Here is a 113,356-nt window from a genome sequence, read left to right as displayed (position 1 = left end):
CTTTCGACCTTCTGGAGGGCTGCCGCAACGGCAGCCCTCCATGATTCGCCGGTCGCGGCCTTCACCTACGGATGAGCCGTCCTCGGCACGGAAGGGATAGCCCACCTTCCGACGCCGTCACATCGAGGACGGGCCGTCACCCGTAAGCCACACCAAGTAGGCGAGATGATGCAGATTGTCACTCTGCGTGTCAGTGTAATCCGCGAGGAATCCCAATCCCACGGATCTAGAGGAGTCTCCGTCATGGGCGATTCACAGGACAGGCACCAGGAGCCGGGCAAGGGCCACGAGGCGCAGGAGCATCACCGCTCCGGGGACCCCGCACGTCCCCAGCCGGGCAAGGCTTCCCGCGAGCAGGGACAGAAGCAAGGCCGGAAGCAGGACCGCAAGGAGACTTCGCGCCGCGGCGAGGACGACCTGTTGCGCGAAGAAGACCTGCACGACGAGACGTTCTGACCAGAGCAGCATTCGCCCACACGCCCAAGGCCCGGCCGCGGGGGTGTCAGGGCTGGACCCGGGCGACGAGCAGGGCGACGTCGTCGTGGTCGCCGGCGCGGCGCAGAGCTTGGAGGAGCATGTCGCAGGTTGCCTCCAGGGATCGCTGCGGCTTTGCGAGGAGGGCGAGGAGGGCGAGGAGAGCGCTCAGTCGTTCGTCGATGGCCTGGTCGCGGGTTTCGACCAGGCCATCGGTGTAGAGGATCAGTTGGTCGCCGGGGTGCAGATCGAACGTGGTGGTGTGGAAGGGGACGCTACCGACGCCGAGGGGGACCGCGGTGGGCAGTTCCAGAAGTTCGGGCGGCCGTCCGCGAGGCATCAACACGGGGTTATGTGAGCCGCGTTGGAGATGAGGAAGCGGGCGCGGCGGGGGTCGCAGACGGCGTAGACGCAGGTCGTGATGGTCTGCCCCATGGGGTCGGTCAGGCGGTCGAGGTGACGCAGTACCCGGCGGGGTGATAGCAGTAGGCGATCTCCAGGCCGGGCGGGTCCGGTGGCTGCTGAGGGAGGGGCTGCGCTGGAGGGCGAGGGCGGTGTTGCGTGCCTGTGCTGGTACCGGCGGGCGTTGTCGATGCAGACGGCGGCGCGGGCGGCCGGTGTTCACGCACTCGGTGACCAGCCGGACGGCGTCGTAGCGTGCCACCTCGCCCGGCTGATCGCCCGCACGAACTGCTTCTGTGGGGTACGCGGCAGCCACGGCCAGGGCCCTGAGTACCGCTGACCCTTCGTGTACGGCAACGGTTGAGAAGGATGCTGTCGAGCACGTCTACCGCGGCCGCGTCGGCCAGTTCCGGCACTGAGACTTCGGCGAGTGCGCGGGCGGTCTGGTCGAGGTCGAACGTGGTCCCGATGCGCAGGGAGGCATCGGCTACGAGCGCGAGGCGCTGCCGGGCCCGGGCATCCTCGGCCGTGACGCGATGCCGCTCACCGACGTCCACGACGGACGTCGCGCCGCCGAGCACCTTCCCATTGGAGGCCTCCAGCCGGAAAAAGGACACCGACCACACGTGCTCACGGTCTGGGTCGGCCAGGGTGCGCCCCGTGGACTCACGGTAGAGAATCGGGATTCTGCATGACGCGGGCGAACAGCTCGACGGTGTCGTCGCCGCCCGGGCCGGAGCCGAGGTGGACGACCTGGTCGTCGATGACCGGGCGAGCGGGCGGGAGGCCAGGGGCCACTTCGCCGGAAAATGCCTGGTCACACCGGTCAGAGTCCACCGAACGGGCGTACAGTGAGGGCGCTGGGAGTATTTCGCGCACCTGCTTTCACGCGGGTGTCATTCCTGGCGATCGCCTAAAATCCGGGCCACCGACGGGCAGCCCGGGGGCAGGTCCGCATCATGATCACCACCCTCGACCGGACCGTGCCCCGCGATCTCGCCGCAGAGCTTCCGGCCCGTCTGTCCCTCACCCCGAGGACCATGCTCGCCGGCCGGCTGGACGGAGCCTGGTGGCCCCGCTCCCGCGACCTCGCAGCCGAACTGCCACTGCTCGCCGCCGCCCTGGACGAGCCCTGGGGGCGCATCACCCGCGTCACCGTGAACCCCAGCCGCTGGCTCGCCGTACCGCACACGGTGCCCGCGGACGGGCGCACGCTGCACGTGGGCTGGTTCACCGGACAGGACCCCGACAAACTGATCCTGCTCTCCTACACCGTCGGCCGCTGGGACCTCCTCGTCATCCCGCCCGAGACCGAGCCCGCCGCCGCGGCCCGGCTGATGGCCGCCGCCGCGATCCCCGGCAGCGACCTCACCGCGAGCGTCCTGATGGCCAACGAAGCCGCCATCGGGCGCGGCATCCGCGACGCCCAGCGCCAGGAAGCCGGCTGGGAGAGCGAAGGCGGAGCCTGCATGTCGCCCTTCGGGAACTCCATGGACCGACGCACCCTGCCACTGCCCGGGAACGGCTGGAGGTGAGCTCCGTGGAGACCCTCGTCCTCATCGCCGTGACCATCCTCGCGGCCGGCATCGGAATGCGCCTGATCCACCTGCTCAACGCCCAGCACGACGCCCGCATCGAGGCCTACCGCTTCAGCGACCCCCTGCCGAGGCCCCCCGGCCTGCCGGACGGCTCCAGTCGTCGAGCCCACCACACGGATGCCGACCGGTGAGGAACAGGTCTTCCTCCGACCGGGGGCAGCGGTCGGGCGACTACGCGGCTGCCTTGCGCTACCTCACGCCCACCCAGGAATCCCACGTCACCGACACCACGGGCCCCGTCACCGGACGCAACCCCCTCGCCCCCGGTACCGGACGTCACCGCAAGCCCTGACTGTGCGCTCCAGCGTCCGTTATTTTCCACGTAATTCGGAGCACGGCCCCGGACCGGTGACGTCCTCGCGAACCTGCCGGTGGACGCGCCGGAACGGGCAACTCCACCGGATTATCCGGAACTTCGCACAGCGCTCTAAAACATCTGAAGCACTGGCAAATGGGCGGGGCCCGGCTAGTGTCGCGGTACGGACCAGGTGGTCATTCGCTTCTCCCCCGTGGGGAGACTGACCACGGTCCGACGAGGAGAAAATCCTTGAAAACCGCATCTACAATCCGCGCGATAGCAACCGTGGCCGCCTTCGCCGGCCTCGCCACCCTCGGCAGCGCGACCACCGCACAGGCCGCAGAAACCCCCGCTGGCGCACGCTCCGCCTCCGGGGCGTCGGTGTCCGCCGGCTCGTTGATTGCGCACTTCGGCTACGACGGGCAGAAGAGCTTCCAGAGCCCTGTTCTGGACGCCTCCGACCCGAAGGCGAAAGACCCGGCGAACTGGCTTCCCAAGTCCGTGATCGACAGCGCGAAAGCCGCCCAGGCCGGCAAGCTCAGCGGGGTCGGCGTAAACAGCGCCACCGCCGGACTGCTCTGCACCATTTTCGTGGACCGGACGAAGCCGCTCTCCCTCGACAGCCTCCAGGCCGTCACGAACCAGGACTGCACCGGTAGCTTCCGCAGCCAGTGGACACAGGCACAGTTCGCCAACGACAAGGGCGGCTGGCACCGGGTGACCGGGTCCATCGTCGGCCCGCGCACCACCGGCTCCAACAACGACACCGTGTTCTGGATGAACTGCCGTCTCAACCCCGTGGACGGCCGCCGGAACTACCGTCTCGAAGCACGCGGGTACGCCATCGCCTCCAACGGTGTGCAGGTCTCGGGTGCCCTCCAGTACGGTCGGGCCGACGCCTGGGTCTGCCTCTAAGGAGCCGCAGTGAGCAGCAGCACGTTCGGGTACATCCCCCCGGAGGACGGCCGTGAGGCCGTGTTCATCAACGCCCGCGAGGTGTCCGAGGTGGAGGAGCCGGCCGACGAGCCCGAAGACGGGTGGCCCCGCACGGGGGCCTTCCCCCTCAACCCGCCGGAAGGGGTGGACTATGCGGTCTGAACCCGTGATCACGCCGGCCACGGTCATCCACCAGCCGCTGCACCGCAGGGCCGGGCACCGCCTGGTCCGCCTCCCCGGCATCCACCACCTGCTCCTCTTCGCAGAAGCGTCCGTACCCGGTACACGCGGGCGCCTCGGCCGGATCACCGGCAGGCCCTGACCCCGCAGCACGAAGCCCCCACCGGCAGCGAGATCCCGGCGGGGGCTTCGTCATGTCTACGTCTTGGAGCGGCGGCGGAAGCCCGTCGGTGCCGGGTCCGTGGGATCGGTCGGCGGCTCGGGGTCATCCGCAGATTCGACGGAGTAACCGGGCTCGCCGACGTCTGCAGAATCGTCATCAAATTCGCGGAGAAATGCGAGTACACCATCGTCTCGGGGGTGAGCTGACGGAACGAACGCACCTTCAGGTTGCACAGCTCGCCCGGCTTCGAGAAGGGATCCGTCGTGACCTTCACCGGCACCTGTGAATCCACGGTGGCCGGCTGCGGCGCGGTGCCCACGAGACGGTCACCCGCCATCAGGCCAGGCGTCGCGCCCATGCCCGGCCTCGGGTTGCTGCCCCCGTCATCTCCGGTGGAATGAACGCCCTGCGCCTCCCTGGCTTCTCCGACAACCTGGGCCACTCCAACGTCATCCAGACCTCGGGCGGCGGTGCCTTCGGCCACCGCGACGGAGGCACGGCGGGGGCGAAGTCCCTCCGCCAGGCGCAGGACGCCTGGCAGCAGGGCATCGGCCTGGTGGAGTACGCCCGGGACCACCCGGAACCGAAGGGCGGCTTCGCCTCCTTCACCGACGACGCGGACAAGCTGTACCCGGGCTGGCGCGACCTCCTCAAGGGCGGCGAGTAGCCCCTCGCCCGACGGGGGCGGCGGTCCTGTCGCCGCCGCCCCGCCCTGCCCACTGCTCCCCGCTCCACGGCCGTCCGGCCTCCTGACGGAACCATTCCTTCCTTGTCCCCAGTCCGTAACAGGGGTATGAGACGCCGAGGACAAGGGCAACCCGTTAGTGCAGGCCGGGCGGCCAATACGTCGACACCCGGACCGCGGCGCAGCGGCCGATCGGCTCGCGCCGTCTGCGCCATCATCGAGAGTCGACAGTGGCCGCACAGGGCCTACAACGGGGGAAACACCATGAACACTTCTGCCCGCACCAGCCGCAGGAACTGGAAGGCCTACGTCATCGGGGCGGCGACCGCCGCCGCGCTGCTCGCGTCCACGGCGTGTTCGCCGAACGAGGGCGAAGGCCCGGACAACGACACGCCCTCGGGCTCGCCCACCGCACCGAGCTCACAGGCTCCCTCGCCGAGCGCGAGCGCCTCCCGGGAAACGCCGAAGCCCGGCGACACGCCCTCGGCGAAGCCGACCCCCGCACCGACGAAGAGCGGCGGCGACGGCGCCCTCGCCCCCTGCACCGAGGGCAACGTCTCGATCACCGCATCGAGCGCGGACGACCCGGGCGAGCCCGTCGTCCACGTCCTCTTCACCATCGAGAACACCGGCGGCAAGACCTGCGCCGTCTACCACTACCCCCACGTCCAGCTCGGGAACGCCCGGGGGCTGGTCCCCGACATCAAGCTCGTCCCCGCGCCCAAGGACCCGTTCGCCACCCTCGCGCCCGGCAAGGTGGCGTACGCCGCGATGGTTCTCAGCGGCCCCATGGACGAGGCGCCGACGAAGAGCATCACCGTCCAGCTCCAGGACCGTACGTCCGGCAGCAAGATCGGCAAGCCGATCAAGGTCGCCATGCCCGGCGTGGACACGCTGTACTTCAACGACTTCGTCCGCGTCACCCACTGGACGACCGACAAGGCCCTCGCCCTGCGCTTCATCATGGTGTCCTGACGAACCGCCCCCGGAGCGGTCCTCTAGGGTGACTCCACCGGCTGTCCGTGCGCCCCGTGCGTACGGACAACAGCCGTCCTGACAGGGGGAGTCGGTGGAATCATTGCGGCCCGGCGATCCGCCGGAGATCGGCGGGTACCGCCTGCTGGCACGGCTCGGCGAGGGCGGCATGGGCGAGGTCTTCCTGGCCTGCACGGCCTCCGGGCGGCCGCTGGCCCTGAAGACCGTCCACCGGGAACTGAGCCGGGATCCCGACTTCGCCGACCGCTTCGCGCGGGAGATACGCGCCAACGACCGCGTACGTTCCCCGTGGACGGTCTCGGTCGTGGACTTCAGTGCTCCGGGGGCGTCCCCGCAATGGCTCGCCACGGAGTACGTCGCCGCGCCCTCCCTGGGGGAGTGGGTGCACCAGCACGGACCGCTGCCCGAACCGGCCCTGTGGAGCCTGGCGCGGGAACTCCTCGCCGCGCTCGTGGCCGTACGGGCAGCCGGCATGGTCCACCGTGACATCAAGCCCGGGAACGTGCTGCTCGGCCGGGAGCGGTCCTTCCTCATCGACTTCGGCATCGCGCGTGCCGTGCACGACCCGCGCCACACCCGGACGGGATCGGTCATCGGCACGCCCGGCTTCCTCGCACCGGAACAGGCGACCGGAGCCGTGGCCGAAGCCCCGGCGGACGTGTTCTCCCTCGCCGCGGTCCTGGTCCACGCGGCCACCGGCCGCAGCCCCTTCCTGGCCGAGGGCGAGCAGCCGGCGCTCCCCGCCCTGCTCTACCGGATCGTGCACGAGGAGCCCGCACTCGACGGAGTTCCCGAGGGACTCCGTTCCCTGCTGGGGGCGTGCCTGACCAAGGAGCCGCAGCAGCGCCCGACCGCCGACGAGGTACTGGCCGGGGTCGGCGCGGCCGGGGAGGGATGGAGCGGGGCCCTGCCCCCTGCGCTGGCGGCGGAGGTGGGCCACCGGGAGGCCGAACTGCGCGGCATCCTTGCCGCATCGGAGCCCCTCGCCGTACCCGTACCCGTACCCGTGCCTGTACCCAGGCCTCCTGTGGCACCTCCCGCGGCGTTCGCGGCGACACCGCCGCTGCCCGCTGTCCCTTCCGCCGGGCCTCGACGCGTGCCCTGGGTCGTGGGGGCGGCCGCCGGCGCCGCCCTCGTCGTCGCGGCCACCCTCGTGATCAAGATGCCGTGGGGCGGGAGCGGGAGCGGGGACAGGGACGGGAACCGGGGAGGGAACGGATCGGGGACCCCGTCCGCCTCGGTGTCCGCCTCGGTGTCCGCGATGCCGAGTTCGTGGATCGGCACGTGGACCGGCACCGGCCCCGGGACCCCCGACGCGGACGGAATCTCGCGGGCCAGGACGGGCGAGTTCGCCGTCACCGTCACGCTGAACGCGGGATCCGTCGGAGACCTCGTGGGCCGTCAGGTCAGCGACGTGAAGGAGGCCGTCACCGGACGGAACCTGGGGTGCACGGAGGCCCTGGAACTGCGGCAGACGAGCGGGCACAGGTCGGTCTTCGCGGCAGTGACCAGCCATCCGACCGACCCGGCGGCCACCTTCGACTGCCCCCGGGGCAACCTCTACGTGCTGACCCTGGCGGAACCCGACCGGCTGAAGCTGGAGGTCGAAGGGGCCCAGTCGGCGGGCGCCCCCGAGGCACTGACCCGCAGCGGCTAGCGCGACAGGCGCACCGCAGCGGTGTGGGCGAGCCAGCCGAAGGCCGCGCCGACCGCGTACCAGAACAGGTCGGGCGCGTTGAAGGTGGACCCGAGGACGAGTCGGGCGACCGTGCTGTGCCGGGAAAGCTCCTCCGGTACCCCGGTGAGCTGGAGGAACTCCACCGCCCAGCTCACCGCGAGAGCGCCCGCGGCAGCCCGCAGGGCCGTCACCCGTGGCAGGACCAGCACGATGAGGGCGAAGATCAGTACGGTGTACAGCGCGTCCCCGCCGTACTTGGCCGGGTTCCCCGTCGCCCCGGCCCGTAGCCCCAGCCCCGCGCCGACGGTCACCACGACCGCGGCGGCCGCCGCCAGCCGGGTCCGGGCCCGGCAGGGTCCGGCACGGTCACGACTCGCAGGCACGTAGGTGGTCACGGGGACCACCCTGCCAGACGGCCGCCGCCCGTCGTCTCCGGCTCCCGCTCCGGCTCCTTTCGGGGAGCGGAGGGGCATGTACGTGGGCCTCGTACCCAGGCGTGGTTGAGTAGGGCGACTCATGCCGGACCGGGCGACGGCCGACACGCTGGGGGCAAGAAGACCGCACACCCCCGGAGGTTCGATTCCATGATCAGCCGCGTCGCCGCCGCCATGGCCCCGGTGTTCGGGCGGATGACCGTCTCCGAGGACGCCTCGGGCCCCGTCGTCGGCGGGACCATCCTGGCCGCCAACCACACCAGCCTGGCCGATCCCGTCATCGTGGTCGCCGCCCTGCGCCGGCTCGGCGTCGACCCGGTGGTCATGGCCACGGCCGGACTGTGGCGGGTCCCGGTGCTCGGCGGCGCGCTCGCCCGCGAAGGGCACATCCCGGTCCACCGGGGCACGGCCCGCGCGGCGGGTTCCCTCGCCGACGCCGCCGAGGCGCTGGCGGCGGGGCGGTGCGTGCTGATGTACGGGGAAGGCGGGATTCCGTCCCGCCGCGACTCCGGGGAAGCCGAGCCCCTGCCCTTCCGCAGCGGCCTCGCCCGCCTCGCCCGGGCCACGGGCGCACCCGTCCGGCCCGTCGGCCAGGCCGGCGCCCGCCGCGTCAGCTCCGGGACGACGGCCAAACAGCTCGCCGGAGTCCTCACGGCCCCGGTCCGCCGGCCGCGCGTACACGTCCACGTGGGCGCGCCCCTGTTCCTGCCGGACGGCCTCCCCGAGGCGACGGCCGCGGCGCACGGGGCGGTCATCTCGGCCTGGCGGACCGCCGTGTTCGGGCTCGCCGGAGCCGGCGCGCCGTAAGCCGCCCAGGAGCCCCGCCCGGAGGGGGCCGTCAGCGGACCGGGCGCAGGGCCGCCAGGTCGTGGGCGGCGAGTTCGGGGCGGGCGGTCAGGGCGGTGTGCACCGCGTCCAGGACCGGCAGTTCGGCGTGGCCGCGGGCCAGCGCCACGTCCTTGGCCGCCAGCGCCACGGGGAAGTGACAGCCCTCTGCATAGGCCCGGGCCACCGCACCGGCCAGCGGCCCGCGGGCCAGTTCCGAGCGCAGCAGCTCCTCCGGCAGGCCCAACGAGGCGCCGAGCGACAGGGCTTCGGAGACCAGCGCCACCCCGCCGATGGCCGCGTTGATCAGGACCAGCTTGAGCGCTGCGCCGGAGCCCGCCGGACCGCACTCGGTCACCTCGCCGAGGATGTCCAGGACCCGGCGGACCGGGCCGGGCAGCGGGCCGCCGGCCAGCACCCACAACTCACCGGAGGCGGCCCGGTCCACGCTGCCCATGACCGGGGCGTCGGTCAGCAGCACCCCGGAAGGCAGCCGCCCCGCCACGTCCCGCACGGCCTGCGGGCCGACGGTGGAGGTGTCGATCCAGTGGGTACCGGGCCGCAGGGCGGGCAGCAGCTCCTCGGCGACGGCGTGCAGGGCCGCCGGGTCGGCGAGCATGGTGATCACGAGGTCCGCCTCCCGGACCGCCTCGGCGGGGGTGGCGGCCGGGACCGCGCCGGCCTCGGCGAGCGTACGGATCTTGCCGGGGGAGCGGTTCCAGACGGTCAACCGGTGGCCGGCGGCGAGCAGTCGGCGGGCCATCGGGGTGCCCATGCTGCCCAGGCCGAGGAACGCGATGTGCGGCGCGTCGTCCGCGGTGGTCTTCATGGCCCCGACGCTAGGTCCGCCCCACCCATGCGACAAGCGAATGAATAGCATGGCTCCCATGCCGATCCCGCATGACCTCTACGAGGTCTTCCGCAGCGTGGCCCGCCACGGCTCCTTCACTGCCGCCGCCCAAGTCCTGGGCTACACCCAGTCCGCGGTGTCCCGGCAGGTGCAGACATTGGAGGAGGAGTGGGGCACCGCGCTGTTCGACCGGCTGCCGCGCGGAGTGCGGCTCACCGAGGCCGGCCGGGCCCTGCTGCCGCACGCCGAGGCGGTCGATGCGCGGCTGCGCGCCGCCCGCGCCGAACTCGACGCACTGCGTGCCCTGGACGGGGGCCGCCTGCGGATCGGCGCGTTCTCCACCGCCGACGCCGCTCTGCTGCCCCGCACCCTGGCGGCGTTCCGGGCCCGGCACCCCGCCGTGCGCGTGACCCGTACCGAGGGCGGATCCGCCCGCCAGCTCGCCCTGCTGGCCGCCGGGGAGCTGGACCTCGGCGTGGTCGGGACGGCCTGCGGGCAGCCGCTGGAGGGCTGCGAGCTGCACCACCTGCTGGACGAGCGGATGTACGTGGCCGTGCCCCGCGGCCACGCGCTGGCCGGACGGCGTTCGGCCCGGCTGGCCGAGTTCGCCGGGGAGGAGTGGATCGCCGCGAGCAGCCGCCCCGAGGAAACCCTGATGGCCGGCGCTCTGGCCCACGGCTTCCAGCCCCGGATGGGCTTCCTGGCCGCGGACTGGATCGCCAAGCAGGGCTTCGTGGCGGCCGGTTTGGGGGTCACCCTGGTCCCCGAGCTGGCGGCCTCCTCGGCCCGCGCCGACATCGTCCTGGTCCCGCTGCGGGCGGAGGACTCCCCGCGCCGCGAGGTCTACGCGGCGACTCCGCGCGGCTCGGCCCCCTCACCCGCGACGACCGCCTTCCTGGCGCTCCTGCGCGCGGTGGCCGCCGAGTTGACCGCCTAGACGGTCTCCTTCGGACCGTGCCGGCCCGTACGAACCCCTCAGGGCGGGGGAGTCGTGGCGAGTGCGCTGGAACTCGCCCGTCCGGGCGTACGGACGCTCTAGCGTGCCGGCCATGATCTCGCTCAGGTTTCGGCGGGCCCTGCTGCTCGCCCTCGTTTCCGTCCTGCTCTGCGTTCCCCAGACGGCCACGGCTCAGAGCCCTCCGGACCCCGCGTCCCCCGCGCCGACACCCGACCGCCCCTCCTACGAGGTGTCCTTGCGCAGCGACGCCGACGGCTCGCGCTGGACCGGCCGCCAGACGGTGTCCTTCCGCAACTCCGCCCGAACCCCACTGCGTTCGGTCGACATCAGACTGTGGGGCAACGGTGCCGACGGCTGCGGAACCCCGGAGGTCACGCCCCCGGTCCGGGTGGGCCGGGTCACCGGAGGCGCCCCGAGACCGCTCACCGTCGACTGCACCGCCCTCCAGATCGATCTGCCCGCGCCGCTCCCGTACGGGGCGCGCACGAGAGTCTCCTTCGACCTGGACATCACCGTCCCGGACCGCGTCCACCGCTTCGGCAAGGACGGCGCGCACCGCTACCTCGGCAACGCACTGCCCCTGCTGTCCGTGCGCGATGCCCAGGGCCGTCACCTCGACCCCGATGTCGGCTTCGGCGAGAGCTTCTACACCCTGACCGGCGACTTCCGCGTGGTCCTCGACCACCCCGGCGCGCTCGTCGTCCCCGCGACGGGCACCACCACCCGCCGCGCGGGCGCACCCGGCCGCACGGTGACCACCAGCGTCGCGCACGGGGTACGGGACTTCGCGTGGGCGGCGGGCCCCTTCCTGTCGAAGACGGTGACCACGCCGGGCGGAGTCCGGCTGAACGCGTACTGGACCGCCGCCACCTCCCCCGAGGGCGTCGCCGCCGACCTGAAGGACGCGGTCGGCTCGGTCGACCGGTTCGGAGAGCGCTTCGGGGGCTACCCGTACGGCGAGCTCGACCTCGTCATGAGCGACAACCTCGACGAGTTCGGCAACATGGAGTTCCCCGGCCTCGTCCTGCTCTGGACCGAACCGGAGGGGTCGGCCGTCGTCCACGAGATCGCCCACCAGTGGTTCTACGGCATCGTCGGCAACGACCAGTTCACGTCCCCCTGGCTGGACGAATCCTTCGCCCAGTACGCGAACCAGTCGTACTACGGCGGCGACACCACCACCTGCTGGGAGGACCAACCCGCCTGGCCCAGTGACGCGGCCGCCCTCACCCACTCCATGGCCTACTACGCGGAAGGCCGCCGCTCGGAGTTCGTGCGAGTCGTCTACATGCGCGGCTCCTGCGCCCTGCACGACCTGGAACGCGTCCTGGGCGCCCCGGCGATGAAGGCCATGCTCCGCGGCTACGTCCGAGACCACTGGCTGGGCGTCTCCACCACCACGCAGTTCAAGCGCGCGGCCCAGGCGGCGACGTCCCAGGACCTCACCCCGTTCTGGACGGAACACCGGATCCACTGACCACGTCCGACGCGAATCCCGGGCGCGAACGGATCTTCCGGTGGCAGCATGCCGTGTCATGGCAGATGACAGCGGCAGTACGTTCCACGCGGGCCAGACGGGTCTCGTCGTCAGTATCCCGGAGGCGGAGCCGGCCGTCCGGGGGTGGCGCGAACGGCTCGACCCTTCGGCCCGGGCCGGGGTTCCCGCACACGTCACCGTGCTCTTCCCGTTCCTCGAGGAGAGCCGACTGGATCCGTTCGTCCATGCCGCCCTCGAGGACGTGCTGGGCTCCCACCCGGCGTTCGACCTGCGGTTCGAGAAGAGCGGACGGCTTCCCGACGTCCTGTACCTCGTTCCGGAACCCGCCACACCGCTGATCCGGCTCACGGAGGCGATCGCCGACCGCTGGCCCGAGGCTCCGCCGTACGGCGGCCGGTTCGCCGAGATCGTGCCGCACCTGACCATCGCCCAAGGCCAGGACGAGGAAGTCCTGGAGGAGATCGAGGCCGGCCTCGCCGGCAGGCTCCCCTTCACCTCCCGCGTCTCGTCGGTCGAGCTCATGGTCCACGACGGCACGAACTGGCAGGCACGGGCGTCGTTCGCCCTCGGAGACCGGCCCTGACCCCGACACCGCCCCTGAACCCCCTCGGGGGCGGTGTCGGGGTCCGCCCCGGGTCGGTCCCCGATGTCCGGCGCGAGCGCCCTCCGTAGCGTCGTTGCCATGTGGAGAAACGGGAAGAACGGGACCGGCGGCAAGCGCCGGATGTCGCCCTGGAAGCGGGCGCTGCTCATCCTCGGGTCGCTGGTCGCGACCTTCGTGCTCGTCATAGGTGTGCTCTTCACCTGGCTCTATGCCGGAGCCAAGGTGTCCACCGTCGGCGCGGTGGAGTTCCGCAACGCCCTCGCGGTGCCGCCCCTCGCCGCCTCCACCGTGGAAGCCGACGGAACACGCGTCTTCGACCTGCGGATGCAGGCGGGGGAGACCGAGTTCACCTCCGGGACCAAGACCCCCACCTGGGGTTTCAACGGGAGCCACCTCGGCCCGACCCTCCGCGCGGAGAGGGGCGAGAAGGTCCGGGTGAGGGTGGCCAACGCCCTGCCGGAGGCCTCCACCGTCCACTGGCACGGCATGCACCTGCCCGCCGCGATGGACGGCGGCCCGCACCAGATGGTCCCGGCGGGCGGCAGTTGGGCCCCCGAGTGGACGGTCGAGCAGCCGGCCTCGACCCTCTGGTACCACCCGCACCCCCACGGCGCGACCGAATCGCACGTCCAGCGCGGCCTCGCGGGCCTGTTCCTCCTGGACGACGCACCGTCGGCGGCCCTGCCCCTGCCCAAGACGTACGGGGTCGACGACATCCCGGTCATCGTCCAGGACGTGTCCTTCGACGGCGCGAAGTTCGACCACGGACACGAACTGATGCGCAACGTCGGCTTCCTCGGAGACCGGACCATGGTCAACGGCACGCTGGACCCGTACGTCACCGTCCACGACGAACTGGTCCGGCTGCGCCTGCTGAACGCCTCCACCGCCCGCGTCTACACCTTCGGCTTCGACGACGGCCGCACGTTCCGGCAGATCGCCTCGGACGGCGGCCTCCTCGAAGCCCCGCACACGACCGACCGCCTGCGCCTGTCGCCGGGCGAGCGCGCGGAGGTCGTCGTACGCATACGGCCGGGCGAGCGGACGGTCCTGCGCTCGTACCCCCTGGACGCGGGCCTGGACTTCTGGAACCAGCGCTTCGGTGGCGGCGACGACTCCTTCGACGTGATGCAGCTGCGCGCGGCGCCCACCCTGCGGCCGTCGGCCGAGCTGCCGGAGGTACTGGCGGCCTCGGCGCTCCCCACGGGCGAGGACTCGGTGCGCAGCCGCTTCTTCGAGCTCAAGATGTCCGGCATCAACGGCCGGAAGATGGACATGTCCCGGGTGGACGAGACGGTCACCCGCGGCACGGCCGAGACCTGGACCCTCCGCAACAACGACGGGATGCCGCACAACTTCCACGTCCACGACGTCCAGTTCCGCGTACTCGACATCAACGGCTCAGCCCCGCCACCGCCATTGCGCGGCCCGAAGGACACCGTCTTCATCCCGTCCGGTGCGACGGTCCGCATAGCCCTGCGCTTCGACGGCCCCGCGGACCCGGACACCCCGTACATGTACCACTGCCACCTCCTCTACCACGAGGACGAGGGCATGATGGGCCAGTTCACCGTGCGGGACCCGGGCGGGCCGACGGCAGCCCCCGAACTCCCTCCCACCTCCGGCGCACACCAGCACCAGCACTGACCCCTAGGGACGGGCATCCCATCGGTGGAGCAGGGCCCCGTCCGGGCCGAACACGTCCATGCGGTAGCCCTTGGCCGTGGAGAGCTGCTCGAACTCCCTGAGGTACGAGACGACGGAATCCCGCTGCATCTCGAAGAGCGAGTTCCCCGAATCGCTCTGCGTGGTCCGAAGGATCAGCAGCGGAGCCCCCTCGGCCCCCGCCTCCTGCTGGATGGCGTACACGCTCTCGTGCCCGCCCTCGCGCTGATACCGCTCGGCCAGCGCGAGGGCGGCCGCCGGTGCGGCCGTACTCGTAGCGGTCGGCCCGGCCGAGGAAACAGCGCCCTCGTGTTCCGTGCAGGCCGTCAGGAGAAGTGCGCAGCCGGCAATGAGGGAGGCCGTTCGTACCCGCGCCCGTATCCGCATGTCACTCCTCACATCACACACCAAAAAGCCATGTCGGCTTCATTCTCACCCGTCAGCGGAGCACGGCGGCCCGCAGCCCGGTGAAGTCGGTGTGCACCGGGTCCAGGGAGAGGAGGGAGGAGAGGCCCAGGGTGCGCTGGCCGGGCCTGTGTTCGTCGAGGACGGAGGTCGGGAGGACGTAGAAGGTCCACCGGGCACCCGAATGCCCACCGAGTCCCAGTCCACGGGGGGCAGTGTCTGTCGGTTGGTGGGGGGTTCGTCGGGAGGTACTCCTGGGTGTGACGGAAGGCCGAGCGGGCGGCTGTCGTCTGACAAGCCGTCTACTGTGCGGACCAAGGCCGAGCTGTCCGTCGTGGCGACCTGAGGAGGAATCCTGTGGCATCGCAGTACGATCCCGAGCACGCTCCCGCGGGTGATGTGGGCGCAGCACTGTTGATGATCGACTCTCGACTCAAGGGCATTCACGACGGCAAGACCGGGACGGATCCCGAACAGCAGGCGCTGATCGAGCAGTACGCCTCGTCGCTGGGCCCCAGCGAAGCGGACGACCTGCTGGACGGGGCGTGCACGCTCATCTACATGTTCATGATGTGGCTGCGCAGGGCCCACGAGGACCACGGCAAGGACGTCATCGAGTACGTCGTCCCGAACCTCGTCGCCACGATGCGCATGATGCCCAGGAGCGTCCGCCCCGAGGCCATCCCCACCATGGCCGGCCTCGTCATCGCCGCGGGCACCGGTCTCAGCCCCAACCTGTGGCGCAAGCAGTACGGGGACTGGACCGAGGCCGAGATGAATCCGCTGGAAGCCACGGCCTTCCTGCTCGCGGAGTACATCAACCGCATGACCGGCGACCCCGACTTCGCCACCCGCATGATCACCGATGTCCTGGCCGGCGCGGAGGAAGCCAAAGAAGCGGAAGAAGCGGAGGGGGACGGAAGCTGACGAGGCGCTGCGTCCCTCGCGAGCACCGCCCTGGGGGCGATCTTCGGGTTTCCGTGATGTGGTGCTGGGAGTACCGATGAGTTTTGCGGCGGTCGGCCGTCTACCTCTGTGTAGGACCGAAACCCCAGCAGTCGCCCCGAAAGGGTGAGGAACATGAAGTACATGATCCAGATGAACGTCCCTGCCGCCGAGTGGGACGCCATCATGTCCTCGTACTCCGAGGACGACATGAAGGCCATGTTCGCCCACATGGGCGCCCTCAACGAGGACATCACCGCCGCCGGCGAATGGGTGGACGGGCAGGGCCTGGGTGGTCCCTCGCTGGTCAAGACGGTACGGGCCGGAAGCGACGGGCGCCCGCAGGTGACCGACGGGCCGGGCCAGGAGGGACACATCCTGGCGGGGTACTGGCTGGTCGACGTCAAGAGCGAGGACCGGGCCCTGGAGATCGCCGCACGGGCGTCGGCCTGCCCCGGCCCGGGAGGAAAGCCGGGCAGCGACCCGGTCGAAGTGCACCCGATCCCCGCAGACCCGACCCAGGCCTGAGCCGGCCCGGCCGAGCTCGTCGACCCGGCGAGCCCGGCCCTACGGCGAGGGCGGCGCCGTCCCCCGCGGAGCCGAGGCCCGGTCCGCGACAGTCGTAGGTGCACACCCGGGTGAATGCGGAGACGCCCGTCAGCACCGCCGGGGCCTTCGCAGCGGGCGGGGTGGCGTCGGTCAGGGACCCTCGCTCCCCTCCACCCCGCCATCCGGGCCCCCGGCACCCGGCCCCGGCACCCGGCTTTCGCTTCGGGCACCGGGGTACCTCCAGGTGTCAGACCATCAGCAGGAGCCGGGTGTTCGGTACGAGCTTCCGGTTGACGCTGGTGCTCTGCACGAAGATCGTGAAGTCCTCGTTGTGGTCGGGCTTGACCCGCGCCTCCACGGCCGGCAGTCCGAGCAGGGCTCGGGCCTCCGGCCCCGTGTACACCCGGTCCGTCTTCTTCTCCAGCACCGCGATCTGCTTCTTCGCCTGGATCTTCTCCGGCTTGCTCAGCTGGTAGAACGCGCCACCGGTGCGGTAGGTGTGCCCGGACTCGACGACCCACTCCCGGATCGCCGCGTCACGGGCCACCGGGAGCAGCTGGTACGCGGAGGGGTCCACCGGAGCGAGACCGGCCGCCTTGATGGAGTCCTTGTTGACCGCGTCCCCGCCGGTGGAGAACACCGCCCGCGATCCCCGGATGCCCTTGGCACGGCCCACCATGAACTTCTCGGTGGCCTCCTTGATGACCTGCCCGGCCTCCTCCAGACCCTGCGTGCTCGTGGCGTCCCAGATGGCGATGTTCTCCTTCGGGAAGCCGCACTGCATGGCCTCGCGCTTGCCCATCTGGTCCGGCACGAGGACGGCCAGAGTCCAGTTGTCCTCCTGCGTCGCGATCATCTCGGCCACGGCCTTCACCAGTTCACGCGGATCCCGGGCGGGCGCGTCCGGGGAGCGGTGGCTCGCGTTCTCCTGCCCGTCGGTCAGCACGAACGTCAGGAAGCTGTGGTCGCCGTACAGTTGGGCCGTCTGGGCCAGCTCGCGCTGCGACTTCAGCGAGGCCGCCAGCAGCGCCGTCATTCCACCGGTCCGGTACAGCTGCTTCAGCGACGGCATCCGCAGCACGTCCTTGTCGTAGACGACGCACTCCACCTTGTCCGCGAAGACGTACACCGTGACACGGGTCTCCTGGTCCAGTTCACCCGACCGGCGGGCCAGGTACGCGATCTGCTGATCGGCGACCTCGACGACCTTGCGGCTCAGGTGCGACATGGACGAGCTGGCGTCCAACACAAGAGCAACGTGGTTGATGTAGTTCTGGTTTCCGGACATGGAAGCTCCCCCTCGTTTCCGACTGGATGCTCCTACCGTCTCATCCACCACTGACAATCGATCTTGGCTCCGAAGGCGGTCCCGAGGTCCCCGCTCGGGCACGAACGCGGCCGCGCGACGGGTCTCGGGGGCTGTCGAAACGTTACGCCCGCGGCGTTCGAGTGAACGGTCGTTCCTGTCGGCTCCGCCGGGCGTTGAATCGGCTGACGCACCCGTCCACGGGAGCGTCCCCAGATCCTTAAGTCCTTAGGGGAACCAATGCGTATTCGCTCTGCCGTCACCGCCTCCGTCCTCGCCGCCGGCATCCTGCTGGGCGGCGCCGGCGCGGCCCTCGCCAACGACGGTGTCGACATCGACTACTTCTCGGGCGGCCACAAGGCCTTCTCGTCCAACTGCTCGACCGCGGCCGCCGTCCCGGCGCCCTTCGGCCCCGCCTACACCTCCTCCTGCGCGAAGGAAGGCGAGGCGGAGTGGCTCAAGGGTGCCCACCTCGGCGCCAAGTAAGAACGTCCGGCCCCGGCCGGCGTGCGGGGGCGACGGACGGCGACGTCCGCCGCCCCCGCGGTGTGAGCGCCCTCAGTCGGATCTGCCCTGCGCCCCGAGCCGACGCCGTACGGCCAGGACGAGCAGCGCCGTGACGAGGACGGCCACACCGCCCAGCCGCAGGATCGCGTCGTAGGCCTCCTCGGGCGACCGCTGCGGCGTCATCGCCGAGATCCCCGCGGCCGCCCCGGCCAGCGCGATCGCACCTCCGGTGACCAGGAACGTCAGCAGCACCCCCGATGCCTCCCCGGCCCTGGCCGGAGGGACGAGCTGTTGGGTCGCCACGCTGGCGTAGGTCCAGCCCAGCCCGAGGCCCAGGCCGCACCACGCGAACACCGGTACGTACAGCCACCAGGCGGTCACCTGGGTCAGCGCGTACATCCCCGTGCCCGCGCCGATCCCGGCGAGCGCCATCACCGTGGTCGGCCGCAGATGCCGGCCCAGCCGCGCCCCCAGCGGCCCGCTGAGCGCCACCAGCAGCGCCGGTGCCAGGAAGACCGTGCCGGCCAGGAGCGGCGAGAGCCCCCGTACGCCCTGGAGGTAGAGGGTGGCGAGGAAGACGGTGACGCCGTACCCCATGTTCGTGAGCGTGCCCATGCCGGTGACCAGGACGTACGGGACGTCGCGGAACAGCCCCAGATCGATCAGCGGGTGCCGGGCCAGCCGCTCCCGCACCAGGAACAGCCCGCCGCTCACCACGGCCACCGCGAAGCCGAACAGGACGCGGGCGCTGCTCCATCCCCAGGCGTCCGCGCGCTCCACGGTCAGCGTGAGGGCGGCCAGCGCGCCGACGACGAGGGCGCAGCCGAGCAGATCGAGCTCGCGCGGCGCCGACGCGTCCCGCGAGTCCGGGACGTACGCGAGAGCGGTGAGCAGCGAGAACAGGCTCAGCGGCGCCATCAGCCAGAAGATCCAGCGCCAGCCCGGCCCCTCGGTGAACCCGCCGCCCACGAAGGGCCCGATCGCGGTCCCGATGTTGGCGACGCCGAACACGGCGCCCAGGGCTTTGGCCCGGGACTCCTCGGGAAAGGTGTTGGTGATCACGGACACGGCCACCGGGAAGACGAACGCCGCGCCCACCCCCTGGGCGATCCGGGCCACGACCAGCGGACCGAGACCGGGAGCCAGCGCGCACCCCACGGTTCCGGCGGTGAACAGGGCGGTTCCGGCGAGCAGCGTGCCCCGCCGGCCGAAGACGTCCCCGACCCGGCCGCCGACGATGAAGAAGCAGCCGATGGCGAGCATGTACGCGGACAGGGTCCACTGCGCGGCCGACACCGTGACGCCGAGCTCCGCGGCGATCCCCGGAATGGCGAGGTTGAGCGCGAAGAAGTCGAGCTGGATGCAGAACAGGGCTACGGCGACCGCGATGAAGGCCCCCTTGCGCGCAGCGGTGGAAGGCTCTGCGCGCATGAGGCGCGTTCCTCTCAGCGGTCAGGCATCAGCGGCCGAGGCCGGCGGTCGGACATCAGCGGTCAGAGGCCGGCGGTCAGCGGGGCGCTACGGCACCGGAGTCCGGCGACTGCTGGAGCCCGGAGGCGTCGACGGCCTCGAAGTCCGAACCCTTGAAGCCCTTGAGCGCGTTGAGCTGGGCGTTGTCCCAGCCAGGGTTCTCCTCACCGGTGAGGTACCAGGCCGACCCGTTGTCGGCGACGATGGCCCCGTACTTCTTCAGCGCCTCGGCGACGGCCAGGGCCTGAGGGCCCAGGGCCGAGGTGTCCACCGAGCTCTTGAGCCGCATCCGCAGGCCCATGGGAGGCAGCGACTCGTCCGCCGCGGCGCCCGCCTGATGCCGTGCCGGCCAGACGTAGCTCTGATCCGTACGGGGCACGGTCATCCGGATCGCGTGGTCGACCACCCCGCCCGCCGCCTCGTCGTAGCGCACCAGGCCGGGCAGGATGGCGAGGCCGGCGGCATCGGCAGACGTCCAGTCGGCGGGCCGCAGCGCGTTGCTCCGCAGGTCGAAGACCGCGCCCGAGCCGGCGCGCCAGGCGTTGTCGCCCTGCGCGCTCGCGTTCCAGAGCTCGTACGACTTGCACAGGGCGCGGTCCCAGACCACGACGTGGCGGTCCCCGGAGCTCTCCGGACCGTTCTCGATCCTGGCGTCCTGCGGGATCCGGTACCCGGACGGATCGCTTTCCTCGGCGATGTCCAGCGAGACCTTCGATTCCGGCACCGTCGTGTCCGAGACGGTGATGGGAAGGCCGAAGGGCTCGCCGTCGATGAGCCCCGCCCCGAAGTCGGGGTGCAGGGGCTCCGCGGCACCGATCGAAGAGACGTACCGGTCCGAGTTCGGGTGCACGGGCAGCGCGTCCACGGGCGCGTGCCAGAAACTGTCCGGCGGAGCGGTCCGGCAGGAACCGTCCTGCGGCCCGGCGGCGACCGGGGCGCCCGCCGCGAGGGAAACCGCCGAACCGGAACCCGCGTACCCGGACACCAGACACGTGGCGGCGACGGCGGAGACAACGGCCACCACGGGGATCCGACGACGCCTTCGGCCCAGTCCGGCTGAGCATCTCGTTGTCATGGCCTCACCTCATCCGGAGGATCCACTTCCAGCGTAGGCATGTTCCGGCCCCGGTGCCCTGCCGCCCGCGGGAATCCCGCCCGTGGCGCTCCCGGGGACGGGCGGCAGGTGGCTCGGGCGGCGCGTGGCGCGCTCCTGGCGCCCCGCGAGTGCTCCCGGTTGCCCGTTGTGGCCCGGGGAACGTCCTGCGTTCAATGAGATGGGCCGAGCGAGTGCATTCCGCGACCCCCGTGCAGACCGTCCGTACGCGCCGCCCCGTCGTCGGCGTCCCGTACCCCGCGCCCCGTATCCCCTGCGTCCCCCTGCCATCACGTCCCGCCCTGTCCGGACACGGAGGCGGGGCATCCACTCCCCGAACACGAGGTGATCACTGATGACAGGAACACGGACGCACCAAGCCGCCCACATAGATGGCCGCGGCCGCGGCCGTGGTCGTGGCCCGGGAGCGGACGAATTCGACGTGCGCTCCGCGGAGTTCATGGGCCGCTTCGGCCTGGGCGGAGGGGCGGCTCGCAGCAGGCGGCTGACCACGGGGCTGAACCGGATCGCGGTGAGGATCGCACCGTACGCCGACCCGTTCGCGGCCCAATTGCTCAGCGACCTCGCCGTGTGGGTGTTCGCCTTCGACGACCTCTGCGACGAGGACCTCCCGAGTCTCACCCCCACCGAGATGCTCACGATGGTCGCCCGGCTCCAGCGGACGATCGAGGCCCCCGAGGTTCCCCTCGACGCAGACCCCTTCGGCCTGGCCCTGCGCGACATCCGGCTCCGCTTGGATGCGATCGCCGCACCCGTGCAGGTCAGGAGGTGGGTCGACTCGATGCGCGGCTACTTCCTCGCCGAGGCCGGCACCGGCACCGGCGCCGACACGGCCGCACCGGGAGACCCGCAGGCCGTGAGCGACACCTGCTCACCCGCCTGCATTCCGGAGCCGCCCTGGCCGTCCCCGTGCTGCTCGACGCGATCGGTGCCGCCCTGCCCGCAGCGCTGTGGGAGGACCGGCGCATCCGTGCGCTGACCGAGATGGCGGCGGGGATCGTGGTCGTGGACACCGACATCCACTCCTTCGCGAAGGAGAACGAACGCGGCAGCCGCAGCGGGAACCTGGTAGCACTCCTGGACGGCCCGGCCGGTCCTGCACCTGCTCCTGGAGCCGGTCCTAGAGCCGGTCCTGGAGCCGGTCCTGGAGCCGGACCTGGACGGGGCCTGGACGGGGCCTGCAAGCCGCTTCCACGCTCAGGGACTTGATCATGCGCCGGTTCCTGCAGCTGGGTCAGCAGACCGCGAAGGCCCCGGCGGACCCGCGGATCCAAAGCCATCTGGACGCACTCACCCAGTACATCTGCGGTGTGCGGGACTGGTGCGGGGCGACCTCCCGCTACTACCCCGGGCAACTGGACGGGACCCACCACCAGCCCCGTCGAGTCGGGACCGCGGTCCGCCCACCGGACGGCGCCCCCCTCTCGGCGCCTCCGATCGCATCGATCGCATGGTGGTGGGCGGTCGACGGTGCCCCGCCGGCGTCTCCTTGATCAGGATCAGGATCAGGGTCAGATCAGGAACAGGGACCCGGCCCCGGCCCCGGCCCCCTCGTCACACACCGCCGCGCCAGATGTTGTCGAAGGCCGCGTTCTCGATGGCCCGCCGCTGCCGTACGGACGCCAGTTCCACCAATGCGTCGTTCACGGCGGCCAATACGGTCGCGACGCTGTCGTCGGCCACGTCCGGAGCGTCACCGGACCGGTCGTCGTCGCCGCCCTCGAGTGCCTGAGCCAGGAGAACGAGGACGGGATCCTCGGACCTCCACCGCTCCTCGGCCCGACGGCGGGCGGGCGAATCGGCCGGCATCAGCTCACCGGCCCGGAGGGAGAACCCGCGGCGGGGTTGCCGTACGAGCTGTCCTTCCTTCTCGAGCACGGCCCGGTAGCTCGCGGACAGGCCCTGCCCCCTGCGCCACAGCCAGTCGGCGACGGACTCGTAGGGCGCCTCCCGTACGAGCGAGGCCGCCGCCGCGTCCAACAGGGGGTCACCGAGTGCCGTTTCCTCGCCCGGCACGATGTGGTCACCGTCCAGCCCGATGGCCCGGGCGGCAAGGAGATCGACCACCTCTGCCCCCGCGAGCGCGAGCGACAGGTCGCCCTGCTCGGCAGTCCGGCCGGACTCCACGTCCATCGAAATGATCAACAAGTCCCGCGGTGTGGTCATCAAGGGCTCCTCTCAACCGTGCAGGCAGGGCGCCGGCCAATTATCGATCAGCTCGGCCACCCGTGGGCGACCCCGACCCCGTCCGTTCGCAAGACGTCACATTCACCGCCGGTATCGGGATGGCTGAGGCCGGCGGCCCGGAGCGCATGGCGGGCCATGGCCTGTGCGGCGCCCGTGAGGGCCCGTTCCGGTCGGGCGGCCGCGTCGGCTGCGGCGGCCGGACCGGACGGCACCGGTGGGGGAGGGGCGGCCGGCTCGGCGGTCGGTGTGCCGACGAGGACGGCCGCCGTCCGGCGCAGGCGGGATGCCAGGAGGCGCAGCTCTCGCGGGTCGAGCGCTGCGTGCGCCCGTTCGTAGGGGCGGTGGACGGTGACCAGTTCGCGGAGCCGCCGGGCCGCGTCGAGGGTCTCGTCAAGGGCTGTCAGCAGGCCTGTCGGCCGGCCGGGTTCCTGGGCGAGGCGGGTGCGGGCGGAGGCGAGTTCGGCGGCGGCGCGCTCGGCTTTGCGTTTGTTGTGCTCGCGCTCGAGCGGCGGGCCGAATTCGACGACGGTGGCGACGCGGTCGAGGAACCGGGCGTGCGCGTCGAGCAGGAGCTGGAGCCGTTGCGGGACGAGGGTCCGCTCGCGGGAGTGCCATACGAGCAGCATGGTGGCGGCGGCCAGCAGCGCACCGCAGATGTTGTTCGCGAGGCGCTCCGCGACGTCGATCCAGCCGAGCCGGGTGTTGAAGTCGGCCAGGAGCAGGAGCATTGGGGTGGCGAAGACGGGCCAGAAGCCGTAGTTGATGCCGCGCACGGGGCGGGCGATGCCGGCACAGACCGTCACGGCCAGGGCTTCAGCGACCGGTGTCTGCGGGGTGAGGACGAGCAGCAGTCCGGTCAGGAGACAGCCGAGGACCATGCCGCCGAGGCGTTTGACGATGCGGCTGTGGGTCTCGCCCCAACTGGGGCGCAGGGTGGTCAGGATGCCCGTGAGGACCCAGTTGGAGTGCGGGATGTCCAACAGGGTCACGGCGGTGTAGGCGAGGGTGAAGCAGGTGCAGAGGCGGACCGCGTAGCGGAACTTCGGATCGCCCTCGGCCGCCGCCCGGCGCAGGACCGTCCAGGACCGGCGGGCGCGTTCGGGAAGAGGCGGCCGCGGGGTACGGGGCCCTGCGGCTCCGTACGGGCCGCCGATGAAGGGGGTCATCAGGAGGCCCGCGGCCCACAGGCATCCCGCCAGGAAGAGCAGGAGGTGTTCGGCCGTACCGATGCCGGGCTGCGGGTGCGTGGCGGCGGTCATCATGATCAGCGGGAGGATCCCGATGCCGGGCAGGGGCACGGCCAGACTGAGGACGGCAGCCGCGAGCAGGGTCGGGACCAGGTGGCCGGCGACGAGGATGCCGAGCGCGGTGACCGCCAGGAAGAGGGCGACTCGGGCCAGAAGACGGCGGGCCCGGGCCCCGGGGGCCTTCTCCGGGGTTTCGAGCAGGGTCAGGAGGGTGGCGAGCGCGACCGCGACGCCCGGCCCGGTCTGCCCGACGGCCAGCCCCACGATCAGGGGAAGGCCGACCCCGGCGGCGGAGCCGAGGGCCAGGCGCCGGTCGAAGCGGGCGGCGGCGTCCCGGGCGAGGAACGTCTCGGTCAGCCCTCGCAGGGTGTGCAGGGCCCGGGCGGGCAGCGGGGTCGCCATGGGCTTCCTTCGGGAACGGGGGAACGCTGAGAGGGCGGACAACGCCGAGAGCAGCGAAGAAGTAGTAAGTCTACCTTTGCAGTTTCCCTGTATTTCCGTTATTGTCATGTTGTGGGAGATGAAAAGAAGCCACTGCACCAGATCGCCGAAGAGCTCCAGATGACCGTGGGCCTCCTGGTCCGCCAGTTGCGGGCCGCCTCCTCCGAAGGAGGCGTGACGCTGTCCCAGGCCTCCGTCCTCAAGCGCCTGGACCGGGACGGCGTCCACACGGCCACCGAACTGGCGCGGGCCGAGCGGGTCCGCCCGCAGTCGGTCATAGCCACGGTCAACGCCCTCCAGGCGGACGGCTACGTCGAACGCACCGCCCATCCCACCGACGGGCGCCGCCAGCTCATCTCCCTCACCGACAAGGGCCGCACCTTCCTCGCCCAGCGCGAGGGGGCGGGTCACGACCTGCTCGTCCAGCGCCTTGCCGAAAACCTCACCCCGGCGCAGCTGGACGCGCTCACCCAGGCCCTCCCGGCGCTGCGGCGCCTGGCCGAGGACTGACCGGGCGGCACTCGAGCCCCGGCCACCGGCCGCACGCGCGTGCGCACCCGCAGGTCATACCTGCAGCTCAAACCTGTCCCTGTACCTGTCCCTGTATCTGCACGACCAGCGAAGGAAGACACTCGCATGTCCGCGATCACGCTCGACAAGAACACCGCCCTGGTCCTCATCGACCTTCAGGAGGGGATCATGGCCCTGCCCGTGGTCACCCCTGCCGAGCGGATCCTCTCCAAGGCCGTCCAGCTCGCCGACGCCTTCCGCGCGGCCGACCTGCCCGTGGTCCTCGTGAAGGTCGCCTGGTCCCCGGACGGGGGCGACCTGCCCACCCTTCACACCGACCAGCCCGGTCTGACCAGCGCGCCTCCGGCCGAGTTCTCCGTGCTCTCGGCCGAGCTGGCCACCGGCGCGAACGACATCGTCGTCACGAAGCGGCACTGGGGCGCCTTCACCGGCACCGAGCTCGACCTCCAGCTGCGCCGACGCGGCATCACGCGGATCGTCCTCGCCGGCATCGCCACCAGCATCGGCGTCGAGTCCACCGCCCGCTCCGCCTGGGAGCACAGCTACGACCTCGTCTTCGCCGAGGACGCCACCACCGACATGGACGCGGACGCGCACGCCCACAGCTTCGGCAAGATCTTCCCCCGGATCGGCCGGGTCCGCTCCACCGAGGAGATCCTGACGGCCCTCAAGAACCTCGCCGGCTGACTTCACGACAGGGCCTCCGCCGCTACGGGAGCAGCTCCACGGTGATGTGCGGGGCCAGCGCGCGCAGGAAGTCCTGCGCGTCGAAGATCTCGCCCGCGGAAGCGACGCCGACCGTACGGGTGCGGCCCGTCAGGACGCGCTCCAGGGCCTCCACGACGAGGGGCGCCGTGACGGCGTAGATGTCCTGCCCGCGGGCCACGGCGCGGCGTTCCGCTCCGCCCGCCCGCACGACCGCGTCGACGAGGAAGGTCTGGTCGGACCGTCCGCTGTCGTCGGCCGCGGCCGGAGCCGGCGTGCCGGGGGCCGCGATGTCGCGTACCGCCTCGACCGTCATGTACGTGGTCACGTCCGGGATCGACAGGTGGCTGGGCACGGTCACCACGTCGGCCATCGTGAACTCCCCGATCACCTGCCGGGGACCCGTCGGCTCGGGGAAGGGCCACTCCAGGGTCGGTGCGGCGTCGGTGCGGTACTCCCACTGCCCGCCCGCGTAGCGCATGCGCCGTTCACCGCGCCGCTCCCGCGAGACCGCGCCCGAAAGCCGCGTCCCGGCGGTGGGGTGCCAGCTGCTCAGGGCGTACGCGATGTGCGCCTCATCGGCCTCGGTCCAGTCGCCCATCGCCGCGGTGGCCAGCAGGTCGCCCAGACCGCCGAAGAAGGCCATCGCCGGGACGATCACCGCACCGGCGTCCCGCGCCCGGTCGGCGAAGTGCGCGAAGGTGTCGATGTTGGCCTCGAGCTCGGCGGCCACGTCCAGGTAGGGGATCCCGGCCCGCAGGGCCGCCTCGATCACGGGGCCGGTCGTCGAGGCGAACGGCCCCGCGGCGTTGATCACGGCGGCCGTGCCGGCCAGCGCGCGGTCCAGCGCGTCAGGGTCGTCCACCGTCGCCGGCCGGGCCTCCAGGCCGGTCTCGTACGCCAGCGCCTTCAGCTTCCCGCCGTCGCGGCCCGACAGCACCGGGACGAACCCGCGCTCCACCAGCTCCGCCACCACGAACCGCCCGGTGTGCCCGTACGCACCGAACACCGCCACCGTCTGACCTGATCCCATGATCCCGCTCCCCTGTCATCGCCCGTACTCGTGCCCGGATGACCGCCGCCGGCCCTCAGGGCCCGCCTCGCTCCGTCATGAACATCCTGTCGCGGAGCACCACCCGCCCACCACTGTCCGGAACGACATGACCCGTACACTTCCGGACATGCCCCATGTCGCGCTGGCCGTCACCGACGGCATGCTGCACTTCGAGTTGGCCCTGGCCTGCGAGGTCTTCGGCTCCGACCTGACCCACCTCGTCGACCCCTGGTACGACTTCTCGCTCTGCGGACCGGGCGCCGTGCGGATCGACCGCTTCCGCCTGGAACCCGACCACGGACTCGACCACCTCGTGCAAGCGGACACCGTCATCGTCCCCGGCTGGGCCGACGTCGACCGGGATCCGCCGGCAGAGCTCATCGACGCGGTGCGCGCGGCCCACCGGGCCGGCGCGCGCGTGGCCTCCCTGTGTACGGGCGCCTTCGTGCTGGCCGCCGCGGGCCTGCTGGACGGCAAGCGTGCGACCACGCACTGGGCGCACACGGAGGAACTGGCCAGACGCCACCCTCTCGTCACCGTGGACCCCGACGTCCTCTACGTGGACAACGGCAGCGTGCTGACCTCCGCGGGCAAGGCCGCCGCCATGGACCTGTGCCTGCACCTGGTGCGCCTGGACCACGGCTCCTCGGTCGCCAACAAGATCGCCCGCCGCCTGGTCGTCCCGCCGCACCGCGACGGCGGACAGGCGCAGTTCGTCACGACCCCCGTGCCCGCCCCCGGGAACCACCCGCTCGCCGACCTCTTCCCCTGGGCGCTGCAACGCCTCGGCGAGCCGCTCACCGTGGAGGACCTGGCCCGCCGCGCCCGGATGAGCTCCCGCCACCTGGGCCGCCACTTCAAGTCGGTGACCGGAACCACCCCGTTGCAGTGGCTGCTCACCCAGCGCATCCGCCACGCCCAGGAACTGCTGGAAACCACCGACGACACCGTCGACACCATCGCGACGGCCACCGGCATGGGCACCGCCACCACCCTGCGCCGCCACTTCGCCCGCACGGTGGGCGTCCCGCCGGACACCTACCGCCGCACCTTCCGCTCCCGGACCGCCCCGGCCCCTACGACGGCGTGAGCGAATCCCCGTACGGTTCCGATCGCATAGATCACATCGATCGATTCGATCAAAAGATTCAGGTGAACTGTTGACGCCGACGAAGAGCCCTCCCTAGATTCGCCACATGGCGACCCCCGAGGCCTTCACCCCGGCCCCCGAACCCCCATCCGCAGCACCGTCCGCCTGGTGGCGGAGTGCCGCGATCTACCAGATCTACCCGCGCAGTTTCGCCGACGGCAACCGCGACGGGATCGGTGACCTCGCCGGGATCCGCGCGCGGCTTCCGTACCTGCGCCGGCTCGGCGTCGACGCGGTGTGGATCAGCCCCTGGTACCCGTCCCCGATGGCCGACGGCGGGTACGACATCGCCGACTACCGGGACATCGACCCGATGTTCGGCACCCTGGCCGAGGCCGAAGCGCTGCTGTCCGAGGCACACGACCTGGGCATCCGGGTGATCGTCGACATCGTCCCCAACCACTGCTCGGACCAGCACCCCTGGTTCCGCGCGGCCGTCGCGGCCGGCCCCGGCTCGCCCGAGCGCGCGCGCTTCTGGTTCCGGCCCGGCCGCGGCGAGCACGGCGAACTGCCGCCCAACAACTGGCAGTCCGTCTTCGGAGGCCCCGGCTGGCGGCAGGTCACCGAGGCCGACGGCACGCCCGGCGAGTGGTACATGCACCGGTTCGCTCCCGAACAGCCCGACTTCAACTGGGAGAACCCCGAGGTCCACGCGGAGTTCGAGTCGATCCTGCGCTTCTGGCTCGACCGGGGCGTGGACGGCTTCCGCATCGACGTCGCCGACAACCTCGTCAAGGACCCGGAGCTGCCCGACCACGAGAGCGGGCCCAGCCCCTGGGCCGACCAGGACGGCGTCCACGACATCTACCGCGCCTGGCACAAGGTCCTCGACGGCTACGCCCACGAACCGGTCTTCGTCGGCGAGGTGTGGACCTCCGACCCGGAACGCTTCGCCCGCTACCTGCGCCCCGACGAGCTGCACACCGCGTTCAACTTCCCGTTCCTGCAGAGCCCCTGGGACGCTGAGGCCCTGCGTACGGTCATCGATGCGACCCTCGCCGAGCACGCCCCGGTCGGCGCCGCCGCCACCTGGGTGCTGTCGAACCACGACACCACCCGCCACGTCACCCGCTACGGACGCGCGGACACCTCGTACGCGCTCGACGGCCGCCGCGTGCACGGCGTCCCCGCCGACCTCGGCCTCGGGCGGCGCCGGGGCCGGGCCGCGGCCCTGCTGACGATGGCCCTGCCCGGCTGCGTCTACGTCTACCAGGGCGACGAGCTGGGCCTCGAGGAGGTCGAGGACATCGAGCCGGCGCTCCGCCAGGACCCGACCTTCTTCCAGACCGGCGGCGAGGACCTCGGCCGGGACGGCTGCCGGGTACCCCTCCCGTGGGGAGACGAGGCACCGGACGCGAAGTCCTGGCTGCCCCGGCCGGCCGAGTGGGCCGCCCGGAGCGTGCGCGAGCAGAGTGCGGACCCGGACTCGATGCTGGGCTTCTACCGCCGTGCCCTGGCGCTGCGGTCCGCCGAACCGGCGCTCCTTGAAGGGCAGTTCACCTGGCTGCCCGCTCAGCCGGGCGTGCTCGCCTTCGCCCGCACCGCGGCAGGGTCCTCCGTGCGCTGCCTGGTGAATCTTTCGGACGGACCGGTTCCGCTGCCCGAGCACGCAGAAGTCCTGCTCTCCAGCGGGCAATTGGAGAACGGAGCCCTGCCCCGGGACACCGCGGTCTGGCTGCGCTGAAGGAGCCGGTGCGCGCGCGGGGCGTGCGCCGCTACGGCGGTCGCGGGCCGGTTCTCCGGCCCGCGCTTCGGTGCCCGCCCGTACGGGCCCTGCGCGGCAGGGCGACGGCCGCCAGCGGCAGGGTGACGGCCAGGACACAGCTCGCGACGGTGAAGGCCGCGGACGTGGCGGCGACGGTGACGACGCCCGCCGCGTCGGCGGTGTCCTCGTTGGTGGCCAGTACGACGGCCCCCGCCGCGGCCAGCCCGACCGCACCGCCCAGCTGCCGGATGCTCTGGCGCAGGACCGAAGCGTCGGCCCGCTTGTCCGGGGGAACCGCGCGCATGAGCTCGGCGCTCAGGGCGGGGACCGGCAGGCCCATCCCGACCCCCGCGAGGAGCATCCCGGGGACCTGCCAGAGGTACTCGTGCGACGGCAGGGCGGCCGTCCACGCCACCGCGCCGACAGTGGCCGCCACCAGGCCGAGCAGGACGGGCACCCGGACCGAGCGGGAGCGGTCCAGCAGGTACCCGGAGAGGAAGGTGCCCGCCGCCGAGGCCGCGACGAGGGGAAGCAGCGAGAGCCCGGTGGCCAGGAGCGAGAGGCCCATCGCCTGGCGCAGGTACACCGTGCCGTGCACCAGCACGATCAGCTGGGGTCCCTGCACCAGGAAGGTGAGCGCCACGGCCACGGCGTACGGGCGGATGCCCAGGAGTCGCAGGTCGAGGAGCGGACGGGGGGACCGCAGGATGAGACGCACCGTCACGCCCAGCGCCACGGCGCCCGTGGCGAGCGTGATGACCGTCCTGGTGTCGGTGAAGCCCCAGACGCCGCACTGGTAGAGCCCGAGGACGAGCACGACCAGGGAGAAGACCACCGCGAGGGGCTGGATCACGGACAGGGAGCCGCCCTCCGCCCGGTTGCCCAGCCGCGCCCTGCTGATCATCCACAGGCACGCGGCGCCGACGGGCAGGTTGACGAGGAAGACGGAGCGCCAGCCGAGGAGTTGGGTGAGGACCGCGCCCACGATCGGGCCGAAGACGAGGAAGAGCTGTGCCAGGCCGGCGTACACGGCCAGCGCCCTGCCCCGGGCGTGTTCCTCGTACACGTCCGTGATCACGGACGTGGCCACCGGCATCATCAGCGCGCCGCCGATGCCCTGTACGGCCCTCACCGTGACGAGGTACGCCTCGGCGGCGTCACCCGGCGGGGCCAGCGCGCAGAGCCCCGACGCGAGGGCGAAGACCGCGGTGCCGGCCCGGAAGGTGGTCAGCCGACCGACCCTGCGGGCCAGCATGCCCCCGACCGGTACGAACGCGGCCAGCGCGAGGACGTAGACGAGGACCACGCCGTGCATCGTGAAGGTGGTCAGCCCGAGGCTGCGCGCCATCGGATCGAGGGCCACCGCGACGACGGTCTGGTCCAGGCTGACCATCCCCCCGGCGCACCCGACGGCCGCGACGACGTAGCGCTTGCGGGGCGGAGGCGGGCCTTCAGGCGAGGGACGCGGCTGCGGGGTCGACTCCTGCTCCCGACGGTTCGAGCACCCCCGGAACACGGGGTGGGGCGGGCTGCGGGCCTGGTCCCGGGGCGGGCGGGGCGGATCGCGCGGCCAGGTGCCCGCGCCCGCCCAGTATGGGGCGGGACGGCCTGCCCGGCGTGGACCGGAGGGTCGGGCGTGGCGACACCTACGCCGAAGGCGCGGACCAGATGCCGCGGAGCAGGAGCCGCACCTGGCCGGCGAGCCGGGTGGCGTCGATCGCCTCGGTGGAGGTGAGCGCGAGGCGCGCGAAGTGCTCCGCGCAGGCGACCAGCGCGTGGGCGAGTACCTCGGGGTCCGGCGCGGGCCCTCCGTCGGCCGGCGCGGCCCCTCCGTCGGCCGGCGCGGCCGCGATCCACGAGGAGACCCTGCGCCGGAACCGCTCCCGGTCCGCCTCGATGCGCGCGTGGACGGCCGGGGGAGTGGTCGCCGGGGTCAGCAGGATCAGGCGCCAGGTATCCGGGTCCGCCCGCAGCATGGCGGCCATCCGGTGCACCGTCTCGCAGGCGAAGTCGACCGGGTCGCGGGTGCGGCGAGCGTCGGGAACGGATCCGAGCAGGCGGGTGAAGGCGCGTTCCTGCTGCCGGTCGAGGAGGGTGAGCAGCAGGTCGTCGAGGTCGTCGAAGGCTCCGTAGACCACCGAGCGCGCGACCTGCGCCCGCTTGGCGATCGCGTCGATGGAGACCCGGCCGTAGCCGTCGCTCACGATCACGGCGAGGGCCGCGTCGAGGAGTTGCTCGCGGCGTTCCGCGATCGGGACGCGCGGAGCGTAGGGGCGCCGCCTGCGCGGCCTGTCGCTTGAAGACGTCGGTGTCGACACCTTGGCATCTTACGACAGTCGTGTCTTAATTTAAGACAGTCCTGTCTTATTGGGGGAGCGGTACGTACCCGCTGCCAGGAACACGAGGAGCGGTCTGATGGCCCGACTGCACGGCAAAGAGGTCGAACCGCACGCGGACTACGGGTTCTTCGGTCCCGGATCGGTGGTCTGGAAGGTCTGGAGCTACCCGACGGCGCCCACGGTGGGCTTCCAGCGCTCCGTGGTCGTGGAGGAACTCGACCCGCCGCTGGTGGCCGCGGTCCACGGCACCCAGGGCATCTACGACCGCACGCGCACCCGCTACGACCGCACGCTGCGCTACTTCGCGATGGTGGCCTTCGCCGGCACGGACCAGGTGTGCAAGGCGGCGGACGTCCTGGTGAAGGTCCATTCGAAGGCCATCGGCCAACTGCCCTACGGCGAAGGCACCTACGACGCCAACGACCCCGCCTCGCAGCTGTGGATACAGCTCACCGGATGGCACTCGATCCTCTACGCCTACGAGAAGTACGGGCCCGGCAAGCTCACCGCCGAGGAGGAGAAGGAGTACTGGGAGTCCTGCGCCCTCGCCGCGGAGTTCCAGACCTGCTCGCCCGAAGACGTCCCGCGCGACCGGGCGGGGATCCGGGCGTACTTCGAGCGCATGCGCCCGCGGCTGGAGGCCAGCCCGATCGCCCGGCAGGCCATGAACCACCTCCTGAACACCGACCTCGTCCTCCCGCCGACCGCGTGGTGGATGAGGCCCGCGCGGATGGTCGTGGCCAGGACGCACCGGATCGCCACCATCGCCACGATGCCGCGCTGGATGCGGGAGATGGCGCAGATCCGGCAGTCACGCCTCCTCGACGTCCTCGTCGTACCGGTCATGCGGACGTCCTTCGCGCTCGCCCACCTCAGCCCCCGGGTCGAACTGTTCCTGCTGGGGATGCTGTCCCCCTCCACGGTCAAGGTGGTGGCGCCCATCAAGCTCGGCGTGCCTCCCCGCACCAAGGAGGTCCTCACCCCCGAACAGGCCCGCACCCGCCACGGCTACGTGAAGCCCGCCGAGGCGCACGCCGAGTTCCGGGCCCGCCAGGCGGTACGCGTCTTCGGCGACGGGAAGCCCCCGAGCGACCAGGGGCTCATCGAATCCCAGGAGGTGCTCGGCCCGCTGGCCTGAGGCGGCGGGCCGGCCGGATCGCCTCGACGGTCTAGGCCGTCTGGGCGAGCGATCACCCCTCAGTGGTGCGTGGAATCCTCGTCGAGGGGGACGCCCAGTTCGCCGGCCAGGCCGGTGAGGGTCGCCCCGAGGGGGAGTGCGACCCGGGTGGCGGCGTGGCGGTCGCCACGGGTCGGATCCCGGTTGACGATCAGTACCGGTTTCCCGGCCTGGGCCGCCTGGCGGACGAACCGGAGCCCGGACATCACCGTCAGGGAGGAGCCCAGGACGAGCAGCGAGGTCGCCGCGCCGACCAGCTCGCGGCAGTGACCGACCCGCTCCACGGGCACGCTCTCGCCGAAGAACACCACGTCCGGCTTGAGGATGCCGCCGCACAGCGCGCAGGGCACCGGGCGGAAGTCCCCGACCTGCTCGTCGGTGAGATCGGCGTCACCGTCCGGGTTCAGTGCGGCGTCCGGCGGCTCGAAGCCGGTGTTGGCCTCCTCCAGCCGCAGCGCGAGTTCCTGGCGGGGGCTGAGGGCTCCGCAGGAGAGGCACACGACCCGGTTGAGGCTTCCGTGGAGCTCCACCACTGCCTCGCTGCCGGCGGTCTGGTGCAGTCCGTCGACGTTCTGGGTGATCACACCGGCGAGCATCCCGCGCCGCCCGAACGCCGCGACGGCCCGGTGTCCGGCGTTGGGCGCGGCCTGCCCGAACGTGCGCCAGCCGAGGTGGCCGCGCGCCCAGTACCGGCGCCGGGCACGAGCACTGGAGGTGAACTCCTGGTAGGTCATGGGCGTGTGCCGGTGCAGGCTGCCGCGCTCACCCCGGTAGTCGGGGATGCCCGACTCCGTGGACATCCCGGCCCCGCTGAGCACCAGCACCCCGCCGGCCCGCAGCGCGTCGGCGACCGGCCCCGGGTCCGTGGTGCCGGGCGGCAGGTCCGCGGTCGGGGTCCAGCTCAAAGTGGGACGCGTACGCATGCAGCCAGCGTACCGAGGGCGGCCCACCCGGTCGGGAGCCAGTAGGGGCCGGAGGCGAGACCCGAGAGGGGGTTGCCCAGGAGCATCATCAGCGCGGTGCCGAGGGCGAAGCCGGCCGTGCCGAGGAGGGCCTGGAGGCCGAGGAGGACGGTCGACATGGCGGCCATGCCGAGAGCGATTCCGAGTGCCGTGAGCCAGTAGGTGCCGTCGATCGAGTGCGTGGCGAACTGGAGGACGGCGGCGACCGCGGCGCCCGTCACGACGGAGAACAGCAGGGCGCCCGCCAGCCGGGTCCGCAGACCGCGGTGACCGGGGAAGAGGCCTCCGAGCACGAGGGTGGGGAAGATGCCGCCGAAGACCATGGGCAGGAGCGCGGAGGTCAGCCCGGAACCCCGGGGGTCGTCCGCGGTGGGCGGCGCCAGATCGTGGGCGGACGCTGCCGTCAGGTGCTGTGCGGCGATCTCGTCGCCCAGCGCGGTGATCGCGCCGGTGGCGGAGGGGCCGCCGGCGGTCGCGGTGTAGACGTCGACGCCTTGCCCGGTGAGGGCGATGCCGCCCGCGGTCTCGCGTGACTCGACCGCGGACCGGACGTCGGCGGGGGTCCTGTACACGCGTATGTCCCACGCGTTCGCATCGGCGCTCGCGCGGAGGGTGTCCGTGGCCCGGGCGGGCCCGCTGACGCCGACGGGGATCCGGTGGGGGCCGCTGTGGAGCGACGGCAGCGCGAAGGCGCACGCCATGGCCCATCTCCTCACCCCGGGCCGGAGCCGCACCACCGCCACCTGAGCCGTTCGAACGGCCGCCCGTACCCATCGGCCGCCCGCCCCCAAGTCGCCCGCCGGTGGCCTTGCCGTGGTGGCGATAACGCTGTTATTTTCTCAGTACATAGTTTTCATGCGAGCGCAGCGGGGGTTGCCATGGACGCCACGCAGATCACGATCCTGGACGACGGCAGGGAAACGGTCGTAGCTGCGCAAGCGGGCCCGGCAGGCCGGACCCTCCTGACCCCCGAGGCCGCCGAACAGGCCCTCGGCTGGGTCCGCAAGCCGCACGGCTGGTGTCGGGGCGACCTGTGCGTGCCCTCGTCCGCGGCCGCCCGGGCCGAACACCAGGGGCTGCTCGACCCGGTGGCCTTCGCCGGGCTCCTCGACCGCCCGGTCGCGACCGACACCGGGGTCATCGCCCTCGGAGTCTCCGCGCAAGAACGCTCGCAGGCCCTCGCCGGTGCCACCGCCCCGGACTTCACCCTCCCCGACGTCGACGGCGTGCCGCACGCGCTGAGCGACCTGCGCGGCCGCAAGGTCGCCCTGGTCTTCTGGGGCTCCTGGTGCGGTTGCCGCTACGACCTCCCCGAATGGGAGCGCCGTCACGCCGCACTCGCCGACCACGGCTTCAGCGTCCTCAGCGTCGCCGTGGACCGCCGCGCCGCCGACGCCGCGCCGTGGATCGCCGAGGCCGCGGTCACCCACCCCGCACTCATCGACACGGACGGATCCGTGTCCGACCTCTACGACGTCCTGAACGTGCCGACCGTCCTGTGGATCGACGAAGAGGGGCAGGTGGCCCGCCCCAACGACACCCAGTTCGCCACCGACCTGTTCCGCGAACTGTCGGGCCTGGACTCCGGCGCGGCGCTCGCCGCACTCGACCGCTGGGTCCTCACCGGCGACAGCGGACTGTCCGACGAGGACGTCACCCGGCACACCCGCCGCGCCACGGCCGACCAGCAGCAGGCCCGTACCGAAGCGGCCCTGGCCCTGTGGCTGCACCGGGGCGGCCGCGGGCCGGAAGCCGAACGGCACTTCGCACGGGCCGAACAGCTCGCACCGGAGGACCTGACGATCTGGCGCGGGACCATGCCCCTGCGCGGCCTGGACCCGATGGGCGACGAGTACTTCGCCAAGCGCACCGCACTCACCGAAGCCGGCATCCCGATCTACCGCCCCCTCGGCGACTGGCAGCAGGCATGAGCGGCGACCTCTACGCCCGCACCCAGGCCCAGGGCCAGGAAGCCCTGCGCGCCGCCCTCCTCGACCTGGCCGCCCAACTCCTCGCCGCAGAGGGCCCGTCCGCCCTGACCATGCGCCGCATCGCCACCGCGGCCGGCTGCTCGACCACGGTCCTCTACCGCCACTTCGGCGCGAAGGACGGCATCGCCGAGGCCCTGTACCGGGAAGGCTTCGCCCGCCTGCGCCGCAGCCTGGAGGCCGTCCCCCCGTCCGCCGACCCGCCCACCCACCTGGCCGACCTGGGCCGCGCCTACCGCCAGAACGCCCTGACCGAACGCAACCTCTACCAGGTCATGTTCGCCGGCCTCATCCCCGGCTTCACGCCCACCCCCGAGGCCCGCGAGGTCGCCGCCGCCAGCCTGGAAGTCCTCCGCGAAGCCGTACGGGCCTGCGCGGCGACCGGCGTCTTCCGCCCGGCCGTGGACGTCGACGAGGTCACGGACATCATCTGGGCGGCCGCCCACGGCTCGATCACCCTGGAACTCGCGGGCCACTTCCCGGCCCGAACGGCAGAACAGCGCTACCAAACCCTCACCAGGGCCGCGGTATCCGCATACCTGCAGGCACCGGGACCGTGACGGGGCGCCCTCGAGGGCGCCCTCAGACCGCCGGGGGGTTGAGGCGGGCGAAGCCCTCCTGCCGGTAGTACGGGAAATAGGGGTAGGGGGCCGTGCGGCTGCTCGCCGCGTCGAGCTTCGCCATCTGCTCCGGCGTGAGCGTCCAGCCCACCGCGCCGAGGTTCTGGCGCAGCTGCTCCTCGTTGCGGGCGCCGATGATGACGGAGGACACCGTCGGCCGCTGGAGGAGCCACCGCAGGGCGATCTGGGGGACGGCCCTGCCGGTCTCCGAGGCGACCTCGTCCAGCGCGTCGATCACGCGGTAGAGGTACTCGTCCTCCACCGGCGGGCCGTAGTCGGCGGTGTCGTGCAGCCTGCTGCCGGCGGGCAGCGGCTGCCCGCGCCGGATCCTGCCCGTGAGCCGGCCCCAGCCGAGCGGGCTCCAGACGATCGCGCCCAGCCCCTGGTCGAGGCCGAGCGGCAGGAGCTCCCACTCGTAGTCGCGGCCGACGAGGGAGTAGTGGACCTGATGGGCGACGTAGCGCGGGCGGCCGTGCAGGTCGGCCGCGGCGAGGGACTTCATCGCCTGCCATCCGGAGAAGTTGGAGATGCCGGTGTAGCGGATCTTCCCCGCCCGGACCAGGTCGTCCAGCGCGGACAGCACCTCCTCGACCGGAGTGCCGGCGTCGAAGGCGTGCAGCTGGAAGAGGTCGATGTGGTCGGTGTCCAGGCGGCGCAGGGCCTCGTCCACGGACGCGATCAGGCGGGACCGGGAGGTCCCCGCCCCGCCCGGGCCGTCGCCCGTGGGCAGCCCGGCCTTGGTGGAGATGAGCACCTGGTCCCGGCGTCCCTTGAGGGCAGCTCCCAGGACTTCTTCCGAGGCGCCCGCGGAGTAGACGTCGGCGGTGTCGAACATCGTGACCCCTGCGTCGATGCAGATGTCCACGAGGCGGCGCGCCTGCTGCACGTTGGTGTCGCCCCAGGCGCCGAAGAGAGGCCCCTGCCCGCCGAAGGTGCCCGCTCCGAAGCTCAGTTCCGGGACCAGAAGCCCGGACGCACCCAGCCGCCTGTACTCCATGACGCATCCTCTCCTCGCACGCGGCTCCATCTAATGGGACCACGGTTCTGTTAAGATGGTTCGAGCGTAGCAAGTCCCGATGCTTAATGGAACTGGAGTCCCGTTATGGAGTTCGCCGCAGCCGGGCCGGACAGCGTGGCCCCACCGGAGCCGGAGTCAGGCCCGCCCTCCGGGCCGGGGAGCGCGCGGCCCGGAGGGCGTACGGCCCGGGTGCGGGAGGCGGTGCTCCGGGCCGCCGGGGACGTCCTGGCCGAGCGGGGCTTCGCCCACCTGGACCTCGCCGACCTCGCGCGGCGCGCCGACGTCGGGAAGACGACCGTCTACCGCCGGTGGGGCACCGTCGCCGGCCTCATGGCCGATCTGCTGCTGGACATGGCGCAGCAGTCCCTTCCGCGGGCGGACACGGGATCGCTCCTCGAAGACCTGACGGCCAACGCCCGGCTGGTGTGCCGCACCCTGGGAGATCCCCGCCAAGGGGCCCTGTTCAAGGCGGTGATCGCGGCCGCGACCAGCGACCCCGAGGCGGCGCGTTCGCTGCACGGCTTCTACGCCGTGCGCGTCGAGGAGTGGGCGCCGTGCGTCCGGGAGGCCGTGGCCCGCGGCGAGGTGCCCGAGGGCACCGACCCGCACGAGGTGATCCGCGCGGTGTCCGCCCCCCTCTACTACCGCCTCCTGACCACGGCCCTCCCGCTCGACGACGCCGTGGCCGACCGCTCCGCGGCCGCGGCGGAGGCGGCGGCCCGTGCGGGGGCGTATGTACGGGAGGTGTAGTGGCAGTGGCCCCCGTACGTACGGGCTCGCGTGAGGGCGGGCGCCACTGCCCGGGGCAGGTTATGGGTAGATTGCCGGATGCCGGGAAAGTGCTCGACATCGGCGCGCCGCCGCATAGAGTCCCAGCTCAGGAAGCCAGTTCCCGCGACTGCGGGGACGAACCGGGGACCGGACCCCTGGGTCCGGCCTCCTCGGAGACGCTCGGTCACAATGAAGTGCCGGGCGGTGCGGTGGCCGAGAACGGAGAGGATCTGATGAGCGGGGCCGACGAGGGACGGCAGTGGCCGGACGAGGTCAGTGTCGACAACGCGAGGACGACGCTCCTACAGCTCCTCGCACGAGCGGGGGTCCCCGCCGGTGACGCGCGCGAACTGCTCGGCCTGCTGGAGGCGGGCACGCTCGCGCTCGCGCACGGGGAACTGAGCGACCGTGACCGGAGCGTGCCGGGGGACAAGGGCGAGCCGTACGAGTCGGGATGGCTCGACGGCGCCGGAGACCTCCTGGCGGAGCTGGGCGCCGTCACCGAGCGGACCCTGCTGCGGGTCGTGAACCCGGACGGCGAACAGGACGGGGCGGGACAGCGCCCGCGGGCCAGGCGCATGGAGGTCGAGCGGGCCCAAGTGGCGCTCACACCCCTGTACCTGTCGTTCACCGAGGTCTCGGAGCTCGATCCGGAGGCGACCGAGGAGGTGCTCACCGCCGTCCTCGCCACGATGAGCACGAGGCAGCGGGCCCGCTACGCGGGGCGGCTGACGGAGTTCACCAACACCCACCGGACCCGGCTGGGCCGGCTGTTCGCACGGTTCGGGGCGGGCAGCGCCATCACGGTGCACGGCCGCTTCTCGCTCGTCCACTCCGCCACGAGCATTGCCGTACTGGAGCGGCTCGTCGCCGAGCCACAGGCACTGCGCGAGGAGTGGGACGCGGCGGAGCTGCCGCCCGCGTGGCTGGACGGGCTGACGACGGCCTGGGACGCCTCGGCCTGACCTCTGCCCCCCGCTCGCTCGTTTCGAACGCTCTGATCCGCTCTCCCGACCTGCTCCCTTGACCCGCCGGAGCCATTGGATCAAGATCCCCGCATGACCCTTCCCGGACTGCCCAGCGAAGACCGCGCGTTGAGCCCGTACACCGGCTATACGCGTGCGCACTGGGAGGCGGTGGCCGACGGGCTGCTGCGTGCGGCCTGGCAGTGGGCCACGCCGCGCGGGGCCCTGCTCGACCTGCCGGGACCGCCGTCCGCCTCCGGGGTGCGCTCCGACGGGCTCGAAGGGTACGCACGCACCTTCCTCGCCGCGGCGTTCCGCGTGTCCGGGGCCGGGGGAGCGGACCCGTACGGCTGGCTGGAGCGGTACGCGGACGGCCTCGCGGCGGGAACCCGGACGCCGGGCCGTGACGACGCGGAATCCTGGCCGGTCATCCGCGACATCCACGCGGGGGGCCAGCCGATGGTCGAGTCGGCCTCGGTGGCCCTCGGACTCCGGCTGACCCGGCCGTGGCTGTGGGACCGCCTCGACAGCGCGGTGCAGGACCGGACGGAGGAGTGGCTGCGCGGCGCCCTGCGCCATGTGCCCGCCCCCAACAACTGGTACCTCTTCCCGTACACCGTGGCCGGGTTCCTGGAATCCGTGGGCCGCGGCGACGCCGAGACGGCCAGGGCCCGCAGCCGCGCGCTCGACCTCCTGGAGGGCTGGTACGCGGGCCAGGGCTGGTACGCCGACGGCGAAGGCCGCGCCTTCGACCACTACAACGGCTGGGCGCTGCACCTGTATCCGGTGCTCGACGGCCACCTCGACGGCCACCTCGACGGCCACCTCGACGGCCGACTCGGCGCCTCGCCGGACCGGGGGGACCGGCCGGCCCCGCACGGCGGCCGCCTGCGGGCCCACCTGGACGGCTTCTCCCTTCTCTTCGGCGCGGACGGGGCGCCGATCCACTTCGGGCGCTCCCTCACCTACCGCTTCGCCGCCGCGACAGCCGTCGGTCTCGGCGCCGTCACCGGCCACACCCCGCTCACCCCCGGCACCTCGCGCCGCCTGGTCAGCGGATCGCTGCGGTACTTCCTCGACCGGGGCGCCGTCGGCGCCGACGGACTGCTGGGCCTCGGCTGGCACGGCCCGCACGGGGCGACCCTGCAGAACTATTCCGGGCCGGCCTCGCCGTACTGGGCCTCCAAGGCCTTCGTCTGCCTGCTCGCCCCGGCCACGCATCCCCTGTGGACGGCGACGGAGGAGCCCGCGCCCAGCGAGGGCCCCGACCAGGCGCTCGCTCTGCCCGCTCCCGGGCTGCTGATCCAGACCACCCGCGCCGACGGGATCGTACGGCTGCACAACCACGGGAGCGACCACGTAGGGCCGGACCAGCCGGAGGACGCCCGGGACGAGGACCCGCTCTACTCCCGCCAGGCCTACTCCACCCGCAGCGGCCCCACCGCGGGCGCCAACACCCCGGACAACCACCTCGCCGTGGTCGTGGCGGGCGCCCGCAGTGTCCGGCGGCGCATCCACCCGCTGGGTACCGGCCAGGGGAACGGCTGGGGCTGGGCCGCGTCCTGGCACCGGCCGGTGTTCCCCGGGGGCGCGCCCACGGTCCCCGGCCTGCGCGTGGAGAGCGTGACCTTCGTCCGCGGCCGGCACGAACTGCGCGTGCACCGGGTGCACGGAGCCCCGTACGGCGCCCGCGTGGAACAGACGGGCTGGGCCACGGGGCCCGAGGAGCCGCTCCGCTCGGAGCTCCACCCCGTGCACGGCTGGGAGGCGCGGGACGAGGCGCGGGCCCCGGCCGGGACGGCGTTCACGCGATGGGCGAGCATGCCCCGACTGACGGCCGGGGCCGGGGGAACGGGCCTGTACGCGGCGCTGGTCGCGCTCGCCGGCTCCGGCACCAGCACCAGCGAGCCGGATCCGGTGCCGATCGCCGAGGTGCTCACCCGGGCGACGGCGGACGAAGGATCCATCGAGGTGCGATGGGCGGACGACGGATCGCTGACCCGCATCGCCTTCGAGCCCCTGCGCGTGGAGCACCTGCCGGCGCCCACCGGGTAGCGGCCGCGCGCCCCGCAGGTCTCCCGCTCGCTGCGTCACTGGTCCTGGATGCGCCGGAACGGCCGGTCGGCCTCCAGCTCGAAGGCGATCTCCAGCAGTCGCCGCTCACCGCCGGGACGGGCGGCGAACATGACGCCCACCGGCAGCCCGTCCGGGGTCGGGCTCGCGGCGGGCACCGAGATCGACGGCGTGCCGACGACGTTGTCGACCGGCGTGAAGGCCACGTACGCGAGGATCCGCTCGATCAGCTTCGCGTAGGGAACGGTCGGGCTGAGGTGGCCGATCGGCGGCGTGGTGTGGGCTAGCACCGGCGACATCACGAGGTCGAGCCCGCGGAACGCAGCCGCGTAGGCCTCCTTCGTGCGCTTCAGCCGCCGCAGGACGCCGGGAGTCCGCCGCCAGTTCCGCAGGTACTCCTCGCGCAGCCCCTGGCTGAGGCCGTCCATGCGGCGGCGGTCGAAGTCCGCACCGAGGGTCCGGCCCGTCAGGCCGAGGAGGAAGGACAACATGCCCCAGTACGTGAGGAAGTCGTCGGTGAAACTCGGATCCATGCCCAACTCCACCGGTTCCACGGTGTGTCCGAGCCGTTCGAGCCGCTCCGCGGTCTCCGCGACCGCCGCCCGGGTGGAGGCGTCGGAGTGCACGCCGTTCGGCGAGTCCAGCACGAACCCGATGCGCAGCCGCCGCGCCGAGGGGCCTTCGACCAGTCCGACGGGCGGCAGTCCGGGGCTGCGCCGGTACGTCTCCGCAGCGGCGAGGAACGCGGCGACGTCCCGCACGGAACGGCTCACGACCCCGTCGGAGATGATGTCGAGCGGCAGTTGGCGGCCCAGGGCACTGGCCACGACGCGGCCGCGCGACGGCTTGAGGCCGACGAGTCCGCAGCAGGCCGCGGGTATGCGGATCGAGCCGCCGCCGTCATTGGCGTGCGCGATCGGCACGGCACCGGCGGCGACCAGCGCCGCGCTGCCGCCCGACGAGCCGCCCGCCGAGTAGCCCGTGCCCCAGGGGTTGCGCACCGGCTCCGCACCGGCGTACTCGGTGGTCGGGCTGAACCCGAATTCGGGCAGCCGGGTCTTGCCCAGCACGGTGACCCCGCTGCTCAGGAGCTGCTGGGTGAACGGCGCGTGCCGCCGGGCCGGCCTCGGCCGGAAGGCGGCGCTGCCGTGGCCCGTGGGCAGCCCCTGGAGGTCGGTGTTGTCCTTGACGAAGGTCGGCACCCCGCCGAAGGCGCCGCCCGTACCGACGGCGTGCACCGGGCTGTCGGCGTGTACCTGGACCGCGCGGAGCCGTGCGTCGACCGCCCGTACCCGCTCCCCGGCGTCCCGGGCGGCCTCGGCGGGGGAGACCTCGCCCCGCCGGATCGCCGCGGCGAGACCGACGGCGTCGTGCTCTCCCAGCGCGTCGTCCCGGAACGCGTGCACGATGGTCCGTTCGTCGAAAGTCGTCACCGCTGCGTCAGCCCCCGTCGTGTGGATGGTCGTCGGCCATCATTGCCTACCGTCAGGTAACACGCGAGGTTTTCGCAAGCCATTCGATGCCCCGGGAGACGGCGAACGGGCCTGCCTCAGACGGGCCTTGTCCTGTTCCGCCAGCGGATGAAGAGCTGTTCCGCATCTCCGGTGTACGACCAAGGCGCCTCGGTGGCACGGTTGTCCAGCAGCCGGAAGATCGCACCCGCCCGGTCCGCCATGCCCGCCTTGACCAGGCCGTGCGCCAGGTGGTTCAGGTCGGCGACGTCCTGCGCCGCGGGCGTGCGGTGCGCGATCCACGCGTCCAGGGCGTGCCGCAGGTCACCCCGTGCGCGCTCGTCGTTCCAGTGCCCGGTCAGCCCCAGTACGGTGTTTCCCCCGGTCGCCATCCGGTGGCGGTAGTGCTCGGCCCGCGCGACCTGGGGCAGGATCGCCAAGGGGGATCCCTGTGGGGCGGAGCCCGCTGCTTCCCAGGCGAAGTTGAGGGCCGTGCCGTAGGAGCCGTGCCAGCGGGCCGACAGGTAGCGCAGCGCCTGGTGGTGTGCCTCGCGGTGGTTCGGATCCCGTCCGCGGATCTCCTGCCACCATGCGCCCGTGCTGGAATGCCCTTGCGGATAGAGCCTGGCGAGGGCGAACAGGGACACCCACGGATAGGGATCGAGGGGTGCCAGCTCGGCCGCCCGGTGGCAGAGCCGGGCCGCCACGTCCAGCCGCTCGGCGTCGGGCTGCCGGACGGTGTGCTCAGAAGTCGGACAGGAGACCGTCGCGCCGGCCGCGGTCCGGACCGGCGTCGGACAGGGCGGCGGGAAGGTACGCGTCGGCCGCTTCCTCGGATCGCGGGCCGAGCGGCCGGGGATGGAAGAACGAGCGGCCGCCCCGGATCCGTGCGATGACCAGCGGGACCAGCCCGACGGCCAGCAAGCCGAGCCCGATGGTCAGTTCGGTGCCGGTCAGGGTGGGGATCGCGGCGGCGAAGACCCAGATGTTGAAGGCGGTGCCCGCGAGCGGCCACAGGCCCAGGAAGATCAGGTTCCCGGCGGAGGCGAGCAGCACGCTGCGGTAGGCCACGCTGACGGCGATCCCGGCCAGGGCGTAGTAGAAGGCGATCAGCAGGCCGATCCCCTTGAGCGCGTGCTCCAGGATGCCCACCCCCGAGCTGAGGAGCGCCACGAGCAAAAGGGCCGTCACCGTGACCGCGACGACGGCCAGCGTGGAGGCCACGGGGGTCTGGCGCCGAGGGTGGATCCGCCCGAAGAGGGAGGGGATCGTCCGGTCCCGGCCCATCGCGAACAGGGTGCGGGTCGCCTGCAGGAGCGTGGTCTCCAGCGTGGCGACCATGGAGAGCGGCACGGCGAGAACGAGCAGGGTGCCCCCCACTCCGGGCCAGGCCGCCTCACCGAGCTGGAGGAGGAATCCGCCGTCCGTCGAGGTGATGGCGTCCGGGCCGAGCAGCACGTTCGAGGCGACGGTCAGGGTCAGCAGGGTGGCGGCGAAGACCAGGAGGCCGATCAGTCCGCCGAGTCCGGAGCCGCCCCGGCCGCCCCGTGTCTCCTCGCTGAGGTTGGCCGTCACGTCCCAGCCCCAGTACAGGGCGCTCGCGATCAGCGCCCCGGCCGTGAAGGTATGGGTCGCGTCGAAGTGGCCGAAGCCGAACCAGGAGAACGAGAACGCGGAGGCGTGGCCGTCCCGCGTCAGCGCGGTGACCGCAACGGTCAGCAGCAGGGCGAGCTGGGTCCCGACGGCGATGGTCCGCACGCGGGCGGCGACCCTGGCGCCGGATGCCACGAGGGCCGCTATCAGCAGGAACCAGCCGAGCCCGACCGCGGTGGCCAGAGCGTCGCTTCCGGCCAGCTCCTCGTCGAAGAGCGAGAGGGTGGCGCTGCCCGCCGGCGTCGTCGAGGCGATGATGAACAGGGTGGTCGCGACGACCACCGCCCACCCGCTGAGGAATCCGAGGAAGGGGTGCAGGGTCCTGGACACCCAGGAGTAGGTGGCGCCGGAACTGACGTCGAGCCTCCCCAGATGCCGCAGCGCCAGGGCGATGCCCAGGACCGGGATGGCGCAGTACAGCAGGACGGCCGGGGAGGCGAACCCGGCCGCCGCGACGAGCGCGGGAACCAGGGCGACGACCGTGTACGCCGGCCCGCAGCCCGCCACCGCCATGACCACGGAGTCGAACGTGCTCAGGGACCCGGCCCGCAGCCCGCCCCCGCGGTTGCCCCGCCTGGTGTTCATCCCTGCGCCTCTCCTCGACTGTGACTGTGCTGTCAACGGTTGGTTGTGACGTCGGCCGGTCGACCGGTCGGCCGGTCGACCGGCCCGACCGGCCCGAGGCCGACCGACCACGGCCGGGCGGCCCCTCCCGCGCGTGACTAGACCAACGGGGGTACGACGGGCTGCGACTGGGTGGCGCAGTGGATCCCGCCGCCACCGGAGGCGATGTTGTCGATGTTGAGCTGGACGATGTTCCGGCTGGGATAGGCGGACTGCAGGATGGCGTAGGCCAGGCCGTCGGCATAGCCGTCACCGAACTGCGGGGCGATGACCGCGCCGTTCACCGTGTAGTAGTTGGTGTAGCTCGACAGGAAGTCATTGCCCTGCCCGCGGATGGCGCTGCGGTCCGGACCGGGGAGTTCGGTGATGGTCAGCGCGCGGCCCTGGGCGTCGGTGGCGCCCCGCAGGATCCGCGCGGTCTCCTCGTAGACGGCGATCCACTTGCTGTCGGCGCCGCGACCGGGCTTGTCCAGGATGACCTTGCCGGGCGCGGTGAAGCGGGCGAGGCAGTCGATGTGGCAGTCGGTGATGTCCTGGCCGGCCAGGCCCGGGACCCAGATCACCTTGTCGATGCCGAGCGCCGCCTTCATCGCCTGCTCGACCTGTTCCTGCGACTTGCCCGGATTGCGGTTGCTGTTGACCATCGAGCTCACCGTGGCCAGCAGGGTGCCCTGGCCGTCGGTCTCCAGCGAGCCGCCCTCGCCCACGAAGGACGCCTGGATCCGGTTGACGCCGTACTGGCCGAGGAGCGTCTCGGCGGCCACGGCGTCGTTGGCGAAGGGCTGGGCGTACGAGGTGCCGGCCTTGCCCCATCCGTTGAAGTTGGTGTCCACCCCGGCGATCGCGCCGGGGCCCACGACGAAGGTGGGGCCGAAGTCCCGGATCCACAGGTCGTCGTTGGCTATCTCGATGACGTCTATTCCGTAGTAGGCACCGCTCCCGCACAGGTACCGGGCGTCCGCGGCCTGCCCGTAGCGGGCCAGCATCACCACGGGCTCGTAGCGCGAGATCGCGTACGCCACGTTCGCGATGTCCCTGCGCACCGCGCCGAGGCTGGTGCCCCACACGGAGGAGAGCGCCGGCCAGGCCATGAAGGTACGGACGTGCCGGCCCTCCTCCGCGGGCATCCGCAGAGTGGTGGAGCCACTGGGGGCCGTGGCCGCCCGGGCGGCCGTCGGCAGGGCGGATCCGAAGGCCGCGAGCGGCAGGGCCGCCGCACCGAACTGGAGCAGCCTGCGCCGGGACGTGGCCGGGGTGTTGTTCATGGGACTCCCTGGTGAACAGTGAACAAGAGACGAGCGATGCGTCTCACATCCTGGTCTGTACTGAAAATTCAGTCAATGGATCCGCGTGTATGACTGAAAATTCAGTCAGAGAGCCATCGGGGTGAGGCCGGCCCGGGCCTCGAACGTGAGGCCCGGGCCGGTTGTTCAGCGGTTGGGCTCCTGCATCGTGACGCAGTGCGCGCCGCCGCCGCCGTTGCCGTAGAGGTTGTCGAGGTTGAGCTGTACGACGGGCCTGCCGTAGGCGGCCGCGATGGCCGTCTTGGCCGCCGCGTCCCTGGCGGTGTCGCCGAACTGGGTCGTGATCACCGCCTGGTTGGTCACCGTCCAGTTCATGTAGGAGCTCAGGAACTCGCTCCGCTTGTCGGCCGATATGCGGGGCAGGGTGTCGGGGCCCTGGATGGTGAGGACCTGCAGCCGGCGTCCCCTCGCGTCGGTCGCGTTCACCAGGACGTCGTGGATGTCCTGGGCGTTGCGGGTCCAGACGGCCGGCCGTACGGCGCCGTTGAGCTGCACCATCACCACGCCGGGCTTGATGTAGCGGGCGGTGCCGTCGATGTGGCCGTCGGTGACGTCCTCCCCGGTGACGCCGGGCAGCCAGATCATCTTCGTGGCGCCGAACCGGGCCAGCAGCTCCGCCTCGATCTGGCTGCGCGTCTTGCCGGGATTGCGGTTGCTGTTCACCCAGCAGCTCTCGGTCGCCATCAGCGTGCCGTCGCCGTCGTACTCCACTCCGCCGCCCTCGCCGACCACGGACGCCTTGGCGAACGCGACGCCCGTGTAGGCGGCGAGCTTCTGCGCGACGACGCGGTCCTTGTTGTAGGCGGTGCCGGGGATGCCGTAGAAGGTCGTGGCGTTCTCGCCCCAGGCGTTGAAGTTCAGGCCGATGGAGTCGAGGCCGCCGGCGCCGTCGACGCGGAACAGCGGGCCGGTGTCACGCATCCAGCAGTCCGAGACGGGAACCGAGCTGATCACCGTGACGGTGGACCCGCACATGCTCCGGGCCTGCGACGCGGCCGACGAACCGTCCGCGCACATGGTGACCGGCTCGTACTTGGCGATCTCCTTGGCGAGCTTGGCGATGTCGGTCTGGATCTTGGACAGCGTGCTGCCCCAGATCGTGTAGCTGGAGGGCCAGGCCATCCAGGTCCGCTTGTGCGACGTCTCTTCGCCCGGTACGCGCCAGGCCGCGGCCTGGGCCGGCGAGATGCCGCCGAGTACGGGACCCACCGCCAGGCCGGCCGCGACCGCTCCGGTCCGGGCGAGGAGGGTTCTGCGGCTCATGCCCGCCGTGTTGCCGTTGTGCTCTGTCTTCACGTGGTGCTCCTTGTCGCGGAGGTTCGTTTCTTTCCGTGGGGTTCGTTCTGTCCGTGCGGCGCGGGGTGCTCAGTGGGGTGGCGCCAGCAGCCCCTCCTCCCTGACCATCCGGCGCTCGGTGTCCAGGTCGAGGCTTCGGGCGAACGCCCAGTAGAGGAGGCCGGCCACCGGCAGGCCGACGGCGATCGAGCAGTCCACGCCTCCGAGGAGCTCCGCGACGGGGCCGACGTAGAGGCCGGTGATGACCATGAACGGCGCCATGCAGGCGAGACCGATGACGTAGGCGAGGTTTCCCCGCCAGCCCCATCGGCCGTATATGCCGTGCGGGTTGAAGATCTCCTTGACGACGTACTGGCCGCGCCGGACGAAGAAGTAGTCGACCAGGTTGATGGCCGTCCACGGGATGAACAGGTAGGTCAGCACCACCACCACGTTGGCGAAGAACCAGTTGAACTGGTCGATGCCGACGAGGGTGGAGACCGTTCCGACAGCCACGAGCATGATCCCGATCGTCGCGACCCGGAGGGTCCGCGTCGGTTTGACCGGCCGGAACGAGTCCAGGATCGAGATCATGGTCAGGCTGCCGCCGTACTGGTTGATCGCCATGATGGAGAGCAGGCCGACCAGCAGGACGACGACGGCGATCGTGCCGAATCCACTGAACAAACGGTCAGCCGACATCTTCAGGGCGGTCACCGGGTCCGTGCCCTTGGGCGCACCGGCCGAGACCACGGCGCCCAGGATGAACACCCAGATCCCGGAGACGGCGCTGGGCAGGTAGGTCCACCAGAAGGTGCTGCGCACGGGGACGTCGGGTCTGAGGTAGCGCGAGTAGTCCGAGACGTACGGCGCCCAGCCCAGTTGGAAGCCGGCGACGAAGACGAAGACGAGCATGAACGGGGCGAGGTCGAGCGGGCCGGCGTCCCACACTCCGTCCGGCAGTCCTCCACCGAACAGGGCGGACACGGTGACGGCCGCGGTGACCACGACGAAGGGCCAGGTGAGCCACCTGTTCAGGCGGTGGATCCACTGGTACCCGAACAGGGCGATCACGGTCGCCACCGCGGCGGCCAGCAGGTAGCCGACTCCGTTGGGCACTCCGGTCAGCAGGTTCATGGCCTGGCCGGAGAGCAGGGCGTCGGAGGTGTTGAAGGCGACGTAGTTGACGAGCGCGAACACCCATACCGTGACCGCGGCGCCCAGGTAGCCGAACTGCGCCCGCGATTGGACCAGTTGGGGTAGTCCCAGCTGGGGCCCCTGGGCCGAGTGGAACGCCATGAAGAACGTCCCGAAGAGCGAGCCGAGGACCGTGGCGACCACGGTCCAGACGAGCGAAGCCCCCATGGACAGCGTCACGACGCCGGTCGCCAGGCCGGTGAGGTTGAGGCTGCCGACGAACCAGATGGCCCCGACGCTCGAGGGTTTGCCATGTCGTTCGGAGAGGGGCACCCAGTCGATCGAGTGCTGTTCGATGCCCGCAGGCGATGCGGAGTCGTGCGTGGGCGAGGCAACTGGGGCCATTGGGGCTCCTGTACACGGGGGCTTGCATGAAGCCGTCAGCGGTCCTGAGCTTCCAGGGCCGAGCGGGGTGCGCTCACAGTAGGGACTGACGGAAATTTCAGTCAATGCCTTTGGCGGGACGATCTGACGAGGCTTCGAAGGGGGTGTCGTCGCGTTCGCGCACCGGGGGAGAGCTCCGGGAGGCAGGGCTGGGCGGGTGACGGTGCCCGGGGAGGTGTGCGGCGGGGCGTCACTTATGCTTCTTGGCGGCCGCGGGTGGTGGCTCGTGGCCGTACGCGGCACCTGCGGAACGGGCCGGTCAGGCCGGTCGAGGAGGGTGTCCCGTGTCCGGGTGTCGACCCGAACCGGGACCGCATGGCGCTGATCGCGAAGATCACGACGATCATGGGGAATCGAGCGACCGCCGACACGCGTCTGCAGTGGGGTGGGGCGCCCGGCCCACGCGCTCGCGAACAGAAGACCCCCAGGGAGAAGTGAGGAATGCCAGTGATCTGCGTCGGAGGCATGATCGGAATCGGCAAGACGAGCGTTGCCGAGCTGCTCGCCAAGGAGCTGGGCAGCGAGGTCTTCTACGAGAGCGTGGAAGACAATCCGATCCTCCCGCTCTTCTACACGGCGAGCCCCGAGGAGATCCAGGCGAAGCGCTACCCCTTCCTCCTGCAGCTCTACTTCCTGCAGACGCGGTTCGCCGCGATCAAGGAGGCGTACAAGCAGGGCGACAACGTCCTGGACCGGTCCATCTACGAGGACTGGTACTTCGCCAAGGTCAATCACGACCTGGGCCGGATCAGCTCCCTCGAGATGCGCGTGTACGAGGGGCTCCTGGGCGAGATGATGCGCGAGATCGACGGCCTGCCGTACCGCAAGGCGCCCGACCTCATGGTCTACCTCAAGGCGGACTTCGAGACGGTGCTGCACCGCATCGGCCTGCGGGGCCGCGATTTCGAGCAGGACGAGAGCCTCGTCGAGTACTACCGCACGCTGTGGTCCGGCTATGACGACTGGGTGCACACGTACTACTCGGCCAGCGAGGTCCTCGTCATCGACATGAACCACACGGACGTGGTGCACAACCCCGAGGACGCGGCCCGCGTGGTGCGCGAGGTCAAGGAAGCCCTGGTGGCGGGCCGGCTCCGGGCCTGACGCCGCGATGTCATGATTCACCCCTGATTCGGCCAAATCCGGGCAAATCAATAATGAAAACGACTTTCAGTAAGTCATTATTGAATGTATGAGCCAACGACTTTTGGGGCGGTGTGCTGCGAGCGGCCCGGCGGCGCCTTCCCAGGCGCCGCTCCGGCACCACCCCCGCGGACTGGCGACGCTCGCCCTGACGGAGAGGTGGGAGCGCTTCAGCCTCTACGGGATGATCGCGATCCTGGTGCACTTCTTCGCGGCCTCGAAGGCGGCCGGGGGCATGGGCATCGACGTCAACCGCTCGGCCGCGGTCGAGGGCGTCTACATGGCGGCGATCGGGCTGCTCGCCCTACCCGGGGGCTGGGTGGCCGACCACTTCCTCGGGTCCCGCCGGTCCGTGTTCTGGGGCGGTGTCGTGATCATGGCGGGCCACACCTGCATGGCGGTGCCCGGCAACGCCGGCATCTGGCCCGGCCTGCTCCTCATCACGCTCGGCACGGGCCTGCTCAAGACCAACATCACCGCGATGGTGGGCTTCCTCTACGCGAACGGCGACACCGACCGGCGCGCGGCGGGCTACTCCCTCTACTACATGGGCATCAGCTTCGGCGCCCTGGTGGCCCCGCTGATCGTCGGCTACCTCGGTGAGAAGGTCGACTGGCACCTCGGCTTCGCCGCCGCCGCGATCGGCATGGCCCTCGGCCTCACTCAGTTCGTCCTCGGCAGGAAGCGTATGGCCGAGACCTACGAGGAGCCCCCCGCCGTCCCCCTGACCCGGCGCGAACGCCGCAACTTGCTGCGCGCCGCGGGCATCGTGGCCGCCACCCTCGCCGTACTCGTCCTGCTCGCCGGCGAGACCGGCCTCCTGGACCTCGACACGGGCACGTACGCGCTGACGGCCACCGGAGTCATCGTCCCGATCGGGTACCTGACCCACATGTACCGCAGCCCCGCCATCACAGCCGAAGAGCGCCTGCGGCTGAAGGCGTACATGTGGTTCTTCGCGGCCGCCGCGCTCTTCTGGATGATCTACGACCAGGCCGGCAACGCGCTGAACCTCTTCGCCTCGCACCGGGTCGACCTGAACCTCTTCGGCTGGGCCATGCCGGCGAGCTGGACCCAGTCCATCGCCTCCGTGTTCGGGATCGCGCTGGCGCCGCTGTTCGCGCTGTTCTGGGTGCGCGGGGGCCGCAGGTTCTCCACCCCCGGCCGGTTCGCCACGGCGCTCGCCCTCGTGGGCCTCTCCTTCCTCGTCATGGCCCTCGCCTCCTCGTTCGCCACCGGCGGCCGGAAGGTCTCCCTGGCGTGGCTGATCGGCGTCTTCCTCCAAGTCGTAGGCGAGCTGTGCCTGAGCCTGGTGGGCGTGGTGATGACCATGGTCCTCGCGCCGCGGGCCTTCACCAACCGGATGATCGGCATCTGGTTCCTGGCGGCCGCGACCGGCGACGGCATCGGCGGCCAGCTCCCGCGCCTGGACCACGTGCTCGGGCAGTCCGCCAACTTCATGTGGCAGGGCGCCCTGCTGATCGTCGCGGGCCTGGTCATGCTCAGCCGCTCCAGGTGGCTGCGCTCCCTGATCGGCGAGCACCGGCCGGGTGAGGCGCCGGCCGCGACGCCGAACGTGAAGCAGGCCGCGATGTCGGCCACCACCTGAGGCCGCGCGCCGACACGGATCGGACGCCATCCACTCGGGAGAGTTCTACGGAGATATCGGGATGTTTGCCACATATTCTCGCCCCATGGGCTGGACGAGCACACTGAAGGACACCGCCCGCGCAGGCCTGCGCGTCGAGCGGACCAGGCTCGAACCGCTGGTCACCCTGCGCGTGACGGCGGGCCTGGCCCTGTCGGGGAGCGTCGCCCTGTGGCTGTTCGGCGGGACCGCGGCCGCGGGCGCGGCCTACGGCGCCCTGCTGGGCGGGATCGCGGTGTTCCAGCGCAGCTGGCGGCCCGACCCGGTGCTCCCGGTGATCTCCGCGCTGACCCTCGGCGTGACGAGCTTCCTGAGCTACCTGACCGGCGGCTACCTCCCCCTCTTCCTCCTCCTGGTCGCCCTGTGGACCTTCCTGGGAGGCATGGCCTGGTCGCTGGGCGCCAACGCGGGCAGCATCGGCACGACCAACGCCGCGGTGATGCTGGTGACCGTGACCCTGCCGGCCACCGTTGCGCAGTCCCTGGGGCAGGCCGCTCTGATGACCGCCGGCGGACTGGTCCAGGCGGCCCTGGTGGTGCTCTTCCCCATCCGCCGCTGGGGGCGGCACCGCGACGCGCTCGCCGGCGCCCTGGCCGCCGAGGCCGACTACGCCCGCCGGCTGCGCGAGGACCCCACCGCCCCGTTCACCCCGGGACCCTTCGCCCAGGCCCGGGACGCGGCCTCGCTCAGCCCCCGCCAGCTGCGCCGCCGCCCGGCCCAGCTGCACGGCGCGCGCAGCCTGGCCGAACGGATCCGCCCCGTCCTCGCCGCACTCGCCGACCCCGCACTCACCGGCGGCTCCCAGGACGGCCCCGCCCGCGAGCGGGCCCTCGAACTGCTCGACGCGGCGGCAGCGATCCTGGACACGGCGGCCGGGACGATCCGCACCGGCCGCCCCGCCGAACTCCCGCCCCGGGCCCTCGCCGCCATCGAGGTCCCCCCGGGAGGCCCCGTACTCACCGGCGCGGCCGAACAGGCGGCCGCCCGGCTGCGCGCCCTGCTGCGCGACGTGGCCGAGACGGCCCGCAGCGATCGCGGCGGTCAGGCTGAAGGCAGCGGCCCCGGCGGCCCGGCCGGCGAGAACCGCCGACCGGACGAAGGGGACACGCTCGTACGGCCTCCCCTCCGCCAGGAGTTCAAGGACGCCGTCCGGACCGTCCGCGGACAACTGCACCACGACTCCCCGGTGTTCCGGCACGCGGTCCGCGCCACCGTCGTCGTCGTGGTGGGCGACCTCATCGGCCGCGCCCTGCCCTTCGGGCACAGCTACTGGGTCCCCCTGGTCGCCGTCCTGATCATGCGCCCGGGCTTCTCCCACACCTACGGCCGTGCCGCGGCCCGCCTCGGCGGCACCCTCGTCGGCCTGATCATCGCCGGCGGCATCGTGCAGCTCGCCCAGCCCGGACCCGCCGTATCCGGGATCCTCTCCGTGATCTGCGGCGGACTGATCCTGCTCTTCATGTACACCGGCTACGCACCCGTGCAGGTCGCCGCCTCCGGGTACGTGGTCTTCACCCTCGCCATGGCCGGCGTGGGCCTCGACCAATCAGTGCCCGCACGGCTCGTCCTGACCCTCGTCGGCGGATGCCTGGCCATGCTGGCCTACGCCGTCTACCCCTCCTGGGAGACCCCGAGACTGCGCACCCGCCTCGCCGACTGGATCAAGGCGGACCTCGTCTACGCCGCCACGGTCGTACGCCACTACGCCGACCCCACCCAGCAGTCCGCCCGGGAGACGCGCGAAGCAGTCCTGTCCGCCCGCACCTGCGTCCTCGCCTGGCGTAACGCCGTGGCCCTGGCCGAGCAGGAACCCGTACGCCGGCGCGGCCTCTCCCGCACCACGGAGGCCGGAGCCGAGCAGGCCCTCGCCGAAATCGCCCGCATCACCATGCTCCTGGAAGCCCACCTACCCGCCCCCGGCAGCCCCCGCCTCCCCTCGGCAGCCGTCCTGGCGACCGCCCTGCAGCAGTCGGCCGAAGACGCGGACCACGCGGTACGCGACCAGCGCGTCCCCACCTGGGAACCGGTCCGCACCGCCCTCGACGCCTGGAACGAGGAGAAGCGCGGGGACGGCGAGACCCCCGCGGACAGCGAGCCCTCCGGGGGCGAGGCGGAGCGCATGCTGCACCGCGCCGGAGCCCTCCTCCTCACCGCCCTGGACGAACTCTCCACCGCCCTGGAATACGCCGCACCCTCCATGACCACCACCGATGCACCCGTCCGAGCGGGGGCGGGCGCGAGTTCGACGTAGCGCGTGACACTCCGGCCGGGGACCTAGGCCTTCGGCCCGTTACGCGTTCGCAGCGGTGGACCTACGGTCGTCGTCATGGATACGACGGGCATTCTCGACGAGGCGCTCCAGCGATTGCACGGTTCGGGCCCCGAACGGCTCGGGCGGCTGACCAACCACGCGCCGATGGCCGTAGAGGCCCTTTCCGTGCGCGGACAGGCCGGCACGGTGCACCGCTGGCTCGATCTCTACGCGCGCAAGCTGGAGGAGTTCCCGTCGCGCGTCGAACCGGTCACGGCCGCCAACTGGCATGCCGCGCTGGGCGACCCGCGCCGGGCCGCCGACTGGATCGACCACTTCGAGCGAGAGATCGCCGACCGCCCCTGGCGCGACGTGCTGGCGCAGTGGTGGCCGCGCCTCCTCCCCGGCCTGTACGGCGGCTCGACGCATCCGCTGATCCGGGTGGGCCACGCGGTGCGCACGCTCCTGGCCGGCGAACACACCGCACCGCGCCTCGCCGAACTCGCGCACGGTCTCGGCTACTGGGCCGCCCGCCACCGGACCGTCGTCGGCGTCGCCCCACTACCCGGCGCCGCCGACGGCACCGGCGCGGCCGCCGCCCTCGACGCGGTACCACCCATCGCCCAACGGCACGGCCCCTTCGCCGACCGCCTCGCCCGCGTCACGGGCCTGCCGATCTGGGCGGCCACGATCACGGACCCCGACCCCGACCCGGACCCCGACCCGGACCGGGCACGCCTGTACCTCCTCGACCTGGTGCGGGCGGCGACCCACCGCTACGCCACCCACGGCCACGGCGACGCGATCATGCTGGTCCACGCCGCCACGGCCCCCAACGCGGTGCTGCGCACCCTGCCCGCCCTCCCGACCGCCCTGTGGGAACCCAGCCTGCGCGCCGCCTGGACGGCCTCCGCGGCCGTCACCGCGATGTACGCGCCCGACGCCCCGGTCACCTTCACCCCGCCGGGCACCTTCACCGCCGACGAGGTCTTCGAACGGGCCCGGGCACACGGAGACGAGCACGTCATTAAACTGACCGACACGGCGCTCGACATCGGCGACGAACCGGCCCTCGCGGCAGCCCTGCGCTGCACAGAACTGAACGAACCGCTGCGCTAGCCCTCCGCCACCGAGGAGCCCGCTGCCGGCTCCAGGCGGATCGGGTTGCTCCAGGCCCGCCCGCCGGCCGCGTCCTCGACCGTGACCCGGAAGAACCCGCCGCGGAACATCGCCAGCGGCAGGGTGCACTCCGTCAGGGCCTCGCCCTGGACGACCTGCGCCCCGGGCGCGCCACCGGTGACCAGAATCTTGCGGACGGGGGAGCAGCGGACGGTGACGTGCTCGCCGGTCAGGCCGACACCGACCAGCTCGGGGCCGGTGGAGGAGTAGTAGTGCCCCGCCTTGAGCGCGGCGAGGAGCTGCTCCGGGTCGAGGGACTCGGCGCGGACCTGGACCCAGGCGGCGCAGCCCGGTGGGTCCTGCGGCTGGAGGTGCGCGTCGTCGGCCGCGTAGGCGTGCAGCCGGTGGCCGCGATTGAGGAGGACGTCGGTCAGGTGCCAGCTGTCTCCCCGGTCCTCCCGCGCGGCGAGCGCGTTGTAGACCTCGACCGCGTGCGCCGCGTCCAGGCTCTCGGCGTCCGCGATGCTCAGCAGGGAAGCGGCCGGGTGTGCCATGCCCACGAACGCTCCGGCGGCGCGTGCCCTGCGGGCCAGCTGGGGCCCGGTCTCCTCCGGCCCGGGCGGCGCGAATCCCAGCGGGAGCCCGACGGCGACGATGTGCCAGGACGAACCGAGTTCGGTGCGCGGCGCGTGCAGCTCGGCGCCGAGCAGGGTGGTGAATTCCTCCGTGCGCAGCGGTGTGGTGTCCGTCAGCGGGAAGCCGTACTCGGAGCGGAAGTGGTCGGTGACGGCCAAGAAGTCGTACCCGGCGTTGCGGTAGTACTCGGCCGTCGCCGCCGGGGTCAGGGCGCCGTCCGACTGGTCGGAGTGGGTGTGCAGGTTTCCCCGCCAGAAGCGGCCGGGTCGATCGAAAGGCAGGCTGTGCATCCAAGTCCTCCCGGAGCTCGTCTCCGATGATCCGATGTGCGTCGTCCGTGCGTCATCCTCGTGCGGTTTCAGGGCGGCGGATCCCCGACCGGGGCGAATGCCCCCGGCCGGCGAGCGGACGCGGCGTACGGACCGGGTGAGCCCACGTACACTCGGCCCATGAGCCGCACGCGAAGTGTCACGGGGGAGAGCCTGCCGCAGGCCGCCTCCGGCGCGCGTGCCGCCGTCGCGGGCCGGACGGGCATCAGCCCCCGGACCGCTGCCGATGCCAAGGCCCCCACGGTCGGCCGCGGCGTCCTGCACGGCCACGGCTAGCGCTTTCCCACCGCGCCCGGGGCCCAGTCCCTCCCGCCGGACCATCCTCAGCGACGGGCCCTGCTCCGGCAGCCCGGCCCGGCCATCGCGTCGGGCCCGACCCGTCGCACCGAGGGCGACGCATCGCCCTCCCCGTCCCACCACCGCAGCCCCGACGCTCCGTCGGCGCTGCCGCCAGGCTAGGGCCGTGCGCCGGGCCGTAGTCGCCTCCGAAGGGACCACCGTGAAGTTGAGCGGGTTGCTGACCGGCCATGAACACCACGTCATCCAGGGCGACACCGAGTCGACGGGGATCACGGCGGGCACCACCTTCGACGTCGACCGGGTGGTGCCGGGCTCGCTCTTCATCGCGGTCCCCGGCCACCGCGGCGGCGGCCCCGCCTCCATCGGTGCGGCGCTCGCGCGCGGGGCGGTGGGGGTGCTCGTCGACGAGGCGGGAGCCGCCGCCGCGCCCCCCGGGCGGGAGCTGCTGCCGGCGGTGTGCCTCGTACGGGTCTCCGACACCCGCAAGGCGGCCGCCGTGGTCTCCTCCCGGTACTTCGGCGAGCCGGGCCGGCACATGGACATGGTCGCGGTCACCGGGACCAACGGGAAGACCTCCATCTCCTACATGGTCGAGTCGCTCCTCAAGATCTCCGAGGGCGCCTCGGTGGGCGTGATCGGGACGGCGGGCAGCCGGATCGGCGACGAGGTGATCCCGATGCCGCCCTCGGCGCTGACCACACCGGAATCGCCCGACCTGCAGTACCTCCTGGGCCGCATGCGCGACCAGGGCACCGGCAGCGTGGTGCTGGAGGCCACCTCGATGGCCCTGCAGACGTACCGGATGGACCGGACGTTCGTCGACGTCGGCGTCTTCACCAACCTGACCCAGGACCACCTGGACGACCACGGCACGATGGCCCGCTACACGGACGCCAAGATGCGGCTGTTCCAGGGTCTGTGCCGGCACGCGGTGGTCAACGTGGACGATGCCGTGGGAGCCGGCATCCGCGCGATGATGCCGGGCGCGGTGACGACGTACGGCCTCGACGAGGAGGCCGACTTCCGGGCCACGGACCTGATCGCGGACGCTTCGGGCACGCGGTTCACGCTGCACCACGCCGGTCGTGAGTACCAGGCCGCGATGCCGGTCCCGGGCCGGTTCTCCGTGTCCAACGCGCTGGCGGCCCTGGCGGCCTGCCGGGTCCTGGGGCACGACCTGGACGGACTGGTTGCCGCGCTCGCCCAGATGCCGCCCGTACCGGGCCGGTTCGAGCGCTTCGTCACCCCCGCCGGCACCTTGGTGATCGTGGACTACGCGCACTCGCCCGACTCCCTCGACAAGGTGCTCACCGCCATCCGGGGCTTCGCCCGCGGCCGCGTCATCACGGTCTTCGGCTGCGGCGGCGACCGCGACACCACCAAGCGCGCCGAGATGGGCCGCATCGCCGCCACCCACTCCGACCTGTGCGTCCTGACCTCGGACAACCCGCGCACCGAGAACCCCGAGGCGATCCTGGACCAGATCGCGGTCGGCATCGAGAGCACCGGCACACCGTACGAGCGCTCCGCCGACCGGCGCCGGGCCATCGCCTTCGCGCTGTCCGCGGCCAAGCCCGAAGACATCGTCCTGATCGCGGGCAAGGGCAGCGAACCGCACCAGATCGTGGGCGAGGAGCTGCTCCCGTTCAGCGATATGGCGACCGTACGCGACCTCTCCTCCGGCCTGCTTCCCTGAAGTCGCAGATGACGAGGACCCGGGCCACCCGGTCGGGGTCGTGCTCCGTGATCCGCCCTCCGGCGCGCCGGAGGCGGAGACCCGCACGACCGCCGGCCCCGCCGGGGACGCACCGCGCCGCGACCACGCGCCGCCGGTCCCACACCAAGTACGCGATTTCCACGAGCAGGTAGGGCACAGCGGCACAGACCGCCCATCTGACGGCGGGTGGTTCTCCCCGCAGGGCCGGGCCGACCGGGCCGAGACAGCCGGCCGCCACCGCAAGGCGCCGTAGCCGCGCCTTGGTTCGTGGGACATCGGCGAGCGCGACCCGGCCGCGTTGGCAGGGGAGGGGCGGACTCCTGCCGTGAGGCCATTGGTCCAGACCTATTGACCGGCCGGGCCGTTGCTCCTACGATCCGGTCCGGCACAGCCCCACCTGTCCCCACCTCACCCAGAGCCGGGCGTCGCGCCCCCACGCGTCGGTCATGCCCATGGCGCTCTGCGGGAATGGAGCGCACCATGTTCCGTCGGAGATCACGTACTTCGCGCCTGCCGGCCGACACCGGCCCCCGTGCGGACCGGACCAGCGGCGCCGAGCGCGGACCGACCCTCCTGAACCGCTCCCTCGCCGGGGTGAGCGCCGCCGCCGTCATCGGGGCCGGCCTCGCCGTGGCCGGCACGGTCAGCGCCGGAGCCGTCGCGGCCGGGGCCGAGGCCACCAACCTGGTGGTCAACTCCGGTTTCGAGACCGGGCTCTCCGGCTGGACCTGCTCAGCAGGCTCCGGCGTGGCCGTCGGCAGTCCGGTCCGTTCCGGCTCCTCCGCGCTCAAGGCCACGCCGAGCGGCCAGGACAACGCCCAGTGCGTCCAGACCGTCAGCGTGCAGCCCAACTCCCAGTACACGCTCAGCGCTTACGTCCAGGGCAGCTACGTCTACCTGGGCGCCACCGGCACCGGGATCACCGGCACTCCCTCCACCTGGACGCCGAACAGCCCGTCGTACGGCCAGCTCAGCGTCGGCTTCACCACGGGGCCGAGCACCACCTCGGTGACCGTCTACCTGCACGGGTGGTACGGGCAGCCCGCGTACCACGCGGACGACGTATCGCTCACCGGCCCCGGTGGCAGCAGCCCCACACCGACCACCGCGCCGCCGACGACCGCACCCCCGACCACGGCGCCCCCGACCACCGCCCCGCCGACCACCGCACCCCCGACGACCGCCCCGCCGGGAGAGACCTGCGCCACGAAGCCCAAGCCGTCGGGCAAGGTGCTGCAGGGCTACTGGGAGAACTGGGACGGCGCCGCGAACGGCGTCCACCCCGGCATGGGCTGGGTCCCCATCACGGACAGCCGGATCGCCGCGCACGGCTACAACGTCATCAACGCCGCCTTCCCGGTGATCCTCTCGGACGGCACCGCCCTGTGGCAGGACGGCATGGACGCCGGCGTGAAGGTCGCGACCCCGGCCGAGATGTGCCAGGCCAAGGCGGCCGGGGCGACGATCCTGATGTCGATAGGCGGGGCCACCGCGGGCATCGACCTGAACTCCAGCACCGTCGCCGACAAGTTCGTGGCGACCATCGTCCCGATCCTCAAGAAGTACAACTTCGACGGAATCGACATCGACATCGAGACCGGCCTGACCGGAAGCGGCAACATCAACACGCCGTCCGCCTCGCAGGCCAACCTGATCCGCATCATCGACGGCGTACTGGCCCAGATGCCCGCGGGCTTCGGCCTGACGATGGCCCCCGAAACCGCGTACGTCACCGGCGGAAGCGTCACCTACGGGTCGATCTGGGGCTCCTACCTGCCGATCATCAAGAAGTACGCCGACAACGGCCGGCTGTGGTGGCTGAACATGCAGTACTACAACGGCAGCATGTACGGCTGCTCCGGTGACTCCTACCAGGCCGGCACCGTGCAGGGCTTCACCGCCCAGACCACCTGCCTGAACAACGGCCTCACCATCCAGGGCACCACGATCAAGGTGCCGTACGACAAGCAGGTGCCCGGTCTGCCGGCCCAGCCCGGCGCGGGTGGCGGCCACATGACACCGAGCCTGGTCAGCCAGTCGTGGAACGCCTTCGGCGGTTCACTGAAGGGCCTCATGACGTGGTCCATCAACTGGGACGGCTCGAAGGGCTGGACCTTCGGCGACAACGTCAAGTCCCTCCAAGGCCGTTGATCACGTCCCCTGACCACGTCCCCTGACCACCGCGGGGAGATGGGGCGATGAGCGGGCACTGCCCCCGGGAGCGCCGAGCGCGCCCGGGGGCAGTGCCCGGTTTCAGGAGGCGGAGCGCAGGCGGGTGGCCGCGGTTTCCGCCTCCCGTACGACGCGGTCGGTGTCGATGTCGACGAGACGGCCGTCGAGTTTGAGGGGACGGCCGTCCACGAAGACCGCACGGACGTTCTCCGGGCGGCCGTTGAAGACGATCTGGTTGATCCAGTCGAAGCGCGGCGCGAAGTTGAGAGCGGCGGGATCGATCACGATGACGTCGGCGCGCTTGCCGGGGTTCAGGGATCCCACCGCGTCGGCCATGCCGATCGCCTCGGCTCCGCCGAGGGTGGCGAGGCGCAGGACGTCGTGCACCTGGGGGAACACCGAGGTCTGCAGAGCGCGTGCGCGCTGGAGGCCGATGGCCGTCTTCATGAGGGCGAAGAAGTCCGAGGAGTCGTTGGTTCCGCCGTCCTGGCCGAGCCCGGCCTTCACGCCGCGCCGGCCGAGGTCCGGCAGCCGCATGATCCCCGAGGCGAGGCGCATGTTGCTGAGCGGGCAGTGTGCGACCCGTACGTCGTGCGCGGCGACCGCGGCGATCTCGTCGTCGGTGAGGTGGATCGCGTGGTTCATGAGCAGGCGGGGCCCGAGCGCACCGATGTCCGTCAGGGTGCCGATCGGATCGTCCGCGTGCTGCTCGGAGCGTTCGAGGACATGGCTGTTGAGCATGACTCCGAGATCTCGGGCGATCTCCCAGTGCAGCCGGTTGAGGCCCTTGATGGCCCGTGCCGCGTGGGTGGCGACCTGCGCCGAGGCGAGGGGGAGCGGGTCGATGAGCTCCTTCTTCGTCCGGCTGATCAGCGAGGCTTCCCGCTCGGCCTGGAACATCGCGTAGGTGAAGCGCACGCCCGTGCCGGCCAGGGCCCGCACGTACTGCACCGTCGTGTCGTACGGGAGGGCGTCCACCCAGTCCACGAGCGTGGTCACGCCGGACTGTACGGAGTCGAGTGCGCCGAGGCGGACGAAGCGGTACATGTCCGCGGGCGTGATCCGGGAGAACGTCGCCCGGTTGCAGTCGGCCAGCCACCCGAAGAGGTCGCGGTCGGCGCAGCCGCCCCGCATCGAGGACTGCCACAGGTGGGTGTGCACGTCGACGAAGCCCGGCATCACCAGCCGGCCGGTGGTGTCGATCACGTGTGTGCCGGGTGGTGCGGGCAACCGCTTCCCCACGGCCGCGATGGCACCGTCCCGCATGAGGACGTCCGCGCCCTCGACCGTGCCCAGCGGGCCTTCGCCGAGGGCGGGGTCCATGGTGAGTACGACTGCGGCGTTCCTGAGCATGACGGGCCGGCCCGACGGTGGTCCACCGTGCGGCCGGCTCCTCCCGGCGCCCAGGACGAGTGGAGCGGCTGCGGCCATTCCGAGGCCGCCCAGGACGTGGCGACGGCTGGGTGCCGCTGCCTTCGGCGAAGGGGCGCGGTCTTCCGGTAAGGAGGTCGGGGCGGATTCGGGACACTCGCTGATCGGGTTCATGGCGTGTGGCCTCCCAACGAAACGAGGGTGGGATCGGCCTTCCCCACGCTGACGGATGGTCAGGTGAAGCGGGGCAGGTTACATGGATCGTCCGTCGGGCAGGCGTCCTTCCGATAGAGGTGCGTCAACACTTTGTAGAAGCCGCATCCGGCCGCGGCCGGTGACTTGTCGATTATCGATATGACCCGCTAGTCTTCGGCATATCGAAAATCGATAGGGGGGGTACGCGGTGAACACGCGATTCACGAAGATCCTGGCCACCTTGACCTTTGGGCTGGCGATGCTCTGGGGGCTCACCTTCATCGGCACGGCCGTCTCGCACCTGACCGACGACGGGGCGGTCTGCGTGGAAACCGGCTTCTGGGCCAACGCCACGCTGGAGGGCGGCCTGCCGGTCGGCCAGGGCGTCGACGCCTCCAGCACCACGGCGCGGCTCTGCCAGAACGACCCCTCGGCGGCGCAGCGCGCAGCCGACCTCGGAGGCCGGCTGCCCTGGATGCTGTTCGCCTCGGTCGCCCTGCTGCTCTTCTCCCGGCTGCTCGATGCCGTCGTGTCCCAAGGGCCGTTCACCGACAAGGTGGCGCGACGGCTCACCGTGCTCGGCTGGTCCGTCACCGTGGGCACACCGTTCGCGGGCCTCGTCGTAGGCTGGTCGCAATCCTGGCTTGCAGCCAGCATGGTGCCCATGCTGGACTCCGTGCCGATGGTCGCCGAGCCGCAGGTGCTCATCCTCGCCGGCCTCGCCGCCGTCATCATGGGGAAGATCATGCGCGAGGGCGTACGCATGCGAGAGGACCTCGAAGGGACCATCTGATGCCCGAAGAGGAACTCCACTCGATCCGGATCCACCTCGACCAGGTCCTTGCCGAGCGCGGCATGACGCTCACGGAACTGTCCGCACAGGTCGGCATCACCGTCGTCAACCTGTCCGTGCTGAAGAACGGGCGAGCCAAGGCCATCCGCTTCTCCACGCTGTCCAGGATCTGCGAGGTCCTCCAGTGCCAGCCGGGAGACCTGATCACCCACGACCCGGCCTAGCGCGGCTGCTCCCCAGGAGGCCCGGGAAGCGGCCGCGCCTACTGGCGGTCCGGTGTCAGGTCAGGTGCCGGCCGAAGAACCGGACCCCGTCCTCCACCTCGAACCACGGGGTGCCGACGTGCCCGCCCGGATTGGCGTGCAGCGTCTTCTCCTTGCTGCCGAAGGAGTCGAACAGGTCCAGGGCCCGCTGCCGGGGGTTTCCCTCGTCGTCCCACTGCAGCAGCAACAGCAGCGGAACGGTGACCTGCCGGGCCTCCTCGCGCTGGGCGCGGGGCACGAAACCCCGGCGAAGAAGCCGGCGGCGGCGATGCGGGGCTCGACCACCGCAAGGCGGATGCCGACGGCGGTCCACCCCGAGTACCCGACCGGTCCGCCGACCTCGGGCAGCGCGAGGAGGGCGTCGAGGGCGGTCCGCCATTCCGGGACCGCCCTTTCGACCAGCGGGCCGACCAAGGACTCGAAGATCCCGTCGACCGGCAGGCCTGCCTGCATCGCCCGGCGGAGTTCCTCGCGAACCCGCTCGTCGGCGGCGGAACGGGGCCGGTCACCGCACCCGGCGGCATCGATCGTGGCCACCGCGTAGCCGGACTCCGCGGTGTGCCGGGCCCGGGCGACCAGCCGGGGCTGGTTCTTGGGCAGGCCGTTGTTGTGGGCCATCAGGATCAGTGGGACCGGTACGGCGGATTCGGGCGTCCACAGGGTGCCGGGAATCTCGCCGAGGGTGAACTCGCGCTCGAGAACGCCGTTGTCGAGGCGCAGTTCGGAAGTGAATCGCACGGTCGTGCCTTTCGGGAGCGCTCAGGGAGGCGCTCCCGGACGACCTATCGCCCGACCGTGACCCCGGAGGGGAGCACCCATGTCGATACTGCGTCCACGGGTACCACCTCCTCGTTCTCTCGCACGGCCTCCGGGAGGCTAACAGCGGCCGCCGTAGTCCGACAACGGAATTCGGCGGCGGCTCCGTGGCTGGATCAGATCGGTCCCCATGGCGCTTTGCGGACGAAGTGGCAGTGCAGCCCGATGCCGAGCGTCGGGCGACCTGATGTCGGGGCCGGGTCGAGCCGGACTGTCCGTACTCGGCCGTACACGAATACGGAGGCCTGTTTGCCCGCGGCGAGCATCATTGGCCGCTGAGCGTGGTGGTCGAGGAGTTCACTCCGCCCGCCCTGGCGCAAGCCCTGCGCGAGGGCCCCTACGGTCGGTGCGTGTACGCCTGCGACAACGACGTGGGGGCCCATGCGAACCGTTGATGCCGGCGCTACCGGGGCCCTGGTGCGCGGGGTGGCTGCCGGGCAGGTAGTTTGCTCGGGTGAGTCTCCTTGATGATGTGGCAGAGCGCGACGGCTGGCAGTGCTGGGTGTGCGACGAACCGGTCGATCCCGACGAGTCGGTGAACGACCCCCGGGGGCCCAGTGTCGACAGCCGGACCGCCGACCGGAAGGCCAAGGTCGCGGAGCGGCTCGCGCACCGCGGCTGCAACACCCGCAAGGGTGCGGTCAAGGTGGTCATCGCCTGGCCGGAGCGTCTGTACGTGGTCGAACCCGCGCCGCTGATCACCGTTGCCGAGAGGCTGGAGCGCAAGGGCGGCCGCGAGATGGTGGGCCGCTGCCCGACCAAGAAGGACGCCCAGGAGACGGCGGATTGGCTGGTGGACCGCTTCTCCCGTCTCGTACCGGGCCTGCCGGTGACCGCCGACATCCAGGCCGGCGGCGGCCAGTTCCTCGTCATCCTGTCCACCGGCCGCCGCTGACCGGTGACCTCCGGCGCACACCCACGTCGGGTCACCGCCCTGGACCGACCGGGGCGGTGGGCCCGGTGGCGCCTTCACGCAGAGCGTTCACTGCCGCGCAGGGCAGGTCGGTGCCTCGCAGCTCTTTCGGTCGCCACGCGACTGCGGCAGGATGCGGTTCCATGATCTTGGAAAGCGCACTGCTCGATGTCCTGCCCGGCCAGGAGGACGCCTTTCTCGCGGCGTTCGCCGAGGCCAAGCCGCTGATCGCGGTGCAGAAGGGGTTCAGGTCGCTGGAACTGCGGCGCTGCGTGGACACGGGACGGGAGTCGCGCTTCCTGCTCCAGGTCGAATGGGAGACGCTGGCGGACCACACCGAGGGCTTCCGCCGCTCGGCCGAGTACGAGAAGTGGCGGACGTTGCTGCACGGCTTCTACTCGCCCTTCCCCGAGGTCGAGCACTACGGACAGGCCCTCCACAGCGCGTGAGGCCCGCCGCGCCCTCGACCAGCACGATGCGCGAGTGCTGCGAGTACTGCGGGAGCCGGTCGACGACCGAGGTCGCGAGCGACTCGGGGGCCGCGTCGCGCTGCGGGTCCCGCTGTCGGTGGCTCCGCGTACGGTCTGCGCATGGTTGATCAGCAGTGGCGCGGAGTCCGTCAGCGTGTGGTCGAGTTGGGTGCCCAGCCATCGAGCGGCAAGGTGTTCGGCTCGCTCGGGCACAGGTGGGTCCTGGAGGACCCGCTGACCAATGACGGGCTTGCCGAGCTCGAAGCTCAGGTGGGCGTGCGGCTGCCGGACGACTACCGGAACTTCCTCACCCGCGTCGGCGCCGGCGGCGCGGGTCCTGCACACGGCCTCTTCCCCGTTCGCCGCGTACAAGGCCGCTGGCGCTGGGAAGGGGACGGCGCCGACCTGGCTGACCTGGCCATGCTGGCCCGGCCCTTTCCTGACCACGGCCCGGATCCCGAAGCGCTCGACGCACTGCTCGCCGTGCGCCCCGAAGAAGAGGACTTCGACGAGATCGAGGACTTCGACGATGCCATCGAAGCGTGGGACGAACGCTGGGAACCCCTGATGTTCGCTCCCGAGCGCACCGCCGGCGCCATCGTGATCTGCCACCTCGGCTGCGCCCAGAGGGAATGGCTGATCATCAGCGGCACCCACCGCGGCACCATCTGGTCCGACTGCCGGGCAGACGACGCCGACCTCGTCCCGCTCCTCGACCAGGCGGGAAAGCCGGTCACCTTCACCCATTGGTACACCGACTGGCTGCACAAGGCGGAGCTCGCCGTACACCACTGGCGAGATCTCGACTCGTAGAGGGGGCCTCCTCTAGCGGACCGCTGTCCCCGCCTGTCCGGCCCAGCGGCGCAGCGCGGCGATCGCCTGGTCGGCGTCGTTCGGACGCAGGCGGGTGATCGAGATGTGGTGGTTGGAGTCGGGCACGTTGAACAAGAAGGAGTCGGAAGCGCCGTTGCCTGGGCTGAAGTGTTCCGCGACCGCGATGTCGTTCTCGCCGTTGACGAACATGAGCGAGTTGCCCTGGCGGCGCACCCAGCGGTCGATGTCCGCCATGGCGGAGGGCTGGAAACGGAGGGGGATCTCCCGCGGCACGTAGGTGCGGATCTGCTGAGTACCCGGGTAGCGCAGCAGTCCCTCCAGATGGGGAGCGGAGAACTGCGCGTACCCCAGTTGGGTGCCCAGCTGGTAGAAGTACGGGGTGAAGGCCTCCAGGGTCTGGTCGGTGTAGACGGGCAGTTGGGTCACCTTGGCGACCCACGCGTAGAGGGCGTCGTCGTCCGTGGTGCTTGCCGGTATGGATGCGCAGCCGGTCGTGGGCTGATGCATCCAGAACATCATCGGCAGGCGCAGCACGGCGAGTTCGAGCGCACGGTCCGCGCTGCCAATGGTCCGGAAGGTCTTCTTCTCACCCTCCGCCCACCCTGCGTACCGTGCTGCCAGCGCCTCGCGCCGTATCAGCGCCTCACGCTGAGCGGACTTGATCGCGGCGCGGCACTCGCTCGTGCCGACCTGTTCGAGGCGGGCATCGTACGCGGTGTCGTCCCGGTCGTCCGTGTTGTTGGGGGCGGAGTAGGCGACCGTACCGGCCACGTCTTCTGGATAGAAGCGGCGGTGATAGACGGCGGTCATCCCGCCCTTGCTGCCGCCGGTGGAGATCCAGGCGCCGCGATAGACCTTCTTGAGGGCAGTGATGAGGCGATGATGATCGCTTGCCGCCTGCCAGATGGTGAGCTTGGACCAATCCGAGTCCCCAGGTCGGGATGTTCCGAAGAACCGCTGCTCGGTGGTGATCTGATTGGCATCCAGCAACTGGGTCGGCTCGGTCAGGCGCTCCGGCGACGATCCGAGGTCGTAGCCACTGGAGTAGAGCACCATGGGGCGCTGGGTCGATGTGTGCACCAGAGTGAGCCGCTGGTCGAAGAAACCTTGGCCGGCATGCCGATGGTCGGTGGGCTGCCGGTAGGAGAGGTCGAGGACCATCTGCCCTGTGGCAGCGGGCCGTTCGCCGAGCACGCGCATGCCCGGGACGGCCTCGATCCGGGCCCGGATGTCATCGTCCGGCGGCTGGGCCAGAGCCGGCGCGGACAGCCCGGTGGCCGTCAGCACCGTCATCAGAAGGAGAGCTAGCAGGCTTCTCGTCGGGTTCTTCATGCATCCAGACAACCGCACGCGGTGGGATGGCGGATCCCCCGAGCGTGGAAGGCGTCTCCCCCTCATGGGGGGAGACAACCCGTGGCCTCTGGCGTAGCCGCTGCGGAGTCAGGTCGGAGCCGGACAGGCATGTGACCTGGACTGTCTCCCCCACGGAACGCTCCTAGCGAGTGTCTCTTCGGCGGCAGATGGAACCGACATCGGAGGCGGCAGCGTCCATGGATGCACAAGATCGTTAGTGGGCGCAGAGGAGTTTGCGATGACCGGCATGGCCACCCGATACCTGTATCTCGTGCGGCACGGCGAGGCATCGCCGGACGAGAGCGGGCTGACGGAGGGCGGCCGTCGACAAGCCGTGCTGCTCGGCCAACGCCTCCGGGACATCCCCTTCACCGCCGTGCACCATGGTCCACTTCCCAGGGCTGAGCAGACCGCACGGCTGATCGGCGACCACCTGAAGAACGTCCCCCTTACCGTCTCCGACGTTGCCGGTGACTACATCCCCTACATGCCGGTGAGGGACGAGCTGCCGGCGGAATCAGCCGACTTCTTCTTCCGTTTCCTTGCTGATGTCCCCGACGAGGAGCGGGAGCACGGGCCTGCTCTGGCGCGCCGGGCGCTGGATCTGTTCACTGGGCCGGTGGATGCCGAAGAAGACCGGCACGAACTGGTCGTCACCCACAACTTCCTGGTCGCCTGGCTCGTCCGGGAGGCCATGTACGCGCCGAAGTGGCGCTGGCTCGGCCTCAACCACGGCAACGCCGCCCTCACGGTCATCCGATACGCGCCCGGTCGGCCGGCCTCCGTCCTCGTCTCCAACGACATGCGGCATCTGCCCACCGAGCTGCGCTGGACCGGGTTTCCCCCCGACTTGCACATCTGAAGGGGCCCGCCGAGCCAAGCGCATGAGGTCATCGCTCCAGGCGGTGGCCTCAAGCGTGTCTTCCCGGTGCGGCGGTCAGTCGATCGGACGCCTCGAGCAGTGGCGCGGCCTGGCTGCGCGATGTCAGGGGAGTTCGTGGACGAAGTGGTGGTGCCGGCCGATGCCGGGGACGGTGTATTGGTCGCCTACGGGTGTGAAGCCGTGGTGTTGGTAGAAGCCGGTTGCGGCGAGCCGGCCGCTGCACCAGACGAGCCGGCCTCCGCGTGCGGCGCAGGCGTCGAGGCCGGCGCGTAGTACGGCCTTGCCGAAGCCCTGTCCGCGTACGTCCGGGTCGCTGGCGAGCTTGCGCAGTCGCCATACTCCGTCGGTTGCGAAGGGGGCCAGCGCGGGGGTGCCGGGCAGCGGTTCGCTACTGAAGGTGGCGCAGGCGGCGAGTTCACCGCTGTCCGTGTGGGCGGCAAGGTGGAAGGTGTCCGGGAGAAGGTCGACCTCGGTGAGCGCGCTCGCGCGGGGCTGCCCCGGTCGCAGGACCCGCTGGCGAAGGTCCAGGATTTCCTCGACGGAGACGAAGATGACGGACACGGTGTTGCCTCTCGTGACATCAGCCCGCCGGGGTCATCAGCGGTGGCTGTCTCGGGGATGCGTCGGGGATGCGTCGGGGTGTGGGATGTGGTTACCAGCCGGTGATGCGATTCCAGACTGCTTCGATGGTGGGAGTGGGGGCTGCGGCAAGGGGTTCGGCCCGGGTGGTGTCGGTGACGTGGTAGCCGTGGTGCTGGGCCGCGGTCGCGCAGGCGTGGTTGGGCAGGACGCGCAGGCGTGTGCCGATGGGGAGTTCGGGGAGCGGGGAGCCGTCGCGGGTGGTGAGGGTTCCGTGTTCCTGGCTGGCGGCACTCATGATCAGGCCCGGGATCAGGTTGCCGTGCAGGTCGGCGACGAGCCCGTATCCCTGGTCCTGGGCCTGGCCCGCGGTGCCGCGGTCGCGTGACATCGCCATCCAGCCGCCGTCGGTGACGATCCACCCGTACTCGGGGCGGTGCCCGATCACGGTCACGACCACCGACAGGGCGAGGTCCTCCACCTGGCAGACGCCGAGCCCGGCCATGACCAGGTCGAAGAACACGTAGTTTCCGGCGCGCAGTTCGGTGATGCCGGTGAGGTCCTCGGCGGCGTGGGCGGTGGGTGTGGAACCCACGCTGACGGTGGCGACGGGCAGAGCGGCGGCGCGCAGGCGTTCCGCCGCGGCGACGGCGGTGTCCCGCTCGTTCTCGGCGGCCTGGCGTTGCTGCTCCGGGGTGAAGGCGAAGTACGACTCGCCCGCATGGGTCAGTACGCCGTCCAGGCACCGTGCGTCGTGCAGGGTGCGTGCGATGTCGACGAGTTCGGGAGCGTCGGCCTTGATGCCGCCGCGGTGGCCGTCGCAGTCGATCTCGATCAGGGTGGGCACGGGGATCCCGGCCTCGTGCGAGGCTTCGACGACGAACGCGGCCTGTTCGCGGCTGTCCAGCAGGAGCCGGAGCGTGACGCCGCGGCGCAGCAGGTCGAACACCCGCGGCAGCTTGTGGGGGTCGATGCCGACGGCGTACGTGATGTCGGTGTACCCGCCGTCGGCGAAGGCCTCCGCCTCGGCAAGAGTGGACACGGTGACGGGGCAGGCGCCGCCGCCGGCCAGCAGTGCGGCGACTTCCAGGCTCTTCGAGGTTTTGACGTGCGGCCGCAGGGCGACGCCGAGCCGCTCCGCCCGCAGGGCGAGGCGCTCGATGTTGCGCCGGGATGTATGCAGGTCGACGACGGCGAACGGCGTGTCGGGGTCGGCCAGCGTCCGGCCGGCGCCGGCCGGCAGCGAGCTGGAGTTCATGGAGGATCCGTCCTCTCGAGGTGGGCGGTGTGGAGGGGCGCGCGCGACGTGCGGCTCGCTTCCGGGGCTGAGGTCAGGCGACGGCCGCGACGGCGTGGACTTCCACGGCCGAGGCGTAGTGCAGTTCGCGTACGCGGGCCACGGCGTGCGCGGGCCGGCGGGAGCCCAGCCAGTCCCCGTAGAGGCAATCGAACTCCGGCCGGTCGCCGATGTCCGTGACGCACGCGGTCACGGAGACCAGGCCGTCGCGGCCCCTGCAGGCCGCGGCCAGACAGGCGTCGACATGGCGCAGTACCTGCCCGGAGACGATGGTGAGCCCGCCGTGGACGGCCACGGGTACGGGTACGGGTACGGGATCTGCGCACGGTCCGGTGAGGTGCCCCGGTCCGGTGAGATGCATGGAGCGCCCTTCACTTGGCGTAGTTGTAGACGGTTGCCCGGGACACCCCGAGCAGGCCCGCCAAGGTCTGCGCGGCGTCGCGCGAGTCGAAGTAGCCGTCCTCACACAGTCGCCGGACCAACGCCCGCTTGTCCGAACGGCCGAGCGACCGGGGAGTACTGCCGCGCTCCGCGGCCAGGGCTTCGACGGCGTGGCGCAGCTCCTGGGCGTTGCGGTCCCGCAGTGATTCCAGAGGCTGTTCTCCGCCGGTGCTTTCGGCGTTGTCAGTGGCGATGAGGTTCGACAGGGTCAGCGTCACCGGGGAGAGGACGGACACGTCGAGGTTCAGGCAGAGCGCCGCGATGTATTCGCCGGCGGCGTTCTTGATGCCGATCGACGTGCTCTTGGCCGGGCGGCCGTCCGGGAACCGGTTGGGGTAGTTCTGGATCACGCTCGGGTACTGCGGGTCGCTGATGCGGCGTAGCCCCAGCTCCGTGGCGGAATCTCCGACCGCCCGGCCGGAAAGGTTGTTCTCGATCGCCCTGATGGCGTTCTGCGGGTGGCGCAGGTCGTGCAGGACCACCTCGCACAGGCCCGGGAACATCCGGCCCAGAGCGACGACGATCTTCTCGGCCTCGCGGATGAGGTGCTCATCCGCGTCGGCGCCGACACTGGACACGACGCCGGGAACCAGGCCCTGCGCCTGCGCCTCCTCGGCCGCGTTGTCGTCCCTCACAGTGCCTCGCAGAACTCGACTTGTCGTATCAATCTAGACGACAAGTCTAATCTATGTACCACAAATCGGTACTATAGGGCTAATAGCTCAAACCTGGGGGTCGTATGAGGGCCGGTACGGGACCTTGGTCCATCTGCGGTGCCGGACGCGGGGTAGGCCGACTGGTGCCGGCTCGCGGTGTCCCCGTTGGGGGGGCGTGGTGACGGGAGTGAGTGCGATGAGCGATCTTGCGTGGGTACCGCAGTCCTGCACCCTGCCCACTGAAGAGCAGCCGCTGCGGGTCGCGGAATGGGACGCGCTGCTCTCCGAACGGGTGACCGCGTTCTCCCGTCCCGGGCCGCTGCAGCTGACCCTGGACCTGGCCGGCGGACCGGGTGTCGCTGAGCGGGTGAGGGAGCTGGCGGAGCGGGAGAGCGGCTGCTGCTCGTTCTTCACCTTCACGATCACTCCCGGCGATGCGTCGGTCGTACTCCACATTGCGGTGGACGCTGCGCACGAGACGGTTCTGGACGCGCTCGCCGCGCGGGCAGCTGCCTTCGGGGAGCAGCCGTGAGTACAGGTCTGCGCATTGGGGTCGCGCTGGAGGAGCTGTCGGCGCGGCCGTAGTGACGGTCGGCACACGGGGGGCAGGGAGGTCGCGGGCTGGGGGCGGCTGGGTGTGGAGGGTCTTGAGCCACTCGGTGCGCTGCATCGTCATCGGCCTGCCGCCCGCAGCAGCTGGTGCCGTAGCGGGTCGAAGCCGGCGATGCTTTCGTCCAGTCGTCCAGTCGTCCAGTCGTCCAGTCGTCCAGGCCTCTCGGGCGTGAGCGCAGAAGCCGGCAGGCGCGTTGCTCGGTGAGGAGCGGGTCGAGATCGTGCGGGAGGCGGTTGGAGGTGTCCGGGGCGATGGCGTCCGCGTCGCCGCGTACCCCGGCGCGGGCCCGGAGCGGCTCGACGGTGAAGGCCGACAGGGCGATGGTGTCGGTGAGTTCGCGCTCAAGCACGTTGCCGTCGGCCGCGGTGGCGCTGCTCCAGGATGGTCGACGCGCTGTCGAGTGCCTCCCGCGTCGGATACGACGGCAGCGGCACCGCGGGGTCGGGGCGCACGACGCGGGCGAGCGGCGAGGCCCGTCGGCACTCGCCAGTTCGGCCTCCATGCCGTAACCGGCGGCTTCGACCTCGACTGGTGGGGGATCACCCAGATTTCGTGATCTCCCGCGCCGCAACAGTGGCGCGAGCGGCACACCGCGATCGACGAGGGCCGGGCCGGCGGATCCGCCCGGCAGAAGTAGCCGGGGGCCTACTTCTGCCGGTGGAACCGCATGGTCCGGCCCCCTGCCCACAGTGTTGGCTCGACGCGGAACGGACGGCGGGGCAGGGCCGCCGGGCATCACGGTGCCCCGGGTCGCCCACACCGCCGTCCGGCAACCGGTACCGCACGCCCGCTCCGGTTCCGACGACCGTTTTGACCCTGGGGAACGACATGCTTGCAAGAGGCTTCCGCGTGCTGCGAAGGCTGGCCCTACCCGTCCTGCCGCTGCTCTTCCTGGCCGCGACACTGCCCACCCCCACGGCCGCCGTGGCGGCGTCCGGGAGCAAGTACGGAGACGCCCGCCTCGACCAGTGGTCGTCGCTGACCACCCACAACTCCTACGCGGACTCGGGGGCGGTGCCGCCGCGGAACCAGTCGCGCACCATCGCCCGGCAGCTCGACGACGGCGTGCGCGGGCTGATGCTCGACACGTACGACGTCGCCTACGACCAGGAGGGCAACGTCGACCTGATGCTGTGCCACTCCACGTTCGCCTGCTACGAGACCTTCCGCAGCGGGCTCAGCACGGTGGTGGACTTCCTCAAGGCCCACCCGGACGAAGTGGTCACGGTCTTCCTGGAGAACTACGCCAGCCGCGAGACGCTCACCCGGGCGGTCACCGACGTGCTGGAGGCCGAGAACGCGAAGAACCTGCTGTTCTCCCCCAAGCAGTACGACATCGACAACCGCAACTGGCCGCGGCTGCGCGACATGGTCTCCGACAACCGCCGCCTGGTGGTGTTCCAAGACAGGTGGGGAGAGGACGTCCCGGTCACGTCCAGGGACGGGAACACGGAGTACGGCCGCCTCATGTACACCTGGACCCGTACGGTGGAGACGCTCTACGACTACGACGGCCGGCCCAGCGGCTGCGCGTCGCGCAACGGCAACCCGGTCGGGCAGAACCCCATGCCGGGCACGGCCCTGACCCCGCTGTTCACCATGAACCAGTTCGACTCGAGCGTGCTCAACCCCGAGGCCAAGGCGCCGGGCGACAACGGCGCGGCCCTGAAGAACCGCATCGACAGGGACTGCCGTCCCGCCGCGGGCCACAACCCCAACTACGTCGCGGTGAACTTCTACGAGCAGAGCGACACCAGCGGCGTCACCCCGATGTCCGTGGTCAACGAGCTCAACCGCAACGCCCACATCTTCTCGCCCCACCCGGCGCTGTGGACCGTCACCTCGGCCAAGCAGTTCATCGGGCAGACCTACCAGACCACCGCCCCGAACCGCTGCATGGTGCGCGGTGATTGGTTCCCCGACGGCTCGGGCGGCGTGATCACGCAGCGGGCTTGCGCGAGCCCGGCGCCCAGCAGCCAGCAGTGGACGGGCACCCTGCCTCCGTACGACAGCAAGGGCTACTACTGGCTCAAGGCGGGCAACGGCTACTGCCTCACCGTCCCGTGGAACCTCGGCACGCCGCCCGGAAACGGCACGCAGCTGTTCTATTGGCCGTGCGAGGGCCGGTGGGCCTCGGCGAACCAGCTCTGGGAGATCATGCCGGCAGACCAGTACGGCGGCAGGCGCGCCTTCTACTTCATCAACCAGTGGACCGGCACGTGCCTGACCCTGGACCCGGCGACGACCGGTGGCAAGGCCGGCAAGGTCACACTGGACGTCTGCCCGACCCGAGGATGACTCCCGGGGCCTGATCCGGGCACTCTGCACGCCCGCGACACCGGCGCCGATGCGGCCCGGCCGAGCAATCGGCCGGGCCGTCGGCGGGCCTGCACTCCGGATCGGGTAGGGACCGCGAACGCCCACCGGCACGGGTGGATACAGCGTCTTGGCATACTTCTGCCGGTAGGACCCACCGACTCGGGGGGACCACGCTGACCAGGGGATTCGAGTCATGAGTATCGGGGGGTTCGCCGCGCGCCTGCATGCTCTGCGAACGGATGCAGGGCTCAGCCAGGAGGAACTGGCACAGGCCGCCGGGTTGAGCGTGCGGGCCCTTTCGGATCTGGAGCGAGGACGCTCCCGGGGGCCGCAGCGCCGCACCGTGCAGGCCCTCGCCACCGCCCTGGTCCTGGACGATACGGCCGCCGCCGAACTGGAACACACCGCACGCCTCGGCCGTCCCCGTCCCCGTCCCCGTCCCCTCCGCGGAGCCGGGCCCGCCACGCAGCCGGAGACACAGCTCCATCCGTACCACCCCACCCCGCACCACCCCCTCCAACTGCCACGCGATCTGGGCGACTTCACTGCCCGCGGCCCTGCCCTGAACCGGCTGCGCACCCTGGCCGAGCACCTCGACCCGGCTCACCCACCCGTAGCCGTGGTCAGCGGACAGCCCGGCCTGGGCAAGACCGCCTTCGCCGTCCATGCCGCCCACGCCCTCACCCCCCACTTCCCGCACGGCCAGTACGCCATCGACCTGCGCGGCATGGACCCCCGCCCCACCCCGCCGCGCGACGCGCTCGCCCGGCTCCTGCGCGCCCTCGGCGCCGCCGACAGCGACATCCCCGCCACCGCCGAGGACCGCAGCGGCCTCCTGCGTTCCTTATTGCGCGACCGCCGGGTCCTTCTCCTCCTGGACAACGCCGCCGACGAGAACCAGGTCCGCCCCCTGCTGCCCGGCCACAGCCCCTCCCTCACCCTCATCACCAGCCGCAACACTCTGGCCGGCCTGGAAGCAGTCCACCGCCCCGAACTCACACTGCTGCGCCGTGAGGAAGCCGTCGAACTCCTCACCCGCGTCATCGGAACGGAACGGGTGAGCCGCGAGAGCCAGGCCGCCCGCGACATCGCCGACCTGTGCGGACACCTTCCCCTGGCCGTCCGCATCGCCGCACAGCGCCTCGCTGCCCGGCCGGGCGAACACCTCACCAAGCTCGCGGCGCAGCTCGCCGAAAGCGCGACCCGCCTGGACACCCTGCAAGCCGGCTCACTGCAGGTCCGCGCCGCCTTCACCTTGTCCTACCGGCAGTTGTCCCCACGCACCCGCACCGTCTTCCGCCGCGCCTCGCTCGCGGACGGCCCCGACTTCAGCCCGCAGAGCGTCGCCCTCTTGGCAGGGCTGTCCCTGCGCCAGGCCGCCACATGCGCACAGGACCTCACCGACGCCGGACTGCTCGAGCCCCACCCCACCGCCGACCGGTACCGCTTCCACGATCTCCTCCACCTCTTCGCCGCCGAGCAGCTCGTAGAAGAGGAGGAGCCCGCGCACACCACGAGCGCCCAGAACCGGGCCGACCTCTGGACACTGCACCGCGCGACCGCCGCCGCCCAGCTCTTCGACACCGCGCCCCACCCCGACACCCGCCCGACGCCCGACCCCGATCCCGTCACCGCGCCCGCCGACCACGAACAGGCGCGGGTCTGGCTGGAGGCCGAAAAGGCCCAGTGGCTCGCCGCGCTGGGCCGCGCCCAAGCCCGGGGCCTGCACCAACAGGTCATCGACACCGCCGAGGCGATGCACTGGTTCTCCGACCGCACCCCGCACTGGGAAGCATGGGTGCAGGTCTTCCGGTGGGCCGTCGACTCTGCCCGCGCCCTGGGCAGCAAACGCGACGAGGCCGTCCACCTCAACTACCTGGCCTGGGCCTACAACATGTGCCTCTACGACCACACCGCCGCCCTGACCGCCGCACGGTCGGCCCTGGCCGCAGCGCGTGAGAGCGGTGACCAGCTCCAGATCGGCTGGGCCCTGGGCTACGCAGCCGGCGCCCTCCACCGGCTCGGGCGCACCAGCGAGTCCATCACCTGGCTCCACGAGGCCGCCGACCACCTCGGGAAGCAGACCGGCCCGGAGAGCCGCCTCGCCGAACTCACCGCGCTCAACTCCCTTGGCCAGCAGCTGCGCCAGACCGGCCGCCCCTTGGATGCCCTGGCGATCCACCGCCGCAGCGAAGCCATCTGCCGCACCGGCGTCCCGGGAAAGCCCCGGGAACTGATCGGCCTCTACCTCGCAGTGACCCGCCAGCACATCGGAAACGACCTCGCCGCCCTCGACCGATGGAACGAGGCGGAACACCTCCTGCGCTACGCCCTCATCCACTTCGAGGCAGCACGGATGCCTGCCTGGAGCGAACCGGCCCGCCTCGACCTCGGCATCGTCCTGGTCCACCTCGACCGGCACCACGAAGCCCACACGGTCCTGACCACCGCTCACGACGCGCTCGCCCGGCTCAACAACCCCCGCAGATCCGAAGCCGCCGATCACCTCCACCAACTCGGCCTGACCTGACCCCTCAGGGTGCTGCCCGGCGCAGGGACAGGGCGAAGGCGCAGCTGGTGACGGCGAGGACGACGATCGGTGGCGGGGGCAGGAAGAGGGCGGATAGCGCCAGGCCGACGAGTGAGGCGGCGAGGAGCGTCCACCCGAAGGCGGTGCGCCGTTCGATCAAGGCAGGGGAGTGCCGGGCGGCGAACAGGGCGAGGAGCGCGCAGGAGATGACGAACAGGCCCATGACGGAACTCATGCCGTGGACGACTTCGAGGGTGGTGCGTTCCAGCCCCAGCAGCGTCATGCTCGTTGCCCGCATGGCTGCCGACGAGGCTTCTTGCTGCGGGGTCGGATCGCCCCAGGCCTCCGCAGCGGCCAGGGAAAGGTGTCCCGTACCCAGGAAAAAGAAGCCGCCGACCCCCACCTTGAAGGGGCCCAGCGGCGCCGGCTTGTGCCTGAGGACTGAGGGGGCGGTCGCACTCATCGTGACTCCCTGAGGATGGATCAGCTCACCCTCTACATGTGTAGAGGGCCTGACTGACCCGCACTCTACATCCGTAGAGGGAGCTCGGTGTGTGGGGGTCCGCCCCGGGCGGGGCGCCGAACTGCTGTCGCTTCCGGCAGCGCGGGCCAGTAGTGGTCGGTGAACAGGCGGGCGACCAGTGCGCCCCGGCTCGAGACGCCGGCCTTGGCGAAGATCGCCTTGAGGTGGTCGCGGACGGTGTGCGGCGAGATGAACAGCGCCGTCGCGATCTCGGCGGTGGTCATCCCGCGCGCGGTGAGCTGGGTGATCTGCAGTTCCCGCGGGGTCAGGCCGTACGACTCGGCGACCAGGACCGCCAGGTCGGCGGGCGTGGCGGGCTCGAGGACGAGGGCCACCGGGCCGGGCCTGCCTTCAGGTCCCGTGAGGCACGAGGCATGACAGGTCAGCCAGCGGCCTTCGGTGGACCGGATCCGCATGCGGGCGCTCCCGCGGTCCTTGCCGTCGGCGATGGCGCGCGCCTGGAGTGCTGTGCCGATCACCCAGATCGGCAACCGCAGCCCCAGCGGTGTGGGGAACGAGGGGCCATGCGGCAGCCGTGCGAGGTGGTGCCGAGCCTCGTCGTTGGCCGACATGGCTCCACCGGATTCGTCGAAGAGGATCAGGCCGGGCGCCGGGGAATCCGTGCCGCACGCGGATGCGGATGCGGATGCGGACGCGGGCTCGGGTGGCCGGGCGAACGTCCGTAGCCGCTCGGCCAGTGGGCGGGACAGATCGGCGAGCAGCGCGGTCTCCTGCGGTTGGAAAGCGCCGCTGGTGCGGAACAGGCTCACCAGGCCCCAGGGCCGGTCGCCGATCCGGAGCACGGCGCGCAGCTCGTCGTGCACGCCTTGGCCCTGTAGCAGGCGCCGGAACCGGGCGCTGCGGGCTGGCAGGTCGCCGGTGGCCGCGCGCAGCCCGGCTGCCGGTACGGCGGCGCGGGCCAGGTCGCGGAACGGCAGGACGTTCTCCTCCAGCAGTTCGCTGTGCCAGTAGGCGGCGCAGCCCTCGCCGGAGCCCAGGTTCTCCACCAGCATCGGCGCGGTGATCAGGCCGGTCTCCGGGTCGGTGGCGGTCCACACGGCCGAGTGGAACGGCACCAGCCGACGCAGCCGGGCCGAGACGCTGCTGAACAGTTCCCGTGCGTCGGCGGCCTGTTCGGCTGCCGCGAGCACTGGCCGGCGTTGATCGGTCATGCGTGTCCCCTCGACTGATCGGCCCGCCCCGCCCGCCGTCTGCCCGGTCTTTCGCGCCTTCCAGTCCCTCAGCCTGCCTCTCGCCCACACAACACGAAACCCCCCACTTGAGGGGGTCGGTTCCCGCGGATCTCCCGGGACCGGGGGATGGGGCGCCCCGGCAAGCACGGGCAGGGTCGGTGGCACACGAACAGCGGAGAGGGAGACATGGACATCGCGATCATCGGGGGAGGTGCGGCGGCCGTCGGCCTGTTGGACGCGCTTGCCACCACCGAGGGCACCACCGCAGTGGGCGGAACCGGCACCATCACCGTATTCGAGCCGTCACCGCACCTGTGGCGGGGGCGACCGTACGGGCCGGACCTGGACGCGGTGCTGGTCAACACGCCACCCGCCCTCATGTCGATCCGGGGCGGTGACTTCGGGCACTTTGCGGCCTGGCTCGGGAACCGCGGCGCCGACCACATCGACCCGCTCCTCGGTCAACCGCTGGTCCCACGCTCCCTCTACGGCGAGTACCTGGTCCACTCCGCGGAGAAGGCGGTGGCGGCTCTGGGCGAACAGGGTTGGCCGGTTAGCGTCGTGGCCGCACGGGTGACGGAGGCCGCCGTCCGCTCCGGCACGCGCCTGGCCCTGCACACGGACGACGGGCAGGAGTACGAGGCCGACCGTGCAGCGCTGTGCGTCGGTGGGGGAACACCCCCTGACCTGTACGGACTTGCTGGTGAAGCGGGCTTCACGGCCGACCCCTATCCACTCGCCGAAACGCTCGGTCACATTGTTGCCGGCGACGATGTGACGATCATCGGCAGCGGCCTGACCGCCGTCGACGTCGTCGTGGCGCTCGCCGCGCACCGGTACCCGGGACGGATCACGCTCCTGTCGCGCAGCGGGGTGCTCCCGCACGTCTGGCAGCGTCCGGACGGCCGGCGCCCGACACACGTGACCGTCGAGCGGGTGGCGGAGCTGCACAGAACCCGTGGGCATCTCGCACTCGACGACCTCGTCGGCCTGTTGCGCGAGGAACTGGCCGACACGGGAGAGGACTTCAACGATGTCATGGCCCAACTCCACAGCACTCCGACGGACAACCCCGTCCAACGTCTCCGCCGGCAGATCGCCGCGGTCGACGACCCTCGGATCGGGCGCCGCGTGGTGCAGGAGACGGCACACACCGTCGGTCCGTATGCCTGGCGCCTGTTGCGCGAACCCGACCGCGCACGGCTGAGGCGCCACCTCCGCACGGCCACGAGCGTCGCCTCACCCATGGTCCCGGTGAACGCGTCCGTCCTGATGGGGCTCCTGGACTCCGGTCAGCTCAACGTCTCTTCCGGCGTCGATGCGATCGAGCCGACGAACGGGCGGTTCCGGGTGCGGGATGCCAACGGCCAGCACACCGCGCAGGTCGTCGTCAACGCCGTGAACCCGCCCGCGCAAGCGGTCCCGGGCGCTGCCCGACATCTGGTCCGCTCACTGACGGGCGCCGGTCTGGCCACCCTCCACCCGTCCGGCGGGGTGGTTCCCGCCGACCCGCGCGTGCATGTGGTGGGCGACCTGGCCGGCGGCGGCTCGTTCATCACGTCGAGCATCGCGGGCGTCGCCGCGCAGGCATCCCGCACCGCCGTGGCGCTCCGGACAACCTGACCGCCGACCGCCGACCGCCGACCGCCGGAGGAGCCCCGCACGTGCCGGGAGCCATGGCGGAATCCCCCGTGCGAGAGGCAGACTGCCTCGGTGACTTCGCCTGAGACTGTCCCTGCCCGACGCGACCCGTTCCCCGCGTTCCCTTCTTTGTACCCAGATCTGGTGTCCGCCGGCAGTTTCGCTGGAGCACTGGAGGCCGTGGCTGCAGAACTCGGCCTCTCGCTGGGCAAAGTGCTCGTGAAAGATTCGGACCCGCTCCGGTCCGCAGGCGTCGAGAGCACGGTGGCCGACCGTAAGACGTGCTGGATCAGCCTGGGGTCTGTGGAGCGATGGTTCATCTTCAGCGGCTGGTCCACGGGAGTGAAGCTGGTCTCGGGCACAACTCAGGACTTGGGCGAGATGGCCCAGGCTCTTGAGGCATGGCGGAACGGCCTGGGGCTCGAAGACATCCGCGAGGTTAGCCCGTTCGTCGAGGTCAGCGAGCTGGCCGAGGCCCATGAGAAGGGGCCCGCCGAGGCGGTCGCGGTGAAGTGGCGCCTGCTCCTTGAGGGCCTGCGCGAAGAGGCGGACAGCTGGGATATCGCCCATCAGACTCTGAAGGTCGCCGAACTCGCACATGCCGAACCGAAGCTGCGTCAGCTACTTCCGTTCACCAGCCACTATTCGCTTCATTTCACGACCTGTACCGGGTTCCCGTACTCCTGGGACGTCCCCTTCATCGATCCGCTGGGCGACGGACGCTACCGGGTCTGCGGTCCCGCCCAAGGAACGGTGATCGCTGAGACGGATACCGCTGAGCACGCGATCTCCCTGGTCGTCGGCGGGCTTCCTGAGCCTTGCGGACCAGCAGTCGCCGGCACCGCCGACGATCAGCCAGGCTCGACCGCCTCCTCCTCCACTGGGACGTGATCTCCATCGCCATGCCGCTCGCCGACACCCACGTGATCCTTCTGGCCGGCCATGCCGGCGACGGGAACCCGGTCTTCGAACCAGGGCTTGTCCTGGGCTGTGCCGCTGGGTTCCGCGCTGCTTGACTGACTGAGCCCCTGCTGACCGGATCGGTCCGCTGTCGGACCCGATGCGGCCTGTTCCGTAGCCGTCCGCGCGGGCCAGGCTTGGGGGCATGACCCGAGCACTGATTGTCATCGATGTCCAGGAGTCCTTCCGCGCCGAGCCGCTGTGGGAAACGATCTCCGACCCGAACATCCCTGAGAAGGTGAACCGTCTGGTCCGGCTCTCCCGGGAGGCCGGTGACCTGGTGGTGTGGGTCCTGCACTCCGAGCCCGGCTCCGGTGACGTCTTCGACCCTGCACTCGGCCATGTCCGGCTGATGGCGGAGCTGAAGCGCGTGGACGGGGAGCCGGTGATCCACAAGACCTCGCACAACGCCTTCACCACCACCAACCTGCAACAACTCCTGACCGCGCACGGCATCCGGGAGCTGACCGTCTGCGGTATCCGTACCGAGCAGTGCGCGGAGACGACTACCCGAGTCGCATGCGATCTCGGCTACGAGGTCACCTTCGTGATCGACGCGACCGCGACGCATCCCATTCCCCACCGCGACGCGCCCGCCGACCAGAGCGTCGCCGAGCTGCTTGCCGACCCCCGGACGTTGCCGTCCGCGGAGGTCATCAGGCGCACCGAGTACGCGCTCGCCGGACGCTTCGCCACCATCGCGACGATCGGCGAGCTGGAGGCAGCGGTGGAACCCGTACGATGACCGAATCGTGAGCCGAATCGTCTTCTTCCTGGTTCCCGGAGTCCAATTGCTGGACCTGGCCGGCCCCGCGCAGGTGTTCTCCACGGCGGCCGACTTCGGGCACGCCTACACGCTCGCCTACGTCGCCGAGCAGCCGCAGGTCTCCACCGCCCAGGGCCTGCCGCTGCTGGCGGGGCTCGAGTGGCCCGAGCTCGGCCCCGAGGATCTGATCGTGGTGCCCGGCTGGTGGCCGGGTGTCCTGGCCGACGGACCCGCCATCGGCGCCGCCTCCCTCCAGGTCCTTCGGGACCATCACGCGAGGGGCGGGACGGTGGCCAGCGTCTGCGCCGGAGCCGATGCGCTCGGCCAGGCCGGCCTGCTCGACGGCCGCCGCTGCACCACTCACCACGAGCTGCAGGAGGAGTTGGCCCTGCGCCACCCCGGGGCGGTGGTCGTCCGCGATGTCCTGTTCACCGCCGACGACCGGGTGATCACCTCGGCCGGCATCGCCAGCGGCATCGATCTGGCCTTGCACCTGGTCGCGACCCGCCACGGCCCGGCCGCCGCCGCCCAAGTGGCCCGGGACATGGTCGTCTACGCCCGCCGCAACGGCCACGACCCGCAGTCCAGCGCGATGCTCCGCCACCGGTCCCACCTCGACGACACCGTGCACCGGGTCCAGGACCTCATCGACACCCGCTTCGACCAACCGCTCCCTCTCCCGACCCTCGCCGCGGCCGTCGGCGTGAGCGAACGCACCCTCACCCGCCTCTTCAGCCGAGCCACCGGACTCACCCCCCTGCGCTACCAGCAGACCCTCCGCCTCGAACGCGCCCAACACCTCATCAGCCAAGGCGCAACGACCGATGCGGCTGCCCGCGCGGTCGGATTCGAGGACCCCCGCATGCTGCGCCGCCTCCGCGCCCGCACGGCCTGAACGCGGCAGCTGCGCGCCTACGCCCAGAACCCGGCCGACTGCGGTGCGGTGCGGTCAGTCCGTGAGGAAGGCACCTTCGCGGCAAGCACGGCAGGCGAAGACGTAGCCCAGCTGGCCACCGAGGTCGCAGAGGTCATTTACGCTACGGCCCTCAGGGTTCTCCAGGTCTTCCGGTGGGGGTGTGCGGCATGGAGTTCGGGGTGGGCTTGCCGTCCTACGCGCGTCGGCCCGGCGTGCGCCGCTTGCCGGCGCACGAGCGGCGGAGGAGGTGGCGGTCCCTGGGCTCGTCCTTCCTCGTCAGGTTCGTCGTCTCGCTGCCCGAAGACCCCATCGCGGCATTCTCCGCGCTGTTCGATCCGGTGCAGAAGGCTTGTCGGCTCCTGGTCCGGCTGTGGGCCGGGCCGGGCATGCGGGGCGGATGGGACAGCGAGGCGGGACGACTCGTCCTCGCGGTGCATACGGCGTACTGGGTGAGGGATGCGCTGCGCGCGGAGGAGGCGGACGACTGTCTGCTCGTCGTGGCCGACGGCAGGGTCGCCGTCCGGGCCGCCTGGCAAGACGCACCCGAGGCGGTCTCCTGTAGGTATGCCGGTGTGCGGCGCATCCCGTGGCCGCGACGGACGCGGCGCCGCCTGGACATCGTGTGCTCGGACGGCTCCTGGCTGACCGTTCGCGCGTCCCAGGCCGCGTCCGCCGACCGGATCCGTGAGCTCCTGTCGCCCCAGGAGACGTCCTGACGAACCCGGGCGGCAAGGCGTGGGGATCACGCGGCAGGGGCTGAGGTGGCCGTGTCCGCCTCCAGCTGCCGCAGTTCGCGTTCCAGCGCGGTCACGGCCTGACGGATCTGGTCGGGCGTGTGGTCACAGGTGATGAAGAAGCGCAGCCGGGCCATTTCCTCCGGTACGGCCGGGTAGAGGATGGGGTTGACGCTGATGCCCTGCTGGAAGAGCGCCTCCGCGAGCTTCAGCGTCTTCAGCGAGTCCCCGACGATGCACGGGACGACCGGCGTGTCGTGGCTGTCCCCGACATCGATCCCCGCCGCGCGCGCCAGGCGGACGAACAGCGCGGCGTTGGCCGCGAGACGCGTGACCCGCTGCGGCTCGGTGCGCAGGAGGCGCAGTGCGGCCAGCGCGGCGGCGGTGTCGGCCGGGGTCATGCCGGCGCTGTAGACGAAGCCCGGCACGGTGTAGCGCAGGTACTCGACGACCGCGCGGCTCCCGGCGACGTAGCCGCCGCAGCTGGCCAGGGCCTTCGACAACGTGCCCGACCACAGATCGACGGCCGCCCGCTCGATGCCGTGGTACTCACCGATGCCGCGTCCCGTCGCGCCGATCGTGCCGGTGCTGTGGGCCTCGTCGATCATCAGCAGCGCGCCGTGGCGCCGCTTGACCTCGACGAGGGCGGGCAGGTCGGCGATGTCGCCGTCCATGCTGTAGACGCCTTCGATGACGACGAGCACCCGTCGGTACTGGTCGCGGACCTGGCCGAGCACGGCGTCGAGCGCGGCCGCGTCGTTGTGCGGGAACGGCCGCCGGGTCGCGCCGGAGAGCTTGCAGCCCTGCAGGATGCTGTCGTGGGCGAGGGAGTCGTGCAGGACGAGGTCCCCGGGGCCGACGAGGTGCCCGATCACGGTGACGTTGGTGGCGTGTCCGTTGGCGAGGGTGAGCGCGGATTCGCATCCGAGCAGGCCGGCGAGTTCCGTTTCGAGTTCCAGGTGGAGCGGACGGCTGCCCGACAGCAGCCGGCTGGCGGACACCGACGTGCCGTAGCGCTCGACCGCCTCCTTGGCGGCCGCCTTCACCGTCGGGTCGGTCGCCATGCCCAGGTAGTTGTAGCTGGAGAAGGAGATGAGTTCCCGGCCGTCGATGACCGTCGTGTCCGTCATGCCGCCTTCGTGGACGAGGAAGTACGGATTCGCGAGTCCCAGCCCGGCGAGCATGCCGATCCGCTCACCGTGGGCGGCCACCTCCGGGAAGCGGTCGATCCGCGTGTGCTCCTCCGGCACGGCCGGGGCGCAGGCCGTCGACTGGTCCTTGGGCGTCGGGACCACACGCAGGTGGGGGGAGTCCGCTGCCGCGGCCAGGTCGGGAGCCACCACGACCGGCGCCGAGTCGGCGGACGTCGCCGGCGGGGTCCCGTCGCCGTGTCCGGCGCGCTGCCCGGGGACGGCCGTGGCCGCCGTGGCGTCCGGGCAGGTGCCCGTGATCAGCGCGGCGAGCCGGGCGACGGTCGGCCGGTCGGCGGCCCGCTCGTCGAAGGACCACTGCGGCCACTGCCGGTTGAGGGAGGTGAACAGGTCGGTCAGCATCAGCGAGTCGAAGCCGAGGTCGTCCACCAGCAGCTGGTCGTTGCTCAGCTGCTCCACCGGGAAGGCACTGATCCGGGCCACCTGCGCGAGTACGGCTTCGGTGACCTCGCCGGTGGCCCCGTCGGACGCCGCGGGCGGGGCGGGCGGGTCGGTGGGGGCGGTGGCCGGTGCCCCGGACTCCTCGGGGGCCGCGGCAGCGGGTACGGCCGGAGCGGTGGGCGCCGGCGCGGGGAGCGCCCCCGTGAGGCGGGCGAGCAGCTCCGCCTGCTGCCGGACGAGCCGGAGCAGTTCGTCCATCGGGGTGTTCGCCGGGTCGTACGCCGGGGCGTTCATCGAGGTCTCCTCGGGCTGTGCGGGTTCCACGGCTACGGGCTGCACGGGCTCCACGGACTGCGGCGGGAGAGAGACAGCGGCGGGATCCTGCTTCGCGGCACGCCGGGACGGCACCCAGTAGGACTGGGTGGCGAGCCCGGCCACCGGCAGGTCCAGCAGCCGGCGCTCCTCCTCGGTGATCAGGGCGCGCGGGTCGACCGGGGCGCCCAGGACCGCGAGCCGGGCGAGGGCCAGTACGAAGGTGCGCCCGCCGTCGGCCGTCCCCTCGACCGGGACGACGTGGACGTCGCCGTGGCCGGTGAGGTTGCGGCGGACCGCGGTGAGGAGCGAGCTGCCGCCCGTCACCTGGAGGAAGACGCGCGCCCCCTGCTCGTAGGCGGTACGGACGGCGTCGCCGAAGAGGACCGGCGCCGACGCGTGCCGGGCCCACAGCTCGCGCAGCCTGTCGGGGTCCTCGCAGACCTCCGCGTTCACGGACGAGACGAACGGCAGGACGGGGCTGACGATCGGCCGGGCGGTGAGGCCCGAGCGGATGGCGTCCTCGACGGCGGCCAGGCGCGGCGAGTGGAAGGCGCTGGACACGTCGAGCGTCGCCGTGACGACCCCGGCTTCCGCGCAGGCCTCGCGCAGGGCGGCGAGACCTTCCGGGGTGCCGCTGACCACGATCTGGCGCGGCTGGTTGAAGCAGGCGAGCCATACGCCGTCGATCGCGTTCGTGAGCCGGCGGCAGGTCTCCTCGTCGCTCTGCACGGCGAGCATCCCGCCCGGGAAGCGGGACTCGGCCTGCCGGAGGGTCGCACCCCGGTGGACCAGCAGCCGGACCGTGTCCACCTGGGTGAGCGCTCCGGCGGCCGCGGCCGCGGCGAACTCCCCGGCGCTGTGGCCGAGGGCGAGATCGGGACGGAGGCCGCAGTCGGCGAGTACGCGGGTGGTGGCGATCTGGACGGTACCGAGCAGGGGCTGGCACACATCGGTGGCGGCGAGCCGCTTCCTGAGCTCCTCTGTGTCGCCGTGGGACCGGGCCTCATCGCCGTACAGCAGGTCGGAGAGGTCGAAGCCGACGTCCCCGCGGGCCACGGCGTCGAGGACGGCGACGGCCGACCGGAAGGCGGGGAACCGCTCGTGGAAGTCCCGCATCATGCCCGGCCGCTGGCTGCCCTGACCGGGGAAGAGGAAGGCCACGCGGCGCTGTGCGGCGGGCAGGGGGGCGTCGGCGGCGAAGGCGCCCTCGCCGAGGTCGCCCCGGACTCCGGCGAGGAGTTGCTCACGGGCGTGGCGCAGCCGCTCGACGAACGCGCCGGTGCCGGTGGCCACGATGGCGAGCCGGGCCGTCAGCGGTTCCCGGGAGCCGAGGGTGTGGGCCACAGCGGCCAGCGGGGCAGGGTCCGCCGTGTCGAGCGCGTCGAGTACGTCGCCGATGTGCCGGTCCAGCAGTTCGGCGTTCCCGGCCGACAGGAGGACGAGATGGGGTCCGAAGTCTCCGGTTTCTCCCGCATCCCCGGTGCCTACGCCGTTTCCGGCGCGGTCCGGGAGGTGACCGGGGCGCCCGGGGGCCGCGTCGGGCTGTCGCTCCTCCAGGACTACGTGGACGTTGGTGCCACCGAAGCCGAAGGAGCTGACGGCGGCACGTCGCGGGGTGCCGGTGTCCGCGAAGGGCAGTGCGGTGTCGGCGAAGCGCAGGCCGGCGGCGGATACGCCCAGGTCCGGGTGGGGGGTGGTGGCCGGCTGCGGCACGATCGTGCGGTGGTGGACGACCAGGGCCGTCTTGATCAGTCCCGCGATGCCCGCCGCGGCCAGCGAGTGCCCGATCAGGGCCTTGCCCGCGCCGAGGTAGCACAGGGACGGGTCGTCGTCGGGGTACTCGGTGCGCAGTCGGCGCAGGGCCTCGGCCTCGGCCCGGTCGCCGGTGGCGGTGCCGGTGCCGTGGGCCTCCAGGAAGCCCACGGAGGAGGGCGCGACGCCCGCGTCCGCGTAGGCCCGGCGCATGGCGCGCAGCTGACCTTCGGAGGTGGGCACCAGGGGGCCGGGGGAGGCGCCGTCGTTGGCCGAGCCGATGCCCTTGATCACCGCGTAGACCCGGTCTCCGGCGGCGAGGGCGTCGGCCAGCGGCCGTACGACGACGACACCGGCGCCCTCGCCGAGGACGAACCCGTCGGCCTCCGCGTCGAACGGGCGGCACACCCCGGCGGCGGACAGGGCGCGCAGCCGCGAGAAGCCGACCAGGCTGTCGGGGGTGAGGTTGAGGTACACGCCGCCGACGAGGGCGATCCGGCAGCTGCCGGATCGCACCTGGGCGATCGCCTGGTCGAGGGCGACCAGCGAACCGGAGCACGCGGCGTCGACGGCGAAACTGGGACCGCCGAGGTCGAAGTGGCGGCTGACGGTCCCGGCCGCCATGTTCAGAAGGCTCCCCGGCAAGGTGAAGGCATCGATGGTGCCGAGCTGCCGCGCCCGCTCCACGGCGGCGTCGGCGGCGTCCCCCACCCCGGCCTTCCCCGCCCCGGAGCCCCCGGCGCCCTCGTCCGCCGCGCGTGCGTCCTCGGCCAGGGTGATCGCCCGGAGGGGGGCCGTCATGAGGTCCTTGTAGTCGGACACCGATATCCCGAAGAACACCCCGGTGTTCTCGCGGTCGAAGTCACCGCGGCCCATCCCCGCGTCGGCGAGCGCCTCGCGCGTGACGTCGAGCATCAGCCGGTGCTGCGGGTCCATGGCCCGGGCGCGAGCGGGCGGTATTCCGTAGTGCGCCGCGTCGAAGCGGTCCAGGTCCTCCAGGAAGGCGACCTGGTCGGTGTACGCGGCGTTGGGGGCCGACCGGTTGCCCGGCTCGTGGAAGGTCCCGTGGTTCCAGCGTTCCCCCGGGACGGCGGAGAACTGACGCTCCGCGCTCATCAGGAGCTTCCAGTAGGTGCGGATGTCGGGGGCGCCCGGAAAGCGGCAGCCGAGTCCGACGATGGCGATGTCAGTCATGGGTCTTCCTTGTCGTAGCGCCCTGGACGGATGGCGGCCGGGGCTGGGCGGGGCTGGAGGGCCTGGAGGGCCGGGACGGAGCGGTGGTGAGGCCGGTCTGGAGAGGGGGAGCGCCTGGTGGTCAGCGGCGCGCGTGGGCGTGGGTACGGACGACGGTGCGGCTCGGGGAGCAACGGCCCGGGGCGCACCGCCTCGCGGTGGCAGGTGGCGGCCGGGGCGCCGGCTGCGGCGCTCTGGGCCTCAGCGCCTTCGGTGCCCACCAGTTCAGGCCGCCCGCCAGGCGCATGAGCGCCGGTACGAGGACGCCCCGTACAAGCGTGGCGTCGAGGAGGACGCCAAGACCCGCGCCGATGCCGAAGAACTGCAGGAGGGAGACCTGGGAGCTGCCGAAGCTCAAGAGGGTGAACGCGAGCAGGGCGCCGGCCGTGGTGACGATGCCTCCCGTCCGGGCGATGCCCGTGACGATCGCGTCGGTGTCGTCCTCCCCGGCGTCGCGCGCCTCCTTGATCCGGGCCAGGACGAACACCTCGTAGTCCACCGAGAGCCCGAAGAGGATGCAGAACAGCAGCACCGGCATGGTCGTACTGAGCGGTCCGGGCGTGAAACCGAGCAGGCCGCTCAGATGGCCCGTCTGGAAGATCCACACCATCGCTCCGAGGACGGCCGTCAGGCTCAGGGCGTTCAGCGCGATGGCCTTGAGAGGCAGCAGCAGACTGCGCGTGAAGCCGAAGAGCAGCAGGAACGTGGTGACGGTGATCAGGGCGAGGGCCAGCGGGATCCGGTCGCCCACGGTGTCCTTGGCGTCGACCAGTACCGCGCTCGGTCCGCCGACCAGGACCCTGGTGCCCGCCGGGGCGGGGGTCTCGCGGACGTCGTGCACGAGCTGCTGGGCCGCCCGCGAGCGGGCGTCGACCCGCGGAACCACCGAGAGCTGGGCCGGACCGCCGCCCTCGGACCCGGCGACCGGGGAAACCTGTGCGACCTCGTACGCCTGTGCGACTTGGGGGAGTGCGGACAGCCTGCGGACGTAGTCCTCCCGTGCCACCCGGGGCGCCGTGCCCGTCACGGAGACGGTGAGCGCGTCGGCGCCCTTCATGTCGAACGCATCGCGCACCAGGTCACCGGTCTGCCGGCTGGCCGCGCTCGTCGGCAGCGCCCGGTCGTCGGGGGTGGCGAAACCGGCGTGCGCGAACGGCGCGGCGAGCAGCACCAGCAGGCCGATCACCGGCAGCGCCGCGAGCAGCGGGCGGCGTACGACGATCCGCGCCAGCCCCTCCCAGAAGCGCGATCCGGAGCCGGTACGGGCCCGGCGGCGCCACGGCACGGGCCAGGCGTTCACGCGCTTGCCGAGCAGCGCGAGCAGAGCGGGCAGGACGGTCACGGCGCTCACGGCGGCGATGGCCACCACGGCGATGCCCGCGTAGGCGAAGGAGCGCAGGAAGTACGGCGGGAACACCAGCAGCGTCGCGAGCGCGGCGGAGACCGTCGCGGCACTGAAGGCGATCGTGTGGCCGGCGGTGCGCACGGTCCGGATCGCGGCCGTCCGCGGCAGGTACCCGGCGGCGAGCTCCTCGCGGAACCGCGAGACGATCAGCAGCCCGTAGTCGATGCCCAGCCCCAGGCCGAGCGCCGTGGTGAGGTTCAGCGCGAACACGGACACGTCGGTGACGGAGCCGAGGACGCTCAGGACCAGCAGGGTCCCGGCGATGGCGAGGACTCCGATCAGCAGCGGCAGCGCGGCGGCCACGACGCTGCCGAACGCCAGGACCAGCAGGATCAGGGTGCCCGGCAGCACGACGGCCTCGGCCCGCTTCAGGTCGGACTCCGCGATGTCCTGGAGCTCGGCGTCGGTGAGCGCCGACCCTCCCACGTGCACGGTCAGGGCCGCGTAGGGGGCGCCGGGAGCGGTCAGCTCCTCGCTCAGCCGCTCGGCCCGCGCACCGAGCTGCTCGCCCTCCCCCTCGACGTGCGCGACCAGCATGGCCGCACGGCCGTCCCGGCTGCGCAGCTCCGCCGCGCCGCCGGTCCAGTACGAGGTCACGGCGCTCACGTGCGGCTGGGCGGCGAGCCGGCGGCTCAGGTCCTCGCCCTCGCTCCGGGCCGCCGGGCCGTCGACGGAACCGCCGGATGCCTCTGCGACGACTACCAGGTTGGGGGAGGCCCCCAGGCGCTCGGCGGCCACGCGGGCGGCGCGGCTGGACTCGGACCGGGGATCGTCGTACCCCTGAGTCTTCAGCCGGCCGGTGGCCTGCGCACCGAACACGACGGACAGTGCGAGGAACACGAGGGCGGTGAAGAGGACGAGTCCGGGACGGCGGGTCACGAAGACACCTGCGCGACGGGACATCGGGGGACTCCGATCCGGGTGGCGGTTCGTCCTGCGCTGGTGCAGGACGGTGGATTTCCACCGTGCCCCGGTCGGGGACGGGGCCGTAGCCCCGGCTATTCGTTACTTGACAGGCCCTCCAGATCGTGTGGCTGCGCATCCTCGCCCGTCGTGCGCATGACCGTCGGCCCGGCTGGTCAGTCCGTGTCGACGACCCGCACGGTGACCGGGGTGCCGGCTTCCACCGTGCGGCTCACGGTGCAGAGCTTGTCGTGGGAGGTCTTTACGGCGCGCGGCAGGATTGCGCGGGCCCGGTCGCCGGCCTCCCCTGCGGGGAAGTGGACGGTGAAGGCGGCCTCGAGGTCGGTCATGCGGTTGCCGCCCGCGTCTTCGGTCTTGTGCCCGTGGACGGCCACGGAGAACTCGGCGGGTTCGGCGTGCCGGGTGGTGGCGACGTCCACGTCGGCCGCGGAGCAGCCGCCGATCGCGGCGAGGAAGAGCTCGACGGGGGTGAAGCCGCCGTCGGATCCGGTCCCGAAGGTGATCGTGTCGCCGCGGGAATTGGTCGCGGTGAACGTGCCCGGACCGGTTCGCTCGACGGTGACGGAGCGCAGGGAGTCAGCAGTCATGACACCGACGGTAGCCCCGTCACCCAGCTCGCACATCATCGAGAACGGCAAGCCTACGGCTTCGCCCGCCCGACCGCGCCGGTCTGGAACAACGCCTGAAACTCTGCCGAGGCGGCACGCTTCCGCGCTGGGCGGCTGCCGGTGTCCCGGCACGGTCACAGCGCTAGCGTGTGGCGAGCCGCTCCAGCAGGGCCGCGCTCTGCGCCAGCAACGCCCGCTCCTCATCCGTGAGTTCGGCTTCGATGGCCTGGGCGAGCCAGCCGGCCCTGCGGCCGCGCCCCGCTTCGAGTGCGGCCCGGCCCGCGTGCGTCAGCTCGACCAGCGACTTGCGGCCGTCCGTGGGGTGCGCCCGGCGCGTGATCAGGTTCTGCTCCATGAGGAGCCCCACCGCCCGGGCCATCGACTGGGGGCGTACGCGCTGATCGGCGGCGAGGTCGCTGGTCGTCATGGCGCCGTCGCGGTCGAGCGTGCCGAGCACGGCGACCTGGCCCAGCGGGATGTGGTCCTCGTGTTTGACGCGCCGGGTGAGCTTCCCCATGGCGGTACGCAGTTCTGCGGCGATGGCGGCGGCTTCCGGGGTGGGCATGAGGCACCTTACCCCGCTGGTCAGCACTGTTGCGCGCGTGACCAGCACAGCAATGCTGTACAGCCAAACTGAACAGCATTGCTGTATTGTCTGGCCTTGTCGGGCTCAGCGCCAGCGTTGTCGCAGCCGGGGCCACGACATGCGAGCACGGGGAGGAACCACCCATGTCCACACAGGCAGTCGGAAACGTCGACACCACCATCGAGACCATCACCGCCCGCCGGATCATCGACAGCCGGGGCAACCCCACGGTCGAGGTCGACGTCGTCCTGGCGGACGGGTCCCTGGGGCGTGCGGCCGTCCCCTCCGGCGCCTCCACCGGCGCCCGGGAGGCCGTGGAACTGCGCGACGGGGACTCCACGCGCTGGCACGGCAAGGGCGTCGACCGAGCGGTGGCCCACGCCAACGGGGAGATCGCGGCGTCCGTGAGCGGCCGGGACGCGGCGGACCAGGCCGGCCTCGACGCCGCCCTGGTCGCCCTCGACGGCACCGCCACGAAGTCCCGGCTCGGGGCCAACGCGATCCTCGGCGTCTCCCTCGCCGCCGCGAAGGCCGCCGCCGCGAAGGCCGCCGCGGCGGCCCACCGCCGGCCCCTGTCCCGCCACCTCGGCGGCGCCGACGCCCACCTCCTGCCGTTGCCGATGATGAACATCGTCAACGGCGGTGCCCACGCCGACAATCCGCTGGACTTCCAGGAGTTCATGATCGCGCCCGTGGGCGCCGACACCTTCGCCGAAGCCGTCCGCATGGGCAGCGAGGTCTTCCACACCCTGCGCCGCGACCTGCTGGCCGCCGGCCACTCCACGGGCGTCGGCGACGAGGGCGGCTTCGCGCCCGCGCTGCGTACCGCCGAGGAGGCCCTCGACTTCGTGATGGCCGCCATCGAGCGCACCGGCTACCGCCCCGGCACGGACATCGGCCTGATCATGGACCCGGCGTCCTCGGAGTTCTTCAGCGACGGGGTCTACGACTACGCGGGCGAGGGAGTGCGCCGCACCCCCTCCGAGAACGTCGAGTACCTGGTCAAGCTGATCGACGCCTACCCGATCCTCTCCGTCGAGGACCCGATGGCGGAGAACGACTGGGACGGCTGGCGCGAGCTGACCGCCCGCGTCGGCGACCGCTGCCAGCTCACCGGCGACGACCTGTTCTGCACCAGCGAGACACTGCTGCGCGAGGGCATCAGTACCGGCGCCGGCAACTCGATCCTGATCAAGGTCAACCAGATCGGCACCCTGACCGAGGCACTGGCCGCGGTCGCCACGGCCCACCGGGCGGGCTGGACGGCCGTCATGTCGCACCGCTCGGGCGAGACGGAGGACACCACCATCGCGGACCTGGCGGTGGCGACCGGCTGCGGCCAGATCAAGACCGGCTCGCTGTCGCGCTCCGACCGCACGGCCAAGTACAACCAGCTGATCCGGATCGAAGAAGAGCTGGGCTCCTCGGCGCGCTACGCGGGCCGCTCCGCACTGCGCCGGGGATGAACAGCGGTCAGAGGTAGGGGCCGTGCCCAAGAAGCCGGCTATTCCATGGGCCGGCTGGTGACGTAGACGGTACGCAGGACGATGGCGGCGGACAGCACCAGGAGGTTGCAGCCCATCAGCCCGTACAGCGCGAGGTTCTCGGTCACGCGCGGGCCGCCGTCCATTCCGAGGAGTTGGAGGCCGGCGAACCCGAGGAAGATCCCGACGAGGGCGTGTACCACCCGCCCGACGAGCTCGCCGACGACCCGCCGGTCGCGGAGATCGGCGAAGAGCCGCACGTTGACCCCGAACCGGCCCTCCTCGAGTGCACTGCCGAGGCGGTCGAGACGGCGCGGCAACCGTCGCAGGACGGGCAACAGCGCGATCAGCTCGTCGCGGGCCGTGTCACGGGCGCTCTGCGGTCCCAGCCGGTCTGCGAGCCGGGCCGAGGCGTACGTACGGGACGCCTGCAGCATGTTGAAGCCGGGGGAGAGGCGGATCAGTGTGCCCTCAAGGGTGGCCAGCGCCCGGAACACGGCCGCGATCTCCGGCGGAACCGCCAGCCGGAAGGCGGCCACCAGCCGGAACAGATCGCTGAACATCTGCGCGTCGGGCGCGGAGCCGTGCCCCAGGTGGCGGGCGCTGAACTGCCCGAGCACGCGCAGCAGCCGCTGTTCGTCGACCTCCGCGGGACGGTCGGTGATCTCCAGGAGGGACTCGCGCAGGGCAAGCGGATCGCCGCGGTCGACGGCGAGGAAGAGCCCACCCATGGACTCGCGGAGCCCGGCGTCGATCCGGCCGACGGATCCGAAGTCGAGCAGGGCGGCCGTGCCGTCGGGCTGGAGCAGGATGTTGCCGGGGTGCGGATCGGCGTGGAAGACGCCGTCCAGCATGATCTGGTTGAGCAGCGCGGTGAGCAGCGTCTCGGCCAGTTCGGTGCCGTGCTGCTCGTCGTCGGGGACCGCCTTGCCGAGCGAGGTGCCCTCGACCCGGCTCATGACGAGGACGCGCTCGGTGCTGAACTGCCCGTGCAGGACGGGGACGGCGATGCTGGAGTCGCCGCGAGCCTCGGCGGCCCGGCGCACCGCGGTCATGTTGCGCGCCTCGACGCGGAAGTCCAGCTCCTCGCGCAGCGCGACGGCGAAGCCCTGCGCAAGCTCGTTCAGCCCGAGACCGCGCCCCCAGACGGTGCGGACGCTCAGGGCGGCGGCCAGGCGCCCGACGATGTCCAGATCGCGCTCCACGAGTTCCGGTATCCCGGGCCGCTGCACCTTGACGATGACCTCGGTGCCGTCGTGCAGGACGGCCGCGTGCACCTGCGCGATGGAGGCCGCGGCCAGCGGGACCCGCTCGAACGTGGCGAACACGTCCTGCACCGGCGCTCCCAGGCTTTCTTCGAGGTGGGTCTCGACCTCGCTCCAGGGCGCGGGCGGCACTTGGTCCTGAAGGAGACTGAGCTCCTCGATGTACACCTCGGGCAGCAGGTCCCGTCGGGTCGACATCAGCTGCCCCAGCTTCACGAAGGCGGTCCCGCCGGCCTGCAACGCCTGCCGCAGCTCCCGCGCCAGCAACTCGTGCCGCACCCCCGGAGCGCGCCGCCGCCCTCGCAGGTAGGGCCCGAGACCGTGCCGGGTGGCGATGCGCACCACCCCGGAGTACCGCCGCGCCCGGGCGATCCGCCCCCGCACCGACTGCACCCACACGAGTGGCCGTACGGCACCCACGGGCACCAGGATGTCCAGCGCGACGAGCACCACCATCGAGGCGATCATGCCCACCCCGACCATCAAGGACAGCAGCGGCGCGAGCTCCCCCGACTCCTGCTCCAGCCGAGGCCCGAGCAGAGCTCCGGACACCGCGAGCCCGCACATCCCCGCGACCGCGACCCGCACCACCCCCGCCCGCACCCCTAGAAGCCGCCGCCCCACCATCGCGGGCGCCACCACCACAAGCAGGAAGACGAGCATCCCGACCAACACACCTGTTAACCACATGACTTCATTCAACAGCACGCGTGTCGGAGGCTTTGTGTCAGGAACCGGCAGGGGTGCTGCCGCGGGCTTTTCGCGCGTAGGGGGTACGGGGTGCGGCGTCGAGGACCGCCCAGACGCGGCGGCCGTCGTCGGCGAGGTCGTCGCCGCAGCTGTCCACGGTGGCCAGTGCCCTGAGCTCGGTGAAGACATCGCCCTCGGGAAGGGTCCCGGCCCCGGCCCGGTGACTGAGGGCGACCACGAGGATCTTGTCCGCCTGGTCACCGAGGTGCACGCTGATGCGCCGCCCGCCGTCCCGCACGGCCGCGTCGACCAGGAGCCGGACGGCGGCCTCCAGGTCCTGCTCGTCCAGTCCCGGGTAGCCCCAGCCCCGAACCGTCTGCAGGGCCTGGCCGGCGGCCTTCTTCGCGGCCCACTCGTCCGCCCGGAAGGTCAGGGCCGCGGTCTGCCGGTTGCTGATCCGCATACGCGGCCGTGCCGTGCCCAGCTCGCTCTTCGGCTTCACGACCGGCTGGGGCCGCGGGGCTTCCACCGGCTTCTTCTGCGGGGGTGGCGACCGCGGTGGGTACGACGGCGGGACCTTGGGACCCGTGGCCTCTGGAATGGTCAACTCGGCCTCCCGAAAAGCGGACATCACGTAGCTCTGCCCCATCCTGGCAGTCCCCCGTGAGGGCAGGGGGCGAAACCCGGCCTGCCCCACTTTTCGGTGACGGTGTCCCGGAAGGCTCAGACCACCGTGACCGGGTGGCGGACGACCGCGTCGAAGAGGTACCCCTGGGTGTTGTGCGCGGCCGTCGCGGGCTGCGTCCGCCCGGTCGCGTCCGTGGCCCGTGCCAGCAGGGCGGTCGCCCCCGGGGTCCGCGGCGTCCACGGCACCGACCAGCGCACCCAGCTGCCGCGGCGCGGCACGTCGTGCAGCCGGGCCCGCCGCCAGTGGGCGCCCCCGTCGGTGCTGACGTCCACCTGGTGCACGGGGGCCGCCCCGGACCAGGAACGTCCGGTCAGCAGCTTCGTGCGGTGCACGGGCACGGTCGCGCCCAGCTCCAGCTCGAAGGCGCTCTTGAGGGTCTGCCGGGTCAGGGGCGCGCTGCCCTGCGGCGGCTGGTCGGGCCCGAACAGCCGGTACAGGTCGGTGTTCCACGGCGTGTACAGCGGCTGCCCGCTCACCTCGATGTCGCCGACCCACTTGATCGAGGAGATCCCGATCCAGTCCGGAACGACCACCCGGACCGGCCCGCCGTGGTCGGCCGGCAGCGGCTCGCCGTTCATCTCGTACGCGAGGATCACGTCGTCCAGTGCCTTCGACACCGGCAGCGGGCGCCGTACCCGGCCCAGGTTCACGCCGTTGGTGACCACCTCGTCGTCCAGGCCCCGGGGCAGTACGTCCACGGCTGCGCGGGTCACCCCGGCCTGCCGCAGCACGTCCGAGAGCCGGGCCCCGCGCCAGCGGGCCACACCGATGGCGCCGAGGGTCCATGCCGTCCCGGTCACCGTCTGGCCCTGCTGGGTGGTGTAGAAGCTCCGGCCGTTGCCCGCGCACTCGATGAACAGCGTCCGCTCGACCACGGGCAGGGCGCGCAGCCGGTCGTACGAGAACTCCACCGGCCCGCCGGACAGCGCGTCGCCCCACACCTTCAGCCGCCAGCCGTCCTGGTCGAGGCGCGGCGTGGCGGTGTGGTTGCGCACGAAGAACCGGTCGACGGGAGTCACCTGGCCCGTGCCGCGCAGGGCGGCGAACTTCGTCTCCGCGTTGGTCCCCCGGATCGTGAACAGCTCGGGCGGCAGCGGCTTCACGATCGAAGGCAGGACGGCGGTTCCCGCGGCCACCGCGGCTTCGGCGGCTTCGGCCGTCCCGACGGCGCCCAGCCCGAGCGTGCCGGCCGCCGCTCCCGCAGCGAAGAGCCTCAGCAGGTCACGGCGGTCCACTCCGGCCGAGCGGGCGCGGCCACGCGCCCACTGGCGCAGGCGCGCACGGTCGTACTGGCTCTCGTCGGACAGGTCGAGGGGCATGGCGGGTCACTCCTTGATCGCGATTCCCGACGGACCCTAGGAGTCCGTCCCCGAGCACGGGAACCCTCTCGTAGCGATGGCCACGAACCTGCAACACGGCCGAAATGCCGGGGCGTCCAGCTCCGCTCCGATGACCGGCACGATCGCGCTGACCGCAGCCTCGTACCCCCGGGACCAGCCGGCGCCGCCATGCAAGTCATGGGGAACAGCGACGAACGGCTCGACACCACATGACGGTGAGAACGCGGCGGCTACGGCGCCGAGGTGTTCCGGCGCTGCTTGGTCAGACAGGCCCGGAGCTCGGCAGCGAGTTCGTCGACGGAGCCGGTCCCGTCGAGGACGAGGTGCGCGTGCCGGCGGGTGGGGGCGACGTGGCGGGCGTAGGACCGGTGACTCGTGTCGTACCCGAGCAGTCCTGGGGTCGGGTCCAGGCCCTCTTGGAGTTTGCGGAGGGTTTTGCGGACGACGCGGATGTCGGCAGGGGTGTCGACGTACACGCTGAACGTGGCGATGGCGGTGAGCTCCGGCAGGGCGAGCGCGAAGGTGCCCTCCACGATCACGAGCGGAGCGGTCGAGTGCTCGGCGATCGCGGTTTCGATGCGCACACGGTCGAGGGCGAGCGGGTCGCTGAAGTCGACGACCCGCCCCGGCCCGTCGAAGCGGGGGACGCTGGGGGCCAGGTCAGGGTCGCGGTGGTAGCAGGAGTCGAGGTGGACCAGCGCTGCGCCGGGCACCGAATCTGCAAGGGCGCGGGCGAGAGCGGTCTTGCCGCAGCCTGCGCCTCCGCCGATGAGCAGGATCTGCGGCCGAGAACGCTGGTTCGGGTTCACAGGCGCGTTGCCTCAAATCCAGGTCGGGTTGAGGTCGCGAGTGTAGTGACGGACCGGAGTGCTCTCTCCTTCGGCCGAAGACGGTGCCCGTCTGTTCGCACCGATACCTGCCTGCGGGCCGGATCGTCAGGACGGAGCCTGTGCCGGCCAAGCGGCCGTCCCCTTCTGGCGAGACCTCGCGGGGTGAAGTCAGTTCCTGTGGTTGATGGCGCTGAGTGGCCAGGTGGTGGTCACTGATCCGCGAGGAGGCCGGGCAGTTTGCGCATGTCGTCGAAGACAACGGTGCCGGGACCTTCGAGTCGGTCCGCGGGGGTCATCCCCCCGGCGTAGGCGAATGCCCGCATGCCTGCGGCTCGGGCGGCTTGAAGACCGTACTGGCTGTCCTCGATCACGGCGCATGCCTCGGGCGCGATTCCCATCTGTCGCGCGGCGTGGAGGAACAGGTCCGGGGCGGGTTTGCCGTGCTCGACCTCGGTGGCGCTGAAGATGCGGCCTTCGAAGCGCGGGTAGAGACCGGTGAGCCCCAGTGTGAAGCGCATCTTGTCGTGGCTCCCGCTGGATGCCACGCAGGTGGGGAGGCCCGTGAGCGCATCGAGGGCGTCGATGATGCCCTCGACGGGGGTGAGTTCAGCGGTGAACGCATCGCGGTAGAGGTGCTTGAACTCCTCCTCCCAGTCGGCCGGCAGGCTGTGCCCGAGGTGCTCCTCTATCTGCCGCGTCATCGACTGGCTCGAGCGGCCCATGAACCGGTCGACGATATCGGCTTCGGTCAGGCTCCATCCCAGCTTGGCCAGGACGAGTGCGTCCACGCGCACCGCGATGCGTTCGCTGTCGACCAGGACGCCGTCGCAGTCGAATATGACGAGTTCGATTGGATGGATCATCCGCACAGGATAGGTGGGCTGTCCCAGCAGGTAGGTGCCGCATGGCCGGGAACGAGCCTGTGTGCAACGGTCGTCGGGTGCTAGCGTCCCCCGATTGATCGATTCCTGGGGGGAAACATGCGAAGGCCCTTGGATGCCGGTGCCGGTGCCGGTGCCGGTGCCGGTGTCGCGATCGCGATGCTGTTCAGTGGCGGTGTGTTGGCTGCGGGGGAGGCTGTGACGGCCGGGGAGCCGTAGTTCGGCTTCAGCGGGCTCGGAGACAAGGTCCTCATGCCGGGTGAAGGCTGGGGACAGCTTTCGCCATCGAGCCCGGGTGGCGCGGAGCCGGACGGCACGAGGGGCCCCCGGCGGGCGCACGCGACGATCACGGCCAGGAGCAAGGCGCACGTCGCGCAGAACACGATGGCCCTGACTACGCCCACGCTGCCGGCCGGTGGTTCGGTGCAGCACACCGTGAAGCTGCACGCGGTCGCCACGGGGGCCATCACCCTGTGCGTGGGGGAACTGGCCGTTGCGCGCGCGGCCATGCACGACAAGCTGCGCGCACGCTTCGTACGCGACGCCGAGGACCACACCGCAGTGCCTACGGCCCCCTCGGCTTCTACCGCGGACTGGCCGAAATGGAGAGCCCCGCCGCACGGTGGCCGCACTTCCTGGGCATCCAGCAGGAGGCGGTACCCCCGTTCGTGGACGCGTTGTCTAACACCCCCGTGGGGGGCGCCACGGGCCGGATGACGGAGCCGACGCCGTTCCGCCGGATCCTCACCGACGACCTGGTCGAGGAGGTCCGCGGCATCTGCGCGAGCACCGGGGGGACAGGTTCGCGTCCTGCCCGACGCCCACCACCTCGTTCAGGAGGACGAAGCGCTCGACCGCCTCCGCGGTGCCGGCCTCCACATCTGCTCGACCCCGGACGGGAGACCGTACGAACGCCCCGGCGTACACGGCCTGGTGGGCGCCCTCGCCTCGATCGAGGGCGGCACCATCCCCCGCGGGAGCCGGTTCCTGATCGTGCACACCGGAGGCGCCGGCTACTGCCGTCACACCCCCTACTACCCCGACCGCGTCCTCCAGCCGGACACCGCACGCTCCGGATCGCGGAGCTGCTCGACCAGCAGACCCGATAGTCCGCTACCTGCTCGACCTCCGCTCTACCGCCGGGGCGCATGCCTTTCGCGAATGCCGTCGATGGCTGCCCGGAGGGCAGACTGCGCACATGCAGCTCCCCGCCGAAGCCCTTGCCGCCACCGTTCTGATCGAGGTCGTGAGGATCTCCGCCCTCCCGGCCAAGCGGGGCGCCCCGTACCCCGGCAGGGCGGTCGCCCACTGGGCCGGGAGCGAGGCCACCGACGCCCTGACCTTGATCGAGAACCTGCCCGGCAGTGGGCAACACCGTTGCGGCTTCTCGCCGAGCTGGAGCGTCCGGGCGTACGAGGACTCTCTCGACCTGGCACTGTTCGAAGCGGCGTTCTGCTTTAGCTGCCACGAGGTCCGCATGCACGGAACAGCCGTGCCACCCGCGCTGGCCACGCAGTTCTTCGACGCGGACACCCCATCGGCCCAGGCACTCCTGGCCCTCTTCCGTGCGGCGACCCCATAGCCGGCCGACGGGATGAGGGCCCGCAGGAGGGCGACGGCGCCCGGGGTGACGCGCCGAAATGGCTTGCCACGAGGTCGGCCGTCGGCTGCTTGCCGACCGCGCTCCGCAGCCTGGCGTCGATGTCCTTCCCTTCTATGCCCTGGTCGTCTCCGTCCACCCGTGCGGTGATGTCGAACTCGCCGAGCTGAGCGCCGTGCGGGCCCGTTGGTCGGACCTTGACCGTCTGCCCGACGCCGGGTTCGTCGTCGCCGCGTCCCGCGCCCGCCGGTACGAGGACGCGGAGACGAACCAGGTTGAGGTCTTCGACGCGCTCGGCCGCGAGACCTCGGGTACTTCGACGAGAACCCGGCCGGAATCCGCCGCTGGAGCGCCACGGGCCGGCTCGACTGGACGTCAGACGGAGCCTGGGTGCCCATGCCGTGGCCGTCCACGGCGATCGGGTGGCCTTCTACGGCGGCTACGGCGAGGGGCGGGACCGACTCGCCCACGGAGAGCCCACCGAAACGTCCGTCGAGCCAACGGAAGTCGGCCTGTGGGGCGTGTTCGACCTCAGCGGCTGATACCCAGCACGGGGAAGGGCATGTGTCAGGCGGCATGCTTCACGTGGCGGACCAGCCACGTGAGCAGCGCGTCCAGGTCGCCGGCGGCCGCGAGGACCCGGGCGACCGCCTCGGGGGTGTGCAGCCACTCCTCGGAGCCGAGGGGGCGGGCGGCGATCAGCGAGCGGTGGCGCAGCAGGTCCGTACGGGAGTGGTTCGTCGGATAGCCGCGCGGGGGACGTTTCATCACGTCCCCGGAGATCTCGTAGCCCTGCTTCCGCAGGTCCTCGACGATGGCGGACAGTTCGCGGCCGCTCCCCTCGGAGGCCACGGCCTTGCGGAACCTGTCGACCTGGCCGGGATCGGGGTACCACCAGGCGCCCTGGATCCGCAGGCCGTCCAGGGAGAAGCGGAGACCGATCTCGACCTTGCGGCCGAGGCGGATCACCGCGCTCTGGTTCTGCCACCACCAGGAGTCGGTGCCGTAGTGCCAGACGGAGAAGTCCTCGTATCGGGAGTCGGCGTCCGCGACCTCGTTGAGCAGGGCGATCATCGGCTCCCGGACCAGGCGTTCGCGGTCCGCGCGACAGCGCTCACGGGTCGTGTGGGTCGGTTCGCCCTGGAGCTGCCACAACACATCCATGGCCTGCTCAGGCCAGCCGGTGAACTGACTGTGCATGCGGGGCAGGTTAGCTCACCGCCTCCGTCGTTCCCCCTGTGCCGCAGAGCGCCCGGTCGAGTGGCGCGGCACGGGGGGGAGCTCCGGCGGCATTGTCAGTGCCGGGCAGCATGATGACCTGCATGACCGAAAACAGCGCCCTGCTTTCCCCTCTCGCCTACACGGAGGCCGTGACCGCCGCCGTGGCGGCGTCGGCCGCGTACTACGGCGACGGGACCACCCCGCTCGGAGACGACGAATACGACGGGCTGCTCCGCGCCATCGCGGCCTACGAGGAGGCCCACCCGGACGAGGTGCTTGCCGAGTCGCCGACCGGGAAGGTCGCGGGCGGGGCTGTGCAGGGCGATGTGCCGCACTCGGTTCCCATGCTCTCCCTCGACAACGTCTTCGACGCCGACGAGCTCGCCGAGTGGGCGGCGGGGCTGGAACGGCGTCTGGGGCACCCCGTGGCCGGGTGGTGTGTGGAGCCGAAGCTCGACGGCCTCGCGATCGCCGCTCGCTACCGGGGCGGCAGGCTCGTTCAGGTCCTCACCCGCGGCGACGGCCTGGCCGGCGAGGACATCACCCACGCCGCCGATGCCGTCCTCGGTCTGCCCCCGGTACTGACCGAGGCGATCGACGTCGAGCTGCGCGGCGAGGTGCTGCTGACGACCGAACAGTTCGAGGAGGCCAACCGGATCCGGCTCGCCCACGAGGCCACGCCCTTCGCGCACCCGCGCAGCGGAGCGGCCGGCACCCTGCGCGCCAAGGACCGCCCGTACCGGATCGAGTTGACCTTCTTCGCCTACAGCGCGATCGGCCTGAACGACCTCGGCCATGTCGCCCTGCTGGAGAACCTGGCCGCGCTCGGCGCGAACACGGCCGCCGGCACGGCCGCCGCCCCGATGCGCTGCGAGACCGTGGAGCAGGTGCAAGAGCGCATCGACGTGATCGCCGGCCTGCGCGCAGACCTGCCGTTCGGGATCGACGGAGTCGTCGTCAAGGCCGACACGGCCGAGGACCAGATGCAGGCCGGCAGCGGCTCGCGGGCCCCTAGATGGGCGGTGGCCCGCAAACTGGCGGCCGAACACAAGGTGACGCGCCTGCTGGCGGTGGAGTGGAACGTCGGCCGGACCGGGATCATCGCCCCGCGCGCCGTCCTGGAGCCCGTGGTCATCGACGGGGTGACGGTCACCTACGCCACGCTCCACAACCCGTCCGACATCACCCGTCGCGGGCTCATGATCGGCGACCAGGTGTTCGTCTACCGGGCCGGCGACGTGATCCCCCGGGTAGAGGCACCGCTGGTCGACCAGCGCACCGGTGCCGAGAGCCCGATCGTCTTCCCCGAGGTCTGCCCCCGCTGTGGCGACGCGATCGACACCTCCGAGCAGCGGTGGCGGTGCGTGCGCGGCCGCAGCTGCCAGGCCGTTGCCTCGGTGATCTACGCGGCCGGCCGCGACCAGCTCGACATCGAAGGCCTCGGCGGCACGCGCGCGATCCAGCTGGTGGACGCCGGCCTGGTCAAGGACGTCGCCGACCTGTTCACGCTGACCCGCGAGCAGCTCCTCGGTCTGGAGCGGATGGGCGAGACCAGCGCCGCCAACCTCCTGGCCGCGATCGAGACTGCCCGCGGGGCCGCATTGAGCCGCGTGTTCTGCGCCCTCGGTGTCCGCGGCACCGGTCGTACGATGTCGCGGCGGATTGCCGCGCACTTCGGCTCGATGGCCGCGATCCGGGCCGCCGACGCGGACGTGCTGGCCGCAGTCGACGGCATCGGCACCGAGAAGGCCCGCGTCATTGCGGCCGAACTCGTCGAACTCGCACCGCTCCTCGACAGGCTCCAGGCCCAGCGGGTCGGCACGCAGGTCACCGAGCCGCAGCAGCCCGCAACCGAGGCAACCGACGCGAGCGACGGCGAGGACAAGGCGGGCGGCCCGCTGACCGGCCAGGCCGTCGTGGTGACCGGCTCCATGACCGGCCCCCTTGCGGTGCTGTCCCGGAACGAGATGAACGAACTGATCGAGCGGGCCGGCGGAAAGGCATCGTCGTCGGTGTCGAAGCGCACCACCCTCCTGGTGGCGGGCGAGAAGGCCGGATCCAAGCGCGCCAAGGCGGAAGAACTGGGCATCCGCATCCTCGACCCCGAGGAATTCGCCGCCCTCGTCGCCGACCTCCTCCCCACCACCGCCTAGCCCTCGCCGCCCGCAAGCCCTCGGCCCGGCTCTGCCCTGCCGTGTAACTCATACCTTGGCGTCAGTGGTTCCTCACCCGGCTGGGGGAGAGACATCGGTCCGGCGGCTGACGCCGCCCTCCGCCGTCGGTGCGACGTTCGGAGCATGACCAGTGTGGAACGGACGATGAAGGCCCCCCGGAGTGCCCGGTGGCAGCGACGGCCGCGCCGGGTGGCCTGGGCAACGGTGCTGTGGGGGGTGCTGTACGCCGGATTCGGCCTGGCGTGCGCGCTGAGCGGGACCTCCTTGCTCCACCACGGCGGTGGCCCATGGGCCACCGGGCTCGGGTGGGTGGTCGTGGCGGTGGGCGTGCTGGTGACTTCGGTCAGCGGTGCGGTGGTGCGGTACGGGCTGCGGCCGGAGTTGCGGGTGCTGCTCTGGGTGGCCTGTGGACTTGCCGGGATCACCGCGTTCAGCCTGCTCATGGATGTGATCACGCTGATGGTCGGTCAGGGGGTGGACAGCCGGGCGTCCGCTGCGAACAAGGCCCTGGCGGCGGTCGGGGCGGTCCTGCTCGCAGCCACCGCCAGGTCCGACCGCCTGCCCGCCGGAACTGCCGTAGGAGCGTCGGCCGGTGTGTCGCGGCTCAGCCAACTCGCCGCCTGGGCCGGGACGCTGGCCTTCGTCCCGTACGCGGCGATGAAGCTGGTCTGGGCGTCCGGCGGCACGTTCGCGGGTATCACCGGCGAGGAGATGCTCGCGGTTTCGGAGCGGAACGGCGCCTCGGGGATCTTCCTCACCCTGGAGTCCTGGGGCCTGGACCCCACCGCGCTGCTGGCCGTCCTCGGCGTCTTCCTGCTCTGGGGCCTGGTTCGCCCGTGGGGGCAGGTCTTTCCGCGCTGGACGCTGTTCCTGCACGGTCGTCGAGTGCCGCGCTGGCTCCCGCTCGCCCCGGCTCTGCTGGGCGCTGCCACGCTCGCGCCGTACGGCGTCGTGGGAGTCGCGTACTTGGTCCTGGCCACAGCCGGCGCAGTGACCATGAGACCCGGCGACTTCCATTCCTCGGGCGACGCGCTGATGGTCGGCTGGGTCGGGATAGTCGCCTTCGCCGTCTACGGCATTGCCCTGACCATCGCGGCCCGCTCCTACTGGCTTCGGACGGGGAAAGGCGCCCACCGCGCGTGAATGCTTCAAGTGCGCCGTGTGAAGAAAAAGTAAGCAATTCTCTCAATGAGTGGGCCCGTGTGGATCACTGTTGCTTGATGTAGGATGTTTTGGCATGCTGCAAGTCGCACATGCGTAGATTCTTCCACAAATTCACCACCCCCCACGAGCTGCCTGGGATCGTATTCGGCGACATACGATGCTTGCTTTGGAGTCTGAATGGAGATCGGAATATTAGGCCCTCTTGTCATATCGAAAAATGAGCCGCCCAGATACGTCGAACTCGCCCCGAAACCCCGCACCGTACTCGCCCTGCTGCTGTCAAATGCAGGAGGAATACTCCCCGCCTCCTCCTTGGTGCGCGAAGTGTGGGGTGATGCCCCGCCGGTGAGTGCGCTGAGGAGCATCCAGACGTACGTGCTCCAGTCGCGCAAGGTGTTGTCCCAGCTCACAGGGGCTCCCGTCCGGGTGGTTGCCGGTGAGATGCTCCTCACGCGGCCGGGCGGTTACACCTTCAGCGATGCGGCCGGACAATTCGATTACCGGCGCTATCTGGAGCTCGCCGAACCAGGTCGAAGAGTCATACGTGAAGGTGCTCTGGCCGAGGGAATCGATTTGCTGACGCGGGCTCTCGCGTCCTGGCGGGGTCCTGCGTTTGTGGACATCGTGACCGGGCCCGCGCTCGAATCCCAGCGGATTCAGCTCGAAGAATCCAGGCTCGGTGTCGTGGAAATTCTCTCGGAAGTCCGCATCCGCGTCGGCCACTATCACGAGGCGCTTTCAGACCTGGCGGTCGCGGTGTCGGAGTACCCCCTGCATGAGGGGTTGAATTACCAGTACATGCGTGTTCTGGACATCGTCGGATCCAGGGCGCGCGCCCTGGAGGTATTCAGCCGCCTGCGGCTGAATCCCCGGTGCAGCAGTTGCAGCACCGGATCCTCAACGCCCGGGACCTTGACGACGCCGCCCCGTACGCGGCGTCGTCGGGCCGGATGGTGCGAGAGGTCTAGGGGTCCAGTGGCCGTCCGAACCTCTCATTAGATGAACACCTTCCGCGGTCCACCGGTTGCGCTGCCGCCGCTGCCGCCGCTGCGCTGCCGTGAGCGTCGTCGGCAACGGCTCACCGCGAGGGCCGCCCGCCGCGGGTCAGGGCCCGCCCGGCGGTCCGGTCGAGGAGCAAGTCGCGGTCCGCCCCGCGGGTCAGGCTGCCGCGGTCCGCGAACGGGTCGATCCTGCCGAGGATCCGCAGCGCCCCGCTGGCCGGGTCGAAGACCGCCCGGTCACGGGTGCTGAGCCAGCCGGCCCCACCGTGCGGACCGTCGGCGAGGAAGCGCGCGGGTGGCTCTTCCTCGCCGAGGTAGGGGGTACGGGCCAGACGCACCTGCAACTCCCCGCCCTCCATCCGCACCCGCGCCATCGGCACGACCAGCCCCACCGTGCCCGGGCCGTACCAGCCCGTGGGGTCGGCGGCCACGATGCCGGTCTCGGTCGTCCCGTACGCCTGGCCGATGCGGACGCCGTAGCGCTCCGTGAACCGCGCGTGCACCCGGTCGTCGAGCCGGTCGCCGCCGGAGATCGCACGCCGCAGGCCCGGCACCCGTACGGGGCGTTCGGCCAGGGCGAGTTCCGTGAAGTGCCCGGTGGTGCCCAGGATGGTGTCGGTGCGCGAGCGGATGGCGGCGCGCAGCGCGGCAGGGCGCCCGGCACGGGTCGGAAAGACGGTGGCGGCACCGACGTTCATGTTGTGCAGGAGGCCGCCGACCAGGTTGAAGGAGTGTGCGACCGAGCCCAGGACGAGCACGCGCGAGCCTGCCTCGGGCATGCCGCCGATGCGGTGGAAGACGTCGAGCTCGGCGAGCAGGGACTCCGGTGTGCGCCCGACGGCCTTGGCGAATCCCGTGCTGCCGGAGGTGAAGTGGACCAGGCAGTGGTCGGTGGTGGCGCGGGCGCCCCCGCGCATGCGGCGCACGAGGACCTCGCACTCGTCGTGGAAGGCGAGCAGGGAGGGTCCGGCCGATCCGAAGGAGACGTGGAACTGGGGCCGGCAGCGGTCGAGGAGCCGGCTGAGCTCGCGGCCGCGTATCTCCTGCCCCATCAGCATCACCTGGGCACCGATCGACCACAGGGCGAAGACCGACCACACCTGGGAGAAGCTGGGGGTGCCCTGAAGGGCCACGGTGCTGCCGGGCCGGATCCCGTGCGCCCTGAACAGCCCTTCGAGCCTGCCCGTCCGGTCGCGCAGGTCCCGGTAGGTCACCTCGTGTCCGGCCTGCGCCCAGACGGCGTCCGCCGGGTGCCGTGCAAGAAGCTCCTCCCCCCACCAGCCGGGCTTGCTCTCGGGTAAGTCGCGCATGCGGATGCTCACTCCCCACTCGTATCAGGACCGTGTCACACAGAACCGAACACCGGAGCGCGGGAATGGGTTGCATCAGGGCGGGGGAAGGGCCGGGGAAGGGCTGGGGAAGTGGGGAAGGGCCCGAAAGAACCGGAAGAAGTGGGGGAGGGGCCGGCGGCGCGGGGGATGTGGCCGCCGGCCCCCGTTCACGGGCGGCCGCGAGGCCGCTGGGGGCCGGCCGGGGTCAGTCGGCTTCCAGCTCGAGGAGGTACTGCTTGGCGGCGGCGCCGCCCGCGTACCCGGTGAAACGCCCGGAGACGCCGACGATGCGGTGGCAGGGCAGCACGACGCACAGCGGGTTGGAGCCGAGCGCCGTCCCCACCGCCCTGGCCGCCCGGGGCCGCCCGAGGTGCTCGGCGAGGGCGCCGTAGGTGCCGGTCGTGCCGTACGGGACGAAGTGCGTCAGCGCCGAGACCGTCTCGCGGGAGAAGGGGGTGGCCAGGCGCAAGTCCAGCGGAAGCGAGAACTGCCGCAGCCGGCCGCTCAGATACGCGTCGAGCTGGGCGCGCGCCTCGTCGAGGACGTCCCCGGCGGTCCGGTCCGCTCCGCGGTCCGGACCCGGGGCCGGCGCTGCCGGGAGCGAGGCGAGGCGTGGGCGCAGGTCCTCCGGCGCGCCGAAGGCGCAGTACACGAGGGCATTGCCGGTTGCCCCGAGGGTCAGTGTGCCGAGCGGCGTCGGATGGCTGACGAGCACGGCGTCGCCGGTGTGGGGCGAATCGGCGGGGGGCATGGCTGTGATCCTTCCGGTGGTGCCCGGCATGCGGTGCCGGGCGCGCGGTGCGTGAGATTTCAGACGGTGAGGGGGCGGCAGCTGCGGCAGGCGCGATAGCCCGCCCGCCGGGCCTCGGAGGCGCTGTGGAACGGCCGCTGGTGGGGCGGGGTGATACGGCGGGCGTTGGCGCAGGTGGGATGGCAGTAGATGTTCGTGGTGTCGCTGCCCAGGAGGAACACGCCCCGCCCCGACAGCGTGGCCAGACGTTCCATGTCGATCTTCTCGGCCGCGCGCAGCGCCCGGCCGGCGCTGGGCAGGTATCCGGCGTCGCAGGGCGAGCCGTCCTCGTACGTGATCCGGTGGCAGGGGATGAGCAGGGTCGCCGGGTTGGCGGCCAGGGCGGCGACCACGGCCGCCTCCCCGGCGGATCCGACACCGGCCTCCCGGGCGATCCAGCCGACGGGCCGCAGCTGTCCCCGCGGCACGGTCCGTACGGCCTCCAGCACGGTGCGCTGCTGCTCGTCCAGGGGGCCGAGGTCGATCGGCAGGGCCTTCGCCCGGCTGGTCCGCAGGGCGGGGCGCAGGCCGGGGAAGGGCGCGGTGGCGCGGATCGCGGTCCGTCGGGTCCGGCCCCAGTGGACTTCCTCGAACATCTCGGCGCTGGCGACCATCGCTTCCAGTGTGGCGCCGGTGACGGCGACGGGGCTGAAGGCCACGTAGAGGCCCCCGGCGTCCGTTCCCAGGTGCACGTACTGGTCGTAGCGGTCCCGGGATACCCCCACGTGCCGCAGCACCCGGAGCCCGAAGTCCACCGGAGCGGGAGTGGTGAGATCGGCCAGCGCGCTCTCCAGATCGGGCTGCGATGAGGCGGTGCCCTCGGCGTTCGTACTCACTTCAACACCTCCCTTGTGGGCGGGTCCTTGGCATCCATCAGCTGACGAAGGCTACCGATACCCCGCGAGACCTGCGCTTTGACCGTTCCGACCGGGCATCCCTGGGCCTCGGCTATCTCCATGTAACTCAGACCGACGACGTGCCGGAGCACGACGGCGACCCGGGGGTTCTCCGGTAACTCCCTCAGCGCCGACACCAGCCTGGCGCGTTCGACACGCTGATCCGTGACGTCGTCGACGGCGGCGCCGACGGCATCGTCGTCCACAAGGGGCGGGCGCGGGTGATCGATTCCGAAGTCCTCGCGGACTGCTCACTGCTGGTGCACCTGAGCGCCAGCACACCCCACGGTCCCGACGTCAACGCGAAGGTGCTGGTCGGAGACGTCGAGGACGCCATCCGGCTCGGCGCGGACGCGGTGAGCGTGCACGTCAACATCGGCTCGGACACCGAGGCCGAACAGCTCGCGGACCTCGGCGCGATCGCCGCGGCCTGCGACCGCTGGGGCATGCCGCTGCTGGCAATGATCTACCCGCGCGGCCCCCGGGTCGCCGACCCGTACGACCCCACCCTCCTCTCCCACGTCGTCAACATCGCCGCCGACCTCGGCGTGGACATCGTCAAGACGGTCCTCGCCGCTCCGGCCGAGCGCATGGCCGAGGTCGTCGCGAGCTCCCCGATCCCGATCATCGTGGCGGGCGGCGGCGACGGAGTCTCGAGCCTCGCCGACTTCGCCGCCTCCGCGCTCTCCGTCGGATGCAGCGGACTGGCCGTCGGGCGGCGGGTGTTCGGCTCGCCCGACCCCCGCGCGACCGTCCGGGAACTCGCCGGGATCCTGCACGGGTCCATCGGTCCCGGCTCCCTCATTCCCACCACTTCCCCGCGAATGGCAGGTGTTCTGTGAAGCTCAGCTGGATCGACATCCGTTCGGTCGGATCGGCGAAGGACGCGATCGTGGAGGAGGCGATCCACGCGCGCGTGGACGGCATCCTCACCGACGACCCCGCCGACCTGGCCGGCCTGCCGCCCACCGTGCGCAAGGTCCTCTTCCCCCAGGGGCAGACGCTCCCCGAGGACCTCGGAGCCGCCGACGTCGTCATCGTCGAGGCGGCCAAGCACGGTGAGCCCGCCGAACTGGCCCTGCGCCATCCCGAGGTGGAGTTCGGCCGCTACGTCGAGATCATCGACGCGGACACCCTCGAGGACGCCTGCCAGTCGGCGCGCACCGACCGGTGGAGCCTGCTGTGGTTCCGCGACCCGACCAAGATCCCGCTGGAGATCGTGATCGCCGCCGGCGCCAAGGCCGAAGGCAGCCTGGTCACCCTCGCCCAGGACGTGGAGGAGGCGGAGATCATCTTCGGCGTGCTGGAACTCGGCTCGGACGGTGTGCTGCTGGCGCCCGCGGCCGTCGGCGACGCCACCGCCCTGCGGCGGGCCGCCGAGGCGGGCGTCGCGGACGTGGAGCTCGTGGAGCTCGAGGTCACCGCCACCGCGCACGTGGGCATGGGCGACCGGGCGTGCGTGGACACGGCCACGTACTTCCGCGAGGACGAAGGCATCCTGGTCGGTTCGACTTCCAAGGGGATGATCCTCTGCGTCAGTGAGACGCACCCCCTGCCCTACATGCCCACCCGCCCCTTCCGGGTCAACGCCGGCGCGATCCACTCGTACACGCTCGGACAGGACGAGCGGACCAACTACCTGAGCGAGCTGAAGGCCGGCATCAAGATCACCGCGGTGGACATCCACGGCCGGACCCGGCTGGTCACCGTCGGCCGCGTCAAGATCGAGAGCCGACCGCTGATCTCGATCGACGCGGTGGGCCCCGGCGGGCGCACCGCCAATCTGATCCTCCAGGACGACTGGCACGTACGCGTGCTCGGCCCCGGCGGCAAGGTGCTCAACAGCACCGAGCTGAAGCCCGGCGACAAGGTGCTCGGCTACCTGCCCGTAGAGGACCGGCACGTGGGCTACCCGATCAACGAGTTCTGCCTGGAGAAGTGAGCCGGCCGTGGGAGCGGGCGTCCGCCGCCCGCTCCCGCGGTGCCCGGCGGCACAGGCCGCGGCACCGACCGCCGAAGGACGAGAAAGGCATACGGATGCACATCTTCAGGACCCAGCGGTCCGCCGTACAACGCCTGCGGCTGACCCTCGACCGGCGTCTGGGGGCCGGCAACTTCTTCTGGCACGCCTGGGAGGTCGCCGCCGACCGGGACCGGCCGCTGCTCTTCCACCCCGACGTCACCTCCGACACGTGGGACGAGGGCGAGCTGCCCGGGTACTCCCTCAACGACATGCGGATCATCGTGATCCGGTACGCCCACTGGTACCGCACCCACGGAGTGCTGCCGCACACGCACGTCGGCGTCCACACCCGCAACGGCATGTACGGCCTGCTGCACCACATCGCCATCACCAGCCTCGGCGCGGTCGCCGTGCACTGCAACCCCAACATGGCCACGGTGACGGCCGCCGAGTACTTCCGGCGCACCCGTACGACGGTCCTCGTCGGCGACGCCGACCTGCTGGCAGGATCCACCGGCGTCTGGGACAAGGCCGGTACGGCCGCGCACAAGAACATCCTGACCGAGGACATCCGGCGGATCGACGAGACCGCGCCGCGCCCCTCGGCCGCGATGCCCGGCTTCCCGTACGAACACCGGGGCGACGACCTGGTGATGATCTCGCACTCCTCAGGGACGACGGGACGGCCCAAGGCCCCCGTGTTCACGCACGATTCCTTCTTCGACGGCAAGCGCGAGCGGCTGTGGACCTTCCCCTCGCTGCGCTCCGACCGCATGCTCACCGCCCTGCCGCACAGCCACTCGGCGGGCATCAGCTACCTCACCATGGCGCTCCTGCTGGGGATCCCGGCCCTGGTCCTGGACGGGGCGGACGGAGCCTCGACGGCCCGGGCGATCAACCGCTTCCGCCCCACGTTCGTCCTGGGTTTCCCGCTGACCCTGGCCGAGATCGACGTCACCCAGGTGACCCCGTACGCGGCTCAGTCCATCCACTCCTGGAACGGCATGGGCGACGCCTCGCACGAGCGGCACATCCGCCCCCTGACCTCGCTCGGAATCCGCCGCGAAGGGCGCCGCCGACTGGCGGGCTCGCGGTACGTCGACGGGCTGGGCTCCTCCGAGATGGGCATGGTCCTCTTCCGTACGGTCCACACCCCGCAGAGCGCCGGGTACGGCCGGCTCATCGGACGCCCCGTCAAGGCCGTGCTGGACGCTGCCGTCCTCGACGAACGGGGCACCCCGGTGCCCGACGGCGAGCCGGGCCTCCTGGGCGTCCGCACGCCCAGCGTGACCCCGGGCTACTGGGACGACCCGACCTTGGGCCGGGAGTCCCTGGTCAACGGCTACTTCCTGACCGGCGACGTGGTCCGGCGCGATACCGACGGCAACTGGTACCACCTGGACCGCACCCCCGACGTGATCGCCGCCGACACGGGGCCCGTTCACAGCCTCCCGCTCGAAGAATCGGTCCTGCTGACGACGCAGGCCCTCGACGCGGCCGTCGTCGCCGTCGAGGACCCCGACCACCCGGGCTCGTCCCTGCCCGCCGCCGTCGTGCTGTTCCGCGACGACCTGGTGCGTTCGCCGCGCTGCCTGCTCGACCAGTGCAACGTCGCGCTGGCCCGCAAGGGGCTCGCCCCGCTGGCCGCACTCATCGTGGCGGCCGACCGCGGCGCACTTCCCACGGGGCCGACCGGCAAGGTCCTCAAACGCGCCCTGCGCGAACGGCACGGAGAGGTCCTGCACCACCCGGCCGGGGCGGACACGGCGCACGATCACGAGCCTGCGCTCCGGCCACCGCTGCCGGCCGGGGCAGCCGCGCATTCCGAGTAGCCCGGGCCGGGACCGCCATGTCCCGGCCCCACCCACCTCCGCACACGAACCGACAC

General features: G+C 71.5%; 105 protein-coding genes and 2 pseudogenes. 61 read left to right on the top strand and 46 right to left on the bottom strand.

The window, feature by feature from the left end:
* Positions 1-243: 243 nt before the first annotated feature.
* Positions 244-456 (top strand): hypothetical protein, encoded by a 213-nt coding sequence (locus ACODT5_RS17265; RefSeq protein WP_422520185.1) that lies wholly within the window; start codon positions 244-246, stop codon positions 454-456.
* A gap of 46 nt (positions 457-502) precedes the next feature.
* On the opposite strand, the gene ACODT5_RS17260 is transcribed toward ACODT5_RS17265, so the two are convergent.
* Both ACODT5_RS17260 and ACODT5_RS17255 read right to left on the bottom strand, forming a co-directional pair.
* Positions 503-814, bottom strand: coding sequence for a PP2C family protein-serine/threonine phosphatase (locus ACODT5_RS17260; protein ID WP_422520184.1), 312 nt, complete (start codon positions 812-814; stop codon positions 503-505).
* Between the two features lie 728 nt (positions 815-1,542).
* Positions 1,543-1,674, bottom strand: a complete 132-nt coding sequence (locus ACODT5_RS17255; RefSeq protein ID WP_422520183.1) for a hypothetical protein — start codon at positions 1,672-1,674, stop codon at positions 1,543-1,545.
* Between the two features lie 161 nt (positions 1,675-1,835).
* Here ACODT5_RS17255 and ACODT5_RS17250 point away from each other — a divergent pair, with 161 nt between their 5' ends.
* The 9 genes from ACODT5_RS17250 to ACODT5_RS17210 all read left to right on the top strand — a co-directional run bounded on the left by ACODT5_RS17250 (position 1,836) and on the right by ACODT5_RS17210 (position 7,389).
* The gene (locus ACODT5_RS17250; RefSeq protein ID WP_422520182.1) at positions 1,836-2,411 is read left to right on the top strand and encodes a DUF5994 family protein; all 576 of its coding nucleotides are present in this window, start codon (positions 1,836-1,838) and stop codon (positions 2,409-2,411) included.
* Between the two features lie 5 nt (positions 2,412-2,416).
* Positions 2,417-2,605 carry a hypothetical protein gene (locus tag ACODT5_RS17245; RefSeq protein ID WP_422520181.1) on the top strand — a complete coding sequence of 63 codons (189 nt, stop codon included), beginning with the start codon at positions 2,417-2,419 and terminating at the stop codon, positions 2,603-2,605.
* Positions 2,602-2,766 (top strand): hypothetical protein, encoded by a 165-nt coding sequence (locus tag ACODT5_RS17240; RefSeq protein ID WP_422520180.1) that lies wholly within the window; start codon positions 2,602-2,604, stop codon positions 2,764-2,766. Before ACODT5_RS17245 ends, ACODT5_RS17240 begins: the two co-directional genes overlap by 4 nt.
* A 255-nt stretch (positions 2,767-3,021) precedes the next feature.
* Entirely contained in the window at positions 3,022-3,687 is a 666-nt protein-coding gene (locus ACODT5_RS17235) for a hypothetical protein (RefSeq protein WP_422520179.1), read from the top strand.
* A 9-nt stretch (positions 3,688-3,696) separates the two neighbouring features.
* Positions 3,697-3,870 carry a hypothetical protein gene (locus tag ACODT5_RS17230; protein WP_422520178.1) on the top strand — a complete coding sequence of 58 codons (174 nt, stop codon included), beginning with the start codon at positions 3,697-3,699 and terminating at the stop codon, positions 3,868-3,870.
* Complete coding sequence (locus ACODT5_RS17225; RefSeq protein ID WP_422520177.1) at positions 3,860-4,030, top strand: hypothetical protein; 171 nt, start codon at positions 3,860-3,862, stop codon at positions 4,028-4,030. Before ACODT5_RS17230 ends, ACODT5_RS17225 begins: the two co-directional genes overlap by 11 nt.
* A 307-nt stretch (positions 4,031-4,337) precedes the next feature.
* The gene (locus ACODT5_RS17220; protein WP_422524946.1) at positions 4,338-4,718 is read left to right on the top strand and encodes a RuBisCO large subunit C-terminal-like domain-containing protein; all 381 of its coding nucleotides are present in this window, start codon (positions 4,338-4,340) and stop codon (positions 4,716-4,718) included.
* A 282-nt stretch (positions 4,719-5,000) separates the two neighbouring features.
* On the top strand, positions 5,001-5,711 hold the full coding sequence (locus tag ACODT5_RS17215; RefSeq protein ID WP_422520176.1) for a DUF4232 domain-containing protein: 711 nt from the start codon (positions 5,001-5,003) through the stop codon (positions 5,709-5,711).
* 94 nt (positions 5,712-5,805) lie between these two features.
* A complete protein-coding gene (locus tag ACODT5_RS17210; protein ID WP_422520175.1) occupies positions 5,806-7,389 on the top strand; it encodes a serine/threonine-protein kinase in 1,584 nt (527 codons plus the stop codon).
* On the opposite strand, the gene ACODT5_RS17205 is transcribed toward ACODT5_RS17210, so the two are convergent.
* On the bottom strand, positions 7,386-7,805 hold the full coding sequence (locus ACODT5_RS17205) for a ribosomal maturation YjgA family protein (RefSeq protein ID WP_422520174.1): 420 nt from the start codon (positions 7,803-7,805) through the stop codon (positions 7,386-7,388). The two genes, ACODT5_RS17210 and ACODT5_RS17205, sit on opposite strands and share 4 nt — an antisense overlap.
* Positions 7,806-7,994: 189 nt before the next feature.
* Between ACODT5_RS17205 and ACODT5_RS17200 the strand changes: the two genes are divergently transcribed.
* Entirely contained in the window at positions 7,995-8,651 is a 657-nt protein-coding gene (locus tag ACODT5_RS17200; protein ID WP_422520173.1) for a lysophospholipid acyltransferase family protein, read from the top strand.
* Between the two features lie 31 nt (positions 8,652-8,682).
* Here ACODT5_RS17200 and ACODT5_RS17195 read toward each other — a convergent pair whose 3' ends face one another.
* Positions 8,683-9,498: an NAD(P)-dependent oxidoreductase gene (locus ACODT5_RS17195; RefSeq protein WP_422520172.1), complete on the bottom strand. Its 816-nt coding sequence runs from the start codon at positions 9,496-9,498 to the stop codon at positions 8,683-8,685.
* Positions 9,499-9,556: 58 nt separating this feature from the next.
* On the opposite strand from ACODT5_RS17195, the gene ACODT5_RS17190 reads away from it, so the two are divergent.
* From ACODT5_RS17190 to ACODT5_RS17175, 4 genes are all read left to right on the top strand, one after another.
* Entirely contained in the window at positions 9,557-10,456 is a 900-nt protein-coding gene (locus ACODT5_RS17190) for a LysR family transcriptional regulator (protein ID WP_422520171.1), read from the top strand.
* A 112-nt stretch (positions 10,457-10,568) separates the two neighbouring features.
* On the top strand, positions 10,569-11,954 hold the full coding sequence (locus ACODT5_RS17185) for a M1 family metallopeptidase (protein WP_422520170.1): 1,386 nt from the start codon (positions 10,569-10,571) through the stop codon (positions 11,952-11,954).
* Between the two features lie 58 nt (positions 11,955-12,012).
* The gene (locus ACODT5_RS17180) at positions 12,013-12,558 is read left to right on the top strand and encodes a 2'-5' RNA ligase family protein (protein ID WP_422520169.1); all 546 of its coding nucleotides are present in this window, start codon (positions 12,013-12,015) and stop codon (positions 12,556-12,558) included.
* A gap of 99 nt (positions 12,559-12,657) precedes the next feature.
* On the top strand, positions 12,658-14,226 hold the full coding sequence (locus tag ACODT5_RS17175; protein WP_422520168.1) for a multicopper oxidase family protein: 1,569 nt from the start codon (positions 12,658-12,660) through the stop codon (positions 14,224-14,226).
* 3 nt (positions 14,227-14,229) lie between these two features.
* On the opposite strand, the gene ACODT5_RS17170 is transcribed toward ACODT5_RS17175, so the two are convergent.
* Positions 14,230-14,631, bottom strand: a complete 402-nt coding sequence (locus ACODT5_RS17170; RefSeq protein WP_422520167.1) for a hypothetical protein — start codon at positions 14,629-14,631, stop codon at positions 14,230-14,232.
* Between the two features lie 375 nt (positions 14,632-15,006).
* On the opposite strand from ACODT5_RS17170, the gene ACODT5_RS17165 reads away from it, so the two are divergent.
* Positions 15,007-15,576 (top strand): hypothetical protein, encoded by a 570-nt coding sequence (locus ACODT5_RS17165; RefSeq protein ID WP_422520166.1) that lies wholly within the window; start codon positions 15,007-15,009, stop codon positions 15,574-15,576.
* A gap of 153 nt (positions 15,577-15,729) precedes the next feature.
* A complete protein-coding gene (locus ACODT5_RS17160; protein WP_422520165.1) occupies positions 15,730-16,122 on the top strand; it encodes a YciI family protein in 393 nt (130 codons plus the stop codon).
* Positions 16,123-16,390: 268 nt separating this feature from the next.
* Here the strand turns inward: ACODT5_RS17160 and ACODT5_RS17155 are convergent, their stop codons facing one another.
* Positions 16,391-17,431, bottom strand: coding sequence for a vWA domain-containing protein (locus ACODT5_RS17155; protein ID WP_422520164.1), 1,041 nt, complete (start codon positions 17,429-17,431; stop codon positions 16,391-16,393).
* Positions 17,432-17,689: 258 nt separating this feature from the next.
* On the opposite strand from ACODT5_RS17155, the gene ACODT5_RS17150 reads away from it, so the two are divergent.
* Positions 17,690-17,935, top strand: a complete 246-nt coding sequence (locus ACODT5_RS17150; RefSeq protein ID WP_422520163.1) for a hypothetical protein — start codon at positions 17,690-17,692, stop codon at positions 17,933-17,935.
* Between the two features lie 72 nt (positions 17,936-18,007).
* On the opposite strand, the gene ACODT5_RS17145 is transcribed toward ACODT5_RS17150, so the two are convergent.
* Together ACODT5_RS17145 and ACODT5_RS17140 are read right to left on the bottom strand one after the other, a co-directional pair.
* Positions 18,008-19,387: an MFS transporter gene (locus ACODT5_RS17145; RefSeq protein ID WP_422520162.1), complete on the bottom strand. Its 1,380-nt coding sequence runs from the start codon at positions 19,385-19,387 to the stop codon at positions 18,008-18,010.
* A 76-nt stretch (positions 19,388-19,463) separates the two neighbouring features.
* Entirely contained in the window at positions 19,464-20,447 is a 984-nt protein-coding gene (locus ACODT5_RS17140; RefSeq protein ID WP_422520161.1) for a hypothetical protein, read from the bottom strand.
* Between the two features lie 427 nt (positions 20,448-20,874).
* On the opposite strand from ACODT5_RS17140, the gene ACODT5_RS17135 reads away from it, so the two are divergent.
* The 3 genes from ACODT5_RS17135 to ACODT5_RS17125 are packed head-to-tail and all read left to right on the top strand — an operon-like array spanning position 20,875 to position 22,033.
* On the top strand, positions 20,875-21,519 hold the full coding sequence (locus ACODT5_RS17135; protein ID WP_422520160.1) for a terpene synthase family protein: 645 nt from the start codon (positions 20,875-20,877) through the stop codon (positions 21,517-21,519).
* On the top strand, positions 21,408-21,749 hold the full coding sequence (locus ACODT5_RS17130) for a terpene synthase family protein (protein ID WP_422524945.1): 342 nt from the start codon (positions 21,408-21,410) through the stop codon (positions 21,747-21,749). The genes ACODT5_RS17135 and ACODT5_RS17130 overlap by 112 nt, the downstream gene beginning before the upstream one ends.
* A gap of 2 nt (positions 21,750-21,751) precedes the next feature.
* Positions 21,752-22,033, top strand: coding sequence for a hypothetical protein (locus tag ACODT5_RS17125; protein WP_422520159.1), 282 nt, complete (start codon positions 21,752-21,754; stop codon positions 22,031-22,033).
* Between the two features lie 61 nt (positions 22,034-22,094).
* Here the strand turns inward: ACODT5_RS17125 and ACODT5_RS17120 are convergent, their stop codons facing one another.
* Positions 22,095-22,706, bottom strand: a complete 612-nt coding sequence (locus ACODT5_RS17120; protein WP_422520158.1) for a GOLPH3/VPS74 family protein — start codon at positions 22,704-22,706, stop codon at positions 22,095-22,097.
* 47 nt (positions 22,707-22,753) lie between these two features.
* Positions 22,754-24,376 (bottom strand): FUSC family protein, encoded by a 1,623-nt coding sequence (locus tag ACODT5_RS17115; protein WP_422520157.1) that lies wholly within the window; start codon positions 24,374-24,376, stop codon positions 22,754-22,756.
* 111 nt (positions 24,377-24,487) lie between these two features.
* Between ACODT5_RS17115 and ACODT5_RS17110 the strand changes: the two genes are divergently transcribed.
* Both ACODT5_RS17110 and ACODT5_RS17105 read left to right on the top strand, forming a co-directional pair.
* Positions 24,488-24,925, top strand: coding sequence for a MarR family winged helix-turn-helix transcriptional regulator (locus tag ACODT5_RS17110; protein WP_422520156.1), 438 nt, complete (start codon positions 24,488-24,490; stop codon positions 24,923-24,925).
* 126 nt (positions 24,926-25,051) lie between these two features.
* Positions 25,052-25,633, top strand: a complete 582-nt coding sequence (locus ACODT5_RS17105) for a hydrolase (protein ID WP_422520155.1) — start codon at positions 25,052-25,054, stop codon at positions 25,631-25,633.
* A 22-nt stretch (positions 25,634-25,655) separates the two neighbouring features.
* Here the strand turns inward: ACODT5_RS17105 and ACODT5_RS17100 are convergent, their stop codons facing one another.
* Entirely contained in the window at positions 25,656-26,684 is a 1,029-nt protein-coding gene (locus tag ACODT5_RS17100) for a saccharopine dehydrogenase family protein (protein WP_422520154.1), read from the bottom strand.
* Positions 26,685-26,832: 148 nt separating this feature from the next.
* On the opposite strand from ACODT5_RS17100, the gene ACODT5_RS17095 reads away from it, so the two are divergent.
* Both ACODT5_RS17095 and ACODT5_RS17090 read left to right on the top strand, forming a co-directional pair.
* Complete coding sequence (locus ACODT5_RS17095) at positions 26,833-27,795, top strand: helix-turn-helix domain-containing protein (RefSeq protein ID WP_422520153.1); 963 nt, start codon at positions 26,833-26,835, stop codon at positions 27,793-27,795.
* Positions 27,796-27,901: 106 nt separating this feature from the next.
* Positions 27,902-29,539, top strand: coding sequence for a glycoside hydrolase family 13 protein (locus ACODT5_RS17090; protein WP_422520152.1), 1,638 nt, complete (start codon positions 27,902-27,904; stop codon positions 29,537-29,539).
* A 31-nt stretch (positions 29,540-29,570) separates the two neighbouring features.
* Here the strand turns inward: ACODT5_RS17090 and ACODT5_RS17085 are convergent, their stop codons facing one another.
* On the bottom strand, positions 29,571-30,953 hold the full coding sequence (locus tag ACODT5_RS17085; protein ID WP_422520151.1) for an MFS transporter: 1,383 nt from the start codon (positions 30,951-30,953) through the stop codon (positions 29,571-29,573).
* Positions 30,954-31,206: 253 nt separating this feature from the next.
* The gene (locus ACODT5_RS17080; RefSeq protein ID WP_422520150.1) at positions 31,207-31,878 is read right to left on the bottom strand and encodes a TetR/AcrR family transcriptional regulator; all 672 of its coding nucleotides are present in this window, start codon (positions 31,876-31,878) and stop codon (positions 31,207-31,209) included.
* Between the two features lie 97 nt (positions 31,879-31,975).
* Between ACODT5_RS17080 and ACODT5_RS17075 the strand changes: the two genes are divergently transcribed.
* On the top strand, positions 31,976-33,037 hold the full coding sequence (locus ACODT5_RS17075) for an oxygenase MpaB family protein (protein WP_422520149.1): 1,062 nt from the start codon (positions 31,976-31,978) through the stop codon (positions 33,035-33,037).
* Positions 33,038-33,096: 59 nt separating this feature from the next.
* Here the strand turns inward: ACODT5_RS17075 and ACODT5_RS17070 are convergent, their stop codons facing one another.
* Positions 33,097-33,999, bottom strand: a complete 903-nt coding sequence (locus ACODT5_RS17070) for an NAD-dependent protein deacetylase (protein ID WP_422520148.1) — start codon at positions 33,997-33,999, stop codon at positions 33,097-33,099.
* Positions 33,978-34,739, bottom strand: a complete 762-nt coding sequence (locus ACODT5_RS17065; RefSeq protein WP_422520147.1) for a hypothetical protein — start codon at positions 34,737-34,739, stop codon at positions 33,978-33,980. The genes ACODT5_RS17070 and ACODT5_RS17065 overlap by 22 nt, the downstream gene beginning before the upstream one ends.
* A gap of 177 nt (positions 34,740-34,916) precedes the next feature.
* Here ACODT5_RS17065 and ACODT5_RS17060 point away from each other — a divergent pair, with 177 nt between their 5' ends.
* Together ACODT5_RS17060 and ACODT5_RS17055 are read left to right on the top strand one after the other, a co-directional pair.
* On the top strand, positions 34,917-35,969 hold the full coding sequence (locus tag ACODT5_RS17060; RefSeq protein WP_422520146.1) for a redoxin domain-containing protein: 1,053 nt from the start codon (positions 34,917-34,919) through the stop codon (positions 35,967-35,969).
* Positions 35,966-36,586, top strand: coding sequence for a TetR/AcrR family transcriptional regulator (locus tag ACODT5_RS17055; protein WP_422520145.1), 621 nt, complete (start codon positions 35,966-35,968; stop codon positions 36,584-36,586). The genes ACODT5_RS17060 and ACODT5_RS17055 overlap by 4 nt, the downstream gene beginning before the upstream one ends.
* 22 nt (positions 36,587-36,608) lie before the next feature.
* Here ACODT5_RS17055 and ACODT5_RS17050 read toward each other — a convergent pair whose 3' ends face one another.
* Positions 36,609-37,643 carry an aldo/keto reductase gene (locus ACODT5_RS17050; protein WP_422520144.1) on the bottom strand — a complete coding sequence of 345 codons (1,035 nt, stop codon included), beginning with the start codon at positions 37,641-37,643 and terminating at the stop codon, positions 36,609-36,611.
* Positions 37,644-37,748: 105 nt separating this feature from the next.
* Here ACODT5_RS17050 and ACODT5_RS17045 point away from each other — a divergent pair, with 105 nt between their 5' ends.
* The 3 genes from ACODT5_RS17045 to ACODT5_RS17035 all read left to right on the top strand — a co-directional run bounded on the left by ACODT5_RS17045 (position 37,749) and on the right by ACODT5_RS17035 (position 41,455).
* Positions 37,749-38,414, top strand: a complete 666-nt coding sequence (locus ACODT5_RS17045) for a TetR/AcrR family transcriptional regulator (protein ID WP_422520143.1) — start codon at positions 37,749-37,751, stop codon at positions 38,412-38,414.
* Positions 38,415-38,668: 254 nt separating this feature from the next.
* Positions 38,669-39,400 (top strand): hypothetical protein, encoded by a 732-nt coding sequence (locus ACODT5_RS17040; RefSeq protein WP_422520142.1) that lies wholly within the window; start codon positions 38,669-38,671, stop codon positions 39,398-39,400.
* Positions 39,401-39,493: 93 nt separating this feature from the next.
* Positions 39,494-41,455, top strand: a complete 1,962-nt coding sequence (locus ACODT5_RS17035; RefSeq protein WP_422520141.1) for a DUF2264 domain-containing protein — start codon at positions 39,494-39,496, stop codon at positions 41,453-41,455.
* A 35-nt stretch (positions 41,456-41,490) separates the two neighbouring features.
* Here ACODT5_RS17035 and ACODT5_RS17030 read toward each other — a convergent pair whose 3' ends face one another.
* The 6 genes from ACODT5_RS17030 to ACODT5_RS17005 form a co-directional block, all read right to left on the bottom strand.
* On the bottom strand, positions 41,491-42,906 hold the full coding sequence (locus ACODT5_RS17030) for an amidase (RefSeq protein ID WP_422520140.1): 1,416 nt from the start codon (positions 42,904-42,906) through the stop codon (positions 41,491-41,493).
* Between the two features lie 116 nt (positions 42,907-43,022).
* Positions 43,023-43,631 carry a hypothetical protein gene (locus ACODT5_RS17025; RefSeq protein WP_422520139.1) on the bottom strand — a complete coding sequence of 203 codons (609 nt, stop codon included), beginning with the start codon at positions 43,629-43,631 and terminating at the stop codon, positions 43,023-43,025.
* A 37-nt stretch (positions 43,632-43,668) separates the two neighbouring features.
* On the bottom strand, positions 43,669-45,162 hold the full coding sequence (locus tag ACODT5_RS17020; protein WP_422520138.1) for an APC family permease: 1,494 nt from the start codon (positions 45,160-45,162) through the stop codon (positions 43,669-43,671).
* 137 nt (positions 45,163-45,299) lie between these two features.
* Entirely contained in the window at positions 45,300-46,466 is a 1,167-nt protein-coding gene (locus ACODT5_RS17015) for an agmatine deiminase family protein (RefSeq protein WP_422520137.1), read from the bottom strand.
* 165 nt (positions 46,467-46,631) lie between these two features.
* Positions 46,632-47,801, bottom strand: coding sequence for an agmatine deiminase family protein (locus ACODT5_RS17010; RefSeq protein WP_422520136.1), 1,170 nt, complete (start codon positions 47,799-47,801; stop codon positions 46,632-46,634).
* A gap of 69 nt (positions 47,802-47,870) precedes the next feature.
* Positions 47,871-49,322, bottom strand: a complete 1,452-nt coding sequence (locus tag ACODT5_RS17005; protein WP_422520135.1) for a purine-cytosine permease family protein — start codon at positions 49,320-49,322, stop codon at positions 47,871-47,873.
* A 480-nt stretch (positions 49,323-49,802) separates the two neighbouring features.
* On the opposite strand from ACODT5_RS17005, the gene ACODT5_RS17000 reads away from it, so the two are divergent.
* The 4 genes from ACODT5_RS17000 to ACODT5_RS16985 all read left to right on the top strand — a co-directional run bounded on the left by ACODT5_RS17000 (position 49,803) and on the right by ACODT5_RS16985 (position 55,522).
* The gene (locus ACODT5_RS17000) at positions 49,803-50,465 is read left to right on the top strand and encodes a deoxynucleoside kinase (RefSeq protein ID WP_422520134.1); all 663 of its coding nucleotides are present in this window, start codon (positions 49,803-49,805) and stop codon (positions 50,463-50,465) included.
* An 88-nt stretch (positions 50,466-50,553) separates the two neighbouring features.
* A complete protein-coding gene (locus tag ACODT5_RS16995) occupies positions 50,554-52,113 on the top strand; it encodes a peptide MFS transporter (RefSeq protein ID WP_422520133.1) in 1,560 nt (519 codons plus the stop codon).
* Positions 52,114-52,198: 85 nt separating this feature from the next.
* A complete protein-coding gene (locus ACODT5_RS16990) occupies positions 52,199-54,403 on the top strand; it encodes an FUSC family protein (protein ID WP_422520132.1) in 2,205 nt (734 codons plus the stop codon).
* A gap of 75 nt (positions 54,404-54,478) precedes the next feature.
* Positions 54,479-55,522 (top strand): questin oxidase family protein, encoded by a 1,044-nt coding sequence (locus tag ACODT5_RS16985; protein ID WP_422520131.1) that lies wholly within the window; start codon positions 54,479-54,481, stop codon positions 55,520-55,522.
* Here the strand turns inward: ACODT5_RS16985 and ACODT5_RS16980 are convergent.
* Positions 55,519-56,448: a CehA/McbA family metallohydrolase gene (locus ACODT5_RS16980; RefSeq protein ID WP_422520130.1), complete on the bottom strand. Its 930-nt coding sequence runs from the start codon at positions 56,446-56,448 to the stop codon at positions 55,519-55,521. The genes ACODT5_RS16985 and ACODT5_RS16980 overlap by 4 nt on opposite strands.
* Before the next feature lie 159 nt (positions 56,449-56,607).
* On the opposite strand from ACODT5_RS16980, the gene ACODT5_RS16975 reads away from it, so the two are divergent.
* From ACODT5_RS16975 to ACODT5_RS16960, 4 genes and pseudogenes are all read left to right on the top strand, one after another.
* Complete coding sequence (locus ACODT5_RS16975; protein WP_422520129.1) at positions 56,608-56,763, top strand: hypothetical protein; 156 nt, start codon at positions 56,608-56,610, stop codon at positions 56,761-56,763.
* Between the two features lie 223 nt (positions 56,764-56,986).
* Entirely contained in the window at positions 56,987-58,483 is a 1,497-nt protein-coding gene (locus tag ACODT5_RS16970) for a UDP-N-acetylmuramoyl-L-alanyl-D-glutamate--2,6-diaminopimelate ligase (RefSeq protein WP_422524944.1), read from the top strand.
* Between the two features lie 489 nt (positions 58,484-58,972).
* Positions 58,973-59,476: pseudogene (locus ACODT5_RS16965) on the top strand (carbohydrate binding domain-containing protein); the annotation flags it as partial.
* A 48-nt stretch (positions 59,477-59,524) separates the two neighbouring features.
* Positions 59,525-60,655, top strand: a complete 1,131-nt coding sequence (locus ACODT5_RS16960) for a chitinase (RefSeq protein ID WP_422524943.1) — start codon at positions 59,525-59,527, stop codon at positions 60,653-60,655.
* Between the two features lie 102 nt (positions 60,656-60,757).
* Here the strand turns inward: ACODT5_RS16960 and ACODT5_RS16955 are convergent, their stop codons facing one another.
* Positions 60,758-62,029 carry an amidohydrolase family protein gene (locus ACODT5_RS16955; RefSeq protein ID WP_422520128.1) on the bottom strand — a complete coding sequence of 424 codons (1,272 nt, stop codon included), beginning with the start codon at positions 62,027-62,029 and terminating at the stop codon, positions 60,758-60,760.
* Between the two features lie 421 nt (positions 62,030-62,450).
* Between ACODT5_RS16955 and ACODT5_RS16950 the strand changes: the two genes are divergently transcribed.
* Together ACODT5_RS16950 and ACODT5_RS16945 are read left to right on the top strand one after the other, a co-directional pair.
* A complete protein-coding gene (locus tag ACODT5_RS16950; RefSeq protein ID WP_422520127.1) occupies positions 62,451-63,035 on the top strand; it encodes a DUF2975 domain-containing protein in 585 nt (194 codons plus the stop codon).
* Positions 63,035-63,259, top strand: coding sequence for a helix-turn-helix domain-containing protein (locus ACODT5_RS16945; RefSeq protein WP_422520126.1), 225 nt, complete (start codon positions 63,035-63,037; stop codon positions 63,257-63,259). The genes ACODT5_RS16950 and ACODT5_RS16945 overlap by 1 nt, the downstream gene beginning before the upstream one ends.
* 55 nt (positions 63,260-63,314) lie before the next feature.
* Here ACODT5_RS16945 and ACODT5_RS16940 read toward each other — a convergent pair.
* A pseudogene (locus tag ACODT5_RS16940) lies at positions 63,315-64,036 on the bottom strand (dienelactone hydrolase family protein).
* Between the two features lie 532 nt (positions 64,037-64,568).
* On the opposite strand from ACODT5_RS16940, the gene ACODT5_RS16935 reads away from it, so the two are divergent.
* From ACODT5_RS16935 to ACODT5_RS16925, 3 genes are all read left to right on the top strand, one after another.
* Positions 64,569-65,009 carry a hypothetical protein gene (locus tag ACODT5_RS16935; RefSeq protein WP_385383863.1) on the top strand — a complete coding sequence of 147 codons (441 nt, stop codon included), beginning with the start codon at positions 64,569-64,571 and terminating at the stop codon, positions 65,007-65,009.
* Positions 65,010-65,170: 161 nt separating this feature from the next.
* Complete coding sequence (locus ACODT5_RS16930; protein WP_422520125.1) at positions 65,171-65,476, top strand: antibiotic biosynthesis monooxygenase family protein; 306 nt, start codon at positions 65,171-65,173, stop codon at positions 65,474-65,476.
* Between the two features lie 141 nt (positions 65,477-65,617).
* Complete coding sequence (locus ACODT5_RS16925) at positions 65,618-66,310, top strand: SMI1/KNR4 family protein (protein WP_422520124.1); 693 nt, start codon at positions 65,618-65,620, stop codon at positions 66,308-66,310.
* 12 nt (positions 66,311-66,322) lie between these two features.
* On the opposite strand, the gene ACODT5_RS16920 is transcribed toward ACODT5_RS16925, so the two are convergent.
* A complete protein-coding gene (locus ACODT5_RS16920; RefSeq protein WP_422520123.1) occupies positions 66,323-67,624 on the bottom strand; it encodes a S28 family serine protease in 1,302 nt (433 codons plus the stop codon).
* Positions 67,625-67,922: 298 nt separating this feature from the next.
* Between ACODT5_RS16920 and ACODT5_RS16915 the strand changes: the two genes are divergently transcribed.
* A complete protein-coding gene (locus tag ACODT5_RS16915) occupies positions 67,923-68,546 on the top strand; it encodes a histidine phosphatase family protein (protein ID WP_422520122.1) in 624 nt (207 codons plus the stop codon).
* A gap of 123 nt (positions 68,547-68,669) precedes the next feature.
* Here ACODT5_RS16915 and ACODT5_RS16910 read toward each other — a convergent pair whose 3' ends face one another.
* The 4 genes from ACODT5_RS16910 to ACODT5_RS16895 form a co-directional block, all read right to left on the bottom strand.
* The gene (locus tag ACODT5_RS16910; protein ID WP_422520121.1) at positions 68,670-69,128 is read right to left on the bottom strand and encodes a GNAT family N-acetyltransferase; all 459 of its coding nucleotides are present in this window, start codon (positions 69,126-69,128) and stop codon (positions 68,670-68,672) included.
* Positions 69,129-69,219: 91 nt separating this feature from the next.
* Entirely contained in the window at positions 69,220-70,404 is a 1,185-nt protein-coding gene (locus ACODT5_RS16905) for an alanine racemase (protein WP_422520120.1), read from the bottom strand.
* 73 nt (positions 70,405-70,477) lie between these two features.
* Positions 70,478-70,804, bottom strand: a complete 327-nt coding sequence (locus tag ACODT5_RS16900) for a RidA family protein (protein ID WP_422520119.1) — start codon at positions 70,802-70,804, stop codon at positions 70,478-70,480.
* Positions 70,805-70,814: 10 nt separating this feature from the next.
* Positions 70,815-71,477, bottom strand: coding sequence for a helix-turn-helix transcriptional regulator (locus ACODT5_RS16895; protein WP_422524942.1), 663 nt, complete (start codon positions 71,475-71,477; stop codon positions 70,815-70,817).
* 259 nt (positions 71,478-71,736) lie between these two features.
* Here ACODT5_RS16895 and ACODT5_RS16890 point away from each other — a divergent pair, with 259 nt between their 5' ends.
* The 3 genes from ACODT5_RS16890 to ACODT5_RS16880 all read left to right on the top strand — a co-directional run bounded on the left by ACODT5_RS16890 (position 71,737) and on the right by ACODT5_RS16880 (position 77,002).
* Positions 71,737-72,072 carry a hypothetical protein gene (locus tag ACODT5_RS16890; RefSeq protein ID WP_422520118.1) on the top strand — a complete coding sequence of 112 codons (336 nt, stop codon included), beginning with the start codon at positions 71,737-71,739 and terminating at the stop codon, positions 72,070-72,072.
* A 909-nt stretch (positions 72,073-72,981) separates the two neighbouring features.
* Entirely contained in the window at positions 72,982-74,451 is a 1,470-nt protein-coding gene (locus ACODT5_RS16885; RefSeq protein WP_422520117.1) for a phosphatidylinositol-specific phospholipase C domain-containing protein, read from the top strand.
* Between the two features lie 214 nt (positions 74,452-74,665).
* On the top strand, positions 74,666-77,002 hold the full coding sequence (locus ACODT5_RS16880; RefSeq protein WP_422520116.1) for a helix-turn-helix domain-containing protein: 2,337 nt from the start codon (positions 74,666-74,668) through the stop codon (positions 77,000-77,002).
* 4 nt (positions 77,003-77,006) lie between these two features.
* Here the strand turns inward: ACODT5_RS16880 and ACODT5_RS16875 are convergent, their stop codons facing one another.
* A complete protein-coding gene (locus tag ACODT5_RS16875) occupies positions 77,007-77,465 on the bottom strand; it encodes an LIC_13387 family protein (RefSeq protein WP_422520115.1) in 459 nt (152 codons plus the stop codon).
* Between the two features lie 65 nt (positions 77,466-77,530).
* Positions 77,531-78,697 (bottom strand): LuxR C-terminal-related transcriptional regulator, encoded by a 1,167-nt coding sequence (locus ACODT5_RS16870; RefSeq protein WP_422520114.1) that lies wholly within the window; start codon positions 78,695-78,697, stop codon positions 77,531-77,533.
* Between the two features lie 207 nt (positions 78,698-78,904).
* Between ACODT5_RS16870 and ACODT5_RS16865 the strand changes: the two genes are divergently transcribed.
* From ACODT5_RS16865 to ACODT5_RS16845, 5 genes are all read left to right on the top strand, one after another.
* Complete coding sequence (locus tag ACODT5_RS16865) at positions 78,905-80,341, top strand: FAD/NAD(P)-binding protein (protein WP_422520113.1); 1,437 nt, start codon at positions 78,905-78,907, stop codon at positions 80,339-80,341.
* A 198-nt stretch (positions 80,342-80,539) separates the two neighbouring features.
* The gene (locus ACODT5_RS16860; protein ID WP_422520112.1) at positions 80,540-81,250 is read left to right on the top strand and encodes a DUF6193 family natural product biosynthesis protein; all 711 of its coding nucleotides are present in this window, start codon (positions 80,540-80,542) and stop codon (positions 81,248-81,250) included.
* Positions 81,251-81,464: 214 nt separating this feature from the next.
* A complete protein-coding gene (locus ACODT5_RS16855; RefSeq protein ID WP_422520111.1) occupies positions 81,465-82,064 on the top strand; it encodes a cysteine hydrolase family protein in 600 nt (199 codons plus the stop codon).
* Between the two features lie 7 nt (positions 82,065-82,071).
* Positions 82,072-82,980, top strand: coding sequence for a GlxA family transcriptional regulator (locus ACODT5_RS16850; protein ID WP_422520110.1), 909 nt, complete (start codon positions 82,072-82,074; stop codon positions 82,978-82,980).
* A gap of 200 nt (positions 82,981-83,180) precedes the next feature.
* The gene (locus ACODT5_RS16845) at positions 83,181-83,717 is read left to right on the top strand and encodes a hypothetical protein (RefSeq protein ID WP_422520109.1); all 537 of its coding nucleotides are present in this window, start codon (positions 83,181-83,183) and stop codon (positions 83,715-83,717) included.
* A 26-nt stretch (positions 83,718-83,743) separates the two neighbouring features.
* Here the strand turns inward: ACODT5_RS16845 and ACODT5_RS16840 are convergent, their stop codons facing one another.
* From ACODT5_RS16840 to ACODT5_RS16825, 4 genes are all read right to left on the bottom strand, one after another.
* The gene (locus ACODT5_RS16840) at positions 83,744-88,588 is read right to left on the bottom strand and encodes a type I polyketide synthase (RefSeq protein ID WP_422520108.1); all 4,845 of its coding nucleotides are present in this window, start codon (positions 88,586-88,588) and stop codon (positions 83,744-83,746) included.
* Between the two features lie 121 nt (positions 88,589-88,709).
* Positions 88,710-90,911, bottom strand: a complete 2,202-nt coding sequence (locus ACODT5_RS16835) for an MMPL family transporter (protein ID WP_422520107.1) — start codon at positions 90,909-90,911, stop codon at positions 88,710-88,712.
* A gap of 200 nt (positions 90,912-91,111) precedes the next feature.
* Positions 91,112-91,543 carry an OsmC family protein gene (locus ACODT5_RS16830; protein WP_422520106.1) on the bottom strand — a complete coding sequence of 144 codons (432 nt, stop codon included), beginning with the start codon at positions 91,541-91,543 and terminating at the stop codon, positions 91,112-91,114.
* 163 nt (positions 91,544-91,706) lie between these two features.
* A complete protein-coding gene (locus ACODT5_RS16825; protein WP_422520105.1) occupies positions 91,707-92,129 on the bottom strand; it encodes a MarR family winged helix-turn-helix transcriptional regulator in 423 nt (140 codons plus the stop codon).
* Positions 92,130-92,293: 164 nt separating this feature from the next.
* Between ACODT5_RS16825 and eno the strand changes: the two genes are divergently transcribed.
* Positions 92,294-93,616: a phosphopyruvate hydratase gene (gene eno, locus ACODT5_RS16820; protein WP_422520104.1), complete on the top strand. Its 1,323-nt coding sequence runs from the start codon at positions 92,294-92,296 to the stop codon at positions 93,614-93,616.
* A gap of 38 nt (positions 93,617-93,654) precedes the next feature.
* On the opposite strand, the gene ACODT5_RS16815 is transcribed toward eno, so the two are convergent.
* From ACODT5_RS16815 to ACODT5_RS16795, 5 genes are all read right to left on the bottom strand, one after another.
* Entirely contained in the window at positions 93,655-95,562 is a 1,908-nt protein-coding gene (locus tag ACODT5_RS16815) for an ABC1 kinase family protein (protein WP_422520103.1), read from the bottom strand.
* Positions 95,563-95,626: 64 nt separating this feature from the next.
* Complete coding sequence (locus ACODT5_RS16810) at positions 95,627-96,118, bottom strand: hypothetical protein (protein ID WP_422520102.1); 492 nt, start codon at positions 96,116-96,118, stop codon at positions 95,627-95,629.
* Positions 96,119-96,312: 194 nt separating this feature from the next.
* Positions 96,313-97,596, bottom strand: a complete 1,284-nt coding sequence (locus ACODT5_RS16805; protein WP_422520101.1) for a sulfite oxidase — start codon at positions 97,594-97,596, stop codon at positions 96,313-96,315.
* A gap of 251 nt (positions 97,597-97,847) precedes the next feature.
* Positions 97,848-98,426 (bottom strand): uridine kinase family protein, encoded by a 579-nt coding sequence (locus ACODT5_RS16800; protein WP_422520100.1) that lies wholly within the window; start codon positions 98,424-98,426, stop codon positions 97,848-97,850.
* Positions 98,427-98,656: 230 nt separating this feature from the next.
* Positions 98,657-99,310 carry an HAD family hydrolase gene (locus tag ACODT5_RS16795; protein WP_422520099.1) on the bottom strand — a complete coding sequence of 218 codons (654 nt, stop codon included), beginning with the start codon at positions 99,308-99,310 and terminating at the stop codon, positions 98,657-98,659.
* 1,216 nt (positions 99,311-100,526) lie between these two features.
* Here ACODT5_RS16795 and ACODT5_RS16790 point away from each other — a divergent pair.
* Complete coding sequence (locus ACODT5_RS16790; RefSeq protein ID WP_422520098.1) at positions 100,527-100,910, top strand: hypothetical protein; 384 nt, start codon at positions 100,527-100,529, stop codon at positions 100,908-100,910.
* Between the two features lie 585 nt (positions 100,911-101,495).
* Here the strand turns inward: ACODT5_RS16790 and ACODT5_RS16785 are convergent.
* Positions 101,496-102,128 carry a DUF2461 family protein gene (locus ACODT5_RS16785; protein WP_422520097.1) on the bottom strand — a complete coding sequence of 211 codons (633 nt, stop codon included), beginning with the start codon at positions 102,126-102,128 and terminating at the stop codon, positions 101,496-101,498.
* Positions 102,129-102,241: 113 nt separating this feature from the next.
* Between ACODT5_RS16785 and ligA the strand changes: the two genes are divergently transcribed.
* The 3 genes from ligA to ACODT5_RS16770 all read left to right on the top strand — a co-directional run bounded on the left by ligA (position 102,242) and on the right by ACODT5_RS16770 (position 106,486).
* On the top strand, positions 102,242-104,302 hold the full coding sequence (gene ligA, locus ACODT5_RS16780) for an NAD-dependent DNA ligase LigA (RefSeq protein ID WP_422524941.1): 2,061 nt from the start codon (positions 102,242-102,244) through the stop codon (positions 104,300-104,302).
* A gap of 144 nt (positions 104,303-104,446) precedes the next feature.
* Entirely contained in the window at positions 104,447-105,466 is a 1,020-nt protein-coding gene (locus tag ACODT5_RS16775) for a hypothetical protein (RefSeq protein ID WP_422520096.1), read from the top strand.
* 198 nt (positions 105,467-105,664) lie between these two features.
* The gene (locus ACODT5_RS16770) at positions 105,665-106,486 is read left to right on the top strand and encodes an AfsR/SARP family transcriptional regulator (RefSeq protein ID WP_422520095.1); all 822 of its coding nucleotides are present in this window, start codon (positions 105,665-105,667) and stop codon (positions 106,484-106,486) included.
* Between the two features lie 79 nt (positions 106,487-106,565).
* Here the strand turns inward: ACODT5_RS16770 and ACODT5_RS16765 are convergent, their stop codons facing one another.
* The 4 genes from ACODT5_RS16765 to ACODT5_RS16750 form a co-directional block, all read right to left on the bottom strand.
* Complete coding sequence (locus ACODT5_RS16765; RefSeq protein ID WP_422520094.1) at positions 106,566-107,798, bottom strand: class I adenylate-forming enzyme family protein; 1,233 nt, start codon at positions 107,796-107,798, stop codon at positions 106,566-106,568.
* 226 nt (positions 107,799-108,024) lie between these two features.
* Entirely contained in the window at positions 108,025-108,570 is a 546-nt protein-coding gene (locus ACODT5_RS16760) for a methylated-DNA--[protein]-cysteine S-methyltransferase (protein WP_422520093.1), read from the bottom strand.
* A gap of 59 nt (positions 108,571-108,629) precedes the next feature.
* Positions 108,630-109,445 carry an MGMT family protein gene (locus tag ACODT5_RS16755; RefSeq protein WP_422520092.1) on the bottom strand — a complete coding sequence of 272 codons (816 nt, stop codon included), beginning with the start codon at positions 109,443-109,445 and terminating at the stop codon, positions 108,630-108,632.
* Entirely contained in the window at positions 109,442-109,711 is a 270-nt protein-coding gene (locus tag ACODT5_RS16750; RefSeq protein ID WP_422520091.1) for a sigma-70 family RNA polymerase sigma factor, read from the bottom strand. Before ACODT5_RS16750 ends, ACODT5_RS16755 begins: the two co-directional genes overlap by 4 nt.
* On the opposite strand from ACODT5_RS16750, the gene ACODT5_RS16745 reads away from it, so the two are divergent.
* The 3 genes from ACODT5_RS16745 (at position 109,664) to ACODT5_RS16735 (ending at position 113,300) form a co-directional block, all read left to right on the top strand.
* On the top strand, positions 109,664-110,347 hold the full coding sequence (locus ACODT5_RS16745; protein ID WP_422524940.1) for a 2-amino-3,7-dideoxy-D-threo-hept-6-ulosonate synthase: 684 nt from the start codon (positions 109,664-109,666) through the stop codon (positions 110,345-110,347). The two genes, ACODT5_RS16750 and ACODT5_RS16745, sit on opposite strands and share 48 nt — an antisense overlap.
* Positions 110,344-111,447 (top strand): 3-dehydroquinate synthase II family protein, encoded by a 1,104-nt coding sequence (locus ACODT5_RS16740; RefSeq protein WP_422520090.1) that lies wholly within the window; start codon positions 110,344-110,346, stop codon positions 111,445-111,447. Before ACODT5_RS16745 ends, ACODT5_RS16740 begins: the two co-directional genes overlap by 4 nt.
* Before the next feature lie 95 nt (positions 111,448-111,542).
* Positions 111,543-113,300, top strand: a complete 1,758-nt coding sequence (locus tag ACODT5_RS16735) for a class I adenylate-forming enzyme family protein (protein ID WP_422520089.1) — start codon at positions 111,543-111,545, stop codon at positions 113,298-113,300.
* Positions 113,301-113,356 lie beyond the last annotated feature (56 nt).

This window comes from Streptomyces tatrensis, from assembly GCF_049310065.1.
In the GTDB taxonomy this organism is placed as follows: Bacteria; Actinomycetota; Actinomycetes; order Streptomycetales; family Streptomycetaceae; genus Streptomyces.
Note: the sequence above shows the minus strand (reverse complement) of the source record. Positions and strands in the feature narration are given on the sequence as shown.

Coding starts and splice junctions, on each gene's coding strand:
- ACODT5_RS16920 (WP_422520123.1), bottom strand. CDS start 67,624: ATGACGGTGCTGACGGCCACCGGGCTGTCCGCGCCGGCTCTGGCCCAG.
- ACODT5_RS16990 (WP_422520132.1), top strand. CDS start 52,199: ATGGGCTGGACGAGCACACTGAAGGACACCGCCCGCGCAGGCCTGCGC.
- eno (WP_422520104.1), top strand. CDS start 92,294: ATGTCCACACAGGCAGTCGGAAACGTCGACACCACCATCGAGACCATC.
- ACODT5_RS16885 (WP_422520117.1), top strand. CDS start 72,982: ATGCTTGCAAGAGGCTTCCGCGTGCTGCGAAGGCTGGCCCTACCCGTC.
- ACODT5_RS16890 (WP_422520118.1), top strand. CDS start 71,737: ATGAGCGATCTTGCGTGGGTACCGCAGTCCTGCACCCTGCCCACTGAA.
- ACODT5_RS17000 (WP_422520134.1), top strand. CDS start 49,803: ATGCCAGTGATCTGCGTCGGAGGCATGATCGGAATCGGCAAGACGAGC.
- ACODT5_RS17190 (WP_422520171.1), top strand. CDS start 9,557: ATGCCGATCCCGCATGACCTCTACGAGGTCTTCCGCAGCGTGGCCCGC.
- ACODT5_RS16925 (WP_422520124.1), top strand. CDS start 65,618: ATGGTTGATCAGCAGTGGCGCGGAGTCCGTCAGCGTGTGGTCGAGTTG.
- ACODT5_RS16945 (WP_422520126.1), top strand. CDS start 63,035: ATGCCCGAAGAGGAACTCCACTCGATCCGGATCCACCTCGACCAGGTC.
- ACODT5_RS17215 (WP_422520176.1), top strand. CDS start 5,001: ATGAACACTTCTGCCCGCACCAGCCGCAGGAACTGGAAGGCCTACGTC.
- ACODT5_RS17150 (WP_422520163.1), top strand. CDS start 17,690: ATGCGTATTCGCTCTGCCGTCACCGCCTCCGTCCTCGCCGCCGGCATC.
- ACODT5_RS17055 (WP_422520145.1), top strand. CDS start 35,966: ATGAGCGGCGACCTCTACGCCCGCACCCAGGCCCAGGGCCAGGAAGCC.
- ACODT5_RS16915 (WP_422520122.1), top strand. CDS start 67,923: ATGACCGGCATGGCCACCCGATACCTGTATCTCGTGCGGCACGGCGAG.
- ACODT5_RS17035 (WP_422520141.1), top strand. CDS start 39,494: ATGACCCTTCCCGGACTGCCCAGCGAAGACCGCGCGTTGAGCCCGTAC.
- ACODT5_RS16875 (WP_422520115.1), bottom strand. CDS start 77,465: ATGAGTGCGACCGCCCCCTCAGTCCTCAGGCACAAGCCGGCGCCGCTG.
- ACODT5_RS17090 (WP_422520152.1), top strand. CDS start 27,902: ATGGCGACCCCCGAGGCCTTCACCCCGGCCCCCGAACCCCCATCCGCA.
- ACODT5_RS17160 (WP_422520165.1), top strand. CDS start 15,730: ATGAAGTACATGATCCAGATGAACGTCCCTGCCGCCGAGTGGGACGCC.
- ACODT5_RS16795 (WP_422520099.1), bottom strand. CDS start 99,310: ATGATCCATCCAATCGAACTCGTCATATTCGACTGCGACGGCGTCCTG.
- ACODT5_RS17145 (WP_422520162.1), bottom strand. CDS start 19,387: ATGCGCGCAGAGCCTTCCACCGCTGCGCGCAAGGGGGCCTTCATCGCG.
- ACODT5_RS17050 (WP_422520144.1), bottom strand. CDS start 37,643: ATGGAGTACAGGCGGCTGGGTGCGTCCGGGCTTCTGGTCCCGGAACTG.
- ACODT5_RS16975 (WP_422520129.1), top strand. CDS start 56,608: ATGAGCCGCACGCGAAGTGTCACGGGGGAGAGCCTGCCGCAGGCCGCC.
- ligA (WP_422524941.1), top strand. CDS start 102,242: ATGACCTGCATGACCGAAAACAGCGCCCTGCTTTCCCCTCTCGCCTAC.
- ACODT5_RS17195 (WP_422520172.1), bottom strand. CDS start 9,498: ATGAAGACCACCGCGGACGACGCGCCGCACATCGCGTTCCTCGGCCTG.
- ACODT5_RS16825 (WP_422520105.1), bottom strand. CDS start 92,129: ATGCCCACCCCGGAAGCCGCCGCCATCGCCGCAGAACTGCGTACCGCC.
- ACODT5_RS17170 (WP_422520167.1), bottom strand. CDS start 14,631: ATGCGGATACGGGCGCGGGTACGAACGGCCTCCCTCATTGCCGGCTGC.
- ACODT5_RS17015 (WP_422520137.1), bottom strand. CDS start 46,466: ATGAACAACACCCCGGCCACGTCCCGGCGCAGGCTGCTCCAGTTCGGT.
- ACODT5_RS17260 (WP_422520184.1), bottom strand. CDS start 814: ATGCCTCGCGGACGGCCGCCCGAACTTCTGGAACTGCCCACCGCGGTC.
- ACODT5_RS16765 (WP_422520094.1), bottom strand. CDS start 107,798: ATGCGCGACTTACCCGAGAGCAAGCCCGGCTGGTGGGGGGAGGAGCTT.
- ACODT5_RS17180 (WP_422520169.1), top strand. CDS start 12,013: ATGGCAGATGACAGCGGCAGTACGTTCCACGCGGGCCAGACGGGTCTC.
- ACODT5_RS17185 (WP_422520170.1), top strand. CDS start 10,569: ATGATCTCGCTCAGGTTTCGGCGGGCCCTGCTGCTCGCCCTCGTTTCC.
- ACODT5_RS17040 (WP_422520142.1), top strand. CDS start 38,669: ATGAGCGGGGCCGACGAGGGACGGCAGTGGCCGGACGAGGTCAGTGTC.
- ACODT5_RS16770 (WP_422520095.1), top strand. CDS start 105,665: ATGGAGATCGGAATATTAGGCCCTCTTGTCATATCGAAAAATGAGCCG.
- ACODT5_RS17095 (WP_422520153.1), top strand. CDS start 26,833: ATGCCCCATGTCGCGCTGGCCGTCACCGACGGCATGCTGCACTTCGAG.
- ACODT5_RS17135 (WP_422520160.1), top strand. CDS start 20,875: ATGACAGGAACACGGACGCACCAAGCCGCCCACATAGATGGCCGCGGC.
- ACODT5_RS17250 (WP_422520182.1), top strand. CDS start 1,836: ATGATCACCACCCTCGACCGGACCGTGCCCCGCGATCTCGCCGCAGAG.
- ACODT5_RS17075 (WP_422520149.1), top strand. CDS start 31,976: ATGGCCCGACTGCACGGCAAAGAGGTCGAACCGCACGCGGACTACGGG.
- ACODT5_RS16815 (WP_422520103.1), bottom strand. CDS start 95,562: ATGCTCGTCTTCCTGCTTGTGGTGGTGGCGCCCGCGATGGTGGGGCGG.
- ACODT5_RS16760 (WP_422520093.1), bottom strand. CDS start 108,570: ATGCCCCCCGCCGATTCGCCCCACACCGGCGACGCCGTGCTCGTCAGC.
- ACODT5_RS17200 (WP_422520173.1), top strand. CDS start 7,995: ATGATCAGCCGCGTCGCCGCCGCCATGGCCCCGGTGTTCGGGCGGATG.
- ACODT5_RS16985 (WP_422520131.1), top strand. CDS start 54,479: ATGGATACGACGGGCATTCTCGACGAGGCGCTCCAGCGATTGCACGGT.
- ACODT5_RS16955 (WP_422520128.1), bottom strand. CDS start 62,029: ATGCTCAGGAACGCCGCAGTCGTACTCACCATGGACCCCGCCCTCGGC.
- ACODT5_RS16785 (WP_422520097.1), bottom strand. CDS start 102,128: ATGCACAGTCAGTTCACCGGCTGGCCTGAGCAGGCCATGGATGTGTTG.
- ACODT5_RS16775 (WP_422520096.1), top strand. CDS start 104,447: ATGACCAGTGTGGAACGGACGATGAAGGCCCCCCGGAGTGCCCGGTGG.
- ACODT5_RS17045 (WP_422520143.1), top strand. CDS start 37,749: ATGGAGTTCGCCGCAGCCGGGCCGGACAGCGTGGCCCCACCGGAGCCG.
- ACODT5_RS16840 (WP_422520108.1), bottom strand. CDS start 88,588: ATGACTGACATCGCCATCGTCGGACTCGGCTGCCGCTTTCCGGGCGCC.
- ACODT5_RS17175 (WP_422520168.1), top strand. CDS start 12,658: ATGTGGAGAAACGGGAAGAACGGGACCGGCGGCAAGCGCCGGATGTCG.
- ACODT5_RS17265 (WP_422520185.1), top strand. CDS start 244: ATGGGCGATTCACAGGACAGGCACCAGGAGCCGGGCAAGGGCCACGAG.
- ACODT5_RS16900 (WP_422520119.1), bottom strand. CDS start 70,804: ATGCATCTCACCGGACCGGGGCACCTCACCGGACCGTGCGCAGATCCC.
- ACODT5_RS16980 (WP_422520130.1), bottom strand. CDS start 56,448: ATGCACAGCCTGCCTTTCGATCGACCCGGCCGCTTCTGGCGGGGAAAC.
- ACODT5_RS16830 (WP_422520106.1), bottom strand. CDS start 91,543: ATGACTGCTGACTCCCTGCGCTCCGTCACCGTCGAGCGAACCGGTCCG.
- ACODT5_RS16855 (WP_422520111.1), top strand. CDS start 81,465: ATGACCCGAGCACTGATTGTCATCGATGTCCAGGAGTCCTTCCGCGCC.
- ACODT5_RS17060 (WP_422520146.1), top strand. CDS start 34,917: ATGGACGCCACGCAGATCACGATCCTGGACGACGGCAGGGAAACGGTC.
- ACODT5_RS16905 (WP_422520120.1), bottom strand. CDS start 70,404: ATGAACTCCAGCTCGCTGCCGGCCGGCGCCGGCCGGACGCTGGCCGAC.
- ACODT5_RS17085 (WP_422520151.1), bottom strand. CDS start 30,953: ATGGTCAGCCTGGACCAGACCGTCGTCGCGGTGGCCCTCGATCCGATG.
- ACODT5_RS17070 (WP_422520148.1), bottom strand. CDS start 33,999: ATGCGTACGCGTCCCACTTTGAGCTGGACCCCGACCGCGGACCTGCCG.
- ACODT5_RS17225 (WP_422520177.1), top strand. CDS start 3,860: ATGCGGTCTGAACCCGTGATCACGCCGGCCACGGTCATCCACCAGCCG.
- ACODT5_RS16790 (WP_422520098.1), top strand. CDS start 100,527: ATGCAGCTCCCCGCCGAAGCCCTTGCCGCCACCGTTCTGATCGAGGTC.
- ACODT5_RS17120 (WP_422520158.1), bottom strand. CDS start 22,706: ATGACCACACCGCGGGACTTGTTGATCATTTCGATGGACGTGGAGTCC.
- ACODT5_RS17065 (WP_422520147.1), bottom strand. CDS start 34,739: ATGGCGTGCGCCTTCGCGCTGCCGTCGCTCCACAGCGGCCCCCACCGG.
- ACODT5_RS16880 (WP_422520116.1), top strand. CDS start 74,666: ATGAGTATCGGGGGGTTCGCCGCGCGCCTGCATGCTCTGCGAACGGAT.
- ACODT5_RS17105 (WP_422520155.1), top strand. CDS start 25,052: ATGTCCGCGATCACGCTCGACAAGAACACCGCCCTGGTCCTCATCGAC.
- ACODT5_RS16930 (WP_422520125.1), top strand. CDS start 65,171: ATGATCTTGGAAAGCGCACTGCTCGATGTCCTGCCCGGCCAGGAGGAC.
- ACODT5_RS16735 (WP_422520089.1), top strand. CDS start 111,543: ATGCACATCTTCAGGACCCAGCGGTCCGCCGTACAACGCCTGCGGCTG.
- ACODT5_RS17155 (WP_422520164.1), bottom strand. CDS start 17,431: ATGTCCGGAAACCAGAACTACATCAACCACGTTGCTCTTGTGTTGGAC.
- ACODT5_RS17020 (WP_422520138.1), bottom strand. CDS start 45,162: ATGAACACCAGGCGGGGCAACCGCGGGGGCGGGCTGCGGGCCGGGTCC.
- ACODT5_RS16805 (WP_422520101.1), bottom strand. CDS start 97,596: ATGCCCCTCGACCTGTCCGACGAGAGCCAGTACGACCGTGCGCGCCTG.
- ACODT5_RS16870 (WP_422520114.1), bottom strand. CDS start 78,697: ATGACCGATCAACGCCGGCCAGTGCTCGCGGCAGCCGAACAGGCCGCC.
- ACODT5_RS17125 (WP_422520159.1), top strand. CDS start 21,752: ATGCGCCGGTTCCTGCAGCTGGGTCAGCAGACCGCGAAGGCCCCGGCG.
- ACODT5_RS16995 (WP_422520133.1), top strand. CDS start 50,554: ATGAGCCAACGACTTTTGGGGCGGTGTGCTGCGAGCGGCCCGGCGGCG.
- ACODT5_RS17100 (WP_422520154.1), bottom strand. CDS start 26,684: ATGGGATCAGGTCAGACGGTGGCGGTGTTCGGTGCGTACGGGCACACC.
- ACODT5_RS16865 (WP_422520113.1), top strand. CDS start 78,905: ATGGACATCGCGATCATCGGGGGAGGTGCGGCGGCCGTCGGCCTGTTG.
- ACODT5_RS17115 (WP_422520157.1), bottom strand. CDS start 24,376: ATGGCGACCCCGCTGCCCGCCCGGGCCCTGCACACCCTGCGAGGGCTG.
- ACODT5_RS17005 (WP_422520135.1), bottom strand. CDS start 49,322: ATGGCCCCAGTTGCCTCGCCCACGCACGACTCCGCATCGCCTGCGGGC.